99 protein-coding genes (2 of these 99 running past the window's edge) are annotated in these 114,901 nt (G+C 66.4%); 58 read left to right on the forward strand and 41 right to left on the reverse strand.

Annotated elements, in window-relative coordinates:
* From ARADN35_RS0118060 to ARADN35_RS0118075, 4 genes are all read left to right on the forward strand, one after another.
* On the forward strand, positions 1-146 hold the final stretch of the coding sequence (locus tag ARADN35_RS0118060) for a YhdP family protein (RefSeq protein ID WP_010464591.1). 4,006 nt of this gene lie to the left of the window's left edge; only the last 146 of its 4,152 coding nucleotides appear in the window; its start codon lies off the left edge, out of view; the stop codon is at positions 144-146.
* Positions 146-961 carry a carbon-nitrogen hydrolase family protein gene (locus ARADN35_RS0118065; RefSeq protein WP_010464593.1) on the forward strand — a complete coding sequence of 272 codons (816 nt, stop codon included), beginning with the start codon at positions 146-148 and terminating at the stop codon, positions 959-961. Before ARADN35_RS0118060 ends, ARADN35_RS0118065 begins: the two co-directional genes overlap by 1 nt.
* A gap of 72 nt (positions 962-1,033) precedes the next feature.
* Positions 1,034-3,088, forward strand: a complete 2,055-nt coding sequence (locus tag ARADN35_RS0118070) for a two-component system sensor histidine kinase NtrB (protein WP_010464594.1) — start codon at positions 1,034-1,036, stop codon at positions 3,086-3,088.
* 6 nt (positions 3,089-3,094) lie between these two features.
* Positions 3,095-3,724, forward strand: a complete 630-nt coding sequence (locus tag ARADN35_RS0118075) for a response regulator transcription factor (RefSeq protein WP_010464595.1) — start codon at positions 3,095-3,097, stop codon at positions 3,722-3,724.
* An 86-nt stretch (positions 3,725-3,810) separates the two neighbouring features.
* On the opposite strand, the gene ARADN35_RS0118080 is transcribed toward ARADN35_RS0118075, so the two are convergent.
* Both ARADN35_RS0118080 and ARADN35_RS28295 read right to left on the reverse strand, forming a co-directional pair.
* A complete protein-coding gene (locus tag ARADN35_RS0118080; RefSeq protein WP_010464596.1) occupies positions 3,811-4,458 on the reverse strand; it encodes a YiaD family glycine zipper/OmpA-like lipoprotein in 648 nt (215 codons plus the stop codon).
* Positions 4,459-4,662: 204 nt separating this feature from the next.
* Positions 4,663-4,833, reverse strand: coding sequence for a hypothetical protein (locus ARADN35_RS28295; RefSeq protein WP_167539798.1), 171 nt, complete (start codon positions 4,831-4,833; stop codon positions 4,663-4,665).
* Here ARADN35_RS28295 and mltA point away from each other — a divergent pair.
* Positions 4,766-5,998: a murein transglycosylase A gene (gene mltA, locus ARADN35_RS0118085; RefSeq protein ID WP_081474680.1), complete on the forward strand. Its 1,233-nt coding sequence runs from the start codon at positions 4,766-4,768 to the stop codon at positions 5,996-5,998. The genes ARADN35_RS28295 and mltA overlap by 68 nt on opposite strands.
* Before the next feature lie 115 nt (positions 5,999-6,113).
* Here mltA and ARADN35_RS0118090 read toward each other — a convergent pair whose 3' ends face one another.
* The 6 genes from ARADN35_RS0118090 to ARADN35_RS0118115 form a co-directional block, all read right to left on the reverse strand.
* Positions 6,114-6,518: a hypothetical protein gene (locus tag ARADN35_RS0118090; protein ID WP_181147551.1), complete on the reverse strand. Its 405-nt coding sequence runs from the start codon at positions 6,516-6,518 to the stop codon at positions 6,114-6,116.
* Between the two features lie 111 nt (positions 6,519-6,629).
* Positions 6,630-6,947, reverse strand: a complete 318-nt coding sequence (locus tag ARADN35_RS0118095) for a hypothetical protein (RefSeq protein ID WP_010464599.1) — start codon at positions 6,945-6,947, stop codon at positions 6,630-6,632.
* Positions 6,948-6,959: 12 nt separating this feature from the next.
* On the reverse strand, positions 6,960-8,720 hold the full coding sequence (locus tag ARADN35_RS0118100; protein ID WP_010464601.1) for an MFS transporter: 1,761 nt from the start codon (positions 8,718-8,720) through the stop codon (positions 6,960-6,962).
* A 94-nt stretch (positions 8,721-8,814) separates the two neighbouring features.
* Positions 8,815-10,347 (reverse strand): DUF3999 domain-containing protein, encoded by a 1,533-nt coding sequence (locus ARADN35_RS0118105; RefSeq protein WP_010464603.1) that lies wholly within the window; start codon positions 10,345-10,347, stop codon positions 8,815-8,817.
* Positions 10,344-13,292 (reverse strand): DUF2339 domain-containing protein, encoded by a 2,949-nt coding sequence (locus tag ARADN35_RS0118110; RefSeq protein ID WP_010464605.1) that lies wholly within the window; start codon positions 13,290-13,292, stop codon positions 10,344-10,346. Before ARADN35_RS0118110 ends, ARADN35_RS0118105 begins: the two co-directional genes overlap by 4 nt.
* Before the next feature lie 391 nt (positions 13,293-13,683).
* On the reverse strand, positions 13,684-14,166 hold the full coding sequence (locus tag ARADN35_RS0118115) for an Lrp/AsnC family transcriptional regulator (protein WP_010464607.1): 483 nt from the start codon (positions 14,164-14,166) through the stop codon (positions 13,684-13,686).
* Positions 14,167-14,354: 188 nt separating this feature from the next.
* On the opposite strand from ARADN35_RS0118115, the gene ARADN35_RS0118120 reads away from it, so the two are divergent.
* The 5 genes from ARADN35_RS0118120 (at position 14,355) to ARADN35_RS0118140 (ending at position 23,964) form a co-directional block, all read left to right on the forward strand.
* On the forward strand, positions 14,355-17,930 hold the full coding sequence (locus ARADN35_RS0118120) for an indolepyruvate ferredoxin oxidoreductase family protein (RefSeq protein ID WP_010464609.1): 3,576 nt from the start codon (positions 14,355-14,357) through the stop codon (positions 17,928-17,930).
* A 303-nt stretch (positions 17,931-18,233) separates the two neighbouring features.
* Complete coding sequence (yajC, locus tag ARADN35_RS0118125; RefSeq protein WP_010464611.1) at positions 18,234-18,569, forward strand: preprotein translocase subunit YajC; 336 nt, start codon at positions 18,234-18,236, stop codon at positions 18,567-18,569.
* A 161-nt stretch (positions 18,570-18,730) separates the two neighbouring features.
* A complete protein-coding gene (gene secD, locus ARADN35_RS0118130; RefSeq protein ID WP_010464613.1) occupies positions 18,731-20,614 on the forward strand; it encodes a protein translocase subunit SecD in 1,884 nt (627 codons plus the stop codon).
* A 12-nt stretch (positions 20,615-20,626) separates the two neighbouring features.
* Positions 20,627-21,577: a protein translocase subunit SecF gene (secF, locus tag ARADN35_RS0118135; RefSeq protein ID WP_010464615.1), complete on the forward strand. Its 951-nt coding sequence runs from the start codon at positions 20,627-20,629 to the stop codon at positions 21,575-21,577.
* Between the two features lie 17 nt (positions 21,578-21,594).
* Complete coding sequence (locus ARADN35_RS0118140) at positions 21,595-23,964, forward strand: DUF1631 domain-containing protein (protein WP_029414156.1); 2,370 nt, start codon at positions 21,595-21,597, stop codon at positions 23,962-23,964.
* A gap of 87 nt (positions 23,965-24,051) precedes the next feature.
* Here ARADN35_RS0118140 and dprA read toward each other — a convergent pair whose 3' ends face one another.
* Positions 24,052-25,236 carry a DNA-processing protein DprA gene (gene dprA, locus ARADN35_RS0118145; protein WP_010464619.1) on the reverse strand — a complete coding sequence of 395 codons (1,185 nt, stop codon included), beginning with the start codon at positions 25,234-25,236 and terminating at the stop codon, positions 24,052-24,054.
* Positions 25,237-25,326: 90 nt separating this feature from the next.
* Entirely contained in the window at positions 25,327-26,544 is a 1,218-nt protein-coding gene (locus ARADN35_RS0118150; RefSeq protein ID WP_010464621.1) for a LysM peptidoglycan-binding domain-containing protein, read from the reverse strand.
* A gap of 199 nt (positions 26,545-26,743) precedes the next feature.
* On the opposite strand from ARADN35_RS0118150, the gene def reads away from it, so the two are divergent.
* The 12 genes from def to ARADN35_RS0118210 all read left to right on the forward strand — a co-directional run bounded on the left by def (position 26,744) and on the right by ARADN35_RS0118210 (position 36,896).
* Complete coding sequence (gene def, locus ARADN35_RS0118155; protein ID WP_010464622.1) at positions 26,744-27,253, forward strand: peptide deformylase; 510 nt, start codon at positions 26,744-26,746, stop codon at positions 27,251-27,253.
* Positions 27,253-27,759, forward strand: a complete 507-nt coding sequence (locus tag ARADN35_RS0118160; protein ID WP_010464624.1) for a hypothetical protein — start codon at positions 27,253-27,255, stop codon at positions 27,757-27,759. The genes def and ARADN35_RS0118160 overlap by 1 nt, the downstream gene beginning before the upstream one ends.
* 29 nt (positions 27,760-27,788) lie before the next feature.
* A complete protein-coding gene (locus ARADN35_RS0118165) occupies positions 27,789-28,856 on the forward strand; it encodes a methionyl-tRNA formyltransferase (protein WP_010464626.1) in 1,068 nt (355 codons plus the stop codon).
* Positions 28,853-29,677 carry an AzlC family ABC transporter permease gene (locus tag ARADN35_RS0118170; RefSeq protein WP_010464629.1) on the forward strand — a complete coding sequence of 275 codons (825 nt, stop codon included), beginning with the start codon at positions 28,853-28,855 and terminating at the stop codon, positions 29,675-29,677. The genes ARADN35_RS0118165 and ARADN35_RS0118170 overlap by 4 nt, the downstream gene beginning before the upstream one ends.
* Entirely contained in the window at positions 29,674-30,012 is a 339-nt protein-coding gene (locus ARADN35_RS0118175; protein ID WP_010464630.1) for an AzlD domain-containing protein, read from the forward strand. The genes ARADN35_RS0118170 and ARADN35_RS0118175 overlap by 4 nt, the downstream gene beginning before the upstream one ends.
* A 173-nt stretch (positions 30,013-30,185) precedes the next feature.
* Entirely contained in the window at positions 30,186-31,385 is a 1,200-nt protein-coding gene (locus tag ARADN35_RS0118180) for a phosphoglycerate kinase (RefSeq protein WP_010464631.1), read from the forward strand.
* 209 nt (positions 31,386-31,594) lie between these two features.
* Entirely contained in the window at positions 31,595-32,281 is a 687-nt protein-coding gene (locus ARADN35_RS0118185) for a hypothetical protein (RefSeq protein ID WP_010464632.1), read from the forward strand.
* On the forward strand, positions 32,278-32,835 hold the full coding sequence (locus ARADN35_RS0118190; RefSeq protein WP_010464633.1) for a FlgO family outer membrane protein: 558 nt from the start codon (positions 32,278-32,280) through the stop codon (positions 32,833-32,835). The genes ARADN35_RS0118185 and ARADN35_RS0118190 overlap by 4 nt, the downstream gene beginning before the upstream one ends.
* Positions 32,836-33,013: 178 nt before the next feature.
* Positions 33,014-33,841 (forward strand): orotidine-5'-phosphate decarboxylase, encoded by an 828-nt coding sequence (pyrF, locus tag ARADN35_RS0118195; protein WP_010464634.1) that lies wholly within the window; start codon positions 33,014-33,016, stop codon positions 33,839-33,841.
* A 53-nt stretch (positions 33,842-33,894) separates the two neighbouring features.
* Positions 33,895-34,791 carry a LysR family transcriptional regulator gene (locus tag ARADN35_RS0118200; protein WP_010464635.1) on the forward strand — a complete coding sequence of 299 codons (897 nt, stop codon included), beginning with the start codon at positions 33,895-33,897 and terminating at the stop codon, positions 34,789-34,791.
* Between the two features lie 123 nt (positions 34,792-34,914).
* Complete coding sequence (locus ARADN35_RS0118205; protein WP_010464637.1) at positions 34,915-35,898, forward strand: Bug family tripartite tricarboxylate transporter substrate binding protein; 984 nt, start codon at positions 34,915-34,917, stop codon at positions 35,896-35,898.
* A complete protein-coding gene (locus tag ARADN35_RS0118210) occupies positions 35,895-36,896 on the forward strand; it encodes a M14 family metallopeptidase (protein WP_010464639.1) in 1,002 nt (333 codons plus the stop codon). The genes ARADN35_RS0118205 and ARADN35_RS0118210 overlap by 4 nt, the downstream gene beginning before the upstream one ends.
* A 43-nt stretch (positions 36,897-36,939) precedes the next feature.
* Here ARADN35_RS0118210 and ARADN35_RS0118215 read toward each other — a convergent pair whose 3' ends face one another.
* On the reverse strand, positions 36,940-38,058 hold the full coding sequence (locus tag ARADN35_RS0118215) for a helix-turn-helix transcriptional regulator (protein ID WP_029414158.1): 1,119 nt from the start codon (positions 38,056-38,058) through the stop codon (positions 36,940-36,942).
* Positions 38,059-38,304: 246 nt separating this feature from the next.
* Positions 38,305-40,911, reverse strand: coding sequence for an FG-GAP-like repeat-containing protein (locus tag ARADN35_RS0118220; RefSeq protein WP_081474668.1), 2,607 nt, complete (start codon positions 40,909-40,911; stop codon positions 38,305-38,307).
* Positions 40,912-41,230: 319 nt separating this feature from the next.
* Between ARADN35_RS0118220 and ARADN35_RS0118225 the strand changes: the two genes are divergently transcribed.
* The 5 genes from ARADN35_RS0118225 to ARADN35_RS0118245 all read left to right on the forward strand — a co-directional run bounded on the left by ARADN35_RS0118225 (position 41,231) and on the right by ARADN35_RS0118245 (position 44,480).
* Positions 41,231-41,899: a hypothetical protein gene (locus ARADN35_RS0118225; protein WP_139019209.1), complete on the forward strand. Its 669-nt coding sequence runs from the start codon at positions 41,231-41,233 to the stop codon at positions 41,897-41,899.
* A 57-nt stretch (positions 41,900-41,956) separates the two neighbouring features.
* Positions 41,957-42,625, forward strand: coding sequence for an IPTL-CTERM sorting domain-containing protein (locus ARADN35_RS0118230; RefSeq protein ID WP_010464646.1), 669 nt, complete (start codon positions 41,957-41,959; stop codon positions 42,623-42,625).
* A gap of 97 nt (positions 42,626-42,722) precedes the next feature.
* Positions 42,723-43,139 (forward strand): globin domain-containing protein, encoded by a 417-nt coding sequence (locus ARADN35_RS0118235; protein ID WP_010464648.1) that lies wholly within the window; start codon positions 42,723-42,725, stop codon positions 43,137-43,139.
* 13 nt (positions 43,140-43,152) lie between these two features.
* Entirely contained in the window at positions 43,153-43,530 is a 378-nt protein-coding gene (locus ARADN35_RS0118240) for a hypothetical protein (protein WP_010464650.1), read from the forward strand.
* Positions 43,531-43,556: 26 nt separating this feature from the next.
* Positions 43,557-44,480, forward strand: a complete 924-nt coding sequence (locus ARADN35_RS0118245; protein WP_010464652.1) for a DKNYY domain-containing protein — start codon at positions 43,557-43,559, stop codon at positions 44,478-44,480.
* A gap of 103 nt (positions 44,481-44,583) precedes the next feature.
* Here the strand turns inward: ARADN35_RS0118245 and ARADN35_RS0118250 are convergent, their stop codons facing one another.
* Positions 44,584-45,024 (reverse strand): acyl-CoA thioesterase, encoded by a 441-nt coding sequence (locus ARADN35_RS0118250; protein WP_010464655.1) that lies wholly within the window; start codon positions 45,022-45,024, stop codon positions 44,584-44,586.
* Positions 45,025-45,303: 279 nt separating this feature from the next.
* On the opposite strand from ARADN35_RS0118250, the gene ARADN35_RS0118255 reads away from it, so the two are divergent.
* Complete coding sequence (locus tag ARADN35_RS0118255) at positions 45,304-47,286, forward strand: methyl-accepting chemotaxis protein (RefSeq protein ID WP_010464657.1); 1,983 nt, start codon at positions 45,304-45,306, stop codon at positions 47,284-47,286.
* Between the two features lie 130 nt (positions 47,287-47,416).
* Here ARADN35_RS0118255 and ARADN35_RS0118260 read toward each other — a convergent pair whose 3' ends face one another.
* Together ARADN35_RS0118260 and ARADN35_RS0118265 are read right to left on the reverse strand one after the other, a co-directional pair.
* A complete protein-coding gene (locus ARADN35_RS0118260) occupies positions 47,417-48,817 on the reverse strand; it encodes an ATP-binding protein (protein WP_010464658.1) in 1,401 nt (466 codons plus the stop codon).
* Positions 48,814-49,578 (reverse strand): response regulator, encoded by a 765-nt coding sequence (locus ARADN35_RS0118265; RefSeq protein ID WP_010464660.1) that lies wholly within the window; start codon positions 49,576-49,578, stop codon positions 48,814-48,816. Before ARADN35_RS0118265 ends, ARADN35_RS0118260 begins: the two co-directional genes overlap by 4 nt.
* Positions 49,579-49,805: 227 nt before the next feature.
* On the opposite strand from ARADN35_RS0118265, the gene ARADN35_RS0118270 reads away from it, so the two are divergent.
* Positions 49,806-50,402, forward strand: a complete 597-nt coding sequence (locus tag ARADN35_RS0118270; protein ID WP_010464662.1) for a hypothetical protein — start codon at positions 49,806-49,808, stop codon at positions 50,400-50,402.
* A gap of 53 nt (positions 50,403-50,455) precedes the next feature.
* Positions 50,456-51,427, forward strand: coding sequence for an alpha/beta hydrolase (locus ARADN35_RS0118275; RefSeq protein ID WP_010464664.1), 972 nt, complete (start codon positions 50,456-50,458; stop codon positions 51,425-51,427).
* Positions 51,428-51,494: 67 nt separating this feature from the next.
* Here the strand turns inward: ARADN35_RS0118275 and uvrA are convergent, their stop codons facing one another.
* Positions 51,495-54,551, reverse strand: coding sequence for an excinuclease ABC subunit UvrA (gene uvrA, locus ARADN35_RS0118280; RefSeq protein WP_010464665.1), 3,057 nt, complete (start codon positions 54,549-54,551; stop codon positions 51,495-51,497).
* Between the two features lie 134 nt (positions 54,552-54,685).
* On the opposite strand from uvrA, the gene cysC reads away from it, so the two are divergent.
* The 6 genes from cysC (at position 54,686) to ARADN35_RS0118310 (ending at position 61,084) form a co-directional block, all read left to right on the forward strand.
* Positions 54,686-55,282, forward strand: a complete 597-nt coding sequence (cysC, locus tag ARADN35_RS0118285; protein WP_050812550.1) for an adenylyl-sulfate kinase — start codon at positions 54,686-54,688, stop codon at positions 55,280-55,282.
* Between the two features lie 194 nt (positions 55,283-55,476).
* Complete coding sequence (locus ARADN35_RS0118290) at positions 55,477-56,655, forward strand: MFS transporter (protein WP_010464670.1); 1,179 nt, start codon at positions 55,477-55,479, stop codon at positions 56,653-56,655.
* Positions 56,656-56,782: 127 nt separating this feature from the next.
* A complete protein-coding gene (gene ssb / locus ARADN35_RS0118295; RefSeq protein ID WP_010464671.1) occupies positions 56,783-57,346 on the forward strand; it encodes a single-stranded DNA-binding protein in 564 nt (187 codons plus the stop codon).
* 302 nt (positions 57,347-57,648) lie between these two features.
* Entirely contained in the window at positions 57,649-58,224 is a 576-nt protein-coding gene (locus tag ARADN35_RS0118300; protein ID WP_010464673.1) for a hypothetical protein, read from the forward strand.
* An 83-nt stretch (positions 58,225-58,307) separates the two neighbouring features.
* The gene (locus ARADN35_RS0118305; protein WP_010464675.1) at positions 58,308-59,021 is read left to right on the forward strand and encodes a Bax inhibitor-1/YccA family protein; all 714 of its coding nucleotides are present in this window, start codon (positions 58,308-58,310) and stop codon (positions 59,019-59,021) included.
* Between the two features lie 422 nt (positions 59,022-59,443).
* Positions 59,444-61,084, forward strand: a complete 1,641-nt coding sequence (locus ARADN35_RS0118310; protein WP_081474670.1) for a hypothetical protein — start codon at positions 59,444-59,446, stop codon at positions 61,082-61,084.
* Between the two features lie 237 nt (positions 61,085-61,321).
* Here the strand turns inward: ARADN35_RS0118310 and ARADN35_RS0118315 are convergent, their stop codons facing one another.
* The 8 genes from ARADN35_RS0118315 to ARADN35_RS0118350 all read right to left on the reverse strand — a co-directional run bounded on the left by ARADN35_RS0118315 (position 61,322) and on the right by ARADN35_RS0118350 (position 74,522).
* A complete protein-coding gene (locus ARADN35_RS0118315; protein ID WP_029414165.1) occupies positions 61,322-65,638 on the reverse strand; it encodes a cellulose biosynthesis protein BcsC in 4,317 nt (1,438 codons plus the stop codon).
* A 90-nt stretch (positions 65,639-65,728) separates the two neighbouring features.
* Complete coding sequence (bcsB, locus tag ARADN35_RS0118320; RefSeq protein WP_010464681.1) at positions 65,729-68,050, reverse strand: cellulose biosynthesis cyclic di-GMP-binding regulatory protein BcsB; 2,322 nt, start codon at positions 68,048-68,050, stop codon at positions 65,729-65,731.
* A 29-nt stretch (positions 68,051-68,079) separates the two neighbouring features.
* Positions 68,080-70,266, reverse strand: coding sequence for a UDP-forming cellulose synthase catalytic subunit (gene bcsA / locus ARADN35_RS0118325; protein WP_010464684.1), 2,187 nt, complete (start codon positions 70,264-70,266; stop codon positions 68,080-68,082).
* Positions 70,263-71,045 carry a cellulose biosynthesis protein BcsQ gene (gene bcsQ, locus ARADN35_RS0118330; protein WP_010464686.1) on the reverse strand — a complete coding sequence of 261 codons (783 nt, stop codon included), beginning with the start codon at positions 71,043-71,045 and terminating at the stop codon, positions 70,263-70,265. The genes bcsA and bcsQ overlap by 4 nt, the downstream gene beginning before the upstream one ends.
* Positions 71,042-71,596 (reverse strand): cellulose biosynthesis protein BcsP, encoded by a 555-nt coding sequence (bcsP, locus tag ARADN35_RS0118335; RefSeq protein WP_010464687.1) that lies wholly within the window; start codon positions 71,594-71,596, stop codon positions 71,042-71,044. The genes bcsQ and bcsP overlap by 4 nt, the downstream gene beginning before the upstream one ends.
* Before the next feature lie 49 nt (positions 71,597-71,645).
* Positions 71,646-72,104, reverse strand: a complete 459-nt coding sequence (gene bcsD / locus ARADN35_RS0118340; RefSeq protein ID WP_029414166.1) for a cellulose biosynthesis protein BcsD — start codon at positions 72,102-72,104, stop codon at positions 71,646-71,648.
* Positions 72,105-72,453: 349 nt separating this feature from the next.
* Positions 72,454-73,584 carry a tRNA 2-thiouridine(34) synthase MnmA gene (gene mnmA, locus ARADN35_RS0118345; protein WP_010464691.1) on the reverse strand — a complete coding sequence of 377 codons (1,131 nt, stop codon included), beginning with the start codon at positions 73,582-73,584 and terminating at the stop codon, positions 72,454-72,456.
* On the reverse strand, positions 73,581-74,522 hold the full coding sequence (locus ARADN35_RS0118350) for a LysR family transcriptional regulator (RefSeq protein ID WP_010464693.1): 942 nt from the start codon (positions 74,520-74,522) through the stop codon (positions 73,581-73,583). Before ARADN35_RS0118350 ends, mnmA begins: the two co-directional genes overlap by 4 nt.
* Between ARADN35_RS0118350 and ARADN35_RS28030 the strand changes: the two genes are divergently transcribed.
* The 8 genes from ARADN35_RS28030 to ARADN35_RS0118385 all read left to right on the forward strand — a co-directional run bounded on the left by ARADN35_RS28030 (position 74,521) and on the right by ARADN35_RS0118385 (position 82,767).
* A complete protein-coding gene (locus ARADN35_RS28030) occupies positions 74,521-74,706 on the forward strand; it encodes a hypothetical protein (protein WP_139019210.1) in 186 nt (61 codons plus the stop codon). The two genes, ARADN35_RS0118350 and ARADN35_RS28030, sit on opposite strands and share 2 nt — an antisense overlap.
* Entirely contained in the window at positions 74,703-75,794 is a 1,092-nt protein-coding gene (locus tag ARADN35_RS0118355; protein ID WP_010464695.1) for a 4-oxalomesaconate tautomerase, read from the forward strand. Before ARADN35_RS28030 ends, ARADN35_RS0118355 begins: the two co-directional genes overlap by 4 nt.
* A gap of 36 nt (positions 75,795-75,830) precedes the next feature.
* Positions 75,831-76,829, forward strand: a complete 999-nt coding sequence (locus ARADN35_RS0118360; RefSeq protein ID WP_035197526.1) for a Bug family tripartite tricarboxylate transporter substrate binding protein — start codon at positions 75,831-75,833, stop codon at positions 76,827-76,829.
* A gap of 54 nt (positions 76,830-76,883) precedes the next feature.
* The gene (locus tag ARADN35_RS0118365) at positions 76,884-77,948 is read left to right on the forward strand and encodes a porin (protein WP_029414168.1); all 1,065 of its coding nucleotides are present in this window, start codon (positions 76,884-76,886) and stop codon (positions 77,946-77,948) included.
* A gap of 72 nt (positions 77,949-78,020) precedes the next feature.
* Positions 78,021-78,959, forward strand: coding sequence for a LysR family transcriptional regulator (locus tag ARADN35_RS0118370; RefSeq protein ID WP_010464702.1), 939 nt, complete (start codon positions 78,021-78,023; stop codon positions 78,957-78,959).
* A gap of 125 nt (positions 78,960-79,084) precedes the next feature.
* Positions 79,085-80,569, forward strand: coding sequence for an FAD-dependent tricarballylate dehydrogenase TcuA (gene tcuA, locus ARADN35_RS0118375; RefSeq protein ID WP_010464703.1), 1,485 nt, complete (start codon positions 79,085-79,087; stop codon positions 80,567-80,569).
* Positions 80,556-81,737: a tricarballylate utilization 4Fe-4S protein TcuB gene (tcuB, locus tag ARADN35_RS0118380; protein WP_010464705.1), complete on the forward strand. Its 1,182-nt coding sequence runs from the start codon at positions 80,556-80,558 to the stop codon at positions 81,735-81,737. The genes tcuA and tcuB overlap by 14 nt, the downstream gene beginning before the upstream one ends.
* A gap of 55 nt (positions 81,738-81,792) precedes the next feature.
* Positions 81,793-82,767 (forward strand): Bug family tripartite tricarboxylate transporter substrate binding protein, encoded by a 975-nt coding sequence (locus ARADN35_RS0118385; protein WP_010464707.1) that lies wholly within the window; start codon positions 81,793-81,795, stop codon positions 82,765-82,767.
* A gap of 44 nt (positions 82,768-82,811) precedes the next feature.
* On the opposite strand, the gene ARADN35_RS0118390 is transcribed toward ARADN35_RS0118385, so the two are convergent.
* On the reverse strand, positions 82,812-83,756 hold the full coding sequence (locus ARADN35_RS0118390; RefSeq protein WP_010464709.1) for a LysR substrate-binding domain-containing protein: 945 nt from the start codon (positions 83,754-83,756) through the stop codon (positions 82,812-82,814).
* Between the two features lie 106 nt (positions 83,757-83,862).
* On the opposite strand from ARADN35_RS0118390, the gene ARADN35_RS0118395 reads away from it, so the two are divergent.
* Both ARADN35_RS0118395 and ARADN35_RS0118400 read left to right on the forward strand, forming a co-directional pair.
* The gene (locus ARADN35_RS0118395; protein WP_010464711.1) at positions 83,863-84,747 is read left to right on the forward strand and encodes an N-formylglutamate amidohydrolase; all 885 of its coding nucleotides are present in this window, start codon (positions 83,863-83,865) and stop codon (positions 84,745-84,747) included.
* A gap of 21 nt (positions 84,748-84,768) precedes the next feature.
* Positions 84,769-85,767, forward strand: a complete 999-nt coding sequence (locus tag ARADN35_RS0118400) for a Bug family tripartite tricarboxylate transporter substrate binding protein (protein WP_010464713.1) — start codon at positions 84,769-84,771, stop codon at positions 85,765-85,767.
* A 24-nt stretch (positions 85,768-85,791) separates the two neighbouring features.
* On the opposite strand, the gene ARADN35_RS0118405 is transcribed toward ARADN35_RS0118400, so the two are convergent.
* Both ARADN35_RS0118405 and ARADN35_RS0118410 read right to left on the reverse strand, forming a co-directional pair.
* Entirely contained in the window at positions 85,792-86,280 is a 489-nt protein-coding gene (locus tag ARADN35_RS0118405) for an NUDIX hydrolase (RefSeq protein ID WP_010464715.1), read from the reverse strand.
* 64 nt (positions 86,281-86,344) lie between these two features.
* Positions 86,345-87,277: a DMT family transporter gene (locus ARADN35_RS0118410; protein WP_035197523.1), complete on the reverse strand. Its 933-nt coding sequence runs from the start codon at positions 87,275-87,277 to the stop codon at positions 86,345-86,347.
* Positions 87,278-87,360: 83 nt separating this feature from the next.
* On the opposite strand from ARADN35_RS0118410, the gene gcvA reads away from it, so the two are divergent.
* Positions 87,361-88,260 (forward strand): transcriptional regulator GcvA, encoded by a 900-nt coding sequence (gene gcvA, locus ARADN35_RS0118415; RefSeq protein ID WP_010464719.1) that lies wholly within the window; start codon positions 87,361-87,363, stop codon positions 88,258-88,260.
* On the opposite strand, the gene ARADN35_RS0118420 is transcribed toward gcvA, so the two are convergent.
* The gene (locus ARADN35_RS0118420) at positions 88,233-88,751 is read right to left on the reverse strand and encodes a GNAT family N-acetyltransferase (RefSeq protein WP_029414170.1); all 519 of its coding nucleotides are present in this window, start codon (positions 88,749-88,751) and stop codon (positions 88,233-88,235) included. The genes gcvA and ARADN35_RS0118420 overlap by 28 nt on opposite strands.
* A gap of 153 nt (positions 88,752-88,904) precedes the next feature.
* On the opposite strand from ARADN35_RS0118420, the gene ARADN35_RS0118425 reads away from it, so the two are divergent.
* On the forward strand, positions 88,905-89,318 hold the full coding sequence (locus ARADN35_RS0118425) for a nuclear transport factor 2 family protein (protein WP_010464724.1): 414 nt from the start codon (positions 88,905-88,907) through the stop codon (positions 89,316-89,318).
* A gap of 60 nt (positions 89,319-89,378) precedes the next feature.
* Here ARADN35_RS0118425 and ARADN35_RS0118430 read toward each other — a convergent pair whose 3' ends face one another.
* From ARADN35_RS0118430 to ARADN35_RS28390, 6 genes are all read right to left on the reverse strand, one after another.
* Entirely contained in the window at positions 89,379-90,080 is a 702-nt protein-coding gene (locus ARADN35_RS0118430; RefSeq protein ID WP_010464725.1) for a riboflavin synthase, read from the reverse strand.
* A 254-nt stretch (positions 90,081-90,334) separates the two neighbouring features.
* Complete coding sequence (locus tag ARADN35_RS0118435; RefSeq protein ID WP_010464727.1) at positions 90,335-91,690, reverse strand: esterase-like activity of phytase family protein; 1,356 nt, start codon at positions 91,688-91,690, stop codon at positions 90,335-90,337.
* 128 nt (positions 91,691-91,818) lie between these two features.
* Complete coding sequence (locus ARADN35_RS0118440) at positions 91,819-93,270, reverse strand: GGDEF domain-containing protein (protein ID WP_010464729.1); 1,452 nt, start codon at positions 93,268-93,270, stop codon at positions 91,819-91,821.
* A gap of 252 nt (positions 93,271-93,522) precedes the next feature.
* Positions 93,523-94,929 (reverse strand): MATE family efflux transporter, encoded by a 1,407-nt coding sequence (locus ARADN35_RS0118445; protein WP_010464731.1) that lies wholly within the window; start codon positions 94,927-94,929, stop codon positions 93,523-93,525.
* Entirely contained in the window at positions 94,926-95,066 is a 141-nt protein-coding gene (locus tag ARADN35_RS27460; protein ID WP_010464733.1) for a L,D-transpeptidase, read from the reverse strand. Before ARADN35_RS27460 ends, ARADN35_RS0118445 begins: the two co-directional genes overlap by 4 nt.
* Positions 95,030-95,719 carry a L,D-transpeptidase gene (locus tag ARADN35_RS28390; RefSeq protein ID WP_010464735.1) on the reverse strand — a complete coding sequence of 230 codons (690 nt, stop codon included), beginning with the start codon at positions 95,717-95,719 and terminating at the stop codon, positions 95,030-95,032. The genes ARADN35_RS27460 and ARADN35_RS28390 overlap by 37 nt, the downstream gene beginning before the upstream one ends.
* Positions 95,720-96,113: 394 nt before the next feature.
* Here ARADN35_RS28390 and ARADN35_RS0118455 point away from each other — a divergent pair, with 394 nt between their 5' ends.
* Complete coding sequence (locus ARADN35_RS0118455; protein WP_010464738.1) at positions 96,114-96,365, forward strand: hypothetical protein; 252 nt, start codon at positions 96,114-96,116, stop codon at positions 96,363-96,365.
* A gap of 33 nt (positions 96,366-96,398) precedes the next feature.
* Here ARADN35_RS0118455 and ARADN35_RS0118460 read toward each other — a convergent pair whose 3' ends face one another.
* The 5 genes from ARADN35_RS0118460 to ARADN35_RS0118480 form a co-directional block, all read right to left on the reverse strand.
* On the reverse strand, positions 96,399-98,093 hold the full coding sequence (locus ARADN35_RS0118460) for an NAD(P)-binding protein (RefSeq protein WP_029414173.1): 1,695 nt from the start codon (positions 98,091-98,093) through the stop codon (positions 96,399-96,401).
* A gap of 277 nt (positions 98,094-98,370) precedes the next feature.
* Positions 98,371-99,933, reverse strand: coding sequence for a polyamine aminopropyltransferase (locus ARADN35_RS0118465; RefSeq protein WP_010464741.1), 1,563 nt, complete (start codon positions 99,931-99,933; stop codon positions 98,371-98,373).
* Positions 99,934-99,983: 50 nt separating this feature from the next.
* A complete protein-coding gene (locus ARADN35_RS0118470; protein ID WP_010464743.1) occupies positions 99,984-100,205 on the reverse strand; it encodes a DUF350 domain-containing protein in 222 nt (73 codons plus the stop codon).
* Between the two features lie 99 nt (positions 100,206-100,304).
* The gene (locus ARADN35_RS0118475; RefSeq protein ID WP_010464745.1) at positions 100,305-101,795 is read right to left on the reverse strand and encodes a DUF4178 domain-containing protein; all 1,491 of its coding nucleotides are present in this window, start codon (positions 101,793-101,795) and stop codon (positions 100,305-100,307) included.
* Positions 101,796-101,899: 104 nt separating this feature from the next.
* The gene (locus ARADN35_RS0118480) at positions 101,900-102,952 is read right to left on the reverse strand and encodes an SPFH domain-containing protein (protein ID WP_010464747.1); all 1,053 of its coding nucleotides are present in this window, start codon (positions 102,950-102,952) and stop codon (positions 101,900-101,902) included.
* 283 nt (positions 102,953-103,235) lie between these two features.
* Between ARADN35_RS0118480 and ARADN35_RS0118490 the strand changes: the two genes are divergently transcribed.
* Positions 103,236-103,505: a DUF2061 domain-containing protein gene (locus tag ARADN35_RS0118490; protein WP_010464751.1), complete on the forward strand. Its 270-nt coding sequence runs from the start codon at positions 103,236-103,238 to the stop codon at positions 103,503-103,505.
* A 204-nt stretch (positions 103,506-103,709) separates the two neighbouring features.
* Here the strand turns inward: ARADN35_RS0118490 and ARADN35_RS0118500 are convergent, their stop codons facing one another.
* A complete protein-coding gene (locus ARADN35_RS0118500) occupies positions 103,710-104,015 on the reverse strand; it encodes a flagellar basal body protein (RefSeq protein WP_010464755.1) in 306 nt (101 codons plus the stop codon).
* Between the two features lie 74 nt (positions 104,016-104,089).
* The gene (locus ARADN35_RS0118505) at positions 104,090-105,052 is read right to left on the reverse strand and encodes a LysR family transcriptional regulator (RefSeq protein WP_181147550.1); all 963 of its coding nucleotides are present in this window, start codon (positions 105,050-105,052) and stop codon (positions 104,090-104,092) included.
* Positions 105,053-105,182: 130 nt separating this feature from the next.
* On the opposite strand from ARADN35_RS0118505, the gene aptA reads away from it, so the two are divergent.
* The 8 genes from aptA to ARADN35_RS0118545 all read left to right on the forward strand — a co-directional run.
* Positions 105,183-106,544, forward strand: a complete 1,362-nt coding sequence (gene aptA / locus ARADN35_RS0118510; protein WP_010464759.1) for an omega-aminotransferase AptA — start codon at positions 105,183-105,185, stop codon at positions 106,542-106,544.
* Positions 106,545-106,734: 190 nt separating this feature from the next.
* Positions 106,735-108,252 carry a CoA-acylating methylmalonate-semialdehyde dehydrogenase gene (locus ARADN35_RS0118515; RefSeq protein WP_010464761.1) on the forward strand — a complete coding sequence of 506 codons (1,518 nt, stop codon included), beginning with the start codon at positions 106,735-106,737 and terminating at the stop codon, positions 108,250-108,252.
* Between the two features lie 313 nt (positions 108,253-108,565).
* Positions 108,566-110,158 (forward strand): ABC transporter substrate-binding protein, encoded by a 1,593-nt coding sequence (locus tag ARADN35_RS0118520; RefSeq protein WP_208856830.1) that lies wholly within the window; start codon positions 108,566-108,568, stop codon positions 110,156-110,158.
* Between the two features lie 34 nt (positions 110,159-110,192).
* Positions 110,193-111,146 (forward strand): ABC transporter permease, encoded by a 954-nt coding sequence (locus tag ARADN35_RS0118525; RefSeq protein WP_010464764.1) that lies wholly within the window; start codon positions 110,193-110,195, stop codon positions 111,144-111,146.
* Between the two features lie 24 nt (positions 111,147-111,170).
* Complete coding sequence (locus tag ARADN35_RS0118530) at positions 111,171-112,079, forward strand: ABC transporter permease (RefSeq protein ID WP_010464767.1); 909 nt, start codon at positions 111,171-111,173, stop codon at positions 112,077-112,079.
* 21 nt (positions 112,080-112,100) lie between these two features.
* A complete protein-coding gene (locus ARADN35_RS0118535) occupies positions 112,101-113,141 on the forward strand; it encodes an ABC transporter ATP-binding protein (RefSeq protein ID WP_010464768.1) in 1,041 nt (346 codons plus the stop codon).
* A gap of 55 nt (positions 113,142-113,196) precedes the next feature.
* On the forward strand, positions 113,197-114,204 hold the full coding sequence (locus tag ARADN35_RS0118540) for an ABC transporter ATP-binding protein (RefSeq protein WP_035197636.1): 1,008 nt from the start codon (positions 113,197-113,199) through the stop codon (positions 114,202-114,204).
* A protein-coding gene (locus ARADN35_RS0118545; protein ID WP_010464770.1) for an amidase crosses the window boundary here: on the forward strand, positions 114,201-114,901 show its 5' portion. Its footprint extends 484 nt past the window's final position; the window shows 701 of its 1,185 coding nt (coding positions 1-701); its start codon is at positions 114,201-114,203; the stop codon falls past the right edge of the window. The genes ARADN35_RS0118540 and ARADN35_RS0118545 overlap by 4 nt, the downstream gene beginning before the upstream one ends.

The raw sequence follows: 114,901 nt of genomic DNA on the forward strand, positions 1-114,901 counted from the left end.
TCGAGGCGGCCACGCAGGAATTCCGCGTCGATGGCACCTGGGCAGACCCGCGCGTGGTGCGCGTGGCGCGCCGCAACCGCGAGGCAACCCCCGCCACCGGCACCCCAGCACGCCCCAGCACTCCCCGAACCGGAGAACCCTCATGATGAAAGTCGCCGCGATCCAGATGGTGTCGTGCACCCGGCTTGACGACAACCTGCGCGCCGCACGCGCCCTGCTGGAGCAGGCGGCCAGCGAAGGGGCCGAGCTGGCGGTTCTGCCCGAATACTTCTGCGTGATGGGCCACAAGGACACCGACAAGCTCGCCCTGCGCGAAGCCCCGGGCGAAGGCCGCATTCAGCACTTTCTGGCCAGTGCAGCGCGCGAGCTGCAGATGTGGATCGTGGGTGGCACCTTGCCCTTGTTGGCCACCACACCCGAGCGCGTGCGCAACACCACACTGGTGTTCAACCCCAGCGGTGACTGCGTGGCACGCTACGACAAGATCCACCTCTTCTACTTCGACAACGGGCGCGAGCAGTTCCACGAAGGCCGGGTCATCGAAGCGGGCAACACGCCCGTGCAGTTCGAGCTGCCGTCGCGCGACGGCCACCGCTGGCGCGTGGGCCTCTCGGTGTGCTACGACCTGCGTTTTCCCGAGCTGTACCGCGCCCACGCCAGTGCCGGTGCAGACCTGCTGCTCGTACCCAGCGCGTTCACCCACACCACCGGCCAGGCGCACTGGGAGGTGCTGTTGCGCGCCCGTGCCGTGGAGAACCTGGCCTACGTGCTGGCGCCAGCCCAGGGCGGCGTGCACGAGAACGGTCGGCACACCTGGGGCCACAGCATGCTGGTGGACCCCTGGGGCATGGTGCTCGCGCAGCAGGACCAGCTCGCGGGCGTAGTGTCGGGTGTGGTGGACCCGCAGCGCCTGCGCGACCTGCGCCTGCAATTGCCTGCCTTGTCGCACCGCGTCCTGTGAAATGAAGCACAACCCCCTGAGCGGCTCCGCCGCTTCCCCCTTCTCTCGCGCAGCACGCGGGGGATGGAAGGGATGAAGGTCAGTCTGAACATCCTTGCCAGGCGCTGGCGGGGCGCCTGGCGGCGCTGGTCGCTGTGGACCCTGCTGGTAGCCCTGGTGATCTCCATGCTCGCCACTATGGTGTGGCTTGCGGGGCGCTATGAGGCCAGCCAGGTGCAGTCGCGGCTCGAGCGTGACACAGCCGACGCGGTGTCCGACATCCGCGTGGCGCTCACGCGCAACCTGCAAAGCCTGCAGGCACTGCACGCGGGCGACCCAGGCCAGCTGGCGTGGGAGGTCGATGCCGCCGAATTGCTGCGCAGCCGGCGCGAACTGGTGCGCATCGAGTGGCGCGATGCCAACCTGCGGGTGCGCACCCACGCCCAGTCGCCCTACCGCCCCGTGGCGTGGGACGCCCGGCTGCGCGAGGGCAATCAGTCCGATGCCGCCATCGCCTGTGCCAATGCGCGCCGCCTGAGCAGCCCGGCCTATTCGAGCAGCTACTTCCAACCCCATGGCGACGGGCTGGGCTCGGAAATGATGGAGCTGTGCCTGCCCCTCACCTCGGGGGGGCGCAGCACCGGGTTCCTGGTGGTCACGTATTCGCTGCAGGACGTGTTGATCAACCTGGTGGCGCACAACCTCACGCGCAGCCAGGAAGCCTCCTTCACCGAGGCCGACGGCACCCGGCTGGCCGTGCTGGGCGCCGCGCGCCGGGGCTCGCGCATGTTCACGGCCACGCACCTGCTGGATCTGCCCGGCAGCACACTGGTGCTGCGCATGGATACCTGGCACAGCGCGCCCAGCCTGTTCCCCAATGTATTGACCGCGCTGGTCACCGCCATGTCGATTGCGCTGGTCACCGTGATGGTGGTGCTGGTGCGCGACAACCGCAGGCGCCTGCGCGCCGAGCGCGACCTGGCGGACGCGCTGGCGTTCCGCAAGGCCATGGAAGACTCGCTGGTCACGGGCCTGCGCGCACGCGATCTGGAAGGTCGCATCACCTATGTCAACCCGGCGTTCTGCGCCATGGTGGGGTTCAGCGCGCAGGAGTTGCTCGGCCAGAGCGTCACCGCGCCCTACTGGCCACCCGAACGGGTAGAGGAGTACCGCCAGCGCCAGGCCATCCGCTTCGCGGGCACCATGCCGCCGCGCGAGGGTTTCGAGTCCGAATTCATGCGCAAGGACGGCACCCGCTTTCCGGTGCTGATCATTGAGGCCCCGCTCATCAACGCCCAGGGCCTGCACACGGGATGGATGAGCGCGTTCCTCGACATCAGTGAGCAGCGGCGGGTGGAAGAACTGTCGCGCGCGTCGCAAGAGCGGCTGCAAGCCACCGCCCGGCTGGCCACCGTGGGCGAAATGGCCTCGCTGCTGAGCCACGAGCTCAATCAGCCCCTGGCCGCCATTTCCAGCTACGCCACGGGCTCCATCAACCTGCTGGAGGCGCCCCCACCACAGGACCAAGGCGCGGGCGCCGCCGCCCATGCAGAGCAGTTGCAGGATGTGCGCATGGCCATGCAACACATTGCGCGGCAAGCCGAACGCGCTGGCAAGGTGATCAAGAGCGTGCACGACTTTGTGCGCCGCCGCGACCAGGCACGCGAGGCCGTGTACGCACAGCAGTTGCTTGACGCCATCCTGCCGCTGGTGAGCCTGCAGGCACGCAAGCTGGGGGTGCGCGTGAACACCACGGTGGAACCCCAGTTGCCCCCCGTGTTGTGCGACCGCACCATGGTCGAACAGGTGCTGCTCAACCTGGCGCGCAATGCCATGCAGGCGATGGACGACCCCACCATCCCCACACGTGTGCTCGACATCCGGGTGCGGCGTGCAGCGTCGAACCAGCACAGCGGCTGGATCGAGTTTGCCGTGACCGACCTGGGGACCGGCATTGCGCCCGAAGTGGCCGCGAAGCTCTTCACACCGTTCTTCACCACCCGTCCGGAAGGCATGGGCCTGGGCCTGAGCATGTGCCGCACGGTGATCGAGCAGCACGGTGGTTTCCTCGGATTTGCGCCCCATGGGCCGCGTGGTACGGTATTTACCTTCACGCTGCCCGTTTCCCAACCTTCGCCTGAAACCTGATCCCTGATGGAACCCGTATCCAACGCCACCGTGTACATCGTGGACGACGACGCCAGCGTGCGCGAAGCGCTGGCGTGGTTGCTGCGCTCGCGCAGGCTGCTCAGCGAATCCTTCGAGAGTGCCGAGGCCTTTGACGCTATGCTGTCTGGCCGCCCTGCCCAGCGCCAGCCTTGCTGCCTGCTGCTGGACGTGCGCATGCCCGGCATGAGTGGCCTGGCGCTGTTTGACCTGCTGGCGGTGCGCGGCGACCTGGCCACCATGCCGGTGATCTTCCTGACCGGGCATGCGGACGTGCCCACCGCCGTGGACACGGTCAAGCGGGGAGCGTTCGATTTCTGCGAGAAGCCGTTTTCCGACAATGCCCTGGTGGACCGTGTCGAGCAAGCGCTGGCCCAATCGGCGGAGCGCCTGGCGCAACTGCGCGAACGCAGCGACCTGCAGGTGCGCCTGCGCGACCTTACGGACCGAGAACGCGATGTGATGGACCTGGTGGTGGCGGGCCTGCCCAACAAGCTGATCGCGGACCAGCTCGATATCAGCGTGCGCACGGTGGAGGTTCACCGATCACGCGTGTTCGACAAGATGCAGGTCAAGTCGGCCGTGGAGCTGGCCAACCTGCTGCGCACCGGACAATGAAGTAGACAACCCCGGAGCCCCTACGCGTTTTCCGCTGGCTTGCGCCCCGCCTGTTTCACCGCTCTTTCGCGTTCCAGGCGCCAGGCTTACCCCCTCGGGCGTTCTCCGACGAAGATCTCTACACGCCGATTGCGCGCCCGGCCATCAGCCGACTCGTTGGCGGCGATGGGGTAACGCTCGCCCATGCCATCGATGGCGATGCGGCGGCCATCCACGCCCCGCGCAGCCAGGTAGCTGCGCGTGCTGGCTGCGCGGTCCACCGACAGCGGGTTGTTGATGGCGTCGCTGCCGGTGTTGTCCGTGTGGCCCACGATGCGCACGTCCGTGTTGGGGTTGTTGCGCAGCCCGGCGGCAAACTGATCAAGCACGGGCGCGAAGTTGGGCTGGATGTCCGAGCGGCCCACGGCGAACGAGATGTCGCTCGGGATGTTGAGCATGAGTTGGTTGTCGGCGGTCTGGGTTACGGCAATGCCGGTGCCCTGGGTCGCACGCTCCATCTCGCGCTTTTGCCGCTCCATGTTCTGCGACCAGATGTAGGTGCCCAGGGCCCCCACGCCCGCGCCCACCACGGCGCCGGTACCGGCATTACCGCCGGTGGCCGAGCCGATCACGGCGCCAGCCAGCGCGCCCACGCCGGCCCCTGTGGCAGTGCGGCGCTGGGTGTCGTCCATGTTGGCACAGCCGGTGGCCAGAACGAGGACGGCGGTCGCGCCGAGAAGAATGTGTTTGCGCATGGTGGTGCTCCTTGAAAGATTCAATGGAGCTGGGCGCTTCGGGAGTTCCGTTCGCGTGCCGTGTGGCCTGTCCTTGGCCCCGGCCTCGGGTGCGCCCAGCTCAACGCCATCGTGGCCGCAGCCAGGCTGGGGCACCATCGGCACAGCGGCACCCTGGCTGTAGGACGAAGCCGCCTGGGGCCCACGCCCCACACGCGCGCCTAGTCATTGCGCCGGGGGCGGTGGAGGAGGAGGAACGGGGGGCGACGCCGCCGACGGGGAATCCTTCGGGGGCGGTTGCAGTTCACCACCCTTGCGACCGGAAAACATCGTCCACCAGACAATCGCCACCAGCAGCACCAGCGCGAGCAGCGCTTCAAGCAAAATCAGCCCCATGAAATTGACACTCCTGCGCCTTGTATCGACGGCGCTGATTGTAGGAACGCTGGTGGCCTGCTCCAGCCCTCCGCCCGCAAGCCCCTCCCGCACCCCGGCCATCCCGGCGCCCTTTCCGTCGTTGCCGCCCGGCGCAGTGGTGCTGCCGGGCGACACCGGCCCGCTGCCTCCGCCGATGGCCCAGCCCAAGAGCCGCTGGGTGCCCGTGCGCTGGGCCGAGCTGCCAGGCTTTACCGAAGACGCGCTGCACGAGGCCTGGAACGCCTGGATCAAAAGCTGCGAACGTCCCCAACCCCCTTTCACCGCGCTGTGCAGCGAAGTGCGCCAGCTGAGCATCGCCACCGCCGACGAGCAACGCGCCTGGCTCATCGCCCGGCTGCAGCCCTACCGCGTCGAGGCGACCGACGGCAATGCCGAAGGCCTGCTCACGGCCTACTACGAGCCGATGATGGAGGCCACCCGCCAGCCCGGCAATGGTTTTACCGTGCCCATCTACCGCGTACCGACCAGCCTCGGCGCCCGCAAGCCCTGGTACACGCGCCAGCAGATCGAATCGCTGCCCGAGGCGCAGGCCGCGTTGGCAGGCCGGGCCATCGCCTGGCTGCGCGACCCGGTCGAATCGATGGTGCTGCACATCCAGGGCTCGGGCCGCCTGCGCATCGCCGAGGCCGACGGGTCGGTGTCGCTGGTGCGCGTGGCCTACGCGGGCACCAACGACCAGCCCTACCAGAGCATCGGCCGCTGGCTGCTGGACCAGGGCTACACGCGCGACGCGACCTGGCCCGGCATCCGCGCCTGGCTGGCGGCCAACCCGCAGCGCACCAACGAGCTGATGTGGACCAACCCGCGCTACGTGTTCTTCCGCGAGGAGCCGCTCAACCCCCTGGACGCCGGCTTCGGCCCGCGCGGCGCGCAGGGCGTACCGCTCACGCCCGGCCGCTCCATCGCCGTGGACCGCCAGAGCATCCCGTACGGCACGCCGGTGTGGCTGGCCTCCAGCGGCCCACAGGTGCAGCTCAACCGCATGGTGATGGCGCAGGACACCGGCAGCGCGATCCTGGGCGCGGTGCGGGCCGACTTCTTCACGGGCTGGGGCCCGGAGGCCGGGGACATTGCCGGGCGCCTGAAGCAGAACCTGCGGCTGTGGGCGCTGTGGCCCCGGTGATTTTTAAGAGATTTTGGCTGCTAGCGCTTATTGGATAAGCGCTAGGAGCTATTAAATCAAGAGCAAACTCTCCAGCAGCCCCCACGCACCGGCGTTCAGCGGCTGGCTTCCACGTTCACGGGCACGGCACCCTCATCGCTTCGGTCTCCACCCGCTGGGCCGCAGCCGCTGCGGCGAAAGCCATCGCCGGGGGCACGGTCACGGTGCGCAATTGATCGCCTTCGATGCGGTACTCGTACTCGCGCGTGGTGCCCACCATCTCCGTCCTGAAGGTGCTGCCCGCCATGGTGGCCGCATACACCTGGGGGCGGACGAGCTGGTACCGGTACGTGGTGGTGGCTGCTCCGCTGGTGGTCTTGCAGGTCGATTCGAACTGGTCCTCCTTGAACTGCAGGGTGCAGCGGCCCGAGGTGTCTTCGGCCTTTTCGCCATCCTGGGTGGTCAGCACGATCTTGGCGGCGCGCCAGCAGCCGAGGAGAGCGGGGTCGGGGGTGGCGGCGTGGACACAGGGGATGACCAAGGTCAGCCAAAAGACCGGCCAAGAGCGTGCGAAGCAATTCATGTGGACTGAAGTTTGAATTCGATGACAAGTCAGCAATACCGAAAACCCAAGCGAAGCTGAAGCGGTGAATTAAGAATCTGGATCACCAAATATGAGATGCATGACGTGAGAAAGCTCCAACTGATTGCAGCCGCGCGAGCTGATACCGCCACGCAGGTTTGGCACGCCCAGCTCCCAGCCATCCTCGATGTCCGAGTAGTAAAGCAGCTGTTCTTGGTACTCGGCCACAACATAAACGAACTCACCCGGCGTATCCGCTACTGGTACTGAACGTGAAGTAATACGGATAGCATCAAATTTCTGCCGATGTAGCGGGTGTACCGCCGCCAAGCCATCAGCGAGGAGCTGTTCGACCTCTTCAAGCGTCGCGGATTGCCAAATCGTCACGCGAAAATCCTTCTACTCCACCGCCCACCGCGTCACCCGTGGCGGCGCATCCCCCACATGGAACGCGAGCTTGCGGTCGCGCAGCGCCACGTCGGACGCCGTCACCCGGTCGAAGCGCCGCAGGTGCTCCGTCCACGACTCGTCCTCGATGCGTTCCACATACCGCGCGGGCTGGCTGATGTCGTGCAGCAGTTGCCAGGCCAGCGCGCCCTGGCGCAGGCGGCTGCGGCGGCTCTCTTGCATCACCGCGCGGAATTCGGTGGCACGCGTGGGGTCGATGAAATACTCGATGGTGACCACCACATGCCCCGTGCTCGGCGGCGCGTCGGCCACGGGCGCCTTGAAGGCGCGCGAGGGACTCAGGTCCTCCTCCATGCTGCGGTCGGCCACCAGGCGCTGCACCAGCAGCATGGCCACCACGCCGGTGCCCGCGGCAATGCCCAGGCTCACGTGCACGTCGCTGAGGGTGGCCACCTGGCCCCACACCGCGGCGCCGAGCGCGGTGGCGCCCATGATGGCCATCTGGTAGATCGACATGCCGCGTGCACGCACCCAGTTGGGCAGTGCGAGCTGGGCCGATACGCTCAACGAATTGGCCGTGGTGATCCACGCCATGCCGGCCACGAACATCGCGGGCACGGCCACATACACGTTGGGCGCCACGGCCATCACACCGGTGGCAGCGGCCTGCAGCATGGTGCCGCGCATCACCAGCACATCGCGCGCCATGGCCTGGCGCAGGCGCGGCAGGAACATCGCGGCCGTGATGGCCCCCGCGCCCATGCTGGCCAGCAGCAGCGTGAAGGTGCCTGCACCGCCGCCCTCCAGGCCCCGGGCCAGCAGCGGCAGCAGGGCCAGCAGCGCGGTGGCGTGCAAGAAGAAGATCGAGATGCGCCACAGCACGGCGCGCATGCGCGGCGACTGCCGCACGAACTGCAGGCCCACGCGCATGGCGCTGGGCAGCCTTTCGCGGCCCAGCGGACTGGGCACGTGGGTGCGCTTCCAGCGCATGATGACCAGGCCCGAGATGATCGACAGCACGGCATTGAGCACGAACACCCAGGCGCTGCCCGCACTGGCGATGATGGCGCCGGCCAGCAGCGGGCCGATGATGCGCGATGCGTTCATCGCGACGCCGTTGAGGGCCAGCGCGGCCGGCAGCTGCGGGCGGCTGACCAGCTCGGGCACGATGGCCGCGAACACCGGCCAGCGCATGGCCAGGCCGATGCCGTTGGCAAAGGTGAGCATCAGCAGCAGCGGCGCCGTCATGCCGCCGGCCATGACGAACACGCACAGCACCAGCGCCACGGCCGCCACCCAGAACTGCGTGGCGATGAAGTAGCGCCGCCGGTCCAGGATGTCGGCCAGCGCGCCGCTGGGCAGGCCCAGCAAAAAGACGGGCAGGGTGGAGGCCGACTGCACCAGGGCCACGAGGATGGGCGAGGTGGTGAGCGTGGTCATGAGCCAGGCGGCCGCCACGTCGTTCATCCACATGCAGGTGTTGGCCGCCACCCAGGTGAGCCACAGCATGCGGAACACCGGCACGGACAGCGGGGCAAACGGCGAGAGGGATGCAGCCTGGCTCAGCTGCGCCGCGCTCTGGTCGAGCTGCGCGGCAACGGATTCTTCGGTGCCCTGCGCGACCGCGGCGCGGTCGGCGGCGGACGCGTCGCCGGTCGACCCGCGCGCTGCGGCATCGGCAGCGGGGGTCAGGTCAGGAGCGGGGATGGGCGCAGTGCTGCGCGTGCTTTCGTGGGACGGCGAAGGTGGCATGTCTTCGCATTGTGCGACGGTTGGAGCGGCCATGGTGCGTGCGGCGCGGAATAGCCACCTTGGCGGAGCGCCGCACCATCACAACACGGCACGGTCACACCGCATCGCGCGGCGAATCCGGCGCACGGCTCGCGGGTTCCATCGCCGGTTGGCTCGCTGGTTTCGTTTGCCGCATCAGCAGCCAGGCCATGAGCCCCAGTGCGCCGACGCCGGCCAGCAGCACCGCCCACAGCACCCAGCTGCGCGTGGACAGGCCGTCGCTGGCTGCGGCTGCGGCCACCAGCGGACCACCCGCGGGCTTGCCGCCGGTGATGTCGGCCCGAGCCACATCGGCCAACGCCAGGGGCAGGGTGTTCTCCTGCTGAGGCTGGTAGCCCGGCACCAGGCTAGCCAGGGGCAGGAACGCGCTCGCAGCCGCACTGGCGCCGGGCAAGCCGGCCGCCAGGGTGAAGGGGCCCTGCCCGCTGGCCAGGAACACCAGCTGGGCCGGCTCGAACTGCAGCGCCAGCTCGGGCGCGGCGGCAAAGCCGGCCGACCTCGCGTCGGCCTCGATCTTGACCTCGCGCACCGAGGCGCCACCCAGCTCGACCGGGGCGTTGGTCTGCTCCTTGCCGCCCGTGGACATGCGGTACACCGTGGCGCTGGCCAGGTGCGCCCAGGGCTGCTCACGGTCGTTGCGGCCCAGCACGCGCACCGGAAGCAGCACATTGCTGCCTTGCGGCGTGATCTTGAGCGCTGCGACCGGTGTGGCAAACGGCAGCGCAAACACCAGCTCGCGCGGGTTGTTGCCCAGCGGCGGCACGGCCATGCTGGCGCTGACGCGCTCGCGCGGGCCCATGCCGCGCGAGGTGGCCAGCGTGGCGCCACGCAGCGTCACGGCGGCGTCGCCCCAGGTCACGCGCAGGTAGTGGTCCTTGAGGTCGGCCCGTTGCAGGTCGATGTGCTCACTGCCCAGGCGGCCCGGTGCCGCTGAGGGCGCTGTCGTGGTCGTGGGCGTGCCCGCCGCGTCAGCGCGGTACAGCACCGTCTCGGCCAGCGGTCGCCAGTTCTTCAGGTCGCGGCTGGCCTGCACCGTAAAGGTCACCGGTTGGCCCGCGGGCAGATCGGCGTCCAGCGCCATGCGGGCCACGGGCAGTTGGACGCTGCGCGCGTCCAGCAGCGCGCCGCGCACGGTTTGCGCGCCGACAGGAGCAGCCGTTCCCGCCGTGTCGATCTGCACCACGCGCCGACCCTGTTGCTCCTCGATGCGCAGCGACAGGCCTTCCAGCCCGGCCTGCCCTGGCGTGCCGGGCCCGCCCAGGATGGGATAGGCCGGCAACACCACCGATTCCTCCGGCGCGCTGGCTGCGGCCACGCCGGCCAGCGCCATGGGCACCGGCTGGCCTGCGCCGTTGAAGAGGCGCACGTCGGCATAGCCCGGGTTCTGCAGGCGCACCAGCACCTCGGCGGGCAGCACGACGCGCTGCAGCGGCGCATCGGCCGCCAGCGTGACAGGGATGCGGATGGCGTAGGCGGCCGGGCTGTTGGCATCGGCCGCCGCCTGGACACCCCCGGCGGCCAGGGACAGGGCGGCAGCGGCCAGCCATGCTGCTACGGGCCGCGGCAGGTGGTGACGGGGAGACTTCATGACAGTGATTCCTCTTGCGCCGGGGTCACAGGTGCCGCAGGTGCGACCGGTGCCACGGGCGCGCCCGGCGGAGCATCCGGCGCCGCACGGGGCGCGGCCTTGGGCGGCAGCGGCGCGAAGTAGCCCACCACCAGCATCAGCACACCCACGGCGATGAAGGCAATGATGCGTTCGGCACCACCCGCGTTGGACAGATCAATCAGCAGCAGCTTGACCACCACCAGCCCCAGCAGGCCTGCACCCACCAGCCACAGCGGCCGCTGCGCGCGGCGGTGCGCCAGTACCATCATGCTGAGCGCCAGCAGCGTCCACAGGATGGCGTAGCCGGTCTGCACGACGAAGCTGTCGAACAGCGCCGAGGCATCCCAGCGCACGCCGAAGAAGTGGTGGGCCACGCGCAGCCACACGGTGTTGATCACGATGAACACCAGCAGCGCCAGCGCTGCCAGCGCATGCCGGCCGGTCACCCAGCCCGCGTGGGCAGGCTGCGGCAGCGCCGACACCAGCACCCGCCGCCAGAACACCAGCCCGCCCAACGCCAGCGCCAGCGTGAGGTCGGTGGGGTTGAGCAGCGGGATGTACGGCAGTGGTGCGGTGTGGCCCGACGAATGCACCGCAGCGACCAGCGCACCCCAGAACACCATCACCGCCAGCGGCAGCGCCGCCAGCCAGTAGTAGGCCTCGGCATGCGGGTTGAGCGGCCAGGGCAGCGCTGCGCGCGCCGCAGGCCGGTTGCCGCGGCCGGCCCACAGCGCCAGCGCCATCAGCACCGCAATGGCGCTGACCAGCATGACCACGCCGGCCCACGAGGTGCGCCACAGCTCGGCCTTGCCGATGCCGGACCACAGGCAGTCGGCCAGCAGAAAGGTCACCAGCCACGCCGTGGCGGCATGGAACCAGCCGAAGGCCGACATGCGCGCTGCGGGCTTGCCGTCTCCAGCAGCCGCCGCCTGCAGGCGGTCGGTCTGGCGCAGCATCCACACATGCAGAGCCAGCACCACCGGCCACACGGCCCAGGCGGGCGTGGCCAGCACGCGGTAGCCGTCGCCCACCTGCGCGACAAAACCCAGCGCCAGCACGGCGATGGTGCCGCGCGCCGGCCAGGTGGCCACGGCCCAGCGCGTGCGCAGGCCCAGCACCATCGACAGCGCGGCGCTGAGCACGACGGCCAGCATGGCCAGCAGTTCGATGACGCGTTCGGAGAACACCGGCACGGGCCACTGGCCCGCCTCCAGGCCGGGCACGCGCCGCGTGATCTCAAGCAGCCAGGCGAGGCACCAGAAGGCAAAGCCGTAGAGATAGGCCGGGCTGGACAGCCGCGCCTCCACACCCGCATAGCCCTTGGCCCAGGTCGAGCCGCTGTGCGGCAGCGGCTTGCGCAGCCACCAGGCCAACAGCAGCGCTGGCAGCGCGATCAGCAAGGCGCCCAGGAACGCCGGGTTGATCAGCGGCAGGGCCGAGATGCTGGATACGCCGTCCATGAAGGCCAGCATCGCCACACCCTGCAGCACGATGCCGAAGGCGCGCGGCATCCAGCGGGCCTGGCGCATGCCGACCCAGAAGGCGCCAGCGCCCTCGAGGGCCCACACCGCCGACGTCCATTGGGCGTCCAGCGCCAGCGGCACGGCCAGCGTGGCAAAGCCCACGCCGATGGCAATGAAGCATTCGATCAGCAGGCGGTAGCTTGCGAGTGCGCGGCGCACCAGCACCATGGCGGCCAGCAGGTACAGCGCGGCAAAGGCCACCGCCGAGAAGGCAGCGCCCAGCTCGAAGGGCTGCGCCAGCCCGGCCTGCAGCCCAAAGCCCACCAGCGGCGTGCCGAACACCAGCATGGTGTCGACCGCATTGCCCAGCTTGGTGGGCGTATTGCGTGCGTACAGGATGGCGGCGAACAGGTAGATGAGCACAAAGACCGCGAGGAAGGGCTGGGTGCTGGCGTACTGGTCGGGCACGTACTTGAGCACGCCCCAGGCCGAGGCCACGCCGAAGGTCGCCACAAAGCCCACCACGTTCAGCACGCGCCACGAGCGCTTGTAGGCGATGAACAGAATGGCCAGGTTGAGCAGGGTGTAGTAGCTGAACAGGCCCACGTGGCTGCCTTGGCCCGTGGACAGCAGGATGGGCGCCGCAAAGCCACCGGCAAACGCAGCCACCGCGAGCGAGCGCGAGTCCTGCAGCAACGCCAGCGCGCAGCTGGTGGCGCAGACCGCGATCATGAGCGCGAAGGCCAGCGTGGGCGGCAGCAGCCCGTAGAGCCGGAAAGCCGCAAACACCGTGAGGTACATCACCGCCACGCCGCCACCCTGCAAGGCCAGCGCGAAGGCCGGTTTGTCGGTGCGCTTGCGGAAACCCACCACCAGCAGCGCAATGGCCACGCCGGCAATTGCGGCCAGGCGGAATTCGACCGGGAACAGGCCCGCCGAGGCTGCGTACCGCGCCAGGAAGGACAGGCCGATGAACAGGATCACCAGCCCGACACGCACGATGGTGTTGCCGCCGAGGAACCAGTTCTTCGCGGCCAGCACCGCTTGCTCGATGGCGTTGGGCGTTCTGGGCGGCGCAGGAGCACGGGGCTGTGTGGCAGGTGGTGGGACAGGCGGCAAGCCCTGCGGCGTGAGTTCGCCAACCCACTCCGCATCGACCTCCTCAATTGGACTTTCACTCGCGGCAGGCATGGCCACGACCGGCACAGGGACTGGTGCCACCACGGGTGCAGCGGGCGCCCGGTCTCCAGCCAGGGTAGGCGTCGTAGCCACTGGTACAGGGTTGACGGCGGGTTTCGCGGCCTGCGCCTGCAACTCGCTGCGGATCGCAGAGCGGACGGCCCAGCGCAGGGACAACCCGGCAAAAAAGCCCAGGATGCCGCCGACGTAGGGCCCGAAATCGCCGTAGCCGCCAAACCACGAGCCCAGTACCGCGCCCCAAAAAATGCCCCAGAAGATCATGCCGACCGCTCCCTCGTTGGAGCCCCTGTGGACAGGCTGGCTGCCTGTGCTCGAAGGGGACCGTAATTATTTGATGGACCCACCAGAAAACCGCCGGCATCACGTGCACCATGGCCAAGAGCCCCGGCCGTGGGCACGGGGCAGACAGCCTGCGGGGCGTGGTGGTGGATGCGGCGCGCGCGAAGCCTCGATAGCTCCGCCCGTGGTTCAGCAGGCTTATACAGCACACCATGCCGTGGATCGGCGCCCTAACGCCTTGTTACGTTCGATGGCACGGCTCGGCGCGCTGAGCGCGTGCGCGGGGGCATGGGCCGCCGCACCAATGGCTGTCTTGATCGACCTCTAACGCTTATCTAGCAAGCGCAAAAAGCTATAAAAAACATAGCATTTATCACTTGGCACGCACCAGGTGCGTGAGCGGCAGCGCCCCACTGGCCTTGACCTCGCCCAGCGAGAAGCTCGTGTGCATGTCTTTCACATTGGGCAGGTTCAGCAGCACGTCGCGCGCAAACTGCGAAAAGCTGTCGAGGTCACGCGCCACCACTTGCAGCTCGAAGGTGCCGGTGCCGCTGATGTAGTGGCAGGAAACCACCTCGGGGATCTGGCGGATGGCTTCCTCCATGGCGCGGGTGAGGTTGCCGGTGCTGCGGTCGGCGTCCAGCCGCACAAAGGCCAGCACCCCGAGGCCGATCTTGTGCCGGTCGATCTCGGCACGGTAGCCCTTGATGAAGCCTTGCTCCTCCAACGCCCGCACACGCCGCCAGCAGGGCGCGGCCGACAGGCCTACGCGCTGGGCCAGTTCGGCGTTCGTCAGCCGGGCGTCAGCCTGCAGCTCATTGAGGATGGCGATATCGAATTTGTCGAGAGTATTCACAAAACAGCCGTGCTGAGAAAGATCCTTTCTCAGAATAGCCTAAAGACGGCACAGAACGCAAAGACATATCAGCGATGCAGACATACACTTCTCCCACACTAGTGCCGCAGCCCTAAACGGGCCGCGTTGTGCTGCCCCACCGAGCCCACAAGGCGCGGCCCCCAAAAAAAGCCATTGGAGACATAGCCATGAATGCACCGCTGCCCGAGCACATCCGCAAGGCCCTCGAAACCGTCACCCTCGACGACAAATACTCTTTGGACCACGGCCGGGCGTTCATGAGCGGGGTCCAGGCCCTCGTGCGGCTGCCCATGCTGCAGCGCCAGCGTGATGCGATGCAGGGCCTCAACACCGCCGGCTTCATCAGCGGCTACCGCGGCTCGCCGCTCGGTACCTACGACCAGTCCCTGTGGGCGGCCAAGAAGCACCTGGCGGCCAACAACATCGTCTTCCAGCCCGGCGTGAACGAGGAGCTCGGCGCCACGGCGGTCTGGGGCACGCAGCAGCTGGACCTGTACCCGCAAAGCAAGAAGTTCGACGGCGTCTTCGGCATCTGGTACGGCAAGGGCCCGGGCGTGGACCGGTGCTCGGACGTGTTCAAGCACGCCAACATGGCGGGCACCGCCAAGCACGGCGGCGTGATCGCGATTGCGGGCGATGACCACATCAGCAAAAGCAGCACGGCTGCGCACCAGAGCGACCACATCTTCAAGGCCTGCGGCACGCCGGTGTTCTTTCCGAGCAGCGTGCAGGAAATCCTGGACATGGGCCTGCACGCCTTTGCCATGAGCCGTTTTTCGGGCGTGTGGTCGGGGATGAAGACCATCCAGGAGGTGGTGGAGTCGTCGAGCAGCATCAACATCGACCCGGACCGCGTGAAGATCGTGATGCCCGAGGACTTCGTGATGCCGCCCGGCGGCCTGCACATCCGCTGGCCCGATGCGCCGCTGGAGCAGGAAGCGCGCCTGATGGACTACAAGTGGTACGCGGCCCTGGCCTATGTCCGCGCCAACAAGCTCAACTACAACGTGATCGAAGGCAAGAACGACCGCTTCGGCATCATCGCCAGTGGCAAGGCCTACAACGACACGCGCCAGGCCCTGGTGGACTTGGGCCTGGACGACGACACCTGCCGCCAGCTGGGCATCCGCGTGCACAAGGTCAACGTGGTGTGGCCGCTCGAAGCCACCATCACGCGCGACTTCGCCCAGGGCCTGCAAGAGATTCTGGTGGTGGAGGAAAAGCGCCAGGTCATCGAATACCAACTAAAAGAAGAGTTGTACAACTGGCGCGCCGACGTGCGCCCCAATGTGCTGGGCAAGTTCGACGAGCCCGAGGGCGATGCCACGGGCGGCGAATGGAGCATGCCCAACCCCAGCCAGAACTGGCTGCTGCGCGCCAAGGCCGACCTCACGCCCGCCATCATCGCCAAGGCGATTGCCAAGCGCCTGAAGAAGCTGGGCGTATCGAGCGACATCATCGCGCGCATGGATTCGCGCATTGCCGTCATCGAAGCGAGCGAGCGCGCGATGATGGAACTGAAGGTGGACACCGGCGAACGCGCCCCCTGGTTCTGCAGCGGCTGCCCGCACAACACCAGCACCCGCGTGCCCGAGGGCTCGCGCGCCGTGGCCGGCATTGGCTGCCACTACATGGCCAACTGGATGCCCGACCGCAACACCTCCACCTTCACGCAGATGGGTGGCGAGGGCGTGACCTGGGTGGGCCAGGCACCGTTCACCACCGACCAGCACGTGTTCGCCAACCTGGGCGACGGCACTTACTTCCACAGCGGGCTGCTGGCCATTCGCCAGAGCATCGCCGCGGGCACCACCATCACCTACAAGGTGCTGTACAACGACGCCGTGGCCATGACCGGCGGCCAGCAGGTGGGCGAGCGGCCCGAAGGCCATTCGGTGCTGCAGATCATGAACAGCCTGAAGTCCGAGGGCGTGGTCAAGCTCATCATCGTCACGGACGAGCCGCAGAAGTACGACGGCGTGGCGCTGGCCGAGGGCGTGACGGTGCACCACCGCGACGAGCTCGACGCGCTGCAGCGCCAGTTCCGCGAGATCAAGGGCTGCACGGTCATCATCTACGACCAGACCTGCGCCACCGAAAAGCGCCGCCGCAGGAAGCGCGGCACCCTGGCCACGCCCGACAAGACCGTGGTCATCAACGACCTGGTGTGCGAGGGCTGCGGCGACTGCTCGACCAAGTCCAACTGCCTGAGCGTGGAGCCGGTGGAGACGGAATTCGGCCGCAAGCGCCGCATCAACCAGAGCACCTGCAACAAGGACTACTCCTGCGTCAACGGTTTCTGCCCGAGCTTCGTCACCGTGGAAGGCGGCAAGCTCAAGAAGCCCAAGAAGGAAAAGAAGGGCGACCTGGCCAGCCTGCCGCCCATCCCCGATCCCGTGCTGCCCGTGGCCGAGACGGCCTGGGGCATCGTGGTCGGCGGCGTGGGTGGCACGGGCGTGATCACCATCGGCTCGCTGCTGGGCATGGCCGCGCACCTGGATGGCAAGGGCGTCATCACGCAGGACGCCGGCGGCCTGGCGCAAAAGGGCGGCGCCACCTGGAGCCACATCCAGATCGCCAACCGGCCCGAGGCCATCTACACCACCAAGGTCGACACGGCCAAGGCCGACCTGGTGATCGGCTGCGACTCCATCGTGGCGGCGCACAAGTACACCCTGGCCGTGATGCAGCCGGGCCGCACCTTCGTGGCGCTGAACACGCACGGCACGCCCACGGCGGCCTTCGTGACCAACCCGGACTGGCAGTTCCCCGGTGCCAACTGCGACAGCGCGATTGCTGCCGCTGTGGGCGCGGGCGGTGTGGGCAGTTTCGATGCCGAGCAGGTGGCCACCCAACTGCTGGGCGACAGCATCTACACCAACCCGCTGATGCTGGGCTACGCCTGGCAAAAGGGCCGCGTGCCGCTGACGTTCGCCTCACTGATGCGCGCCATGGAACTCAACGGCGTGCAGGTGGACAACAACAAGGCCGCCTTCGAATGGGGCCGCCGCTGCGCCCATGACCTGAAAGCCGTGCAGTCGCTGTTCCAGGCCGCGCAAGTGATCGAGTTCGTCAAGAAGCCCTCGCTGACCGAAATGCTCGGAAAGCGCGTGGATTTCCTCACGGGCTACCAGAACGCCGCCTACGCAGCCGAGTACACGGCCTTCGTGGAAAAGGTGCGCGCCGCCGAAGGCAAGCTCGGTACCGGCACCCGCCTGTCGGAAGCCGTGGCCCGCTACCTGTTCAAGCTCATGGCCTACAAGGACGAGTACGAGGTGGCGCGCCTGCACACCGACAAGGCCTTCACGGACAAGATCGCGAACATGTTCGAAGGCGACTACAAGCTGGTGCACCACCTGGCGCCCCCAATGACGGCCAAGAAGAACGACAAAGGGGAACTCGTCAAGCAGCCGTTCGGCCCCTGGATGCGCAGTGCCTTCGGTGTGTTGGCCAAGATGAAAGGCCTGCGCGGCACGGCGCTGGATGTGTTTGGCAAGACCGAGGAACGCCGCATGGAGCGCGCGCTGATCGTCGAATACCGCGCCTGCATCGACGAACTGCTGGCTCGCCTGAACGCCGACAACCTGGCCCTGGCCGTGGAGATCGCCCGCATTCCCGAAGAGATCCGGGGCTACGGCCATGTGAAGGAGCGACACCTGTTGGCCGCGCGCCCCAAGTGGGATGGCCTGATGGCCCAGTGGCGCAGCGGCAAAGTGGTTCAGCCCGAACGCCAGGCGGCCTGACGCCGGGCCTGTACTGCCCACTGAGGATGAAAGGGCCCGCGCCTGGCGCGGGCTTTTTACTATTAATTGGTGAGCATTAAACCCATTCCCATCAAGCGCTGGCGGCACTTTTTATTGAAAATTTCCGCATGCCACTCCTTGCGTGCGGCTGGCGTGGCAAACACCCGCCGCCGCCTTGGGTCTTCCCCCTTGGGGCGCGCACAGGGCGCCGCATACAATGTCCTGTTCCGCCCTGACAGGCGCCTTGGCGCTTGCCCCTGGCGGGTTTTGTGAATTTTGAACATCCGTTGTGGAGTCCAGTCCGTGTTTATTTCTTCCGCTTTTGCCCAAACCGCACCCGCCGCAGCCGCTGGCGGCGGTGACATGATGTCCACCCTCACGGGCATGCTGCCCCTGGTGCTGATGTTTGTGGTGCTGTACTTCGTCATGATCCGCCCCCAGATGAAGCGCCAGAAGGAACACCGCGCCATGATCGAGGCCATCGCAAAGGGCGATGAAGTGGCCACCTCCGGCGGCATCGTCGGCAAGGTCACGCGCCTGTCCGAAGGCTTCCTGCACATCGAGATCGCCAACGGCGTGGAAGTGCAAATGCAGCGCAGTGCCGTGGTTCAGGTGCTGCCCAAGGGCTCGGTCAAGTAATTAATGAATACCCCCCTGAGCGGCTGCGCCGCTTCCCCCGCCTCTCGCTGCTCCAGCGCGGGAAGGGGGACGACGCCACTGGACCGGCCAAGCCCGATCCACGGCGTCCCTGGCAGGGGGTTGGCGCGCTGCGCCTGCACAACTGACATAAGAGCGCGATCATGAACCGTTATCCGGTCTGGAAGTACGCGATCCTGGTGATCGTGCTGCTGGTGGGGGCCTTGTACACCCTGCCCAATTTCTTCGGCGAGGCACCTGCCGTGCAGGTCTCGTCGGCCAAGGCCACCATCAAGGTGGACACCGCCGTGCAGCAGCGGGTGGAAGAGGCCCTCAAGGCCGCAGGCCTGACGCCCGACTTTGTGGCGCTGGAGGGCAACTCGGTGCGCGCGCGCTTTGACGCGTCCGACACGCAGCTCAAAGCCAAGGACGCGATTCAGAAGGCCCTGGTGCCTGACGCCAGCGATCCGTCGTACATCGTGGCGCTGAATCTGGTATCTCGCTCGCCCGTCTGGCTCAAAGCCCTGCACGCGAATCCCATGTACCTGGGCCTGGACTTGCGCGGTGGCGTGCACTTCATGCTGCAGGTGGACATGCAGGCTGCGCTGACCAAGAAGGCCGAGTCGTACGCAGGCGACATCCGCACCGCACTGCGCGACAAGAGCATCCGCCACGGCGGCATCAGCCGCGAAGGCCAGAACATTGACATCAAGGTGCGCGACGAAGCCACGATGACCGCCGCCCGCAACCTGATTGCGGACCAGTTCACAGATCTGCAGGTCGCCAGCACGCCCGAGGGTACCGAATTCAAGCTGCGCGCTTCCATCAAGCCGGAAGCCACGCGCCGCGTGCAGGAGCAGGCGCTCAAGCAGAACATGGTCACGCTGCACAACCGGATCAACGAACTCGGCGTGGCCGAGCCGGTGATCCAGCAACAGGGCCTGGACCGCATCGTGGTGCAATTGCCCGGCGTGCAGGACACGGCCAAGGCCAAGGACATCCTGGGCCGTACCGCCACCCTGGAGGTGCGCATGGTGGACGAAGGCACCGAAGCGCGGGCCGCCGAAACCGGCCGTGGCCCCGTGCCGTTTGGCTCGGAACGCTATCTGGAACGCAGCGGCCAGCCCGTGATCGTGAAGAAGCAGGTCATTCTGACCGGCGAGAACCTGACCGATGCCCAGCCTGGCTTTGACGGACAGACGCAGGAGCCTACCGTCAACCTGTCCCTCGACGCGAAGGGTGCGAAGATCTTCAAGCAGGTCACATCGGAAAGCATCGGCAAGCGCATGGCCATCGTGCTGTTTGAGAAGGGCAAGGGCGAAGTGGTCACAGCCCCCGTAATCCGCAGCGAAATCGGTGGCGGACGCGTGCAGATCTCCGGCCGCATGACCACGGCCGAAGCCAACGACACCGCGCTGCTGCTGCGCGCCGGCTCGCTGGCCGCGCCCATGGAAATCATCGAGGAATACACCATTGGCCCCAGCCTGGGCGCCGACAACATCGAACGCGGTATCCACAGCGTGGTCTGGGGCCTGGCGGCCATTGCCGTCTTCATGTGCGCTTATTACATGCTGTTTGGCGTGTTCTCCAGCATCGCGCTGGGCGTGAACGTGCTGCTGCTGGTGGCAGTGCTGTCGATGCTGCAGGCCACCTTGACCTTGCCGGGCATTGCCGCCATGGCCCTGGCGATTGGTGTGGCCATCGACTCGAACGTGCTGATCAACGAACGCATTCGCGAGGAACTGCGCGAAGGTGTCTCTCCGCAGGCTGCCATCCACACGGGCTACGAACGTGCCTGGGCAACGATTCTCGACTCCAATGTCACGACCCTGATCGCGGGCCTGGCCCTGCTGGCCTTCGGCTCTGGCCCCGTGCGCGGCTTTGCCGTGGTGCACTGCATCGGCATCCTGACCAGCATGTTCTCGGCCGTGTTCTTCTCGCGCGGTCTGGTGAACCTGTGGTACGGCCGCCAGAAGAAGCTCAAGAGTGTGTCGATCGGTACGGTCTGGAAGCCAGCAGCCGACACCGCTGTGGCCAAGACGAACTAAAGGACAGCGGCCATGGAATTCTTTCGCATCAAAAAAGACATCCCCTTCATGAAGCACGCGTTGATCTTCAACGCGATCTCCTTCATCACCTTCGCGCTCGCGGTGTTCTTCCTGCTGACCCGTGGCCTGCACCTGTCGGTGGAGTTCACCGGCGGTACGGTCATGGAAGTGGCCTACAGCCAGCCCGCTGAACTGGCCAAGGTCCGGGAGACCGTCTCCGGCCTGGGTTACCCCGACGTGCAAGTGCAGAACTTCGGCACCGCCCGCGACGTGATGATCCGGCTGCCCGTACAAAAGGGTGTGACGTCGGCACAGCAAAGCGAGCAGGTTTTGGGCGCGCTCAAGGCAGCCAACCCAGAGGTCACGCTGCGCCGCACCGAATTTGTCGGCCCGCAGGTGGGCGAGGAACTGGTGCATGGCGGCCTGATGGCGCTGGCCATGGTGGTCGTGGGCATCGTGATCTACCTGGCCTTCCGCTTTGAGTGGAAGTTTGGTGTCGCGGCCATCATCGCCAACCTGCACGACGTGGTGATCATCCTGGGCTTCTTCGCGTTCTTCCAGTGGGAATTCTCGCTGTCGGTGCTGGCCGCCGTGCTGGCCGTGCTGGGGTATTCGGTGAATGAGTCGGTCGTGATCTTCGACCGGATTCGCGAGGCCTTCCGCAAGTACCGCAAGATGACCACCCACGAGGTGATTGACCACGCCATCACGAGCACGATGAGCCGCACGATCATCACCCACGCCTCGACCGAGGCTATGGTGCTGTCGATGTTCTTCTTTGGCGGCCCCAGCCTGCACTACTTTGCACTGGCGCTCACGATCGGTATCCTGTTCGGCATCTACTCGTCCGTGTTCGTCGCAGCGGCCATTGCCATGTGGCTTGGCGTAAAGCGCGAGGACCTTGTCAAGCCCATCAGAAAAGATGGGGATCCGAACGATCCCCATGCCGGAGCTACCGTCTGACCCGCTAATATCGGCCCATGCAGCCCACACCCTCTTCCGTTCCGCAGCGCCGGCTAGCCCGCCAGGCGCGCCAGCGGTTGGTCGAGGGGCTTTGCGCCGGACTTCCCGACCTGGACAAGACCGTCCTGGATTTTCTGACGACGCTGATGACCCAGACAGGCACGGCGCGCGAAATGCAGTCGCACCGTGATGCCTGGATGCTCTACCAGCAACGGCATTCCGTTTGGACCGATCGCACCGGCAAGGCATGGCGCGATGCACTGGCACCCCACAGCAGCACCACCCGCGGCGCGCTGGCCACCAACGGCGCGGGCCCACAGTTTGAGCTGCTGAGCGACGACGTGGTGGAAAACAAGATCCTGGCTTCGCGCATGGCCCTCACGGTCAGCGAGCAGGTCAGCCAACAATTCGACACGCTGCGCCAGCGCACCCAGTCGCTGGAAGGCCAGGAGCTCGACAACAGCGACATCCTCCGTCCTGAGGCCGTGTGCCTGCTGCTGGTCGAACAGTGGGTGGAGGCCGGCCTGCCACGCACCGACCTGCAGACCGTGGTCGACCCGCTGCAGCGCGAACTGGCCAACCTGCTCCAGAAGCAATACCAGGCCGTCAACGTGTTCTATGTGGAACAGGGTGTGACGCCCCAGACTGACCTGAAGTCGCGTGTGCGGCGCACGGCAGGTGGCGCAGTCACCGGCGGCGGTGCCAACAACGACTCCGGCGCGGGAGGCCTGGCGTCCCAGGCGCTGGCCCAGACCCGGGACGCCATGGCGGCAGCGCGTGGAGGCATGACCCCCCAGGGCGGCCGCACGCCGCAGCAGTATCCGCCCCGCATGCCCCCACCGGGCTACCCACAGCACGGCATGCCCACCGCGTTTGCTACGGGCATGACTCCCCTGGCACGCGCTCGCCAGCGCGCCCATGGCGTGATGGGGCAATTGCGCAGGCTGCTGACCCAGCCCGCCACCGGGTTTGACATGGTCAATGCCCCACCGGCGTCTGCGGCGCTGGCCCATGCCCTCACCGCCCACCGCGTGCATGCGGACACCTACTACAGCGGCGTTGCCACACTGATGGAGGACTACAGCCCTGCGGCCGTGGTGCAGTTGGCAGGGGCCGTGCGCGAACGCTCGACCGAACTCAAGAAAAAAGCCTCCACGGCAGGGGAAAAAGCCATCATCGAAGTGGTGGCCCTCATGTTCCAGAGCATCCTGGCCGAAGACCGCATTCCGCCAGCCGTGCGCGTCTGGTTTGCACGGCTGCAGGTGCCTGTGCTGCGCGTGGCCCTGGCGGAGCCGGAGTTTTTCAGCAATCTCAATCACCCCGCGCGCCAGTTGATCGACCGCATGGGCGCCTGTGTGATGGGCTTTGACGCCACCAGCATCAATGGCAGCGCGCTGGAGGCAGAGATCCGCCGCGTGGTTCAGGTGATCGAGCAATACCCCGAAACCGGCCGCCGGGTGTTCCAGCTGGTCTACGACGAGTTCGAGAAGTTCCTGTCCAAGTTCCTCACCGAAAAGCAGGCCACCTCGCGCCTGGTGACGGTGGCCCAGCAGGTCGAACAGAAGGAAACGCTGGCGATCCAGTACACCATCGAACTGCGCACCATGCTGCGCGACATGCCGGTACGCGACGAGATCCGCGAGTTTCTCTTCAAGACCTGGGCCGAGGTCCTGGCCCTCTCGGCTGTGCGCGACGGCCCCCAGCACGCAGACACCATCTCGCTCAAGCGCACCGCCGCCGACCTCGTCTGGGCCGCCAGCGCCAAGCCCAACCGCAGCGACCGCGCACAGGTCATCCAGAATCTTCCAGGCCTGCTGCAGCGCCTGCGCCAGGGATTGGCCCTCATGGGCATCAACGGAGCGATACAGGACACCCAGATCAAGGTCCTGACCGACACACTGGCCGATGCCTTCCTGTCCAAGACGGCTTCCATTCCCCAGGCACACATCGACGCCATGGCCAAACGCCTTGCCAATCTGGAGGACTTCATTAGCGACGCAACGCTGGGCGATATGCCACTCAATGCGGACAACATCGAGATGATGCTGGGCATTGATGCCTCTTCGATCCATGTGGTTGCCGACAACGGCGCCCCGGTGGAGGACGCCATGGTGGCCTGGGCCCAGGAACTGCAACCCGGTACCTGGTACACGCTGGACCACAACGGCGCCTCGGCCCAGGTGCAGTACGCGTGGCAGAGCCAGCGCAAACAGTTGCACCTGTTCGCGGCCGTGGATGGCAGCAGCTACCTGATCCAGCTGCGCAGGCTGGCTGCGTACCTGCAGGCCGGCTTGCTCGTTGCGCAGGACGAAGAAGGCCTGACCTTGCGCGCCACACGCGACGCATTGGCCAAGCTGGACGCCAACCCCGAGCGGTTGCTGGACTGAGGCTGTTTTCAGGCGAGGGCGTCAACGCAGTGCTACCGCCCGCGGTGACACCAAGGCACGCCACAGACGCAAGATCCTGAGCAAGCGTCAGGCGCTTCCCAGTCGCTGGTACAGGCCACCGGGCAAACGCGCCACTTGGCCATCCAGTTCCAGCTCCAGCAATTCCACCTGCAGCGACGCGGCGTCCAGGCCCGTGCGGGCCACCAGCGCATCGACACCCATGGGGTCAAAGCCCAACGCCTGCAGTAGGGGGCTTTCGGCCTCTCGGGTGGCCATGGGTTCGCCGACAGGCGCGGCAGCCCCAGAATCTGCCGAGCGCCTGTCGCCCATCGGAGCGGGAGGCATGCGCAATTCCTCCAGCACATCCTGCGCGGATTCCACCAGCTTGGCGCCCTGGCGTATGAGCGCATGGCAACCCCGCGATTGCGGCGCGTGAATGGAGCCGGGGATGGCGAAGACCTCACGGCCCTGCTCAGCCGCCATTCGGGCGGTGATCAGCGACCCTGATGCCAATGCCGCCTCTACCACGAGGGTGCCTTGGGAGAGGCCGGAGATGATGCGGTTGCGCTTGGGAAAATTGGCCGCCAGCGGTGGTGTGCCCAAGGGGTACTCGCTGACCAGCAGCCCATGGGCAGCGATGCGGTGGGCGAGGTCTAGGTTCTTGCGAGGGTAGACACGGTCCAGCCCTGTGCCCACCACAGCAATGGTGGCAGGTGCAACCTCCGCCGTCGGGCCAGTGGGTACGTCCAGCGCGCCCTCATGGGCGGCAGCATCCACCCCCAGTGCGAGCCCCGAGACAATGGTGAAGCCCGCCCCGCGCAAGGTTCGGGAGAAGAGCTTCGCGTTTTCCGCGCCTTGCGCGGTCGGGTTGCGGCTTCCGACGACCGCAAGGCACCGGTCCGTGGGAAACGGGTTTTGCGCAAGCAACTGGGCTGGCCCCATCAGGTACATGAGCAGCGGCGGGTCTTCGGTGTCGAGAAGCGACGGCGGATACCGGGCATCACCCAGAGTGACCACCGCACGGGCAGGCCCCTGCAAATCTGCACCCTCCAGCCATTGCCAGGTGGTCTCCAGCAACGCTTCCCAGGTGCTGGGCACGGTGCACAGCGCCTTGGCTTGGGCCAAGGTCACACAGTGCTGCAAGGCCGATTCGGGCTGCCGGAAGATTTCCTGGGGCAGGCCAAAGCGTGTCAGCAGACGCCGCGCCGCGCCATTTCCCACACCCGGGGAAAGGGTGAGGCGCAGCCAAGCACCCAACTCTTCGCGGTCCATGGTGGCGGTTCTTGGAGGAAACAGCGGCAGCGCCAGCCAAGCCACCCAGCCGCCCGCAGGCGGCTGCGCGGCCAAGGCAGGCCCTCGCAGTTATTCCTGAGGATTGATCAGGCGATCGCCCACGCGCACGCCACTGCGGATTTCCAGAATCAGTGCATACGAGACGCGGTCGAAGGTGCGGAACACCATGGCGGTACCGTTGCTCTCGCTGGGCAGCTTGATCGTGGTCTTCGCATCGCCGGTCACATCCTTGATGCGGTCGCCCTTGGTCAGCAACGACAGGACGTGGCCTGGCTCGATGCCGTCCTGCGCACCCATGTTGATCGCAACCACCTGGTTCTGTGCGGCATAAGCCGCCGAGAAGCTGCCATAGATGGAGACGACCCGCGCATCCACATCGATATGGGGCGCACGGGGGGTGTAGCTGGTAAAGACCCGGGCAGGCGCGGGCAGGATGCGGTCCCCTGCGCGAATCTCCTCCTTGGTGCCGGACAGATCCACGGTGGCAGGCACATATTCGGAAACATAGCCGCCCTTGCCATTGGGAATGTCTTCAAAAGACTCGCCCCGCACCAGCTCTGCCTTGCCCAGGTACTGCGCTTCGTACCCGAGGATTTCGCCCGTCACCGGATCCTTCATGGCTACCGCATCGCGGAAGACACGGAAGAAGCGTGGTTCGCCTGGCTCGGCGCGGACGGGTGCCGAAGCGTCACCGCGCACATAGGCGCGGTCACCACTGGCCATCAGCACGCGGTCCTCGGTAGTGGCCACGATGCGGGGTGCCCGCTGGAGCACTTGGGCATCCACCACCAGGGGCTCCACAAGGAAGGGCTCGATCAGGTGAGACTTGAGCGTGGGAAGCGCGGTACTGGCCAGGCTGTCGCTGCGGGTGCGGGGAGACACGCGCACCGTCTGTGGCTCGGACTCGGAAACGCCGGGTGGCGTGGTCCGCAGGCGGGCATAACCGCCATCCTTGTCCAGATAGAGCGTCTGACCGGGATAAATCAGGTGGGGGTTCGCAATGGCCTTGAGGTTCATGCCCCACAGTTCAGGCCAGCGCCAGGGACGCTTGAGGTACAGGCCCGCAATACCCCACAGCGTGTCGCCACGCTGAACCGTGTAGGTGTCGGGCGCATTGGGTGCCAGCTCTGAAAGGGGGATACCGCGCTCAGAAACCTGCTGCGCCGTGGCGCGCTGGCCACTGGAGACGGAGTGGTTCTGGGCCTGAGCCGGTGCGACCAGCAAAGCGCCAGCGATGATGGTGAGCGCGCCCAGGGCGGTCCGCCGCACGCTGGTGAATGCTGTCATGTTGTTCCTTTTCTCATGCATTGGGAAACGCCCCCTCGCTGGCACCTCGGTGCACGGTGCAACCGCGCAGCCGGGCAAATACGTTACAAAGCTACTTAGATTCTCTGCTCAAGCCCTTGATTCGGCAACGATTATTGGCCTGGAGCGCTGCAGCAGGCCTTAAAAGTGGCGAAAATAGCGACATCTCTTGGCAGCTTTCATGGCAATCCTCCCCATTCTCTGTTACCCGGACCCCCGGCTTCATAAGGTTGCACACCCCATCCAGGCAGTGGACGACCGCATCCGGACATTGGTCTCCGACATGCTGGCCACCATGTACGACGCCCATGGCATTGGCCTGGCTGCCACCCAGGTGGATGTGCACGAGCGGCTGGTGGTCATCGATGTCTCTGAAGAGCGCGACCAACCGCTGGTGCTGATCAATCCCGAACTTGTCTGGACCAGTGCCGAGAAGCACCTCAATGACGAAGGCTGCCTCTCGGTGCCCGGCATCTACGACGGTGTCGAGCGTTTCGATGCCGTGCACGTGCGGGCATTGGACGCGCAGGGCCAGTCCCGCGTCATCGAGGCCGATGGGCTGCTGGCTGTCTGCATTCAGCACGAGATGGACCACCTGATGGGCAAGGTGTTTGTGGAGTACCTCTCTCCGCTCAAGCGCAACCGCATCAAGACCAAGATGATCAAGCAGCAGCGGGGGGCCCGCGAGTGATGCGCCCGGCGCTCTGCACCCTGAGGGGTGGCGGAGTGCTGGCGCTTCTGGCGCTGGTCGTTCAACTGGCGGGCTGTGCGCTGCCTGCCCGCGAAGAGCCCGGCGCCCTGCGCGCCGAGGTGGTCGCCCGGCTGGGGCCGCCCACCGCCACCGTCCCCCTGCCAAGCGGCGAGCGTCTGCTGTACTCCGAACTCCCCGCAGGGTTTGCGGCCTACAACCTCGATTTCGATGCCAGCGGCAGGCTGGTGCGCAACGAGCAGGTGCTGACGCAGACGCGCTTTGAGAACATTCCCGTGGGTGTATGGACTGCCGCCGATGTGCAACGCACCTTCGGCCCCCCCTTGCGCGTGGAGCGCGTGGCACGGTTTGAGGGCGACATCTGGACCTACCGCTTCCGCCAGAACTCCGACCCGCGCCTTGCCCACGTCCATCTGGACCCCCAGGGCGTGGTGCGGCTGGTGATGTTCACGGACGAGCTTCCCAACTTTGACAATACGCGCGACTGAGTGCGCACTTACCTCCCAACATCTGTTTCATGAGAGTCATTTTTGCCGGTACGCCTGAATTTGCCCGTGTGGCGCTGGAGCGGCTGCTGGCCGCGGGGTTCACGGTGCCCCTGGTTCTGACCCAGCCCGACCGCCCCGCCGGGCGCGGCATGAAGCTTCAGGCATCCCCCGTCAAGCAATGCGCGCTGGAGCACGGCATCCCCGTCGCGCAGCCGCGCAGCCTGCGCCTGGATGGCAAGTACCCCGATGACGCAACCGCCGCGCGCGATGCGCTGCGGTCCGTGCAGGCCGATGTGATGGTGGTGGCTGCCTATGGGCTGATCCTGCCGCAATGGGTGCTGGACGCCATGAGCGCCGCACGGCCGCCCGAAGGCGCGAAGGCCCCCTCGGGGGGCAGCGAACCACGCGCAGCGGGAAGCGTGGGGGCGCGTTTGGGATGTCTCAACATCCACGCCAGCCTGCTGCCGCGCTGGCGCGGCGCCGCCCCCATCCACCGTGCCATTGAGTCCGGGGATGCCGAAACCGGCGTCACCATCATGCAGATGGACGCCGGCCTGGACACCGGCGCCATGCTGCTGATGGAACGGCTGGCCATCGCCCCCACAGACACGACCGCCGCCCTGCACGACCAGCTGGCACTCCTCGGGGGCCGCATGATCGTGGAGGCGCTGGAGCTGGCGGCTTGTGGAGGGCTGAAGGCCGTACCCCAGCCCACCGAGGGCATCACCTATGCCCACAAGATCGAGAAGGCAGAGAGCACCATCGACTGGTCGCTGCCCGCCAGGGTGATCGGCCAGCGCATCCGGGCGTTCGATCCCTTCCCCGGGGCCAGCACCGAGTGCGCCGGGGAAACGATCAAGATATGGAACTACGAAATTGATAGCAACAAATCAAATACAGATAAGCGCTACGGCCAAATTTTATCTGTAGACAGCGAGGGAGTAGTGGTCGCCTGCGGCGAGGGCGCGTTGCGACTGACCACCTTGCAGCGCGCGGGCGGCAAGCGGCTGGCGGCGGCGGACTTCCTGCGGGGTTTCGACCTCCGACCCGGCATGGTGCTGGGCACCCCGCCCCCCACGGCGGCGACACCGGCATGAGCCGCAGGGCCGCGATCGGCAGCACGCTGCGCCACCCTTCCTTTCGCGTGGCCGCCATCGACATGGCGGGCACAGCCGTGGGCATCGGGGCCTGGGGCCTGGTAACCGGGGTCGTCATGGTCAAAAGTGGCCTGCCGGTCGGCATCGCCATCTTCATGTCGCTGGTGGTGTATGCCGGCAGCGCGCAGCTCGCCGTCATCCCCCTGATGGCCGTGGGTGCACCGCTGTGGGTGGTCTGGCTGACGGCCAGCTGCGTGAACCTGCGCTTCGTGATCTTCAGCAGCATGTGGCGCAGCTACTTCGTGCATCTGCCGCTGCGCCAGCGCCTGGCCGTGGGCTATTTCAGCGGCGACGTGATCTACGTGGCCTTCATGAAGCGCTTCCCCGAGCCACGTCCCCAGCCCGAGCAGGTGCCCTATTTCTGGGGCGCGGCCACCACCAACTGGCTGGCCTGGCAGGTGCCATCCATCGCAGGCATCCTGCTGGCCAACGCCGTGCCGCTGTCGTGGGGCCTGGGGTTTGCGGGCGTGCTGGCACTGCTGGGTGTGCTGCTGTCGCTGCTGTTCGACCGGGCCACCTGGCTGGCCACCGGTGTTGCCGCCACGGCCGCGATTGCCGCCTTTGCATTGCCGCTCAAGCTCAACATCCTGGTGGCCATTGCCGCCGCGGTCGCCGCCGGCCTGCTGATGGAGGCGGTGGACCGCCGCCGCCACAAACCCGAACTGGTCCTGCTGCCTGCGGACAGTGTGCTGCCGCCCGAAGAGCGCGAGCAGGTCGAGGCGGGCGATGTCGTGCCACTGCGCGAGGAGCGTCATCCATGAACCACTGGTCCTGGATCGAACCCGCCATCGCCATCTTCGGCCTGGCCGTGATCACCGTGGTGTCGCGCTCGTTCTTCATGATTCCCGAACGCGAATTGCCGCTGCCCGACTGGCTCAAGCGTGGGCTCAAGTACGCACCGCTGGCAGCACTGGCTGCAGTCATTGCGCCCGAGATGCTCATGACGAAGGGCGAACTGATTGACACCTTCATGGATGCCCGACTCCCTGCGGTGGTGTGCGCAGCCGCCTACTACTTCTGGCAGCGCGGCATCCTGGGCACCATCGTCGTCGGCATGGTGGTGTACCTGCCACTGCACATCGGCTGGGGCTGGTAGGCGGTGAAGCCCCCCTGAGTCGCCTTTGGCGCCTTCCCCCCGGAGGGGGACGCACCCGGTGGCCTGGCAAAGCCAGTTCCACGGGTGCACTGGCATGGGCACGGGAGCGGCATGGGCTTCGATCACTAAAATGGCGGCGCTGATCCACGTGCCCTCACCAAGCTAACCACTCCATGAACATCCTCCGCTTTTCCGATCTGTGCGCCCAAGGCAAGGCCCAAGGCCAGCGCGTCTTCATCCGCGCCGACCTGAACGTACCCCAGGACGATGCTGGCCGCATCACCGAAGACACCCGCATCCGCGCATCGATTCCCTGCATCCGCCTGGCTCTGGACGCAGGGGCTGCCGTCATGGTGACCAGCCACCTCGGTCGCCCAACCGAAGGTGAATTCAAGCCCGAAGACTCGCTGGCCCCCGTGGCCAAGCGCCTGGCAGAGCTTCTGGGCCGCGAGGTGCCGCTGGTCTCGAACTGGGTGGATGGCGTCACCGTCGCCCCCGGCCAGGTCGTGCTGCTGGAGAACTGCCGCCTGAATGTGGGCGAAAAGAAGAACAAGGAAGACCTGGCCCGCAAGCTGGCCGCGCTGTGCGACATCTTCGTGAACGATGCCTTTGGCACCGCCCACCGCGCCGAAGGCACGACCTATGGCATCGCGCAGTTTGCCCCCATCGCCTGCGCCGGCCCGCTGCTGTCGGCCGAGATCGACGCCCTGACCAAGGCCCTGGCCCATCCTCAGCGCCCACTGGCAGCCATCGTGGCGGGCTCCAAGGTCTCGACCAAGCTCACCATCCTCAAGAGCCTGGCCGACAAGGTGGACCAGCTCATCGTGGGCGGCGGCATTGCCAACACCTTCATGCTGGCGGCGGGCCTGCCCATCGGCAAAAGCCTGGCCGAACCCGACCTGCTGGACGAGGCGCGTGCCGTGATCGCCGCGATGAAGGCGCGCGGCGCCGAAGTGCCGATCCCGACCGACGTGGTCACCGCCAAGGCCTTTGCGGCCGACGCCCCGGCCACCGTCAAGGCCGCCACCGAAGTGGCCGAGGACGACCTGATCCTCGACATCGGCCCCGAAACCGCCGCACGCCTGGCCACCCAACTCAAATCCGCCGGCACCATTGTTTGGAACGGCCCAGTGGGCGTATTTGAATTCGCGGCCTTCGAAAACGGCACCCGCGAAATTGCGAAAGCCATTGCCGAATCGCCCGCCTTCAGCATCGCGGGCGGTGGCGACACCCTGGCGGCCATCGCCAAATATGGCATCGAGAAACAGGTGGGCTACATCTCCACGGGCGGCGGCGCGTTTCTGGAAGTGCTGGAAGGCAGAACACTTCCTGCGTTCGAGATTCTCGAAAAACGCTTCGTTACCATCGCTTGAAATCTGTTACACACGCGAACACAAGCAAATGCAGCCGCGCGTAAGCAAGCACGCCAATCTGTGACCAAAAACAACGAATTGCGTGTGTCTGGGCGCAGTTACCTCATTTTTTTCTTGTTTTTGTTGAGTATCGCGCCCAGAATTATTTTTCAATCGCGTGGGATGTATCTGTTCATGTCCCCGCCTCTCAAAGTCCGTAGGAGGGAATCATGAAATTTTCAAAGGCAGTCAGCTTGGCGGTACTCGCTGGCGCTGTGGCTACTTTGGCGGGATGTGCTTATCGTTCGCCCATTCCCCTGGCGGAGAACTTTGAGCTGACCGTACAACCCAAGGTCCGCTCTGCGGGCCACTGGGAGCTGGTCTCGAACGATGTGGTGGCGCAAACCCTCAGCACGCTCGACAAGTCCGGTGTGGCACCAGGTACGCAGCTGCATGTGGCGCTGCCACCCAACCCCAGCTCGTTTGACCTCGCGTTCCGCGATTTCCTGATCACCAAGCTGGTCCAAAGCGGCGCCCCTGTGCTGCAAGACCCCGGCCAAACGCTCAACGTGACCTACAACACGCAGATCGTCCGCCACAACAGCCCACGCCCCCACTTCATTCCCGGCCAGTTCACCATGATTGCAGCGGGCCTGATGGCCGGCTATGGCCTGCGCCATGAACACCTGGACCTGCAGCTGCTGGCCACGCTGGGCCTGACCTCGCTGGCCGACTACGGCGCCAGCATCAACTCGGGCGGCCCGACCAACACCGAAATGATCCTGACCACCACCGTGACGCGTGGCGGCCAGTACGTGGTGCGCAAGACCGACGTGTACTACCTGGAAAATGCGGACACGCCCCTGTTCATGCGTCCGTCCTATAGGAACGTCAACATGAAGGTAGTTTCGCAATGAAATCCACAGCACTTCTGACCGCGCTGGCCGCAGCGGCCCTGCTGGCTGGCTGCGCCAACAACGGCGCGCCCGTGCGCACGGAACCCACGTACCAGGAAGCTGCCAGCAACCAGTTCCTGACCAGCAGCCAGGATGCCGTGGCCAAGCTGACCGCTGGCTTCGACATGAGCACCATCGGCAGCGGCCCTGTCCTGGTTGCCACGGTGGTCAACGTGAACGACCTGAGCCGCTCGGCCCCTCTGGGCCGCACCCTGTCCGAGCAATATGCCTCGCACATGGCCAGTGGTGGCTTCAACGTCAAGGAAATCAAGCTGCGCGGCGACGTGTTCGTGCGCGAAGGTGCTGGCGAGTTGTTGCTGTCGCGTGAAATCAAAGACATTGCACGCAGCCACAACGCCTCGCTGGTGCTCGTGGGCACGTACTCGGCTGCAGCCAACTACACCTACGTAAGCCTGAAGCTTGTGCGCACCGAAGACAGCCGCATCATCCGTGGCTACGACTACGCACTGCCCAACGACCGTGACGTGCAACGCCTGCTGGCGGTACCGCGCTGAGACTGAGGGAATAGGCTGGACGCTGGCCCACCCCCGAGCAAAACCCCAAAAAGGCCGTTTCGACGGCCTTTTTTGTTGCCTGCGGAATGCCGGGGGACGTACGCTCACGCGTTCTCAACCGCCTCGACAGCCGCAGAACCACGCGGCGGTGCATGCCACCCCACCTAAAATCACGCCCATGACCTTCACCGACATGCTGCGCGACGCCACGGCGCAAAACAACTCCCTGCTGTGCGTGGGCCTGGACCCGGAACCGACGCGGTTTCCTGCCGGGATGCAGGGCGACCCGCACAAGATCTATGACTTTTGCGCCGCCATCGTGGACGCCACGGCCGACCTGGTGTGTGCCTTCAAGCCCCAGATCGCCTACTTCGCCGCGCACAGCGCCGAAGACCAGCTCGAGCGCCTGATGCAGCACATACGTGCCAATGCGCCACACGTACCGGTGATCCTGGACGCCAAGCGCGGCGACATCGGCTCCACGGCCGAGCAGTACGCCAAGGAGGCCTTCGAGCGCTACGGTGCCGATGCCGTCACGCTGTCGCCGTTCATGGGCTTCGACTCCATCGAGCCCTACCTGGCCTACCACGGTAAGGGCGCCTTCCTGCTGTGCCGCACCTCCAACCCGGGCGGCGACGACCTGCAGACCCAGCGCCTGGCCAGCGTCGAAGGCCAGCCGCTGATGTACGAACACGTGGCACGCCTGGCGCAAGGGCCCTGGAACAAAAACGGCCAGCTCGGCCTGGTGGTGGGCGCCACCTACCCGCAGGAAATCGAGCGCGTGCGCGCCATTGCGCCCACGCTGCCGCTGCTGATCCCGGGTGTGGGCGCTCAGGGCGGCGACGCCGCAGCCACCGTGCGCGCCGGGCTGCGCGATGGCGGTCCGATCATCGTGAACTCCTCGCGCTCCATCCTTTACGCCTCGAAGGGCGACGACTTTGCTACGGCAGCGCGCACCGAGGCGCAGCGCACCCGCGCCGTGCTCGAAGCAGCCCGCGTGCGCTGACCCTCGCCGACGGCACCTTCAGCCCCCAACGCTGCGGCACCTGGATCGCCACCATGCAGCTCAAGTGGCTAGAAGATTTCATCGTGTTGGCGCAGGAGCGCAGCTTCACCCGCGCCGCCGAACTGCGGCATGTCACGCACCCGGCCTTCGGCCGCCGCATCCGCGCGCTGGAAGCCTGGGCAGGCACGCCGCTGGTCGAACGCGCCGGTGGCCCGGTCACCCTCACACCCGCAGGACTGAGCTTTCTGGAGACGGCGGGACAGCTGGCGCGCAATTTGGCGCAGTCGCACGAGGAGCTGCAAAGCCTGGCCGGCCGGCAGGCCCGCACGGTGACGCTCGCCACCGGCCGCACGCTGGCACGCACCGTGGTGGCCGACTGGCTGGTGCGCCTGCAGCCCATTTTGCAGGGCGGCGAACTGTGCATCCGCACCCGGGCACTGGCCGACACCGTCGCACTGCTGGAACGCAATGAGGCCGACTTCTCGCTGGTCTACCACCACCCGGCACTGGCGGTGCGGCTGGATGCGCGCCAGTTCATGCATGTAACCGTGGCGTCCGACCGGCTGGTGCCCATCTCGCGGGCGACGGCACAGGGTCAGGCGCTGCACCGCTTCGGGCAGGACCACCTGCCGGTGCCTTACCTGGCCTATGCGCCCCAGCTCGCTCTGGGGCGGCTGGTGGAAGACCATCTGGCACACAACCCGAATGCGCCCCGGCTTCAGCGCGTGGTGGAGTGCGATTCGGCAGACGCACACTACGAATACGTGCAAAAGGGCCTGGGCGTGGCCTGGTTGCCCTGGTCCATGGTGCATGCGGACTGCCTGGCCAAGCGCCTCGCGCCGGCGGGTGATGCGCGCATGGAAGTGCGTTTTGACGTACGCCTGTACCGCCCCAAGCGCCGCCTGGGCCCGCTGGCCGAGGCACTGTGGAAAGCCCTGGCCCAGCGCTGACACCCCGGGTTTGCCCGAAGGGGACGAACCACTTTGGCACAAACTGGTGCCAGTTCAGCACCACAGACACCGGCCCGCCTTTTCACAATGGTTCCACCACAAGAACCCCCACCCGGAGCCCCCATGCGAACCACCCACCCCTTGCCACGCCGCGCCGCCCTGTTGTGCGGTCTGGCCGCCCTGGTTGCCCCTGCGGCCATGGCGCAAGATGCCGCCTATCCCTCCAAGCCCATCACCATCGTTGTGGGCTACCCCCCGGGCGGCAGCACCGACCTGACCGCGCGCACCGTGGCGACCGAGCTGGGCAACAAACTGGGCGTACCGGTGGTGATCGAGAACATCGGCGGCGCCGGTGGCGCCATCGGCGCGCAGAAGGTGGCCAGCAGCGCGCCGGACGGCTACACCCTGCTCGTGGGTGCCAGCAACGAGATCGCCATCAACAAGCTGGTGACCAAGAAGGTGAAGTACGACGTGAAGGACTTCACCGCCATCGGCCTGATCGCCTCGCAGCCGCTGGTGCTGGTGGCGTCCACCGGCGCGGGCGTGAAGAACCTTGCCGAGTTCACGCAGAAGGTCTCCAAGAACCCCGGCAAGTTCAGCTATGGCAGCTCGGGCGTGGGCACCTCGCTGCATCTCGCGGGCGAGATGGTCAAGGAACAGGGCAAGCTGTTCATGACCCACATCCCCTACCGCGGCGTAGCGCCGCTGACCAACGACCTCATGGGCAACAACCTGGAATACGGCGTGTTCGTGCTCTCCAGCGGCCTGCCGCACATCAAGAGCGGCAAGGTGATCGCCCTGGGCACCACCGAAGCCAAACGCTCGGCCGCCACCCCTGACATCCCCGCCCTGGCCGAAACCGCGCAGTACAAGAACGTGGACATCGGCGTGTGGTTTGCCCTCATGGCGCCTGCGAATCTGCCCAAGCCGGTGTTCGACAAGGTGAAGAAGGCCCTGAACGACAGCCTGCAGTCGCCCGACGTCCGCAAGAAGATGGAAGCCACCGGCTCCACCGTCGCGGCCACCAACGTGAACATCGACCAGTACCTGGCTGCCGAAGTGGCCAAGTACAAGAAGATCGTCGAATTCGCCAAGATCGAAGAATGAACCGCAACGACGACCTTCACCGCAGCATGGTGCCACCGCTCACCTTCAAACTGCCTGCGCCCGACATCAGCGCCTGGCGTGCCGGCAACACCGGCACCGAAGGCGTGTGGCACTTCGACTCGGGCCGGCCCGGGCGCCACGCGATGATCAGCGCGCTGGTGCACGGCAACGAGCTGTGCGGCGCCTGGGCGCTCAAAGGCCTGCTGGAGGCCGGCGTGCGCCCGCAGCAGGGCACGCTCACCCTCGCGTTCTGCAACCTTGAAGCGTTTGACCGCTTCGACGCCAGCAGCCACGACGCCTCGCGCTTCACCGACGAAGACCTCAACCGCCAGTGGCTGGACGAGCGCATCGACGCGGCCGACACGGCTGAGCGCCGCCGGGCCGCCGCGTTGCGCCCTTTTGTGGCCCGCGCAGACTGGCTGCTCGACATCCACTCCATGCACGAGCCCTCGGCACCGCTGCTGCTCACCGGCACTCAGCCGCGCAACCTGGAGCTGGCGCGTGCCATGCGCTCGCCCGAACACGTCGTGGTGGACGCAGGCCACAAGGACGGCGTTCGCATGCGCGACTACGGCCGCTTCGGTTGGCTGGACGCCGAGGGTGGGGACACCCGCTCCCTGCTCATCGAATGCGGCTTCCACGGTGACCCCGCAAGCCGCGCGGTGGCGCAGGACCAGTGTGTGCGTTTCCTCGCGCAGTCCGGCGTGCTCAGCGCCGAGGCCTTGGCGCAGCAGTTGCCCGACTGGTGCCTGCCCGATGCGCCCCGCCAGTGGGCGCTGGAAGTGACCGGCCCCGTGGTCGCCACCAGCAGCGCCTTCCGCTTCGTGGCGCCATACACCGGGCTGGAGGTCTTCGAGAAGGCCGGCACGGTGATCGGAGACAACGATGGTGTGCCCGTGGCCACGCCCTATGACAACTGCGTGCTCGTGATGCCCTCGGTGCGGCAGGCCCGCGCGGGCGTGACGGTAGTGCGCTTTGCCCGGCGGCGGCCACTGTAGCAAGCGGCAAGCCCTTGCCAAATGACGAGGGGTTTTGTCGCTGCTACGTCTGCAAATACGCCTGCAGCTCCTTGCGGCTCTGCACGCCCAGCCGCGTATAGATCTGTCGCCGGTGGTAGGTGGCCGTGTTGGCGCTGATGCCCATGCGCTTGGCGATCTGGTCCTCGGGTACGCCACGCACCAGCCAGTAGGCCAGCTCATGCTGGCGCTGCGGCAAGCCCAGCGCGCGCAGCGTGGGCAGAAGGTGCGCTACACGCGCCACACGCTGTGTGATGTGGATGCCCACCACCCGGTCGTTGTGGCTGCCACCTTCCCCGGATCCCGCCGCAGCGGCCATCTGCGTGGCGCGCAGAGAAAACCAACCGCTGGCATTGTTCAGGTCCAGTTGCGGCAGCTCGGGCGCCTGGCCCCAGTCCGTGTTGCCCTCCCCCACCGATCGCATGCGTTCCAATAAAAAGCGCAGCGCAGGCGGCAGCTCACTGCGGCGGTACCAGCGCAGGCCAAAGGCCAACGCCATCAGCCGATCCGCCTGGGGCGACGTCCACAGTAGCCTGCCCTCCGCCGTGGCGACCAGCATGGCGCTGTCTTGCACCACACTGCCCTGCGCATCCATCTCACCGGGCTGCAACGCACGCGCCAGCCACGGTGCGAGCTGTTCCAGCAGGGCGATCTCCCCGGACACAAAGCGCGGCGCGCCGGGCTTGCGGCACAGCTTGAGCGAGCCCAAGCCGCGACCCTGCGGCGTGCGCAGCACCAGGCTCAGAAAATCCTGCCACTCCGAAGGCCGCGCCAGCTCGTTGTAGAAATCGCTGCGAATGAATTCATGGCGGGAGACTTGGAGGATCTGCTCCATCGCCAGCACCCCATGCTCATGGCGCACGGCGGCGGCGAAGTCGTGCAGGCTGTAGCGCACCAGCTTGAGCTCTTGCACCATCATTTGGGGATCGAAATAGCGGTGCATCCACTCGCGCGCGGGCGACGGCTCGATGTACGCATCCAGCACTCCGTCGGCATCGGGGTGAAAGTACACGCCCGTATCGAAGCCGATCAGCTGGTGCAGTTCGTGCAGCACGAGCTCGATGAGCTGGGGGCCGGTGAAATCCAGGCAGGCCATGTGCTGCAGGCGGGCGAGGGCGTGCTGCTGCGTGCGAGAAAGAGACATGGAGGTAGGGCGTGGCAGGTGCGCGCATCCATGCAGCACCTGGCAGCAGCGTAACGCAAGGACGATGGAAATTTCAACGGTGTGAATCGCAGGCACCCGCCCAGACACGCCGTGAACAAACTTCTCGCACTCCTCGCCCTGGCCACCGGCACCCACACTGGCGCGAGCGCCTGCGCACGTTGAAGAACAGCAAGGCGGACACCACTGTGGACGCCTGCGGCCCTCAGTGGTGGCCCCCTGGACGGGTTATCGCCGCATGCGGCGCCGGACGAAGGCCAGCATGGCCAACGACAGGCCCATCAGTGCCAGCGGACTGTTCATGGGCACCGACACAGGGTCGCCGCCCCCGCCAGGCGGGATGGCTCCCGCGGTGTTCGTCAAGTCAAACGTCTGCGTGACAGGTTGCTCCAGCACGGTGTCGTACACCACGGCGCTGACCTGGTGCAAGCCCACCGCGGCGCTAGCGGTGGCCGTGACTTCCGCGAAACCATTGGCATCGGCCAGCGCGCTTTCGGCAGACAGCACCACCCCGCCAGCGGTCGTGAAATAGACACGCACTTGCGGCGTGCTGCTGCCGTCCCAGCCAGTGACTTTCACGCGCAGTTTCTGGGCAAAGGTGGTATTGATCGGCGTGCTTTGGGGGGTACCGCTCACCGTGGTCATGAACTTGGGCAGATCCGCCACGTTTCTCAGCACGCGGTTTTGGGGGCTGACCAACGAACTGCCTTGCACGCTGGCCTTCACCGAGTAGGTGCCGACAAACCCGTTGGCCGTCCCGCTCACCTGTGCGTTGCCCGCAGCATTGGTCACCGCCGTCAGTGTGGAGAAGCTCGCCGTGGCACCCGATACCGGATCGGTCGTGATGGCAAAAACAACCGTTGCGCCTTGCACCGGGTTGCCAAAAAAGTCCTGCACGTGCGCCGTGACAGGTGCCGAGAACGGCTTGGTGACGTACGTCCATTGCGGCGTGGACACGTCAAAGGCAATGGCGGCGGCGGCGCCGGCCGGCGCGGAGTTCGACAGCTTGATCGAGACGCCGGTGGTGCCAGGCGCCGTGGCACTGACACTGTAGGCGCCAGACTTGCCCGTGGCGGTGGCCGAGACCGCCGCGAACCCGTTCGCATCCGTCACTGCGGTGGACGACGACAGCACCACGCGCGACGGTACGCTGGGGCCGCCGAACGTTACCGTGACACCGGCCTTCGGATTGTTCGACGCATCGGTCACCCGCACTTGCAGCGGTGTGCCAAAGGCCGTGTTGACCAGGGTGATCTGGTTGTTGCCTGCCGTGACCGCCAGACTGTCCGTGTTGGTATTGCACAAATTGAAGAGTGGCACATTGCCCAGGCTGGTGATGAATCCCTTCATCTGATAACAACCCATCACGCCATTGGCAACCGGGGTATAGCTAAAGACACCTTGCGCATTGGTGGTGCCCGAGCCAGTGGACGCGATGGGCAGGCTGGGGCCGGGGTTCACCGGGGTAATACTCACCGCCAAGCCCGGCACGCCCACGCCATTGCTGTCGAGCACCTTGATCGACAGGGGTTGCGCAAAAGGGGTGTTGAACACCGTGCTCTGCGGCGTGCCGGTCGTCGCGATGGACGAAGCAGCGAGGGCAATGGTCTCGAAAACAGCAATTTTCCCGGCCCCCGGGCCTGAGGTCACGAGATCGGCGCGGCCATCGCGGTTGAGATCAATGGCAGCGAGCATGCGCGTGACCGAATAGCCAATATGCTCATTCAATACAAAGCTGTGGTTGGCTTGCTGCAACCCCACATAACCATCCGAGATTACGTCCAGCCGGCCGTCACCATTCACATCGGCCACGATGACTCGCCCCATGTCACGGCCACCACCGTTGGAAACCCCCGTGGTGAAAAGCTTGGTGGAAGGCAAGAATATGCCGTTGCCAACGCCTTTGGCCAGCCACACCCCCTGGCCGTAAATGTTCTGCATGAGCAAATCGAGTTTGCCATCTCCATCGATATCAGCGACTTCAATATCGCCAATATTGCCGACACTACCTCCCGCGCCAAGAATCTGCGCTTGGGGCGCAAACGATCCGTTGCCCGCCCCTTTCAGCCATGAAACCGTTCCCCCGCTGACGGCGTCTGAAAAAACCAGGTCGGGCTCCCCATCCCCGTCAATATCGGCCACCTGTGCTTCTCGCACAGATTTATTCATGGACAGTCCGCTGTAGGTCACCTCGTGCTGCCCCACCAGAAGGAAATTACCGAAACCGATATTCTGCAAAACCTCAAAATAAGAGGTTCCACCGAAATTTCCGGGATCGTACACAGCGACAACGATGTCCAATCTTCCGTCATGGTTCAAGTCGGCGAGCATGGGGTTTGAAGCACCATAATCACTCGCATCCGCAAGCCCTGGCCGCTGCGGAACAAAAGCGCTGAAGTCCCCATTGCTGTTGCCTGAGCCCTTCAATACGGATACGCCCAGATTGTCGGTAATCACCAAATCAATCTTGCCATCTCCATCGATGTCGCCAGCGGAGATACCGTTGGCTTTTTGCAGACCGAACACCAGATTATTGAAATCATGCTTCAACGCCAGGCCGCCAATGGGGGTGCCTAGGTAAATGAGAAGCTGGTCGGTTTCGCTGTTGAGAACCGCTAGGTCGGGGTAGCCATCGTTGTTGAAGTCCGCGCTCACTGCGGCAGTCGAAACGTTGGGGGCATTGCTGGCGCTATTGGCCTGCAAATCGGGCGGGCCATAGATATTGGCCGCTTGCGCTGGCAACGCTATTGCGCAGAAAGCGGCGGCTGCAGCGATGCCAGCGGCAGCACGTTTCGCCTTTTGCATCCATCTGCTGGCTATTTGGGGAGTTTTCATGGCTCTTGAATCCGACTGTTTCACTCGAATCAGTTTAGGAAGCCCAGTCCCCCAGCGCCCCACCCCTAGGGATGGGTGCAGCCACAAATCTTCCTGTACTCAGCATCCCCCGAGGTAGCAAGCCAGCGAACAGTTGCGCCAGCGCGCAAAACCAGCCCCCCGCCATCCCACCCTCAGGGGTGGGGCGCCGCGCCGGGGGAATCCATAGACTGGACGGCAGACGCTAAATTGCTCCTAAAAACATAGCTTTTTGTGCTTGATGGACAAGCGCGGGGGCGGTTTTTCTGCCATTTTTCCCAACACATCCACTCACCGCCCCATGCGAAAACACCTTGCCCTCCTGGCCCTGGCCACCTTTGCCCACGCAGGTGTCTGGGCCGCCACCTACAGCTACACCAACAACGGCTACGCCCCCGCCAGCCTGCACAACTACACGGCGCCCTGCGGCGGAGGCAGCTGCGCCAACTTCACCGCTGCCATGGCCCCGACGGCCACCTTCACCACGGCCGTGCCGCTGGCGCCCAACTTGGTCAATAGCGATGTTCTTCTTCCGGGCGGCAACATCCTTGCGTACACGGTGTTCGACGGGGTTACCACCTATACCCTGGGTGACCCGCAGGTGACGGGGTACCAGGTAAGGGCCTCCACCGATGCCACAGGCCAATTGACGGCGCTGTCGATGATCGTCATGCGCTGGCAGGCCCCCGGCCCGCACGGCGGCGCCAACATGCGGCTGGACGCGGTCAACACCAACTCCGGCGCGTACCACAACGTGATATGCCTGGCGGTCGATGTCGAAGACCGATGCACCGCCTGGGAGGGGTTCGGCAGCATCGACGGCAACACCAGTTGGGCAAACGTAGGCGCGTTGCCTGCGGGCGCTGTACAGGCCGTGCCGGTGGACAACCCTTTTGCCTTGTTGCTGACGGCCGCCGGCCTGCTCGGCATCGCCTTGCGCGGGCGGCGAGAGTTACTCCTCAAAAGATAGCTGCCCGCGCTTGGTACACGTTGCTTTAAGACTTTTTTATACAAAAACTCCAACACAATGAAAAAAACTCTTCTCCTGCTGGCCGCGCTTTTCGTCCAGGCCAGCGCCTGGGCGGCCACCTATACCTATGCAGGCCCGCCCTACAGCGCCACCAATCTGCACAACTACACCAACTGCATTCCAGGCTTTGGCAACTGCGGTACCTACACCACTGCCATGGCGCAGGCAGGCTCGTTCACCACAGCGGCGCCTCTGCCAGGCAATCTCAATTTCACCGACATCACAGCGCAGGTCACTTCGTTCTCGTTCTCCGACGGATTGACCACCTACTCCAGCAGCGACCCGCAGGTGACGCTGGTGAGCGTCATGGCCACCACCACCGGAGGAATCCTTGAGTTCGGCGTGATCGTTCAGCGCTGGCAAGCATCTGCCCCTCACGCAGTGGGCGATCATCTCGACCAGATGAACATCCATCTTGGCGGTAGCCACAACGCGGAGTGCCAGACCGTGCCCGTGTCCACAACGCAAGGCGCCATCATGTGTGGCACGACCTATGTGGGCGACGTGTACTCCAGTTGGCACGACACCAACACGGGCGGCGTCTGGACGCTTGCCGCCACGCCGCCCGCGGCGCCCACGGCAGTGCCCACGCTCGGCGAATGGGGCCTGGTGCTGCTGGCCGGGCTATTGGCCGCACTGGGCCTGCGCCAGCGCCGCGAGGCTTGATTTTTCTTTCTGATTCATTCGTCGCTGCGGGCAACGGCTTGTGTCCCGTGTCGTGCAGGACAACAACCCGCGTTCTTTTTCCTTCAGGAGTTTCCCCGTGTCCCCCGAACAAATCCATCTGGTGCGCCAGAGCTTTGCGCAGGTTGCGCCCGTCGCCGCGCAGGCAGGCGTGCTGTTCTATGCCAAGCTGTTCGCACGCGACCCCGCCATCCAGGGGTTGTTCGAGTCGTCCGACATGCACATGCAGGCACGCAAGCTGCTGGACATGATCGGCAACGCCGTGCGGCTGCTCGACCATCCCGAGCGGCTAGACCCCGCGCTGCGTTCGCTGGGCCAGCGCCACACGGGCTATGGCGTGCAGGCCGCGCACTACGACACGGTGGGCGCAGCCCTGCTGGAGACGCTGTCCGATGCGCTGGGCGGTACCTTCACCCCCGCGACCCGAGAAGCCTGGACCGCGATGTATTCCCACGTGGCACGCACCATGCAAGCGGGTGCCACGCCGCCGAACTAGCACAATGAACCGCATGAGCACCACCATGCCCCGCACAACGCCCCGTCTTCGCGCCAGCGCCGCCGCCTGGGTGGCGGTCGCACTGGCCACTTCTGCAGTCACTGCCATGGCCCAAGCCTCAACCCCCTTGCTGTTCAAGATCGTCACCGTGCGCGACGAGGTCATCGTCGCCGTGCCGCCGGACGAGGCCGGTGCCCTGCGCCCCGAGGCCGCCGCCATCGGCCAGGCCCTGGCCGCCAAGGGCGCGCTCACCCTCTGGCAATACGCACCGCGCAAAGGGGCCGACGGCGCGCTGGAGATGGCGCCCCGCGCCAAGATCAGCGTGCTGGCGCACGACAGCCTGCGCGTGGAGCCGTACACCGCAGCGGTGCGGGTCGTTCCGGTGCAGTAAGCCCACCGCGCGCCGTTGCGCCTCCCATGCAGAACGAGAATGGCACGCTTCAGCAGGCCCCCACCGGGTTCGCCCGCGTGTGTGCGCTGGCGCTCGGGGCGCTGGCCGCACTGTGCGGCTGCGACGGTGGCGCGGGTTACCAGCGAGGCTGGGCGGGGGGCTGGACCTACGGCGGCGCGGCCTTCACCCCGGGCGACCCCACAACGTTCCAGCCGCTCTCGCCACACTTTGGGCGCGACGCGCAGCAAGGCTACTGCCGGGGCAGCGCAGTGGAGGGCAGCGAGGGCGCCACGTTCGAAGCCCTGTCGGAACACGAGGCACGCGACAGCCGTGCGGTCTACTACTGCAAAACCTACCGCAAGGCGCAGGAGTATTGGGCCTACCAGCACCTGCGCACCACCACCATCCCCGGCGCCGATGCGGCCAGCTACCGCGTGCTGGCCCACGGCCATGCCCACGACCGGCATCGCGCCTACGACCGGGGCCAGCCTTTCGCCGTGCGCGATGCGGCCAGCTTCGAGCCGCTCAGCCCCCGCTTTGCGCGCGATGCGCAGCGCGGCTACTTCGAGCATGCCGAGATTCCCGCCAGCCACGGCCCAAGCTTTGCGCTGATGGACGAAGACGACCCCGGCTACGCACGCGACCGCACCCACGCCTGGCACGGCCACATCGAGGTCAATCAGCCCGACCGGGGGCCGCACCCCGTGTTGCGTCTCCTGCGCGGCGCTGACCTGGCCACGCTGCGCGCCCTGGGGCGTGGCTACGCGGCCGATGCGCGGCGGGTTTGGTACCAGGGCGAGCCGCTGGCGCGGGCGGATGCGGCCAGTTTCACCGTGCTGTCCAATGCGACTGCGACTGCGGACGTGGACGTGGATGCGCGCGACCGCACGCAGGCATGGCAGCGGGGGCGTATCGTGGCTGGCAAGGACCCTGGCCCGGCCGCAAGGTGAGGCACTGCCGTGCCCACACCAGCGGCTCTCCAGCGGCAGGGGCTTGCCCTGCGTTGTGAAGGCCTGGGGACAACCGCAGTGTTTTAACTCCGCCTGCGCGCCCTCATTGCGCCGCCCGCGCGGCGTCCACATGCGCCTTCACCCGCTGCGCCAGGGCCATGTCACCCGGGGTTTCGGGGCTCCATTTGTCAATGGTGCGGGGCTGCTCGTCGGCGTCCACCGCCGTGTAGACCGCCACGCAGTGCAGCACCTCTTGCTGCTGTGCGCTGTGGACGCTGCCGCTGCGCACCTCCACCGCCAGGTGCATCGAGGTGTCGGTGGTAAAGGCCAGGCGGGCATGCACCTCCACCAGGTCCCCCGGCCGGATGGGGCGCGTGAAATTCGCGCCACCGACAAACTCGGTGATACACGGCCCCTGGGCCCAGGCACTCGCGCAGGCAAAGCCCGCTTCGTCCACCCAGCGCAGCACGGTGCCGCCGGGCACGCGGCCAGCCTGCGGCAGGGTGCTTTGAGACGCCAGGAAACGCAGGGTGATCGATTGCATGCGGGGTGCTCCAAAGGACGGGATGGGTTCATTATTCTCCAGCGCACCATTTGCCGCGGCGCTGCCCGAGCCGACCGAGGGGCGGTGCGGGACGCCCAGCGGGCACACACGCGGTGCTGCAAAAAATTGACCTGAGTCAAAACCCTACTGAAGACAGACCCCTACATTGCGTTACATTCCGCGCGGTCTGATGGAGGGCCGCATCCCAGTCGGCGGGTGCCGACACCCCGCCCCTGAGGTCTATCTTTTTGCGCACACATTGACCGTGCGCCTACTGCCATGTCACTTCTGCACCGGTTAAACCTGCTCGAAAAATTCCTCATCCTGGGAACCCTCGGGCTCATGATGAGCGCGCTGCCCACCTACCTGACGGTGCGCGATTCGCTGCACGCCATTGGCCACGCGCACCACGAGGCGCAGGGCGTGGTCCCCGCACAGGCGCTGACCCGGCTGGTGCAGCAGATGCAGGTGCACCGGGGCCTGTCGGTGGGCATGCTCGGTGGCGACGAAACCCTGGCAGCGCGCCGCCCCGCCGCGCGCGATGCCGTCAACACGGCCCTGGACGATGTCACCACCCGCTTTGCGGCCGCCAAGGTGCCCGCCCCCCAGATGGCCACCTGGACCCAGGCCCAGCAGACCTGGCGCACGCTGGAGCAGGCCGTGGCCGCACGCAGCATCGAGCAGGCCCAGAGCACGGCGCAGCACACGCAGCTCATCGCGTCGCTGCTGCAGCTCAACGAATCCTTGCTGCATGCCTATGGCCTGCAGATCGACCCTGACGCCGACACCCACGCGCTGATCCAGGCCTCGCTGGTGCAGGCGCCCATGCTGGGCGAAAAGCTGGGCATGCTGCGCGCCCAAGGCGCCAGCGCACTGGGCAAGCACGAGCTGACGCCCCAGGGCAAGGGCCAGCTGCTGGTGCTGCAGCAGCGTGTGGCCGAGCTGCAGGCCGACACCTTCCGCGGGCTGGACCGCGCCCTGCAGGGCAACCCCGATCTGCAGCGCGCCCTGGGCAGCAGCGCACGGGCGGTGCAGGGCCAGATCCAGCAATCGCTGCAGATGGCCGAGCGCGACGTGATCAACGCCAGCGAACTCCAGCTGCCCTCCAAGGACTATTTCGACGCGTTCACCCGCACCATCGAAGCGCTGAACGCACTCAACAACCTGTCCATGGCCAGCCTGGACCAGGCCCTGCAGGCCCGGGTGTCCGACCTGCAGCGGGGGCTGCTGTGGGTGGCGCTGGCCCTGGTGGTCACGCTGTCGACCACCAGCGGCATGGCGCTGGTGTTTGTGCGCTCGATGACCGGGCCGCTGACGCAGGCCGTGGCGCTGTCGCGTGCCGTGGCGCAGGGTGACCTGAGCGGCGGCGTGCTGCCCCACGGCACCAACGAAGTTGGCCAGCTGCTGGAAGCCCTGATGCAGATGCGCACCCAGCTCACGCAGGTGGTGCGCCAGGTGCGCAACGGGTCTGAAAATGTGGCCACGGCCAGCGTGCAGATTGCCCAGGGCAACACCGACCTGTCGGCACGCACCGAAAGCCAGGCCAGCGCGCTCGAAGAAACCGCCGCCTCGATGGAGCAGCTCAACGCCACCGTGCGCCAGAACGCCGACAGTGCCCAGCAGGCCAGCCAGTTGGCCGCGAGCGCCAGCACCGTGGCCGTGCAGGGCGGCGAGGTGGTGGCCCAGGTGGTGGACACCATGCAGGGCATCAACGCCTCGTCGCAGAAGATCTCGGACATCATCGGCGTGATCGACTCCATCGCATTCCAGACCAACATCCTCGCGCTCAACGCGGCCGTGGAAGCCGCTCGCGCGGGCGAACAAGGCCGGGGTTTTGCCGTGGTGGCCAGTGAGGTGCGCAGCCTGGCCGGGCGCAGTGCGGAGGCCGCGCGCGAGATCAAGGCCCTCATCAGCGCCAGCGTGGAGCGCGTGGAGCAAGGCACGGCCCTGGTGGACCGCGCGGGCAGCACCATGACCGAGGTGGTGGCGTCCATCCGCCGCGTGACCGACATCGTGGGCGAGATCAGCGCGGCCAGCCACGAACAATCGCTGGGTGTGGCCCAGGTGGGCGAGGCCGTGACGCAGATGGACCAGGTCACGCAGCAAAACGCCGCCCTGGTCGAGGAAATGGCCGCCGCCGCCAGCAGCCTGCAAAACCAGGCCGAAGACCTGGTGCATGTGGTGTCGGTGTTCCGGCTGGGGGACGAAGGCCAGGGCCAGCACAGGGCACCACGCCCCACGAATTCGCTACGAATTCAATAGCTATTGGCGCTTACCCATCAAGCGCTAGCGGCCATTTTTATTCAAATTCTGCGCGCCCCGTGGCGCCTCGGCGCCGCGCGGAGCGGCGGATGAGCCGGGCAAACCGCTCGCTCCTCCGTTGCGCATCCGTTCACGCCGTCGCGGGCTCACCGCCCGGCCCCGCCAGCGGCAACACCAGCCGCGCACGCAGCCCCTGGCCGGGCGCGCTGTGCAACTCCAGCGCACCCCCATGGGCACGCGCCACGCGCTCGGCAATCGCCAGCCCCAGCCCGGCCCCGGGGGCGCCCGCACGCGCCGCACCACCGCCGCGCACAAAAGGCTGGCGCATGTGGTCCAGCTCGTTGGCGTCCATGCCGATGCCGTGGTCGGCCACTTCGATCCACACCTGCTGCGCACCACCGCCCGTGCGCAGCACCACCGGGACGGCGCCATGTCGCCAGGCGTTTTCCACAAGGTTGTCCAGCGCGCGGCGCAGGGCCTGGGGGCGTACGGGCACGTCGGGCAAGGCACCCAGTTCCAGCACCAGCGCACGGCCATGGTCGGCCTGTGCTTCGACCACGGTCTGGGCCAGGTCGTTGAGCGATGCAGCGATGGGCGCTTCTGCCTCACCACTGCGTGCGAATTGCAGGAACTGGCCCACGATGCCGTCCATCTCGTCGATGCTGCGCGCCATGCTGGCCGCCAGCGGCGCATCGACCTGCGCCCCGGCAATCTCCACGCCCAGGCGCAGCTTGGTCAGCGGCGTCCGCAGGTCGTGCGACACGCCCGCCAGCATCAGCGCGCGCTCGTGGTCGGCGGCGGCCAGGCTCTGTGCCATCTGGTTGAAGCTGCGGCCCACGGTGGCGATTTCTTCGGGGCCAGCCTCGGGCAGCACCGCGGGGGTCTGGCCCCGCGCGAGCTGCCGCGCTGCCACCACCACCTGGGCCAGCGGCCGGTGGATGTGCCGCTGCAGCCACCATGCGCCGAGCAGCGCCAGCAGCATGCTGACCAGCGTGGCCATGAGCCAGGCGCCGGTGAACTCGCGCGTGGGGAACACGCTGGGCAGGTTCAGCCAATAACTCTCCGGCCCATCCGCGCCCTGGTGCACCACACGCAGGGCCAACACGCCGGTGCTGTCGCGGCGCCATAACGGTTGCGGCGGCTGCGGGCTTTGTGTTGCCGCACCGTCCGCACCAAGACGGCGCGACACGGCCAACACAAATTGCCGCTCCATGGGCGACAGCAGCGCACGCCGCGCTGCGCTCTCCGGCGCCACAGGCGGTATGGCCAACGCGGCCTGCCGGTTGAACGCCTCGACAAACGCCCCACGCTGCGCCGGGGGCAGCGCCTGCAGCCCGGCCCGCAGCGCAGCCACGTTGCGCGCCACGCCATCGGCCACCTGCACCACGCGGGGCTTGAAGATCATCTGCCGCACCAGCACCGCCGCCACCAGCTGCCCCAGCACGATGAGCACGGCCATCAGCAGCAGGTTGCGCCCCAGCAGGCTGCGCGGCCAGAGCCCCCAGCGGCGGGTGGTTGCGGAGGCCGTCATGGCTGGCGCCCCCCACCGGGGGAAGAGCCATCGGGCAAGAACACATAGCCCACGCCCCACACCGTGCGGATGTGGCGCGGCTGGGCCGGGTCGGCCTCGATGAGCTTGCGCAGGCGCATCACCTGCACGTCGATGCTGCGGTCGGTGGCGGTGTGGTCGGGCCCATAGGCCAGCGCGATAAGCCGGTCGCGTCCCAGGGGCCGGTGCGGTTGTTGCGCCAGCGCCTGCAGCAGCGCGAATTCGCCGGTGGTCAGGGGCACGTCCTGCGCACCGTGGTCGTCGTTCCCATCGTTGCGCTCCAGACGGCGCTCGTCCAGCCACAGCGTGAAGGCACCAAACGCAATGCGCCCACCCGTCTGGCGCGGCCCGGTATGGGCGCCCAGCACACGCTGGCGCCGCACCATGGCCTGGATGCGGGCCAGCAGCTCGCGCGGGTTGAAGGGCTTGGGCAGGTAGTCGTCAGCGCCCATCTCCAGGCCCACGATGCGGTCCACCGGGTCGCCGCGCGCGGTGAGCATCAGGATGGGAATGGTCTCGCCCTGCGCCCGCAGGCGGCGGCAGATGGCCAGGCCGTCCTCGCCCGGCATCATCACGTCGAGCACCAGCACATCAAACCGCTCGCGCTGCAGCAGCACATCGAGCGGGCCCGCGCCATCGACCGTGCGCACGGTGTAGCCCTGGTCGCTGAGGTAGCGCTGCAGCAGGGCACGCAGGTCGGGCTCGTCATCAGCGACCAGGATTTTGGCCAGGGGGTCGGTCATGGGCAGGGAGCAACGTGGCAAGTGAAGGCGGCGTGGTGGCAATGGTAGGCGCTACTTGGACGGTACGGCGGGCCATGCACCCCCAGCCATGACAAGGCATGACGGAGCCGCAGTCGTTTGTCATGGTTTGTCATACATCGGCGGATTTTTGCCATCAATGGCTCACACCCGGGACCCACAGTACAGCCATGCCACACCCCAAGGCAAACCCCAAGGAGTTGACCACCATGCCTTTGCTGCCCCACCCCGCTGACAACGACCTGCTGCACCGCCCCGCGCTGGCAGCGGGTGTGCTTGTGTTACCCGCCCTCGCCACCCTGGGGCTGAGCGCCGTGCTGGCGCTGGCTGCCCCCACCGAAGCGCAGGCCCGCACCCGCCGGAGCGTGGAACACAACGCCGATGGCAGTACCACCACCCACACCGGCGTGGCCCGCAGCGGCCCGAACGGCGCGATGCTGCGCGGCCGCACCGCCACCACCGATGGGCAGGGCAACGGCAGCGTGACCCGCCGCGGCGCCACCGTGGGCGCGCAGGGCGGGGTAGCCGCACGCCAGGGCAGCACCACCCGCAGTGTTGACGGCAGCGCCAGCCACAGCGGCACGGTGTCCGCCCAGAATGCCCAGGGCAGCCTGCACAGCAGCGGCGGGGCGAGCCGCAATGCCGACGGCAGCGTGGAGCAGGCCCGCAGCACCACCGCCACCAGTGCGGCCACCGGCAACAGCGTGCAGACGCAGAGCAGCTACAGCAAGGACAGCGGCTTGAGCCGCAGCGCCACCTGCTACGACGCGAGCGGCACGGCCATGGCTTGTCCGACGCGGCCTTAACACCGTCTAGACCCAGCCATCGATTGCCACCCTCTGAACTCAGGAGCTTTGCCATGTCCCTGCGCCGCACCCTCACCTTCACCACCCTCGCCGCGCTCACGCTGGCCACTGCCAGTGCGCAGGCCCAAACCACCGCGCACAACGGTGGCCGCCTGCGCGCTCTCATCGCGCAAAAACAGGCAGCCGCAGCACCAGCAGCCCTGTCTGCAGGCGTGCAGCGCATCGCCGATGTGCCCTACGGCACCGACCCGGCACAGCGCATGGACGTGTATGTACCCACCAGCCCCACGACGGGCACCAACAGCCTGGTGGCCAGCGCGGTGCGCGCGCCGGTCATCTTCATGGTGCACGGCGGCGGCTGGCGGCATGGCGACAAGGCCATGGGCCGCGTGGTGCAGGAGAAGGTGAACCGCTGGGTGCCCAAGGGCTTCATCCTCATCTCCATCAATTACCGCATGCTGCCCGACGCCCCCGTGGCCGTGCAGGAGCGCGATGTGCAGGCCGCCCTCATGGCCGCGCAGCAGCGCGCTGGCACCTGGGGCGGGGACCCGAGCCGCTTCATCCTCATGGGCCACTCGGCCGGTGCCCACCTGGTGGCCCTGCTCAATGCGCGCGCCCCGCAGGCGCTGCGCGAAGGCGCCTGGCCGTGGCTGGGCACCGTCTCGCTGGACAGCGCCATGACGAACGTGCCGGCGCGCATGCGCGCCCCGCACTTGCCGCTGTACGACGACGCATTTGGCACTGACCCGGCTTATTGGGTGGCCATGTCGCCCTTCCACCAGTGGACGGTGGGCGCCCCGCCCATGCAAATGGTGTGCTCGGCCCAGCGGGCTGACGACCCTTGTCAGCAATCCGATGCCATGGCCCGCCACGTGCGCAACCAGGGCGGCCGCGCCGAGGTGCTGCCACAGGACCTGGACCACGGCGAAATCAACGCCCAATTGGGCCTGGAGAGCGACTACACCCGGGCGGTGGAGGCCTTCATGGGATCGCTGGATGCGGAGGTGGCCCGTCGCCTGCAGTGATGCAGCGGCAAATTGCTACTGAATTAATAGCTTTTAGCGCTTTATAGATAAGCGCTAGCAGCCATTTTCATTCAGATTTCGCCCGCAGGTAGGGCGCCAGATACCGCCCCGTATGGCTGGCCGGGTTGGCCGCCAGCTCCTCGGGCGTGCCCACCCCCACCACGGTGCCGCCACCCGCGCCGCCCTCGGGGCCCATGTCGATGAGCCAATCGGCCGTTTTGATCACGTCCAGGTTGTGCTCGATGATGACGATGGTGTTGCCCGCGTCGCGCAGCTGGTGCAGCACCTTGAGCAGCAGGTCAATGTCGGCAAAGTGCAGGCCTGTGGTGGGCTCGTCCAGGATGTAGAGCGTGCGGCCGGTGTCGCGCTTGCTCAGCTCCTGCGCCAGCTTCACGCGCTGCGCCTCGCCGCCCGACAGCGTGGTGGCCGCCTGGCCCAGGCGGATGTACGACAGGCCCACATCCAGCAGCGTCTGCAGCTTGCGCGCGATAGTGGGCACATCCTTGAAGAAGGCGGCGGCGTCTTCCACCGTCAGCTCCAAAATTTGGGCAATGTTCTTGCCCTTCCACAGCACTTCCAGCGTCTCGCGGTTGTAGCGCTGGCCGTGGCAGATGTCGCAGGGCACGTACACGTCGGGCAGGAAGTGCATCTCCACCTTCACCACACCGTCGCCCTGGCAGGCCTCGCAGCGGCCTCCGGCCACGTTGAAGCTGAAGCGCCCGGGGCCGTAGCCGCGCTCCTTGGCGGTGTTGACCTCGGCCATGAGCTCTCGGATGGGAGTGAACAGCCCTGTGTACGTGGCCGGGTTGCTGCGCGGCGTGCGGCCGATGGGGCTCTGGTCGACGTTGATGACCTTGTCGAAGTACTCGATGCCCACGATCTCGTCGTGCGCGGCCGGCTCTTCGTGCGCGCGGTACAGCTGGCGGGCCACGGCGGCGTACAGCGTGTCGTTGACCAGCGTGCTCTTGCCCGAGCCCGACACGCCCGTCACGCAGGTGAGCAGCCCCACCGGAAAGTCCACCGTCACGTTCTTGAGGTTGTTGCCCGTCGCGCCTGCCACCCGCAGCGCCTGCAGGGCGCCCTGGCGTGCGTGGTGCTCGGCCATGCGCTCGGCGCGGCGTTTGCTGGCTTCGGTCTGCGGAAAGCGCGACTTGGCCTTGGCCTCCACCACGGGTGCAGCCTGCTCGAGCACCGGCAGCCAGGGCGTGCGGCGCGGGGGCACGGCAATCGAGCGCACGCCCGACAGGTACTGGCCCGTGAGCGACTGCGTGTTGCCGCGCACTTCGTCGTACGTGCCCTGCGCCATCACGCGCCCGCCGTGCACACCCGCGCCGGGGCCCATGTCGATCACATGGTCGGCGGCGCGCATCATGTCTTCGTCGTGCTCCACCACGATCACGCTGTTGCCGATGTCGCGCAGGTGTTTGAGCGTGGCGATCAGGCGGTCGTTGTCGCGCTGGTGCAGGCCGATGCTGGGCTCGTCCAGCACATACATCACGCCCGTCAGGCCCGATCCAATTTGCGAGGCCAGGCGGATGCGCTGCGCCTCGCCGCCGGAGAGGGTCTCGGCGCTGCGGTCCAGGCTCAGGTAACTCAGGCCCACGTCGTTCAGGAACTGCAGGCGCGTGGCGATCTCGCGCACCACCTTGTCGGCGATCTCTGCCTTGGCGCCGGTGAGCCTCAAGTCGTTGAACCAGGCATGGGCGGTGTTCAGCGTGGCGTGGCTCACTTCAAAGATGGCGCGGGCCTGCTCGCCCTCGCCCAGGCGCACATGGCGGGCTTCGCGGCGCAGGCGGGTGCCGTGGCATTCGGGGCAGGGCTGGGTGCTGCGAAAGCGCGCGAGGTCCTCGCGCACCACCACCGAATCGGTCTCGCGGTAGCGCCGCGACATGTTGGGGATGATGCCTTCGAACGGGTGCTTTTTGGCATACACCTTGCCCTTGGAGGCACCGCTGTCCATGATGTAGCTGAAGGCGATTTCTTCCTCGCCCGAGCCGTGCAGGACGGCGTGCTGCACCGGCGCGGGCAGCGACTCAAACGGCGCCTCGATGCTGAACGCGTAGTGCTTGGCCAGGCTCTCGAGCATCGCAAAGTAGTAGCCGTTGCGCCGGTCCCAGCCCTTGATGGCGCCGCTGGCCAGGCTCAGCGTGGGGAAGGCCACCACACGCGCCGGGTCGAACACATCGCGCTGGCCAATGCCGTCACACGCGGGGCACGCGCCCATGGGCGAGTTGAACGAGAACAGGCGCGGCTCCAGCTCGGGCAGCGAGTAGCTGCAGACGGGGCAAGCGAATTTGCCGCTGAACAGGTGCTCTTGCCCCGTGTCCATCTCCAGCGCCAGCACGCGGCCATTGCCCTCGTGCCCACCCACGCGCAGCACCGACTCGATGCTCTCGGCCAGGCGCTGCTGCAGGTCGGCCCGCACCTTGATGCGGTCGATCACCACGTCGATGTTGTGCTTCTCGGTTTTCTTGAGCGCGGGCAGGTTCTCGTGCTCGTAGATCTGGCCGTCCACCCGAAAGCGGACGTAGCCCAGCGCCTGCATCTGCGCGAACAGCTCGGTGAACTCGCCTTTTTTCTCGCGTGCCACGGGAGCCAGCAGCATGAGCTTGGTGTCTTCCGGCAGGGCCAGCACGGCGTCCACCATCTGGCTCACGGTCTGCGCGGCCAGGGGCAGGCCGTGGTCGGGGCAGTAGGGCGTGCCGGCGCGGGCGTAGAGCAGCCGCAGGTAGTCGTGGATCTCGGTCACCGTGCCCACGGTGGAGCGCGGGTTGTGGCTGGTGGCCTTCTGCTCGATGCTGATGGCGGGCGACAGGCCCTCGATCAGGTCCACATCGGGCTTGTCCAGCCGCCCCAGGAACTGCCGCGCATAGGCCGACAGGCTCTCCACATAGCGCCGCTGGCCTTCGGCATAGAGCGTGTCGAACGCCAGGCTCGACTTTCCCGACCCCGACAGCCCCGTGATCACCACCAGCTGGTTGCGCGGGATGTCGAGGTCGATGTTCTTGAGGTTGTGCGTGCGCGCCCCCCGGATGCTGATGCGCTGCTCACGCAGGGCGCGGGCGAGGTAAAGGCCGCTGCTGTCAGCAGCTTGGGCATCGGTGGGGGAATGGGAGTCGGTCACGGAGTGGGGAAACAGCAGGGAAACCGATCATGATAGGTCAAGCCCCGCGACCTTGCCCACCGCACCCATCCCCGGTGCTGCGCGCACCGCCATGCCGTTACCATGGCACGCCATATCCATTTGCTAGCGCCAAAGTGAAAGACTCCACAACACCCCACACACCCCATGTTCATGCTCAGGCACTCACCGTGACCCGCGTGGAACGCGAGAAGCTGGGCGGCCACGCTGGCCGGGTGGTCTGGCTCACCGGTCTGTCGGGTGCGGGCAAATCGACCATTGCCAATGCGCTGGAGCGGGAACTGAATCGCCAGGGCAAACGCACCTACATCCTGGACGGGGACAACATCCGCCAGGGGCTGAACCGGGATCTGGGCTTTTCGGACGCGGACCGGGCAGAGAACATCCGGCGCGTCGCGCAGGTGGCCCGCCTTTTTGTGGATGCGGGCTTGATCGTGGTGGTGGCCTTCATTTCGCCCTTCCGCGCAGAACGCCAGGCGGCCCGGGAACTGTTCGCCCCCGGGGATTTTCTGGAAGTGTTTGTCGATGTGCCCCTGGCACTCGCCGAAGAGCGCGACCCCAAGGGCCTGTACCGCAAGGCCCGCACAGGCGAGCTGCGCCAGTTCACCGGTATTGATTCGCCCTACGAGCCACCGCTGGCCGCCGAGCTGGTACTGCCCACAGCCGAGCTCACGCCCCAGGAATGCGTGCAGCGGATCTGCGGTTTGCTGTGAGCCTTTGGGCCGATCAGCCCTGCCTTGCGGGGCGTGGCACGGCCCCGCGCATGCCCACGCGGATCGCGGCGCTTGCGCAATGGGCGAAAATCCCTGCTTTACCTGCCCCATAGGGCACCACCGTGCCGGAATCTCCTTCTTCACTTGCGGGCGCTGCCCCGCCGCCCCTGTCGCCATCGCCTTCCGGCAACGCCATGACCCCGCTGGAGCGCCGCTCCAGCCTCAGCCTGGCGCTGATCTTTGCGCTGCGCATGCTGGGCCTGTTCCTGGTTCTGCCCGTGTTTGCGCTGGAGGCCCGCAAATACCCCGGTGGGGATGACCCCGCGCTGGTGGGGCTTGCCATGGGCATCTACGGCCTGACGCAAGCCGTGCTGCAGTTGCCGCTGGGCATGGCGTCCGACCGGTTTGGGCGCAAGCGCGTGATCGTGCTGGGCCTGCTGGTGTTTGCGGCGGGCAGCCTGCTGGCCGCGCTGGCCGATTCGCTCACGGGACTGCTGGTGGGCCGCGCGCTGCAGGGCGCCGGGGCCGTATCGGCCGCCGTGACCGCCCTGCTGGCCGACCAGACCCGCGACGCCGTGCGCACCAAGGCCATGGCGCTGGTGGGCGGCAGCATTGGCCTGATGTTTGCCGTGGCGCTGGTGGCCGCCCCCGTGCTGGCCGCCCACATCGGCCTGGCGGGCCTGTTCGGCCTGACTTGCGCACTGGCGCTGGCGGGTGTGGCGGTAGTGGTGTGGTGGGTGCCCGCAGAACCCGCGCGGCACCAGAACGCCCCCCGGGGCCGCCTGGCCGATGTGTGGGGCCACCCCGACTTGCTGCGCCTGAACCTGGGTGTGTTTGTGCTGCACACCGTGCAACTGTCGATGTGGGTGGCCGTGCCGGCCATGCTGGTGCAGGCAGGCCTCGCCAAGGACCACCACTGGCAGGTCTACCTGCCCGCGGTGGTGCTGTCGTTTGTGGCCATGGGCGGGCTCTTCGCGCTGGAGCGCGCGGGCAGGCTGCGCGCAGCGCTGCTTGGTGCCATCGCGCTGGTGCTGCTGGTGCAGGCGGGCCTGGGCCTGCTGGCGGCCGGCGGCGACACGCCGACACTGTGGGTGCTGGGGCCTTTGCTGTTTGTGTTTTTCTGCGGATTCAACGCCCTGGAGGCCAGCCAGCCCAGCCTGGTCTCGCGCATGGCGCCAGCACAGCTGCGCGGCGCGGCGCTGGGGAGCTACAACACGCTGCAGTCGCTGGGCCTGTTTGCGGGCGGCGCACTGGGCGGTGCCCTGGTTAAATGGGCCGGCGCTCCGGGCTTGTTTGCCGTCACCACGGTCCTCACGGCGCTGTGGCTGGTGCTGACCTGGCCCCTGCGGCCCGTGGGGCGCGGCGGGCACTGAGCGGCGAACCGCGCCACGCCGCCAGGGCTTCCCTTGCGGGCCGGTTGCGGCACAATGGCGCGTTTGGCGCCCGGAAACCCTCTCCAAATCCGGCGCTTCGTTACCCCTTTAAGGCAAAGACAGCACCATGGCATCCGTAAACAAAGTCATCATCGTCGGCAACCTGGGCCGCGACCCTGAAATGCGCACTTTCCCCAGTGGCGACCAGGTGGCCAACGTGACGATTGCCACCACCGACAAGTGGAAAGACAAGCAGTCTGGCGAAATGAAGGAAGCCACCGAGTGGCACCGCGTGGTCTTCAACGGCCGCCTCGCCGAGATCGCAGGCCAGTACCTGCGCAAGGGCTCGCAGGTGTATGTGGAAGGCAGCCTGCGCACCCGCAAGTGGACCGACCAGAGCGGCGTGGAAAAGTACAGCACCGAGATCCGCGCTGACCAGATGCAGATGCTGGGCAGCCGCCAGGGCATGGGCGGTGGCCAGGGTGGTGGTGGCCAGCAAGGCGGCGGTTATGACGATGGCGGCTACGGTGGTGGTGACCAGGGCGGCGGCTACGACCAGGCCCCCCGCCGCGCCGCGCCCCCGCCACGCCCCATGGCGGCCCCTGCACAGCGCCCAGCACCCGCGCCCGTGGCACAGGCACCCCGCGCAGCCTCGGGTTTTGACGACATGGATGACGACATCCCGTTCTAAACACCGAACGACTGCACTTCAGACACCAGGCCCGCAGCGCAGACGCTGCGGGCCTTTTTTTATGCGCCAGCGCCCTGAAGATGCCGTGGCGACCGCGCGCGCAGCGCTTTTACAACGACCCGCGCCACCGCCACCCCCTCAGTTTGTCCAGTGCGGCACGGGTGCAACGGCACCAACACTTTCTTACACCCGTTGCGCCCAACTCGAAGATCATCGTGCCCTTGTCGGCGCCTGGCACCCAGCGCAGCCGGCAATTTCTGGCCTGTACCAAAAACATTCAACAACACAAGAGAGGGATAGCCATGCCAGGCTTCGTTCGCAAGATTCTGATTTTTGTCACCGGTTACGCTTGGCTGCTGCTGCTGGCCGGGCCGGGCCTGATCGCCCTGTCGGTATACAGCGGCTGGAAGGCCGATGGCGACCACGCCTATGCGGCGCGGGAAAGCCTGGAAACCGTGGCGGGCACGGTGACCCAGGCCTCCGAGGTCACGGTCAAGCGCAAGCGCCGCACGACCAAGAAGTTCTACGAAATCAGCGTCAAGCCCGATGGCGCAGTTGCCGAGGCGCGCAAGCTGCGCATCGACTACAGCACGCCCCAGGAACTGGTGGGCAACCTGATCGACGAAAAAATCACCGCGCTGGTGGACAAGAGCGACAACGACCTGGTGTACGAAGTGGCGGTCGATGGAAAGCCCGTGATCAGCTATGAGGCGACCAAGCAGCGCCTGCAGGCCGAGGCCGCGTCCTCCGCCCAGTCCTTCAGCGGAGCTGGCACCTGGATCTTCGCGATCTTGCTGACCCTGATCGGCGCTGCAGGTGTGTGGTCCAACCGCAGGCTGCGCGCTGCGGACCAGGAACAGCAGCTCAGCGCCGCCTGACGATTTTTCACCGAGAGGGAGGGAGGAGTGCGCCTGCCGCGCCTTTCCTCTGATTACACAACGAACCCATAGAGGAATGTGCCATGAACCCCAATGCCCTGACCCCTTCGACGCCGGAAGGCGCACCGTTTGAACGGCGCGATTTCATCGTCTCTACCTATAAGCACCTGGGCGCGGCCATGCTGGCCTTTGTGGTGCTGTCCGCTGTCTTGATGGTGTCCGGATTCTCGGGCACCACCGCCAAGATGCTGCTGGGCAGCGGCAACAAATTCATCTGGCTGGGCGTCATGGGCGCGTTCATGCTGGTGGGCTGGCTGGCCTCGTACATGGCCGACAACTCTGAAAACCCGCAAACACAGCTGATGGGCCTGGGCCTGTACGTGCTGGCAGAAGGCCTGATCTTCGCGCCGATGTTCGGCATCGCACAGATCGTGGCCCCTGGTGCCATTGGCGCTGCGGCCTTCATCACGCTGCTGCTCGTGGGCGCGCTCACCTGGACGGCATTCACCACCAAGACCGACTTCTCGTTCCTGGGCGGCATCCTGAAGGTGGGTGGCCTGGTGGCCCTGGGCACCATCATTGCCGGCGCCATCTTCGGCTTCAAGCTGGGCATCTGGTTCTCGGGGATCATGGTGCTGTTTGCCGGCGCCTGCGTGCTGTACGACACCTCCCGCATCATCCACGACTACCCCGCTGACCGTCCTGCGGGCGCTGCACTGCACCTGTTTGCCTCGATCGCGCTGATGCTCTGGTACGTGCTGCGAATCCTGATCAGCCTGGCGACCAACGACGACTGAGCCGCTGTCCACCACGCCCAGCGCGGTGACAAGGGCCGGTTCCTGCAAAGGGGCCGGCCCTTTTTCTATGCCACGGGCTGAAATTCCATCAAAAATAGGCCCCAGCGCTTAATGGATATGCGGCAAATGCTACTTAATTGATAGCAAATGAGGATTTATGCATCCTGGTGCACTGAGTGGCCTCGGCCATGCCACCCTCAGGGGCCGCATTTCGCGCGGGCGCGCTGCAGCCACACCGCCTGCAGCGCAACACTTGCATGCCATTTTCCTGTCGTCCCTGGCGCCCGCTGCTGGCACAATTGGATACAGCAAGACAGCCAGCATGCGCCCGCGCGCGCTCGCTGGCCCATCGATAGCGCCTGGCGCGCCACGGCGGCTTCTCGAAGAATCTCCATCACCCACTGTTCCTCTTTCTGTCCATCATGCGCAAATACTTCTGGCTATCCTTGACCTGTGCGGCGCTGCTCGCCAGTTGCGGCGGCGGCTCGTCCGACGGCGAAGACGTGGGCCCAGCCCCGGGCGTGCAGCAATTCCCTGGCGGCGTATGGGAGGGCACGGTGGGCACCGGCGTGGCGCAGCGGCAGGTGGTCGGTTACATCGATCCCGGCCCACTGGGCACCGGGGGCGAGTTCTACATGGCACGCGAGGCCCCGGGTGCGGCCGGTTTTGACGCGTTTTACGGACGCCTGAATGTCAACGTGACCGCAGTGCTGGCCACCGGCGTCACCTACTACTCGGTCCAGGACGGCAAATTTGCCTCGGGCCTGACCCTCCGTGGCACGGCATCGAACAGCGGCAAGATCGGCCGCACGGACGGCATCAGCGGCAACTACAGCGACCCGGTGCAGACAGCCGCCGCATCGGGCGCCGTGGTGCCGATCAAGCTCGCGTACAGCAGCCTCAATTTTCATCCAGCCCGCGCGAGCCTGGTCGAGGGCACGTACCGGGGCACAGGCCTGTTTGGTGGCGGATGGGTGCTCACGGTCACCCCCCAGGGCCAGCTCTCGGGCCGCGTCGGTGGCTGCCTGGTGACCGGCTCGGCCACACCACGCGCCGCAGACTCCCCGCTGTACTCGATGACACTGAATCTCTCGGGCGATACCACCTCCTGCGAGGCCAGCGGCACCCAGCAGTCCGGCATCGCCGTGCTGCGGTTTGACGCAGCGGGCGTCCCGAACGGCATCTGGGTGTTCACGCGCAATGCGACGGGCCCGAACAACACCTTCACCCTCAACGGCATCGCCGACCCCCGCACCACGGTACCGCCTTCCACCACGCCGTTGTCGGTGGCAGGCAACTGGCAGGGCTCGTTCACGCTGCCAGCAGGCGTGATTGGCGATACGACCGTCTGGGGCAGCGTGCTGCCGGACGGCGGCCTGTTCTTCTACACCAACAGCAGCCTGGACCACAACGCGCTGTACGGCCGGCTCATCCGGTACGAGAACAACGCCACGAACAACCGGTTTGTGACAGCCAACGACGGGGTGTTCTTCAACCGCCTGCTGGCCAACACGGGCGCGTACAACGAGTCCGTGCTGATCGATGGCACGCTGCAAAGCGGCAATGGCACCAGCACTGCTGGCCTGTTCAGCGGCAGCTTCAGCTATCCCACGCAACCGGGCGGCTTCCCCACCCGCTTCAGCGTCACGCCCGACCCGCTGTACGCCCTGCCCTCGGGCAAGGTGCCCAACGCGGCCTTGATCATCGGCACCTACAAGATGGCAGGCACAGGTTTTGGGGGCGACACCACGACGCTGACGGTGTTTGCCGACGGCGCCATCACCGGCCTGACCACCAGCGGCTGCGAAGTGGCGGGCAAGCTCCTGGGCGAGCTGGGCAGTGGCCTGAACCTGTACCGCGTCGAAGCGTTTGGCTATCTCAACAGCCCCAACGCGCCCATCACCTGCGGCCTGTCCTCCGGCCCACCGCAGTCCGGCTCGGCATCGGCGCAATTTGACGCGAATGGCAAGGTGATCGGCCTGCGCATCCTGACCGCCGGATTGTCTGTGGCGGGAACGCGTGCCCACACGGTGTTTGTGGGCGCCAAGCAGGCCACGCCGTAACGGCAGGGGGCACCCCTCGCGCTATGCGGGGGTGTGCCAACCGGTGCAATTGCTGCGGTACCACTGTGAGTGGCTCGCGGGTCTTGGCTTTCAGTGCCTTCGCCCCGCGCATGTGCCGTCAGGCATGCAGACAGCCCTCCGCCACACGCGGTTGCCAACAAAAAAAGGCCCGTCGCACAGGAAGTGCGACGGGCCTTTTTGTGACTTGCAGAGAGCGGGTGAGCGCCCTGGAAAGGTTCAGTAGCTATACGGTGACCGCAACGGGTTCACCGGGAACGCCTGCAGGCCGTTGTAGGGCTGGAAGGCATAGCGCACATACAGGCCGCCCGCAAATTCGCGGTAGTTGCGCGCATTGTTGAGCGCAAGGTGCCCGCCCACGAACACCTGTGGATGCATCTGGTACTCCATGGCCGCGCCCAGGTTGTAGCCCAGGCCCGTGCGGGACTGGCCGGGGTAGATGGCCGTGGCACCCGTTTCGCCAAAGGCCAGCGCGTCGGCGGCGGCCTGGACGGCCGACACCTGCCGCGAAGGGCTGTTGGGGAAATACGGTGCCGCATCTTCCTTGAAATACTGCACACCCACCGAGCCCTTGAGCTGGTAGGACAGGCGGCCATTGCGCTGGGCCCATTCGACAGGAATGCCAAAGGACACAAACTGCTGCGGGCTGAAGTAGCCGCCGTGGCCCACCGTGAAGTAGCGCAGGTTGCGCTGGTACGACAGCCCCGTGAAACTCAGGCCGGCCGTGAGGTCGGCGTTCGATGTGCGGTGCACGTGCCAGTACATCCCGCCACCCAGCTCGGCCCGCGCATTGCTGCGCACGCGGGTGCCGGTCAGGCCATGCAGGGAACCGTAGCCATAGATCCCCAGTTCGCCGTCGTCCCAGGTCAGGTCGGCACGCCCGCCAGAGGCAGACACACCGCCCCAGCGGTCGCCCGTGCGGGCGTCGCGGACACCGGCAAATGACAGCAGACTGTCGGTCACCGGGCGGCGCGAGAGGTCCACGGCCACAGTCAGGTCGTCGGTGATGGCGGTGCGGTATCTCACACCGGCCGTCACATCGGACTGTCCGAACCCGAGCGGCGTGCTACCGATGTCTGCCCGGAAGCCTCCGCTTTCATAGCCCACGCTCAGCCCGATGCCGCTGTCGCTCTGCGAGCCCGCGCCACGTTCGGGCATTGCGAGGGCTGTGACCGGGCCGCCGCCAAAACGGCTGATGGTGCCGTAGGGCGAGCCGGGCGAACCTGCGCTGGCGCCCGTGGGGGTGACCCCCAGCAACAGGTGCCCATCACCCACGCTCATCTTCAACTGCACCGGTGCTTCGATCTCCGAGAGCTGGCTCATGCCCGCCTCGCCCTGCCGAGCGCGCGCGACCGCGCCCACCGAGAACGAAGAAATCTGGCTTTGCTGCACTTCGCGCAGTTCGTCGCGGGCCGTCCGAGGCCGTGTGGGGTCGGGCACGTTGCCCAGGCCCGCCGTGGCCCAGGCGGAAGGGGCTGCCGGGGCAGGCATTGCGCGCTGTGGGGGCAAGGACTGCGCACCGCCCGCATACCCAGCACCGTAAGCCTGGGCCGGGGTGAAGTAGCCCGCCGCGGCCGCTGGCTGCGCACCCATCGGTTGCATTGGCTGTGCGGACGGCACATAGGCAGTCGCCATGGCCGGTGTCGCCGCAGGGGCCATTGCCGACCGTGGGGCGGAGGAGGGCAGCGCCGCTGCGTTGCGCCGTGCCGCATTGGCCGAAGCCGCCGTGTCGGCTGCAGCCACCGGGCTGGACGCCTCGGGGTAGTAGCTGGCGGGCGTCATGGGAGCGGCCTGCGCATAGGCCTGCGGTGCCGTGCCAAAGCGGCTCGCTCCCGCCGGGTCCGGTATGTAAAGGCCTGCAGGTGCGTTGCTGCGCGCCACCGGCTGGGGCGCGTACTGCTGGGGGGTGTAGCCCACCGGGGAACGTGCCACTGCAGCGACGCCCGGCACCGAGAGGCCGCCACCGGTACGCTGCTGCAGCGCTGCGCGCTGGGCAAACGGATTGCCCATGCGTGCAGGCCCCGCCGCCACACCACTGGCGGCCAGCACGGCATCGCGCTGCGCGTTCTCGGCGGCAACGGCGGCCGTGAAGAATTCAGTGGCCTTCGAATTTTTGCCCTGCACCCGGTACAGCCGCCCGGCGGCCGTAAGCACTTCGGGATCACGGGGCGCGCGCGCGAGCGCCACAGACAACAGCGACTCCGCATAGCCGTAGTCCTTGGCGCCAGTGGCCATGGCGGCGGTCTGCAGGATCAGAGGCACATCATTGGGAGACTTTTCCAGCAGCCGTGCATACAGCGCCTGCGCCTGGGCGTAGTCGTTGTTGGCCGCATACATGCGGGCCAGAGCCGCCATCGCCAAGGGCTCATCGGGCTGTTCGGCCAGCAGGGGGACGAGCGTGTCGTACGCCGTGACCAGATCACCGGCCTCACGCAGGCCGTCGGCCTGGCGCACGATGTAGGCGCGGCGGATGTCGCTGAAGCTCTTGCGCTCGCGGTCATTCATGGGGGCCGTCTGCAGCTGCCGCAGGATGCCCGCCAGTTCCACGTCCTGCTGGGTCTTGAGCAAGGTAGCCGCGTACTGCAGGCGCAGGCCGACATCGGGCCGGGGGGTGCGGGCCAGCACCTGGCGCACCATGCCCAGCGCGCGCTGCGGATCGCCGGCATCCGCATAGGCCAGGGCCAGGGCGCCCAGCAGCTCGGGGTCTTGCGTGGCAAAGGACTCGGCCTGGGCCAGGGTGGCCAGGGCTTCCGTCTGGCGGCCTTCCGCTGCCAGCGCCGAAGCCGCCGAAGTCTGCACATGCACCCACACCCGTTTTTGCAGCGCGGCGATGTCACGCGTGCGGTGCTTTTCTGGAACGCGGTCCAGCAAGGCCAGTGCGCTAGGCCAGTCACCCGCCTCCGAGGCCAGCAAGGCGCTGGCATACAGGGCTTCGGGCATGTTGGGGTTGGACAGCAGCAGCCCGTCCATCACGCCCCGCGCCTCCGCCACCGCCCCCATGCGCAGGTACAGGCGGGCGAGGTCCAGCCGCACCCAGGGGCTGGCCGGGTCGTTCAGCAGGGCATCTTCCAGCGCAGCACGGGCGGCCGCGGTGTCGCCACGCTCTGTCGCGGCGCGTGCCCGGCCCAGGGCCTGCGAGGCACGCAGGCGCCCCAGGGCCCCCACCTTTTCCTGTTGCGAGGGCGACAGCTTCTCGACCAGCGCCAGGGCTTCGGCCGCCTTGTTGTTCTGCGCCAGCACACCCACCAGGCCCCGCACTGCATCGGGGTTGTCGGCCTGGCGCGCCAGCACGCGCCGGTAGGCGGCCTCTGCCGCGTCGTACTGGCCATCTTCGACCAGCAGGTCTGCCAGATCGGTTTCGGCCGTGACTTCCGCCGGATTCAGCCGCACGGCCTGCTCCAGCGAACGCCGCGCCGCCGCTGTCTCGCCACGGTCACGTTCGGTGGTGGCCTGCTCCACCAGGCTCCAGTAGGTGGCACTGTCCAGCGCCTGCTTCCAGCGACTGGCCGAGCCCGCGCGCGAGGCACGCTCCAGCAGCCCCCGTGCTTCGGCAAACCGCTCCTGGCGCAGCCGCAGGATGCCGAGACCACCCAGTGCATCGCCATCGGCGGGGCGCGACTCCAGCACGTTCAGAAATGCAGCCTCCGCGGCATCCAGTTCGCCGTCGTCCAGTGACTGGAAACCCGCCGTGGTCCGCTGACGCAGCGGGTCGGCGGTCCGGACGGGGGCGGCCTGGGTTTGCTTTTGCAGGTTCTGGGCCTGCGCCAGGCGCGTTTGCACCGCCGTGTCCCCGGGGTTGGCACGCAGAAATTCCTGGTACAGCGGAATGTCGGCCGAGCGATTTCCCGTCCAGGCGAGCGCCTTGCGCCAGCTCTCCGTCGCGGCCTTGCCCACGTCAGGGCGCCCCGCCAGCCGCGCCAGCTGAGTTACACCCTCACGGCGCGTGGCGTCGCGGTAGGTCAGGTGCTGCGCCAGGGCCAGCGCGATTTGCGGGTCTTCAGGGGATTCCTGCGCCAGGCGGCTCAGGCCCCGGCGGGCCTCGTCCCAGCCGCCCGCCGTGGCGCCCAGGGTCTGGTAATACTCCAGCGCCAGCGGGCCAGTGGGCGGGCGGTCTCCCAGCGCGGCCTGGTAGGTACTCAAGGCCTGGTTGGCCTGCCCGCTGCGGGCCTGCTGGCGCGCGGTTTCGATCTGGGGCGCGCTGCGGCCTGTGCGGATGGATTCCTGCAGGCGACTCACCAGCGGACTGCGCGGGTGGGCCGCCTGCAACTGGTTCAGGTAGCGCTGGGCGCCTTCGGGACGCTGGGCATTGAGCTCCACCAGCGCCATCCCGTAAAGGGCCTGGGCGTTCTGGGGGTTGATGCGCAGCAGCTTCTGCCATGCCTCTCCCGCGCGCTCGGTGTCACCGCGCTCTTGCCAGTACTGCCCCTGGTCCAACAGGGTCTGCTCGGCCCCGGTCTGCGCCCAGGCGGCAGCAGGCGCCATCAGCGAGGCCAGCAGCCCCATGGCGAGTGTGTGATGACGACGTTTGGAGGACATGCCTTCCTTCTCCCTGCGAGGCTCCCGGCCACCAAAGTGCCAGGAATGTGTTGCGTGATTCAGAAACGGCGGGGCGTGCTCTGCACTGCCTCAGCCTTTTTGCTTCAGTCGGGCCCGTGCGCGCGCTCTCAGCGACAGGTACATGATGATCGCAATCAGCACCGCCGCCGACACGCCCAGCACAATCAGCAGCAACGGGTTGCGCGAAAGAAACCATTGCGAGTAGAGGAAGGGGCCCAACTGACCCACATGGTAGTTTTTCTCGGCGACCAGGCTGTCGACCTGTTTGCCACGGATCACCGTGGTGCTGCCCTGCACATGCTTGAGCAGTTCGGCGTCCAGCAGTGCGTCCATCACCTGCGAAAGGCCCGCCGGCTGGTTGCTGGCCACGAGCACCACGCTGCGGCCACTGCGCAACGGCGATTCAAAACCCGCCACCAGCGCGTCGGTGCTGGTGCTGGAGAACGCGACCTGGCTGCGCCGGGCATGCACGCCAGATTCCTGGCCAAAACCCCACCAGCGCATCAGGCGGTTGGCGAAATCCGACATCTGGAAACTCTTCGCATCGCCCTGCAAGGCGGCAGGAATGGAACTGGCCCATTGCTTGAGCAGGGGCTGGTTGCCACCGGAGGCAATGACCAGCAGGTCCTTGTCGGCGAGGCGATCCACCTGCTGAGCCTGCGCCACGGTCACGCCCAGGGCCGGGTAACCCGTGACGCGCCCCATAACACCCATCAGGCCCAGATAGGCCGCGTACTCCTGCGCGCCCGGCTTGTCCGGCATCACCACGGCAGATTCTGAAAGGTCCGCCATGCGGGTGAACGGGAACCCGGCATTGCCAAAGGCTGCCAGGTCCGGCATGGCAATGAAATGCGAGAAGCCGGAGATGTCGATGGTTGAATCGGCCTCCACCGAACCTCGGACGTTGTCGAGCGGCACGTCCTTGCAAGCGCCCTGCTTGACCACGTCGTAGTAGTAATGCATCTGCAGCTGCGACTGGGCTGGCAGCTTGAACAGCGGGATGTGGAAGGTCTCGCGCTCCGGCGCCATCTCGCCCTTGGGCATCACCGTCGTCAGCAGACGGTCCAGCGCACCGGGCTCTTCATGGTTCACCGCGTGCAAGGGCAGCGAACGCAGAAACTGCTGGTTCACATTGATGTTGAGGGTGGATTTGTCGGCGTTGGGACGCGGTGTGTAGCGATAGCGCAGGTCCACCGGAATGCCCTTCTGGCGCCAGGCGAAAAGATCGGGCGGCAAGAAGAAGTTCAGGCGGATCAGATCCGGCGAGTATCCAGACACATTGAGCGCCTCGGCCTCTACCAGCTCCCCAAACTTCACGGGCCGGTCGTTGGCCAGCCAGTTGGGCGCGTCGTAGGGCTTGCGGGGCTTGAGTTCCGTGACCTCGGTGATCCGCGCAAGCGGGCCGGACAGGGCCGAGGAGCCAATGGCCAGCGCCTTGGCAGCGACGCCAAGCTCGGCCTCGTCCCGCCCCATGACCAGCAACAGCTTGCCGTTGCGGTCTACAGGGTGGCTCACCACGGCCACGGTGGGGCCCTGGATGTCTGGCAGGGTCAAGCCGGCAGGGGCCTGCGCCTTGCCCGCAATCATCACCACGGCGTTGCCACGCGCCGGAAGCTCGCCCACGAGCGATGGGAACCTGGCGCCCCGGAAACCTGCCAGCGCACCAAACCACGACGACATCGTGCCAGCGGCCTGCAAGGTGCCCGTATTGGGCGCTGCGCCGAACACCATGGGCAGTTCCAACGGCCGTACATCCCGGCGATCAAAGAAAGGCTGCGGCAGCAGCGCCAGATCGTTCGTCTGGGCCACGGGTGCCACCGTAAGTTCCAGCACGCTGTCGTTGCCGACGTTGGCCCACAGGCTGGAGTGCAGCGGGTCTTCGCACTCCATCGTGTAGTGGCCGATGAGCTGCAGGTTCAGCCGGTTGAACTCGGTAATGAGGCGCGGCGGGATGACGATCTCGCGCTGCAGGTTTTCGCCCCCTTGCTGTGTGGTGACGGGGATGGTGGCCGCCACCTGCTCGTTCACCAGCACCTTGATGTGGGACAGGTTGGGGAGCAGGGCGGGGGAGTAGGAATAGTTCAGCTTCAGTCGGGCGCCCGTGACCACTTCGTCGTTGCGCACGCTGAATGCCACGCCGCTGGTGCCATCGACGCCACGCAACTGCAGCGGAAACAGGGCTCCCAGGTCCTTGAAACTGGTGCGGTGCACACGCACCCCACTTTCCGAGGGCTGCGCCGCAGACGCCATCTCCGTTCCAGCAGCTGCGGGTGCGGGGGCTGCAGAGAGTTGGGACACAGGCACGGCGGTCCCTGCCAGTACCAAGGCCAGCATGGCAGGCAGCATGCGCTTGCGCGGCAGCCGCGCTGTCGGATGTCTTTTGGAAATCATGGTTGGAATCTTTGGAAACAGGGAAAGGCTTAACGGGGCTTCAGGGACTTGACGGCGGAGACGGTCAATTGCCCCACGCCACGCAGCCCGATCACGATCACGCTGCGGAGCGAACTCAGTGGCTTGTCGCGCTGGCCGGTGCCCCAGGTGGCAATCCACGCATCGGCCCGTGCAAACGTCAGCGATGCCAGTTCGGCCTGCTGTCGCAGGCTGAGGTTGTCGAACTTCACGCCCAGGCGCCCCTTGCCGCTGAACGTGACAACCGCCGGAAAAACGCCTTCTTCGTCCGACCGGAACAGCGACACGGAAAGACGGCTTCCCATGGGAATATCGCTGTCTGGCGGTACGGACAAGCCCAGCCCGTGCTGGGAGAAATCTTCGGTCTTGCACACCAACGTGCGCCCGTTGTCAAAGCGGATGACGGCAGGCAAGGCCGCCGCCACGCGCGGCGTGCCACGGATCTGGCGCGTCTCGCTGGCCACCGCCACGCTGGCACCCAGCAGGATGACGTTGTAGGTCGTCCAGACCATGTTGATAACCAGCGTCGTGGTTTCATCGCCTGCGGAGGAGAACAGCTTCCAGATCCCGACCGAGAAACCCACCAGATTAATCAACAGCAGCACCACATAGGGCCGGGCGATGGTCCAGTCGAAATAGGCCTTCTCGATCACTCCCCCCTTGGCCGTCACGTTGAACTTGCCCAGCTTGGGGTTGATGAAGGCCACGATCACCGGGCGCATGATGTACCAGGCCAGCACCGATTCATACACCTCGTTCCAGAACGAATGCCGAAAGCGCCCCTGGATGCGGGAGTTGGTCACGCTGGCATGGGCCAGGTGGGGCAAGGCATAGGCGGTGATCATCAGCGCCGTGGCCTGGAACACGTGCGCACCAAAGAACAGGTACGCCAGCGGCGCAGTCAGAAAAACCAGGCGCGGCAGGCCATAGAAGAAGTGCAGCATTGCGTTCAGGTAACACAGGCGCTGGCCGAACTTGAGGCCCTTGCCGAACAACGGATTGTCGGTACGCGCGATCTGCGCCATGCCCCGCGCCCAGCGGATGCGCTGGCCCACGTGGCCGGACAGGCTTTCGGTGGCCAGGCCTGCTGCCTGGGGCACTTCGAGGTAGGCCGTGTTGTAGCCCAGACGGCTGAGCTTGAGCGCGGTGTGTGCGTCCTCGGTCACGGTTTCTACCGCAATGCCACCCACTTCCAGCAGCTCCTTGCGGCGGATGATGGCGCAGGAACCACAGAAGAACGACGCGTTCCAGAGGTCATTGCCGTCCTGCACGATGCCGTAGAACAGTTCGCCCTCGTTGGGCATCCGGTGGAACGTGTCCAGGTTGCGTTCGAACGGGTCCGGCGAGAAGAACACGTGGGGCGTCTGCAGCATCACCAGGTTGGTGTCCTTGAAGAACCAGCCCATGCACACCTGCAGGAAAGAACGCGTGGGAATGTGGTCGCAATCGAAGATGGCGATGTATTCGGAGTGCGTGACCTTGAGCGCCGCGTTGATGTTGCCCGCCTTGGCATGGTGGTTGTTGTCGCGGATCAGGTAGCCCACGCCCAGCTCTTCGCAGAATTCGCGGAACTCGGGGCGACGGCCGTCGTCGAGCACATACACGTGCAGGCGATCGGCCGGCCAGTCCAGGCTCATGGCCGAGAACACGGTCTGGCGCACCACTTCGAGCGGTTCGTTGTACGAGGGGATGAACACGTCCACGCTGGGCCAGGTACTGATGTCCTCAGGCATGGGAACCGGGCGGCGCTGCAGGGGCCACGCCGTCTGGAAGTAGCCGATGAGCAGCACCGCGAAGGCATACAGCTCTGCCAACACCAAGCCATACCCGAATGCCGCGTCCAGCCAGTTGGTAAAACCGATGGTGTCGGTAAAGCGCCAGTAGATGTAGCGCGATGACGCCGAGATCGACAGCACGATCATCGCCAGCGTGGACAGTCGCCCTGGGGTTCTGCTCAGCAGGAGTGCAGCACCAAACGAGCCCAAAGAAAAAAGAATTTGCCCCTGCAGATCCAGCGGCACGCTGATGACCAGCCCCATCAGCAAGGCGCTGAACACCACCGCCGCAACACGCGCCACGGGGTGTTGCCAAAGATCCCACCCGGTGATGGCATGCACCACGGTGCGCCAGTGCGCCTGGGGGCTGTGGGAATCGGCGTCGGCGACCTCGTCAGCCTTGGGGCGTTGGTCCATGCTCATCGCGTGGCTCCAGCCCGTGGCAGACGCAGGCGCTGCGCAAGGACACGGGCGCATTTGAGCAGGTCGTCGGCCGCCTGACCTTGGGGGTCGTACTCCAGCACACTCTGGTCATAGGCCAGCGCCTCGCGCACCGCCTGGTCTTCGTGGATCACACCCACCAGACGCTCGCCAAGGTTGTCCTGCATCACACGCGTGATGTCCTTGGACAACTGGCGCGCACCGTCGGCCTGGTTGAGCACGTACAGCGTTTCGGAAAAATCGGGGCGCGGCGTGCAGTAGGTATGCACCAGGCGCTGCATGAGGGCCAGCGAAGCATAGGACGCCGCGTCGGGCAGACTGACCACCACCACCACCTGGGCCGCCGACAGCGCCTGCTGCATGTAGACAGACGGGCCGGGCGGCGTATCCACCACCACCACCGCGTCCGGCGGGAGCTCCAGACCCTGGAGTTGCTGCGTCAGCCAGTTCGGATGCGCGTCCAGATGCCGCTCGAAGGCCATGCGGTCGGATTCGTTCACCACCCCATAGGGCAGCACATACACCCCTGACGGACTTTGCACGCAGACCGAGCCCCACTCCTGGCCTGCCAGACTGGCGCGGGATACGCCTGCAAGCGACCGGGGATCGGCACCAAAGTGCAAGCCCAGAGCATTCTGGGGGTCCATGTCCACAACCAGCAGTGTGCCAACACCCTCACGCTGCAAGGCGGTGGCCAGATTCGCAGTCAGGGTCGTCTTGCCTACGCCGCCTTTGGCAGAAACAATAGCAATCACTTTCATGCATGGCCCTTGCGAGGCTGCCAGGCCGGTGCTGGTGCCGGTGCAGCGCTGCCTGCCACGGGAGCACCCGCCAGACGCGCAAAAACCGATGAAAGGTCCACGGGCAAGGACTCCTGGGGCACGGCCTGCTCCTCCAAAGAAGCCGGCGCAGCCGGGGCCCGCAGGCCAGCAAGACGTGCCAAGGGGGACCGCGAGGCCATCGTGGTGGCCACGGGCGGCAGACGGTCTGCTGCCGCCGCCAATACCGTGACGGGCGCAGCCACCGGGCGGGGAGCCTCGGCGACCAAGGGCGCGGCGCGTGGCAGCTCCACTGCGGGTTCAGGCCGCACCGCAACCGGCGCCTGTACCTGCTGGGGGGCTGGCGCCATGGCGGCACCGGCGCGGCGGTCTACCGAAGGTACGTCATGGGCCACGGCGTCTCGAACTGCCGAGACGAGGGGCCAGCGTTCGTTGGAAAGCTTGTGCTCCTGCTTGCGGGCCAGCTCATGGTAAGGGTCCGCCTTGGCCCCAAACTGCTGAAAGAGGTTCACGATGTCGTCTGAGTGTTTCATGGTCACCGCCAATGCCGGAACATATCCAAAAAATCCGAAGCCCGGAGGCTCAGCGCGCTAGCTGAAGGTGCACACACCCCCAGGCATCCGCAGGCGCACACTGGGCCACCTTGAGCGGACCAGCACCCGCCTGCTCGAACCAGCTTTGGTAGACCCCTTCCAGGAAACCACCCGACCACTGCACGTGGTCCGGCCCGAGTGCAGCGGATACGGGCGACAGGCTGTGGTGGATGTTCAACTGTCCAACTTCCTGCGTCAAATCAACCCAGCCCCAGTCGATGCGCTCCCAGACGGCCGTCATGCCGCGCTGCAGATCCTCCACCGTGGCACACGTTGGCAAAGGGTGGTCTGCGGCAAACCGTACACCCACACGGAACATCAGCGCACGCAGGTCTTCCGGTGGCAGTGCTGCGGCGAATTCCGCCGCCAGGGCCTGGAAAAATCCCCGCCACTGCATTGAACACCGCTGCAGGGCCAGATGGTTGGTGACGTCTGGGCTGGAGGGCATGGAAACAATTTGAGACATGGTGCACACAAGAGCAAGCATCGGGCCCGCTTGTGACGGCCACCAGCAGGAAGGACTAAGGGTTAACCATGTGCATCGATTGATACATATGGTTTCAAACAGCTTTTGGGAGAATTCTAGAAGCCCAGCCCTCGCAAGTGACGCTTCTGGTGGCGAACCAAAGGTCAACTTAGTTCAACTGGCGGTATCTACGTAGAAGTTTGTGGGTGTCGCGCCACAAGAATTCATTATTTACTATTTGAATTACTCAATCCATAGTCTTATTTAATTAGAAAGACGGATTTTTCTTGCAGCTGGCGACCTGCCGACTGGCACGCGCGCCTCACATGTTTCAGTCTGTCGCGCCAAAAATGACCCCGCCCCCGAGGCAGACATCGCCGTCGTACAAGACGGCGCTTTGCCCGGGCGTAACCGCCCACTGCGCCTGCGGGAACCGCAGCGCAAAGCCCGCGCCCTCCGCGCTGACGACAGAGCACGCAGCATCCTGCTGCCGGTAGCGGGTCTTGGCGGCATAGTCCCCGGGCGCCGGTGGGCGGCCAGAGGTCCAACTGGCGTCTTGCGCTTCCAGGGCCGAAGACAACAGCCAGGGATGGTCGTGCCCCTGCACCACGCGCAGCGTGTTCCTGGCCAGGTCTTTGCGGGCCACAAACCAGGGCGCATGCTCGCCGCCGCCGCGCTGGGCGCCTTTTTCCTTGATCCCACCAATACCCAGCCCCTGACGCTGGCCCAGCGTGTAGAAGCTCAGACCCACATGCTTGCCCACGGTGCGTCCCCGGTCGTCCTGAATAGGGCCGGGGGCGTGGCTGATATAGCGGTTCAGGAACTCGCGGAACGGCCGCTCGCCAATGAAGCAGATGCCCGTGGAATCCTTCTTCTTGGCATTGGGCAGGCCGATCTCCTCGGCGATGCGGCGCACTTCGGTCTTGTGCAGCTCGCCCACCGGGAACAGCGTCTTGGAGAGCTGCGCCTGGTTCAGGCGGTGCAGGAAGTAGCTCTGGTCCTTGGACGGGTCGAGCCCCTTGAGCAGTTCGAACAGCCCCGAGGTCGCGTTCTGGCGCACGCGGGCGTAGTGTCCGGTGGCGATCTTCTCCGCGCCCAGGCGCATGGCATGGTCGAGGAAGGCCTTGAACTTGATCTCTGCGTTGCACAACACGTCCGGGTTCGGCGTGCGGCCCGCCTGGTATTCGCGCAGGAACTCGGCAAACACACGGTCTTTATAGTCGGCTGCGAAGTTGACGTGTTCGATCTCGATGCCGATCACGTCGGCCACGGCGGCGGCATCCACGAAGTCGATGTTGGACGAGCAATATTCGCTGTCGTCGTCATCTTCCCAATTCTTCATGAAGATGCCGACCACTTCATGGCCCTGTTGTTTGAGCAGGTGGGCGGTCACGGCCGAGTCCACTCCGCCCGAGAGGCCCACGACAACACGTTGTTTGGGCTGTTTGGTATTGGCAGTCATTGCCCCGATTGTATTTTTTGCGCCGTAGCAGCACTGCGTGGACGCACAGAACGCGTAGCCACCAGCAGGTCATAGAGCTGCTGCGCAGCGGGCGACAGCGATTTTCCCCTGCGCTTGATGAGGCCCATCTGGCGCGTCACCACAGGCTCCACCAGCGGAATACTCACCAGCGTAGGGTGGTCCTTGCCCGGCATGGCCAGGCTGGGCACGGCCGCCACGCCCAGGCCTGCCTCGACCAGCCCGAGCAGCGTGGTCACGTGCTTGGCCTCGTACAGGCACTGCGGGCGGTCGGGCACGTTGGCCAGAGCCAGGTCCATCAGCAGGCGGTTGCCCGAGGTTTTTCCCACCGACATGAAGTCGTGCTGGCCCAGCTCCGCCCAGGTGACCTTCTTGCGCCGCGCCAGCACATGGTCGCGGCGGCAGGCGGCCACGAAGCGCTCGGCCAGCACCGGCTTGAACTCGATCTCGGCCTCCTGGCTGCCGATGAAATTGAGACCAAAGTCGGCATCGCCCTGCGCCACAGCCACCAGAACCTCGTTGGCGCTGGCGTCGTGCACCTTGACGCGGATCTTCGGAAAACGCTCGTGGTAGCGCTTGACCACCTGCGGCAGAAAGTAATACACGGCCGAGGGCACACAGGCAATCGTCACCTCGCCCATGCGGCGCGCCGCCACATCGCCCAGGCCCATGAGCATGCCGTCCAGGTCATCGAGCCACACGCGCGTCTTTCGTGCGAAGTCGCGCCCTACGGCGGTGAGGGTGACACGGCGCGTGGTGCGGTCCAGCAGGCGCACGCCCAGCGCCTCTTCCAGCTTATCGATGCGGCGGCTGAAGGCGGGCTGCGACAGATGGATGGATTCGGCCGCCGCGCGAAAGCTGTGCAACTCGGCCACGGCGGCGAAGGCCTGGATGTCAGCAAGATCGAATTTGTTGTTCATGACGCACGGGCTTTCAAGACGTTTCGCTGTTGCGCAGCACGCATCAAACGATCAAAACATTGCAATTCACGAACGTGATTTCAACATGTACAAGGCCTATCTGCCTATTGCGCCACATGCATTAATCATTGCCAACAATGCAATTCACAGAACAGACGAAGCGCCGCACCATGCCGACCCATGAGCTACAACCTTCCTTGCGTTCTGATGCGTGGCGGCACTTCCCGGGGGCCGTTCTTCCTGGCCGACTGGCTGCCGCAAGACCCTGCGGCGCGTGACCGCACCCTGATCGCGGCACTGGGCTCGCCGCATGAATTGCAGATTGACGGCCTGGGCGGCGGCAATTCGCTGACCAGCAAGGTGGCGATCGTTTCGCGGTCGGTGCATGCCGACTGCGATGTGGACTACCTCTTCGCCCAGGTCAGCGTGGAAGAGGCCCGCGTGGACACACGGCCCAACTGCGGCAACATGCTGGCGGGCGTGGGGCCCTTTGCCATCGAGCAGGGGCTGGTGCCCGCATCCGGCCATGGAAACACCACCACGGTGCGGGTCTACAACGTCAATACCCGTTCGCGCATTGATGTGCAGGTGTGCACCGCCGGAGGCCGCGTGCACTACGAAGGCGACGTGCACATCGACGGTGTGCAGGGCACTGCGGCACCCGTGCTGATGAACTTCCTGGATGCCTGGGGCGCCGTCACGGGCCAGATCTTCCCCACCGGCCAGCGTATCGACACCCTCCACGGCCTGCAGGTCACCTGCATCGATGCTGCACAGGTGATGGTGCTGGTGCGCGCTGCAGACTTGGGCCTGCGCGGCAACGAGGGCCCCGCGGAGCTGGATGCCAACAGTGGCCTGCTGCGCAGGCTGGAAGCCCTGCGGTGCGAAGCCGGCCTGCGCATGGGCATGGGCGATGTGTCGAACAGCGTGCTGCCCAAGCCCGTGATCGTGTCTGCGGGCGATCAACCGGGCAGCGTCGTCTCGCGCTATTTCACACCCCACCGCTGCCACCGCTCACACGCCGTGACCGGCGCCATTGGCGTGGCTGCCGCCCACGTGCTGCCAGGCACGGTGATCACCGACAGCCTCCAACACGCCACGGCAGGTACGCGCCGTGTGGAAGTGCTGCACCCCGCTGGCCGCATTCATGTGGACGTGGAACTCACCGACGTGGACGGCCAATTCAAGCTGGTGCAGGCCGCGCTGGTCCGCACCGCGCGAAAGATTCTGGAGGGCACGCTGTTCGTTTCAGAAAACGCATTCACCCATTGATTTCAAACCCCACCCTTGGATGACAGGAGACAAAAAATGATTGACCAACACAGTGCGCCACCGCGCACACGCCGCACCCTACTAACCGCAGCGGCCCTCGCTGCCGCTGTGCAAATGATCCCCACCCTGGCGCATGCGGCTTATCCCGACAAGCCCATCACACTCGTGGTGCCGACCGCAGCCGGCGGTGGCAATGACGGCATGGCGCGCGTGGTGGCGCTCAAGCTGTCCAGCTTGCTGGGACAGCAGGTCATTGTGGAAAACAAGGCGGGCGCCAACGGTGCCATTGCGGCAGAGTTTGTGGCCCGGGCGGCTCCCGACGGCCACACGATTCTTTTTGGCTACATCGGCACGCACGGCATGAGCCCTGCGCTACAAAAGCTGCGCTACGACCCCATTGCGCAGTTCGAGCCCATCGGCATGGTGAGCTACTCGCCCACGCTCATGGTGGTGCACCCCAAGGTACCGGCCAAGACCGTGAGCGAACTGGTGGCGCTGACCAAGGCCAAGCCCCAGGACTTCAACTACGCCTCTGCAGGCAACGGGACAGCCCCCCACTTTTCGGCAGAAATTTTCAAACTGGAAAGCGGTGCGCAGATGGCCCATGTGCCCTACCGGGGCGCCGCACCCGCAATGAACGACACCATGGCCGGGCAAACCCAGGTCATGTTCCCCAGCCTGTTCTCGGCCTACCCCCACATCAAGAACGGCAAGCTGCGCGCCCTGGCGCTGGCAGGCCCGAAGCGTTCATCGCTGCTGCCCGATGTGCCCACGCTTGAAGAGGCGGGCGTGAAGGGGGTCGAGATCACGCAGTGGTACGCCCTGTTTGCCCCCGGCAAAACGCCCCGGCCCGTGATTGATCAGCTCAACAAGGCCCTGAACACCGCCCTGGCCGACAAGGACGTGGCACGGCGCATTGAAGAGCAGGGTGCCGTGGTGGACACCAGCACACCCGAGCAGCTGGCTTTGACCGTGCGCCAGGAGATCGCCAAGTGGAAGGGCGTGGTGCAGAAGGCGCAGCTCACACCCGATTGAGGCCGGGAAAGGCCCTTGCCCCCTTTCAGATTTCCACAAAAACAGGAGACACCCATGAGAAAAGGAATAGGAGCGCTTTGCGCCGCGCTGGCCAGCAGCTGCGTGGCAGCGCAAACCAGCGGCGTGACGCTGTACGGCACCATCGACCTGGGCCTGCGCCATGGCAGCGGCCTCACGGCCTCGCATGCAGCTGCACCCGGGTCGTCACACAGCCTGGGCAGCGGCATCCACACCACCAGCCGCTGGGGCCTTCGAGGAAGCGAAGACCTGGGGGATGGTGCCAAGGCGCTGTTCCAGTTCGAGAGTGGCCTGAACGCCGACACCGGCACCTCGGCCAACGCCAGCAAATATTTTGACCGCGCGTCCTGGGTGGGCCTGCAAGGGGGCTGGGGCACACTGGCCCTGGGGCGCCAGACCACCACGCTGGCCGATGCCGTCTCGCCCGTGGACCCGTTGGGCATGCGCTTTGCCAGCTTCAACCCCAGCATCGGCGTGGCCGCGCTCAGCCAGCATGGCCTGGGCATCGAGTTCGGCAGCGCTGGGAGCACATCGGGCTCGTACCGGCTGGACAATGCCCTCAAGTACACCGGCCGTTTCGGTGGCTTCACCGCCCGTGCGATGTGGGGCCTGGGCGAAGTGGCCTCGCAGCAATCGGCCTTGTCGTCGCGCGGCGTGGGCCTGGCCTGGGCCGCCGACGGGTTCGTGGCCTCGGGCGCGTACCAAAACTTGAAGGACACGAACCAGCGCACGCTGGATGGCACCACCCTGGGCGCTGCCTACCAATGGGGCTCCGTGCGCCTTGCCGCCAATGCCGCACGCAGCGAGGCAGAAACAGCGGCCGGCAAACACACCGTGCAGCGCGTGCTCTCGGCAGGCGCCACCTGGTCCGTGACACCCCTTTTCGACCTGACAGCGGCCTACTACAAGGTGGACCGCACCCGCACGGGTGCCACCGACGACGGCTATGGCCGCCTGGTGGCTTTTGCCGAATACAAGCTCTCGCGCCGCACCAAGCTCTACGCCGAGCGGGACAACACCCGCTGGCGCAATGGCTTCCAGGGCGCGGCCAACAAAGCGAACGCCACGGGCGTATCGGCCGGGGTGGTGCACTCGTTCTGACGCACTGGCGTCCTGGCGACAGGGCTGTGGGCGGCCGCACGGGCACTGGTGGGACTGTGCGACCATCGCCCCATGGAACTGCGCCAGCTTCGCTACTTCGTCCGCATCGTCGAACTCGGCTCCATGGGCCGCGCCGCACTGGACCTGAACATGGTGCAGTCGGCATTGAGCCAGCAGATCAGCCGGCTGGAGGGCGAGCTCAGCACGCGGCTGCTGCAACGCACCAGCAAGGGCACCGTGCCCACCGAAGCCGGGCTGGCTTTTTTTCGCGAGGCGCAGCTCACCCTGCGCCATGCCGAGCAGGCGGCGCGCGTGGCGCAGCAGGCGCGCCTGTCGGGCACCGTGAGCGTGGGCTTGGCGCCCACGACGGCGTCGGTGCTGGGCGTGCCGCTGATGCGGGCCATGCGCGAGCGTTACCCCGATGTGCGCTTGCACATGGTCGAGAGCCTGTCGGGCCACCTCTCCAACATGCTCAACGCGCGCCAGCTGGACCTGGCCGTGCTGTTCGACACCCAGCCCGCGCGCCGCTGGAGCGTGCTGCCCCTGCTGGACGAGCGGCTGTTCCTCATCCGCAGCGCCCACGGCGGCGCCAGCACCTTGCCCGCCCGGCTGCCCAAGCGGCTGCGCCTGGCACAACTGAAGGCCGAGCCGCTGGTCCTGCCCACAGGCCCCCACGGGCTGCGCAGCCGCATCGATGCTGCGTTTGCCGCAGCGCAGGTGGCGCCGCATGTCGCGATGGAAATCGACTCGCTGGCCATGCTGATGGACGCCGTGAACGCGGGCCTGGGCAGCACCCTGCAACCCTGGGCCGCCGTGGGGCGCTACCCCGACGCCAACGAACGCTTTGGCCTGGCTGAGCTGTCCGACGCCCCGGCCAGTCGCCCTGCAGCGCTGTGCAGCCTGTCAGACGACGAACTCTCGCCCGCCGCCCTGGCCACGCGCGTGGTGCTGGCGGACTGTACGCGGGCGCTGGTGCAATCGGGCACCTGGGTGGGCGCCACGCTGGCGTAGCCACCCCAACGGCACTCAGGTGATCAAGCCATCACCAAACGTGATGGCCCCTTGCCCTTTCGGGCCTGCCCACACCGGGGCGAAATTTCTACAGTGGCGCTACACCCCACGAATGGAAAACCACGGTGCCAAATACCCCCCACTCCGCAGAACCCACCACGGTCGATGTGCTCGTCATCGGCGGCGGCAACGCCGCCCTGTGCGCCGCCCTGATGGCGTGCGAAGCGGGCGCCAGCGTGCTGCTGCTCGAATCGGCCCCGCGCGCTTGGCGCGGCGGCAACTCGGCCCACACGCGCAACCTGCGCTGCATGCACGATGCGCCGCAGGACGTGCTGGTCGATGCCTACCCTGAAGAAGAGTTCTGGCAGGACCTGCTCAAGGTGACCGGCGGGTTGACCAACGAACACCTGGCGCGCCTGGTGATCCGAGCATCGGGTACCTGTCGGCCCTGGATGCGCCGCCATGGCGTGCACTTCCAGCCCGCGCTGGCAGGCACGCTGCATGTGGCGCGCACCAACGCGTTTTTCATGGGCGGCGGCAAGGCGTTGGTCAACGCCTACTACCGCAGCGCCGAACAACTGGGCGTGCAGGTCCGCTACGAAGCGCCGGTAGAGCGCATCGAGATGGAGGGCAGCCGCTTCATCGCCGCGCACCTGGCGAATGGCGAGCGCATCGCCGCCAAAAGCTGCGTGCTGGCCGCAGGCGGGTTTGAATCGAACCGCGAATGGCTGCGCGAGGCCTGGGGCCAGAACGAACGGGGCGAGTGGCCAGCCGACAACTTCCTGATCCGCGGCACGGCCTACAACAAGGGCGTGTTGCTCAAGCATTTGCTTGACGCCCATGGAGCCGACCGCATTGGCGACCCCACGCAGGCGCACATGGTGGCCATCGACGCACGCGCACCGCTGTACGACGGCGGCATCTGCACACGCATCGACTGCGTATCGCTGGGCGTGGTGGTGAATCGCAACGGCGAGCGCTTCTACGACGAGGGCGAGGACTTCTGGCCCAAGCGCTATGCCATCTGGGGCCGCCTGGTAGCGCAGCAGCCGGGGCAGATTGGCTATTCGGTCATCGACAGCAAGGCCATTGGCCGCTTCATGCCGCCCGTGTTCCCGGGCGCGAAGGCGAACACATTGCCCGAGCTGGCGGAAAAGCTCGGCCTCCCCGTGGACACCTTCATGCGCACGCTCAACGGCTACAACGCCGCTTGCCGCGTGGGCACCTTCGACCACACCGCACTGGACGACTGCCACACCGAAGGCGTCGCGCCCGCCAAGACGCACTGGGCCCGGCCCATCGACACAGGCCCGTTCTACGGCTACGCACTCAAGCCCGGCGTCACTTTCACCTACCTGGGCCTGCACACCGACGACACCGCTGCCGTGCGGTTCAACAACCAGCCCAGCCCCAACCTGTTTGTGGCCGGCGAAATGATGGCTGGCAATGTGCTGGGCAAGGGCTACACGGCCGGTGTCGGCATGTCGATTGGCACCGCGTTTGGTCGCATCGCGGGTGCGCGGGCCGCTTTGGCATCAAAACAGGCTCCAGCGCTTATTCATCATGCGCAATTGGCTACAAAATCAGGAGCAAATCATGCACACGCTTGAAGCCTTGACGCGCGACGCCCGGGCGCTGGCGCATGGCGAGATCGTGCTGTCGGCGCCCGAGACCGAGGTAGCTCGCCAGCTGCAGATCTGCAACGCCTGCCGCTACTGCGAAGGTTTTTGCGCCGTCTTCCCCGCCATGACGCGGCGGCTGGAGTTTGGCAAGGCCGACATCCACTTCATCGCCAACCTGTGCCACAACTGCGGTGCCTGCCTGCATGCCTGCCAGTACGCACCGCCGCACGAGTTTGCAGTGAACATTCCGCAGGCCATGGCCCAGGTGCGCGGCCAGACCTATGCCGACTACGCCTGGCCGCCCGCGCTGGGCCAGCTGTACCAGCGCAACGGCTTGACCCTCGCGCTGGCGCTGGTGGCCGGGCTCACGCTGTTCCTGCTTCTGGCCGTGGTGCTGCATGGCCAGGGCCTCAGCGCACTATGGCAGGCCCCCTCAGGCGGCTTCTACGGCATCTTCCCGCACAACCTGCTGGTGGGCCTGTTCGCGCCGGTGTTCCTGTTCGCCGTGCTCGCGCTGGGCCTGGGCGTGCGCCGTTTCTGGCGCGATGTGACACCCGCCACCAGCGGCGCGCGCCTGTCGCCTCCAGCGGCTGCCGAGGCCACCGACGCCGTGCTGCGCCTCAAATACCTGGACGGCGGCCACGGCGACGGCTGCCACAACGAGGACGACGCCTACACCCTGTCGCGCAGGCGCATGCACCACCTCACGTTCTACGGCTTCCTGCTGTGTTTTGCGGCCACCAGCGTGGCCACGCTGTACCACTACCTGCTGGGTGCGCCCGCGCCCTACGACCTGCCCAGCCTGCCCAAGCTGCTGGGCGGCGTGGGCGGCATCAGCCTGGCCATCGGCACTGCGGGCCTGTGGCGGCTGAACCTGCGCCGCCACCCCGAGCACGGCGACGCCGCGCAAAAGCCCATGGACCGCGCCTTCATCGCGCTGCTGTTCCTCACCGCCACCAGTGGCCTGGCGCTGTGGGCCTCACGCGGCACAACCGCATTGCCGCTGCTGCTGTGCCTGCACCTGGGCGCCGTGATGGCGCTGTTCGCCACGCTGCCCTACGGCAAGTTTGCGCACGGCATCTTCCGCACCGCATCGCTGCTGCGCCATGCGGTCGAAAAGCGCCAGCCCAACCCGGTTGGCCTGGGCGCCGACTAAGTGCCCAGGCCATCACCACCCCACACACAAGCAACCCACGATGAAGGAGACATCCATGAAAAAACGCACTCTGCTGCATTGCGCCCTGGCGCTGGCCGCCCTCCCACTGGCCTCCGGCGCTGCCGCGCAGGATTTTCCGCCCAAGAAGCCCGTTACCTTGGTCGTGGGCTTTGCGGCCGGGGGTGCGGCCGATGCCGCCGCGCGCCTGATCGCCAAGAAGCTGGGCGAGAACATCGGCCAGTCGGTGGTGGTGGACAACAAGGGCGGCGCGGGTGGCAACATCGCGCACCAGTTCGTGGCCAATGCGGCGCCCGATGGCACGGTGCTGCTGTTCGGCTCGGTGGGACCGCTGACCATCGCGCCGCACCTCATGAAGCTGAGCTACGACCCGTTCAAGGACCTGGCGGCAATTTCAGGGGGCGTGAACTTTCCGAACGTGCTGGTGGTGCACAAGGCTGCGGGCGCAAAGACGCTGACAGAGTTCGTGCAGCTCTCCAAGAAGAAACCTGGCAGCGTGGACTTTGCGTCCACGGGCGCGGGCTCCGCATCGCACCTGGCGGGTGAGCTGTTCAACCAGCGCGCGGGCATCGACATGACCCATGTGCCTTACAAGGGCGGCGCGCCAGCCTTGCAGGACCTGCTGGGCGAGCGCATCACGTCCTACTTTGCGGCCCCACCCACGGCCTTGCCACATATCGAGACGGGCAAGCTGATCCCCCTGGCCACCACAGGCCTCACGCGTCCGGCCTATCTGCCCAACATTCCCACCGTGGCGGAATCGGGCTTTCCGGGGTTTGAGGCGCTGAACTGGTATGCCTTTGTGGCCCCAGGCAAAACACCGGTGCCGCTGCTGGAGCGCTGGAACCAGGAGATCGTCAAGGTGCTGAACGACCCAGGTGTGAAGGAGGCGTTGAACAAGCATGGCCTGACACCCCAACCCACGGCCCGCGCTGAACTCACGGCCTTCATGCAGAAGGAATCCACGCAGTGGGCCGCGATCATCAAGGAGCGCAAGCTCACGGCGGACTGAGCTGGCCTCGGCGGCAAAGGGGTGCCCCCGCCGCACCATGCAGGTCAGGCCATCTTCTTGCGCGCCGCGCTGCCGCGTGCTGAAAAGCCGGCCCGTTCGCTGCTGGCCTGAGCCTCACCCAGCAGCCAGCGTGTGAACCGCGCGACCGCTTCGTTCTCGGCCAGTGCTGCACGGCTGCACAGGTAATAGCCCCGGTCCGTGTTCACGGCCGGGCTGAAGGGCAACACCAGCTGGCCCGACGCCAGTTCGGCTTCGATCAGCATGGGCTGGATCACCGTGACCCCCATGCCAGCACAGGCTGCAACGATCAGGTTGTTGCCCAAATCAAAGCCCGGGCCCAGCACGGGGGCTACGTCTATCCCTGCGGCCTTTTGCAGCCACAGCGCCCAATTGCCGGGAAAGTTGATGTGCAACAGCAGCGTTGCCTTGAGCAGATCACGCGGTTGGCGCAGCTTGGCCGCCAGCGCCGGGGTGCAAGCGGGCACGATCTCTCGCCCCGTCAGGTAGCGTGCACGGATGCCGCGCGGCCAAGCGCGCCCGGGGCGCTTCACATTGACCCACAGGTCCACGTCGTCGCGCGTGAAACTCTCATCGTGGTGGAACGGCCGCAGCTCGATCTCGATGTCCGGGTGCAGCGTGTGGAACTGGCCCAGCCGTGGGACAAGCCAGCGGGTGGCCAGGGTGGGTACTACGCTGACCCGCAGCCGACGCTTTGAAGCGCGCACCCCGAACCGGCTCACGGCGGTCTCCAGGCCTGCCACATGGGCCTCCACCAATTGCTGGAATTCGCGGCCCCGCGCCGTGGGTAGCACCCGGGGGCCGGAGCGGTCCAGCAGCGTGCATTCCAGCCGCTGCTCCAGCCGTTGCACTGCCCGGCTGACAGCCGCCTGGGTCACGAACAGCACACCCGCCGCCTGTCGAAAACTACCAAGCTGGCAGACCGCAAGAAAGGCGTGCAACTCGGGCAGCGAGGGGGACTTGAACTGCATGGTGGTGATTACATCCGGTTATCAGCGCAGATCAAATTGTCGTTTGCCCGCAGGCACTTGGCTCCCTACGCTTCGCCCATCTGTCCCACCTTGATTCCCGAGAACCATGCAGCTACCCGAAGCCCTTCTCCCCGCCGCGCCCGTCCAGGTGCTCCTGCCCGCCACCGATGCCGCTATCCCTTTGGTCTGCGACTCTCCGCACAGCGGCACCGACTATCCGCCCGACTTTGGCTATGCCGTCTCCACCGCAGATCTGCGCAAGTGCGAAGACACCCATGTGCACTGGCTGTGGGACGCCGTGCCGCGTGTGGGCGGCACGCTGGTGCACGCCACCTTTGCGCGCAGCTACATCGACCCGAACCGCCATGAGCACGACATCGACCCCACCATGCTGGCCGATGCCTGGCCCGGCAACACCGCCCCCACCGCCCGCACCCTGGAGCTGGGCATGGGGCTGGTTCCCAGCCACACCCCCACGCACCAGCCCATCTACGCGCGCCGCCTGTCGGCCCAGGAGGTGGCGCACCGCATAACCCACTACTGGCGCCCATACCAGCATGCGCTGGCGCAGGCACTGGAGGCCGCCGCCCAGCGTGGCCCGCGTTGGCACTTGAACTTGCATTCCATGCCCAGCAATGCCTACGAGCGGCTGGGCCGCGTGGCGCCCGGCCCGCTGGCCGACGTGGTGCTGGGCGACCTGAACGGTCGCAGCTGCAGCAGCGCATTCACCCAGCGCGTGGCCGAAGCTTTCCGCCGCCGCGGCTACTGCGTGGCCATCAACGACCCCTATGCAGGCCAGGAGCTGCTGCGCCGGTTCGGGGCGCCTTCGCGGGGTCATGAAAGCCTGCAGATCGAGATCAACCGGGCCATCTACCTGGACGGGCAGACGCGGGAGCCGCTGCCACACGCTAACCACGTGCGCGCTGACATCACCGACCTACTGCACGAGATGGCCGCCCATATCCGCAGCGCTTGCCTGGACAACGCCTGATTTCAACCAAGAGGACCCACCATGCCCACCCCCATGAACCGCCGCCGCTTTATCGCATCGACCAGCGCCGTGACGAGCGCCATTGCCCTGCCGGCCCTGGCCCAGGCGCCCGACCGCTATCCCACACGTCCGATCACGCTGGTGGTGCCGTTTCCGCCCGGAGGCGCCGTAGACAACTCCGGCCGGGCGATAGCCGACAGGTTGGGCCGAGTGCTGGGGCAGCCCGTGATTGTGGAAAACAAAGGGGGCGCTGGCGGCACCATCGGCACCACGCAGGTGGCCAAGGCCCAGCCCGATGGCTACACGCTGATCGTCACCTCGCAGACCACGCATGTGATCAACCCCGCCCTGTCGCCCAGCCTGCCCTACGACGCGGTCAATGACTTCACCCCCATCACGCTGATTGATCGCCTGGCCAATGTGCTCTTGATCACCCCCGGCCTGCCCGTGAAGAACTTCGCCGAGTTCGTGAAATACGTGAAGGAGAACCCGGGCAAGCTGAACTACGCCTCGTCTGGGAACGGCTCGCTGGCCTATCCGAGCATGGAGCTGCTCAAGGCCAAGCTGGGGCTGTCCATCACCCACATCCCATACCGGGGCGCCGGCCCGGCGCTGACCGACCTGCAGGCGGGCCAAGTACACATGACCTGGAACAACCTGTCCTCCAACCTCAGCATGGTTCAGAACGGCCGCCTGCGCGCGCTGGCGGTGGCGTCACCGATCCGCACCCCCCAGCTGCCCGATGTGCCGACCTTCGACGAGCTGAAGTTGCCGGAGTTGAACCTCACATCGTGGACGGGGCTGGCGGCGCCCGCAAAAACGCCCGAACCGATCGTTGCGCAACTCTACGAAGCGATGCGCACGGTGCTTCGCGACCCACAAACGCTCAAGGCGTGGAACGATCGTGGCGCCATGCTCCCTGAAGCGGTGAAGCCCGTCGATTTCCGCAAGGAGATCCAGCAGCGCATCCAGTTTTACAAAAACATCGTGAAGACCCACAAGATCGCCGTGGACCAGTAGCCACTGTCGCACTGGCAGGGCCGGTCACTCGGCTGCAGGTTCGGTCACCGAGATGTCGGTATGCACCAGCGTCAGTGGAAACCGCTGGCCCGCCAGATAGTCCTCCAGGCAGCGCAGCAGCAGCGGGCTGCGGTGGCGCTCGGGGCATGCACGGATCTCGTCCGCCGTGAGCCACAGGGTGCGCACGATGCCAGTGTCGAGCGCGCGCCAATCGTGGTGGGTGCCGAGTGTGCCGGCAAATGCAAACCGCATGTAGGTGATGTCGTCGCCCGTGCGGGTTTTGGTGAAGCGGTTGAGGTACACGCCGATCAACGCCGTGGGCACAAAATCGTGGGCCGTCTCCTCCAGCACCTCGCGCGCGCAGGCCTGGATGGGCGACTCGCCCGGGTCCAGGTGGCCGGCAGGGTTGTTGAGCTTGAGGCCATCCGTGGTCTCTTCCTCGACCAGCAAAAAACGGCCATCGCGCTCAATGAGGGCGGCCACGGTGACGTTGGGTTTCCAGCGGTGGGGCATGGCGCGCATTATGACCAGCCGCCATGACGCGTGGCTGCCACGGCCTACCCTCGCTAACCCTTGCTCAGCGCCGCACGGCAGCTGCAGGGGTGGACGCGGGCGCTGCGGCTGCCGGCGCGGGCCGAAGCACCAGCCACAGCGCCACCGCGATCAGCACGCCGCCCGCCGCATGGGCCAAGGTAGCCGCTTCGCCCAGCACCAGCCAACCCCAGCCCACACCGAACAGCGGGATCAGGAAAGTCACGGTGAGCGCCTTGACCGGCCCCACATCCGCGATAAGACGGAAGTACAGCACATAGGCGAATGAGGTACACAGCAGGCCCAGCGCCAGCATGGCGCCCCAGACGGCGGGGCCAGCAGAGAGCCAGGTCGCCACCGGCTGCTGCGCGGTCTGCCACAGTGCGAAAGGAGCGAGCGCCAACACTGCACCCCATTGACTGCCCAACGCCACCAGGCGACTGTCCAGTCCGCCGCGCTGGGTGATCCAGCGCCGCGTCAGGAAGCCGGAGAGGCCATAGCAGGCCGTGGCTACCAGGCAAGCAGCAATGCCGCCGAGCACCGGCATGGTGAGCACGACCGGCCCTGCCTGCGCGAGCACCGCGACCCCTCCCATGCCCAGCACTACCCCGCCCACGCGGGCCAGGGTAATGCGCTCGCCAAAGGCCAGCGCTCCGATCACCACGGCCATGAGCGGCGTGGTGGCGTTGAGGATGGCGCTGTAGCCCGCCGGCAGCACGCGTGCGGCCAGTGCAAACATCAGAAAAGGTATGCCCGAATTGAAGACGCCCAGCATCAACGCGGCACCGAGCTTGCCCTGGAACGCAGGCCGCAGCCGCACCAGGGCCAGCAACGCCAGCAGCCCGGCGGCGCCGAGCACCACGCGGCCGAAGGCTGTGGGCACCGCGCCCCACACCGGGGCAGCGATGCGCATGAACAAAAAGCTGCCGCCCCACAGGGCGGCCAGGGCGACAAAACGGAGCAGGCTGGGGAGGTCCATGCCGTAGATCTTCGACGCAGGGAAGAGCCAGGGCAAACCATTTATTCTCTACACCTGTTTAGCCAAACTATCCAGTCACCACCATGCGCCTGCCTCCCCTGATCGCTGTCCGCTTCTTCGAGGCCACGGCGCGCCACGCGAGCGTGCGGCGTGCGGCCGAAGAGCTGCACGTCACGCCCGGCGCCGTCTCGCAGCAGGTGCGCAAGCTCGAAGCCTTCCTGGGCTGCGCGCTGTTCGAGCGCCAGCCGCGTGGGCTGGCGCTCACGGCTGCCGGGCGCGACTACCAGGCCGCCTGCGCCGAGGGTCTGGCCGTGATCGGGCATGCCACCTCACGCATTGCATCGACGAACCGCCGGCATGCGGTGCTGGTGAGCTGCACGCCGGGCTTTGCGGTGCAATGGCTGGTGCCGCGCCTGCACGGTTTTTTGCAGCTGCACCCGGACATGGACGTGCACGTGGGCAGCACCAACCGCGCGGTGGACCTGGCGGCCGAGGGCGTGCACTTTGCCGTGCGCCATGGGCAGGGCATCTATCCCGGCCTGCAGTCCGAGGTGCTGGTGGCCGATGACCTGGTGCCCGTGTGCAGCCCGCGCCTGCTGGCGCCGCGCAAGACGGCACGCGTGGCCGACATCACCAGCGCCCGGCTGCTGCACGACGAGCACCGAGGCGACTGGCGGCTTTGGCGCGAGGCGCATGGCGTCACGGGCCTGGATTGCGAGGGCGGCATCGTCTTCGCGCACAACGCCGCCATCGAGGCCGCCGTGGCTGGCCGGGGTTTTGCACTGGTGCGGCGTGCGCTGGTGCAACAGGAACTGGCCGCGCGCGAGCTGGTCTGCGTGCACTGCAAGCCCCTGGCCACGCCGCTGGCCTACCACCTGGTGTACCGTCCCGAAGCCTTGATCGACCCCGCGCTGCGGCGTTTCCGCGACTGGATCATGGCGCAAGGAAGCGCTGATCAAGGGGTGAGTTCACGCACCATGTAGACCGCGCCGCCTCCATAGCTCGCCAGCCGTTCGCGCTGTGCGGCATCGGTCAGTGCTTGCACGGCATAGCCTTGCCGCTCCCAGTACGCCTGCGAGCCCTGCACCGACACCAGCGCCGTGTGCCGCAGGCCCCGGGCCTTGGCCTCTTTCCACATCGGCTGCAGCAGCGCGCGGGCCAGGCCCTGGCCCGCCGCGCACCCGGGCACCACGGCCATGTCGTGCAGGTAGAGCGTATCGGGCTGCGGTACGGCCTCGAAGCCGCCATGCAGGGGCGTCACCTTGCCCCGCAACGACCGGTAGGCCGCCAGGTACGCGCAGACCACGCCCGCGCGCTCCAGCACCAGCGAACAATTGGCCGGACTGGCCAGGCGGGCTGCAAAAACCTCGCGGCTCTCCACGAAGCCCGCGCCATAGCAGGCCAGTTGCACGGCGAGCAGGCCTGGCAGGTCCTGCACTGCCAGGGGGCGGACGAGAGGTGTGGAGGAAAGCATCAGGGCACGGTGTTCAGAAAATGCCGGGACCTGGATGATAGGGACGCGCATGACCTGCGAGGTTATCGACGCCGTTCAGGCTCCTTCGAACAATGACCCCAGGCCGCGGGCACTCCGCGCACGGCCCGTCCCACCCCTACAAGGAGCCTTGCCATGAACACCGTCGAAACCCTGGAGCACCCCACCACCATCCCGACCGCCGCCACGGCCGCACCCGATCTGGCCGCGCGCTACATCGCGGCCTGGAACGCTACCGACGGAGCACAGCGCGACTACCTGGTGCGCAGTACCTTCAGCAGCGACGTACAGTACCGGGACCCCATGATAGAAGGCCAGGGCCACGACGGCCTGGCCGCACTGATTGCCGGTGCACAGCAGCGGTTTGCCGGCCACCGCTTCACGCTGCTGGGCACGCCCGAAGGGCACCATGATGTGGTGCGTTTTTCGTGGGCGCTGGCGGCCGAGGGTGCAGAACCCGTGGCGCGCGGCACCGATGTGGCGGAGATCGACGCACATGGCCGTATGCGCAGGGTGACCGGTTTTCTGGACTACGTGGCCGGGGCCTGAACGCGCCCGTTTTTTCGGCCGACGCAAGCGCCAACAGAACGCGTTGACGATTTCAAGCCCTCACTTCAGCACCGGCGGCTGCACGAAGTCTTCGAGCGACAGGCCCTTTTCCTTGAGCAGGGCTTCCAGCACCGGCTGCAACCGGCCCAGGCTCTCCTGCACGGCTTCGCGCACGGTGTCCACCACCACCTGGGTGCTGCGCTCGATCTCGATGTTCAAGCGGTCGCCGACCTGTTTGTGTTCAAACACCGTCGCGCGGCGTGTTTCAGGAATCATCCAGATCTCGAACCAGCCCTCCTGCCGGTTCACCTCGGCCACCGTGAGGCTGGCGCCGTGGATGGCGATGTAGCCCTTGGCGAAGACATAGCGGCGAAACGCCTCGGGCACGGCCACGCGCCACACCAGGTTGTTGTCGAACTCGCGGCGCTCGATGAGCGTGCCGGTGAAGTCCACATGGCCCGACAGCGGGTGGCCGCCGATCTCGGCGCCGTCCTTGGCCGCGCGCTCCACGTTCACGCGGTCACCCTGGCCGTAGCTGCCCAAAGTGGTGATGTTCAGGCTCTGCAGCATCACGTCGAAGTTGGCCTGCGTGGGCGAGAGGATGTCTGTGACCGTGAGGCACACGCCATCGGTGGACACGCTGGCGCCAATGGCCAGGTCCTGGCAGAAGCCCTCGGGGAAATCGAGCGTGAACGTGCGCAACCCTGCGCGGTCGTGGATGGCGGCAATACCTGCCGTGGCTTGGACGATGCCTGTGAACATGGTGGCGCGGCTTGTGGAGCGTTGGAACGGGAACCGGGAATTTTGCCACCCGCAGCATTCAAAGGTGTCCCAAGGGTTGGAGCCCCCACACACCGGTCTTTCCGGGGCATCGCACCCGTCTGCAGCGCTCAAAACTGGCGCGACCCAGGCCAGGGCAGCCGAGCAAGGGCCGCCCCGCAGCGAGGGCTGCGTCCCCCTGCCCGCGCGCAGCGCGAGAGCGGGGGAAGACGCGAAGCGTCTCAGGGGGGTGCCCCTTACCTTGCGCGCAGCAGCTCGCCCACTTCCAGCAGCACCAGCTCGTTGTCGTCGGCCTTGTTGGGCTCGCGGCTGCTGCTGAAGGGCAGGTTGTTGTCGTTGCCCACCACGATGTGCGTGGCGTCCACCACGTCCACGTTCTCGATGGTGAAGAACGGGAAGGTCAACACGCCATTGTTCAGGGGCTTCCTGGCCAGGCGCTGCGGGTCCTGGATGTTCATGAGGTCGATGTAGCCGATCTTGCGCATCTCGCCGCCCACGTTCGCGTCGCTCATCTCGACCTTGTAGACGCGCTTGAACTTGGCGAGATCGTGGAAGCAGTCGGTGCGCTTCTGGTCTGCGGGGCAGGCCTTGTCGGCCGTGCCTTCGCCGTTGTCGCGCTCGATGATGAGGCCCGTGGTGCCGTCGATCATGTTGAAGTCGCCAATGGCGTGGTGGTTGGCCTCCAGCACGTACTTCCAGTGGCGGCCCGTCCATTGCTCGGACTTCACGTCAAACTCCAGCACACGCAGGTACTGCTTGCCGCCCACGTTCTCATAGCCCTTGGCTTCGTCGCTCCACAGGGCGCCTTCGAGCAATGCATAGAGCTTGCTGCCGTCCTTGGACGAGGCCATGCCTTCGTAACCCTTGGAGCGCTTGACTTCGAACGGCGTGGGTTTGGCGTCAGGGGCGCCGGGCATCAGCACGCCGGGCGCGTCGGGCGAGCGCACGACCTTGCCATCCACCTGCGTCTCGAACACGGCCAGCACCTTGCCGTTCAGGTCGGCCTTGATGAGGAAGGGGCCAAACTCTTCGCCGATCCACAGTGCGCCACCGGCGAACTGGAAGCTTTCGGGGTCGAAGTCTGCGCCGGTCAGGTAGCGCTGGTCGGTGCCCTCGTGGGTGATGCGAAACGGCACCTTTTTGTCGGGGTCATGCAGGAACACCGTGTTCTTGCGGTTGAAGTGACCTGTCTTGAAATCCACGGTGTAATGGTTCAGATAAAGCGTGAAATCGGGCGAGTTGGCCTTGGCACCCGCGCCGTTGTCGGTGAGTATCCAGAACGATCCATCGGCCATGCGCTTGATGCCCGAGTGGCCCTGCACCGGCTGGCCCTGAAAGGGCAGCGCAACCCCTGTGTTGCGGCCGCCGGACAGGCCGGGCACCGAACCCACGGCCTCCACGCGGCGCGGCGTGGTGAACTTGCCACTGACCTGCAGGTCCTGAGGCGCGTCCTTGGGCGCGGCGATCACGGTGAAGGCCGGCAGCACGGCGTGGCCTGCCAGCGTGGCCGGATACGCCTGCTGGGCAAACGCGGTGGAGGAGGCAACGCACAGCAGCGCGGCACAAACGGCGAGGGAAGAGGGTCGGAACATGGTCACTGTGGGGCGAAGAGGAAACCCGCAACCATGCCGCGCCGATGTGACGTGGTGGTGAACGCACCGTGACGTGCCCATGACGCCCATGGCGCGGCCCACCACAAGCGCGGCGGGGCGCGCGGCGGCTATGCCTGCGAAGCCTCTCCCACGGCCACCTGGTTGCGCCCGCTGTTCTTGGCACGGTACAGGGCCTTGTCTGCCTCGCCAATCAGTGCCTGGGCACTCAGCCCGTCGCCAGGCCGGACGCTGGCCACGCCGCTGCTGATGCTGACCCACACGCCTGTGGAGCTGTGCTGGTGCGCAATCTGCAGCGCGGCCACCGCCTTCTGGGCGGCGTGGGCAATGTGCACGGCGCCTTCGCGGTCCGTATCGGGCAACACCATCGCAAATTCTTCGCCCCCATAGCGCGCGGCCAGGTCGGCCGGACGCTGGCAGCAAGTGTCCAGTGCGCGGGCAATCGATTTCAGGCACTCGTCTCCGGCCTGGTGTCCATACGCGTCGTTGAAGTCCTTGAAATGGTCCACATCCACCAGAACCAGCGCAAGGTGCCGATGGTGGCGCACGGCAACGGCCAGATGCTCTGCCAGGTGCGTGTCAAAAGAGCGCCGGTTGGCAAGCCGGGTCAGCCCATCCTTCATCGAGATCTGCCACAGGGTGTCGTTGGCGACCCGCAGCTCGGCGGTGACCTGCATCAGCCGCGCATGCTGGCGCGCCGTTTCGCTGAGCAGCACGATCAGCAGGAAACCCGCCGCCAGCAAGCCATAGATGCGCCCCACATACCAGCCCAGGTCGTAGCGGCCGGTATTGAGCACGGCCGCCAAGGCGATGTCGAAGACCCACACGCTCATCACGACGTGGAGCCATACATCCAGCACCGTGTGGGGCTTGCCGCGCCACAGCCTCCCCAGCGCGGCCAGGCTCAGCAGCCAGATGCCCACCAGGAACACCTTGCCCACGACCGTGGTGCGGTCGCCCGCCATGAACATGGGCAAAAAGGCATGCCCCGATGTGGCAAAGGCGGTGAACAGCACCACCACCGACACCACCAGCGCCACCACGCCCGCAATGCCTTGCCAGGGCTTGGCCCGCGCCACCCGCACCAGTGCGGGCAGCCGCAGCGGCCCCTTCCTGGCGGATACATACGCCATCACGGCCAGTGGAAACCCCGTGTGCCACAACATGTACAAGGCCGACGAGGTCTGCGGGCCAGAACCGAGCAGCCCCGACGGCGCAAAGAGGCCTGGGAAAATCAGGGCATAGGCGGTGGTGGAAGTCGCCGTGAACAGGTAGCCCCCCGCCAGCACCAGCAGCGCCACCGACCGCAACACCCGGTACTGGCCGAACAGCAGGACGGCGGTGATGAGATCGCAGATCACCAGGGCGGTGACATAGATCGGGATGAAGGAAGGAAACGGGCCCAGTGGAATTCTGGCGAACCCCACTGCCACCACAAACAGCGCCGCCGATACAAAAATGGTGGCAAAAGCGAACCCCGTCTCCCGGGAGCCTGCGGGCTCGTTGGAGAGGTACGCCGAAGGCGACCAGGGGTGCTGCACGGGGACATAGTTGGCTGGCATGGACCACTCCAACTGACGGGCAATTCCGTTGCCAGTCTACGCCGGTGTACCAGGAATAGCCATGGGGGTCAGACCCCGCAAACGCCTCATTTTTCTGCGGAGGGCGCGCACCCGGCGCGAGCATTCCGGGTACGGCCCGAACGGCAAGGTGGCGTCTGCCACGCCTTTTCCCAGAATGCTCCTCATTTGATAGCTACTGGCGCTTATTCAGTAAGCGCCACAGCCTCATTTTCATCAAATTTCAGTTCAGTATCAGACCAGGCGATGCGGCAAGCCCTTGCGCCGCCACACGCCATGGAAGTACAGCCCCTGCAGCACCAGGGCACACAGGTAGGTGGCCGGATAGGCCGCCCAGGTGGCCACCAGGCCAAACTGGCGCCCCAGCAGCCAGCCCAGCGGCACGAGCAGGCATGCCAGACAACCGAGCGAAATGAGCGTGGGCGCCAGCACGGTGCCACTGGCGCGCATCACGCTGGAATACACGCTGGCCCACCCAAAGAACACCGCGCCCCACACCGTGAGATGCAGCACACGTGCAGCGATGTCGGTCACGCGGGCGTCGGCCACAAACAGGCCCACCACCCAGGGCGCGGCGCCGAACATCAGCACCGCCAGGCCGCCCGTGAGCAACAGGTTCATGCGCATACCGGTGCGCGTGACGGCCACCACCTGGTGGCCCTGGCCCGCACCAATGGCCTGCGCCGCGAACACCGACGACGCAATGGCCACCGCCATTGCCGGGAACAGCACATACGACATGACCTGGCTGGCCGCGCCCCAGGCCGCCGTGGCCGCTGAGCCATGGGCGTTGACCAGGCTCAGCAGGCCCAGGTCCGCCAGAGAACCTGTGATGAAAAACAACCCCGTGGGCACGCCCAGACGAAGGAGGGTGCGCAGCAAGGCCGCGTCCAGCCGCATCTGCCCCGCCAGCGCCCGCGTGGGGGCCAGCACATGCGCGCGGCGCCGCAGGTGCCAGGCCGTCCAGCCCAGCGACGCCAGCGTGGCCAGCAACAGCGCGGCCACCCCGCCCAGAATGCCCAGCGCAGGCAACCCGATGGCGGGCACGCCCCGGATGAACAGCGGCGCCAGCACCACCGTGGCCGACAGCGACACCACCAGCGCGCGCAGCGGTGTCACGGTGTCGCCCGTGCCGCGCAGCAGCGCCGCCGTGAGCATGGAGGTGAACAGCACTGGAAACAGCGCCATCATGGCCCGCGCATACACCACCGCCTGGGGCAGCACATCGGCGGGCGTGCCCAGCGCCACCATCACGGGGCGCGCCACCACCATACCCACGGTGGCCAGCACGAGGCCCAGCACCATGCCAGCGCACAGCGTGGTCCCCGCCACGGCGCGCAGCCGCGCAGGGTTGCGCGCGCCAAAGGCCTGGCCAACGAGGATGGATGCCCCATTGCCCAGGCCAAAGATGAAGGCGCTGAGCAGCAGGAACAGCGGCATGAACGACGCCACGGCCGCCAGCGAGCCCGCGCCCAGCAGCCGCCCCACGTAGATGTGGTTCACCGTGCCGGTAAGCGCCTGCAGGATGTTGGTGAGCACCAAGGGGCCGAGAAAAACGAGGAAGCGGCGGTCGAGTGAAAGCGGTGCGGCCACCGCGGGCGGTACAGGCGCCGGGCTGTGGGGAGGGGCCTGGTCCGTCATGGCGCCGCACCGGCCAGCGGCGAAGTGGCCGGTGTCCCATCGATGTGCACCCACGTGCCCACCGGGACCCGGTCAAACAGGTCGATCACATCGGCATTGGTCATGCGCACGCAGCCGTGCGAGGCGGGCACGCCCATGGGGAGCCCGTCAGGACAGCCGTGGAGGTAGATGTAAGAACCTGTTCAAGGTCTTTTCGGGGTCGCACAAGTGCCTTGCCGGGATGGGATGCAAGGCGCGGGGCGCAGCCAATAGCCCGTGCTATTGGCAAGCACCGCAACGCCGCAGACCGCCCGGCAAGGCACTTGCCCGAAGGGTTGGAGTGAAATCGGGCGATTCGAAGCCCCGGCTGCTTGCATGGGCATGAGCCCATGCGGCGCATCCGAAGCATCCACTCATCCCGATTGCACTCCAATGCAATCCCCGAAAAGACCTTGAACAGGTTCTCACGGCGCAGCGTGTCCACCGCACCGCCCCGGTTGACGCCGGGCGTGCAGCCGGTGAGCCACAGGATGCGGCTCAGGATCCAGTCGCGCCCCGGGTGCTGGGCGGCCAGCGCGGGTGAATAGATTTCGCCCGTGGCGCGGCGCCCCACAAACACCGTGCCGGGCGCGCAGCCCGCGCCCACCTTGGCCCGCACGCGGTGTGCGCCGCACGGGGTGCAGCCGCTGCCGCTGCGTTCGCCCACGCCGTTCAGGGCGGTCGATACCGGGTAGCTGCGCTCGATGGCGCCGTCTACCACCACGTCCAGCTGCTGCCGCGCCACGTGGATGTGCAGTTCGGTGCCCGCCATCGTGTTCGTTCAACCCGCCGCCATCCGCCGGGCCCCATGGCCACGCGTGAAGGCCTCTGCCAACACCGAATCGCCGGCCCCATCGCGGTGCACAAACGGGCTTGTTGCAGGTGTCAGTATCCAGAGAATTTGCTCACCATTTGATAGCTACTTGCGCTTTACTGTCAAGCGCTACAGGCCAATTTTTCATGAAAATTGCTGCCTACCCGACACCGGAATGGACATGGCATGCCCACAGGACGTGATGTCCACTGCCACCGGGGTACCGCGTTCGATGCCGATACTCAGGCGGTCCCCCACCGGCTTGATTTCATGGACCTTTTGCCGCGCCGGGGAATCACACCGGTCCCGCTGCCCACACGCACCCCGCCACCCCACCGCCGAACCCACCCGCATGGACACCCTTTCTGCATTGCAATCCCTCGGCCTGGAACTGCCCAGCCCGGCCTACATCGCGGGCGCCGTCGTGTTCGGCCTTATCGGCATGGCCGCGTACTGGCAGGGCAAAAAAACACCGCAGCGGCGCATGCGCTGGTGGGGCGTGGCGCTCATGTTCTACCCCTACGCCATCTCGCTCACGTGGATGCTGTATGCCGTGGGCGTGGCGTTGTGCCTGGGCCTGTGGTGGGATGTGCGGCGCACGTAGCGGTGCGCCTTGCCCGCCGCCCCCCTCACCCACTCACCCCGCCGCCACCAGCCCGGCCCCATGCCCGCGCGTGAAGGCCTCTTCCAGCACCGAGTAGCCGGACCAGTCGCTGTGCGCAAACGACAGCCGCGCCGTGGCGGGAGTGGGAATCCAGGGCGCTTGCTCCCCATTTGATAGCTGTTTGCGCTTACCAGATAAGCGCTGGAGGCCAATCTGGCTTAAAAACCCGAGCATTCCCGGCGTAGGGATGGCCATGGCGTGGCCATAGCGGGTGATGTCCACGCGCGTGGCGCGCTGGCGCAGGTCGGGGTGGGGCACGGCCAGGGTGGCCAGCACAGCCTCGGCCCACGGTTGCCAGGGCTGGGTGGCCAGTTGCTGGCGGCCGTCGGGCACGTCGCCCAGCGCCTGGTAGTAGGTGAGCACCGTGGGCCCGGCCAGAGCGGCGCGGGTGTCCAGCCGCTGGTGCCCGGCGTTCACATACCCCAGGCCGCCGGCGGTGGGGTCGGCGTAGAGCACGTTGTCCCACGCGGGCGCGGCGCCGGGGCGGTCGGTGAGCGGGCTGTCGATGTGGATGTTGGCCACCAGCCAGGGGGCCGACTGCAGGCGCTGCGCCGCGCCGGTCAGGAAGGCGGGCGGGCTTTGCACCACACGCGCCGCCACGAACACCGGCAGCGCCACGATGCAGCGCGGCGCCTGCCACCGCTCCACGCTGTCGGTGGCGTGGTTGAAGGCATCCACCTCCACGCCGTGGCGGGTTTCGGTAATGCGCAGCACGCTGGTGGCGGTGCGCAGCTGGCCTCCGGCGCGCAGGGGCTCGGCCAGGCGCTGGGTGATCCAGCCATTGCCTTCGGGCCAGGTCAGCACGCTTTCACGGGCCTCGTCCGCCGCCTCGCCGGGGGCGTGAAAACCGTGGCGGCTGGCAAAGTAGTGGATGCCCGCCCAGGCCGACACGCGCGCCGCGCCCGCGCCGTAGTCGTCGCGGCAGCAGTAGTTCAGGTACCAGAGCAGGTGCTCGTCGTCAAAGCCCTCTTGTGCGAGCCAGGCGGCAAACGTCAGTGCATCCAGCGCCTGGTGGGGCTTGGCCAGCGGCTTGCCCGGGCCCAGCGACCGCAGCACGGGCATGGTGAAACGCGCAGCCTTGGCAGCGTCGTCCACCGCCTGCGCAAAGCGGCGGTACTGGGCCAGCGTGGTGTCCGGCACCCCGTGCGCGGGCAGCAGGCCTTCCTGCCACTCGCCCTCAAAGAAAAGCCGCTCCTGCGGGCTGTGGCACAGGTGGCGTTCGTCATAGCGCCAACGGCCCGCCACGCGCTGGCGCAAGCCCAGCTCTTCCAGCAGATCCTGCACTTCGCGCGCATCGTCGCCGGGCACCGGCAGGTAGTGCGCGCCCAGCGGGCAGGCAATGCCCTGCACGGCCCCGCCCCGGCTGTTGCCGCCCGCACTGTCTTCCAGCTCCAGCAGCGCGAAGTCCTCCACCCCGGCCAGCCGCAGCGACCGCGCCGCCGCCAGCCCCGCCACGCCCCCGCCCGCGATGATGACCTGCGCGCGCCGCACCACCGTGGGCTCGGGCAGGGTGCCGGTCTTGAGCAGGTCGCGCAGCGCATGGCCGCGCTGCATGTCGATGCCGGCAAAGCCGCCCTGCAGCGTGCGCGGCGCTTCGTCGCAGCCCGGCAGGACAACGGCGGACGTCGCCGAAGCGGCAACGGTGGCTAGGAAGTGGCGGCGCTGCATGGTGTCAGTGTCTTCGATGCGGAGCTGCGGTTGGGCACCCACACCGTTCGGGGTGAGTTTGTCGAAGCCTTGCGCGGCGCTTCGACAAGCTCAGCGTGAACGGACTTTGGGATCTGCAGGCCGCCTGACATGCGGCAGCATTCCGCCCCCGTCCGCAACGACCGGCACGCCCCCATACCAGTGCACCCGCGGAACTGGCTTTGCCAGGCCGCTGGGTGCGTCCCCCTTTGGGGGATGACGCGCAGCGTCTCAGGGGAGCTTCTCAATCGGGGGCTTCTCAATGTTTTCCCCACTCGCGCTCGTACGTGTGCACCAGCGCCTGGTTCGACAGCCGATTCACTTCGGCAGGCACCCGCGCCATGTCGCGCGGAAAATCGAACAGCAGGGGCAGCGAGTCGGTGCCCAGAAAACGCAGGCCGTCGGGCAAGGCCTCGGGCAGGCGCCAGGGCCTGCGGCTCGCGATGATGAAGCCCCATTCGCCAAAGCTGGGCACGTGCGCGTGGTAAGGCGCAGTGTGCAAGCCCACGGACTCGATGGTCTGCACCACCGTCCAGTAACTTTTGCGCGCCACCAGCGGGGACGTGGTCTGCACCACCGCGTAGCCACTGGCCGCCAGGCGTTTGTCCAGCAGCGCATAAAAGCTGTTGGTGTAGAGCTTGCCGATCGAGAAGTTGGTGGGGTCGGGAAAGTCCACCACGATGACATCAAAAGTGTCCGCCCCCTCCTGCAGCCAGCCAAAAGCATCGGTGTTGACGATCTTCACCTTGGGGTTCTGCAAGGCATTGCTGTTCAGGCGCGCGAGCGTGGGGTTCTCGCTGAAGATTTTTGTCATGGCCGGGTCCAGTTCGACCAGCGTCACGGACTCGACCGAGGGGTACTTGAGGATCTCGCGCACGGCCATGCCGTCGCCACCGCCCAGCACCGCCACCCGTTTGGGCGCACCGTGTGCCGACATGGCGGGGTGCACCAGGGCTTCGTGGTAGCGGTACTCGTCGGCCTGCGCAAACTGCAGGTTGCCGTTGAGGTACAGCCGGTGCCCCACGCGCCCCTGCGTGACCACGATACGCTGGTAAGGCGACGCGGTGCTGAAGACGATGCGGTCCTGGTAGAACTTGTCTTCGGCCACGCTGGTGATGTGCTCAGCCCCCGCCAGAGCGGCCAGCAGGATGCCCAGCACCATCACGCAGGCCACCAGGTGCGCCTTCAGGCGCCGCAGCTCGTGCCTAAACAGCCACACCGCCCACAGCGCCACGGCCGCGTTCATCACCCCGAACAGCAGCCCCGTGCGGATGAGCCCCAGGTGCGGCACCAGCAGCAGCGGGAACGCCAGCGACACCGCCAGCGCGCCCAGGTAGTCGAACGTGAGCACCTGGGAGACCAGGTCCTTGAGGGCCACATTGCGCTTGAGGATGCGCATCACCAAGGGGATCTCCAGCCCCACCAGCGTGCCCACCATCAGCACCATGCCGTACAGCAGAAAGCGAAACGCGCCCGGCGCGTACGCGTTGGCCAGGAACAGCGTGGCAGGCAAGGCGCCGCCAATCAGCGCCACCAGCAATTCGATGCGCAAAAAGTGCGCGGGCAGCTGCCGCTCGAAGTACCGCGACAGCCACGAGCCCACGCCCATGGCGAACAGGTAGGTGCCGATGATGGTGCTGAACTGCAGCACCGAATCGCCCAGCACGTAGGACGCGAGCGCACCCGCAGCCAGCTCGTACAACAGCCCGCAGGCGGCCACGACGAACACGCTGATGAGCAGGGCGATTTCGATGGGGCGGGGGCCGGAGTGGGCGCCCGGGGCCTCGGACGGCGAGGCAGGAGAAGTCAGGTCGGATTGCAAGGCAGGTACCGGCGCGCCGCAGGGGCACGCGCCGCTTCAGGCAAGGTGCGTCAGTGAATGGCTGCCGCCACGATGATGCTGATGCCCAGGCACATCGCCGCCACCACCAGCCCCAGGGCCTGGTTCTGCTTTTCGACGATTTCGCGCCACAGGTCGTAGGGGGTGATCTTGTCCACGATGACAAAACACAGCCAGAAAATGACCACGCCGATGATGGCGTAGAGGATGGACCCGAGGAACGCTGCGGGCTTGAGCCATTCGATGCCGATCATGATGGGATCTCCTTGAAACGGGTGTTTGTGGGTGGGTTGTCGGTCGGGCCAGGGGGCGTGGATCGGTCTGAAAGCGGGCGGCGGGGTCCGTCCAGTCGCTTACTTGTGGCTTCCGCCGGACGAGTATCCGCCGAACGATCCGCCTGAACTGCGGTAGCCGCTGCCCGACGATCCTGAACAATTGCTCAGGATGATCAGCAGGATGATGATGATGATCGCAATCAGGATGATGGTGCCGCAGCCCAGGCCCGACTTGGCCGCGAAGGGGCCGGGGTCGTCGCGCTGCAGCGCGTCCGCCTTGTCTTCGAGCTTGAAGGCCTTGGCCACCGTATCGCTGGCGAGCTTGTCCCCGGCCGACCAGGTGATCTCGTTCGGGCTTTGCTCCATCGAGAGCAGGCCTTTGGCACTGGCGAAGTCGCGGTTGGTGGTCTTCTGGCCGCGCGTGACCTGCCAGTAAAACTCGCCCAGCACGTAGGTGGTTTCGGCCTCGTAGGTGTACTTGAGCTCGTACTTGGTGCCCATGTAGGTGGCCGAGCGCCCGGTGGCCGCCATCTGCGGCGCGCCCGTGGTGGGGCGCACCATGCTCCAGCCCTCTTCCGAATCCACCAGGAAGGCAAAGCCGCGCTTCTGGTTGTAGAGCAGGTATTCGCTCCAGCCGAAGTGCTCGTCGTCGCCGGGCTCCACACCCATGCGGTGCTGAAAGCCCACCACCTGCCAATGCACGCCCTGCAGCTGGCCCTTGCTGCCCAGCGGGATGAGCGGCTGCACCGGCTCGTCCTGCTCGGCCGAGCGCAGCTCACCGCCCACGCCGCTATCGAGGCTGATGATGCTGGCGCACGAGCCGCAGGTGATGCTCTTGGTGCCCGCCAGCTGCACCTGCACCGGCGCGCCGCAGTGCGGGCAGTTGAACTGGCGGCCTTTTTCGTCCTTGGCGGATTCGTCCTTGAGGCCCTGGAGCTGCAGATCTTCCAGCAGCACAGACTTGCCGCGCTCGACGTTGGGCGGCGTGTGGCCGTAGTCGATGCTGACCACTTCACCGTCGGCGCTGCGCAGCTCGACCATGCCGAAGGGCTCGCCCAGGGGCGGCAGCTTGGGCAGCTCGCCCTGGGCCGAGATCAGCGATGCCTGGCCCGTGTAGGCCACGCTGTACGGCTTGCCATTGATGGCCGTGGTGCTGCCGATGCGAAAACGCGCGGCCTCGGGCATCTCGCGGCCGGGGTCGATCGTGCGCGTGAAGACGTAGGCGCCGTTGTCCTCGCCCAGGGTGGCCAGGGTGCCGTCGTTGAGGAAGGCGGCCCATTCGGTCCAGACACCCGCATCGCCCTTGTATTGCAGGCGGCCCACCAGGGTGAAGGGCACGTCCTTGCCATCGAGCTGGATGCGCCCGCTGGCCATGAGCTGCAGCGGGCTGTGGTCGTCGAACAGCTCGGCCATCTTGCCCACGCGTGTGAGCACATCGCCGCTGCGCACGACGGTGCTCTGGCAGTAGCCGCAGACGGCGTGCGTGGACTGCGCGCTGCGGAATTCAACCGGCGCGCCGCAGCCCGGGCAGGGCGCGCGGTAATAACGCTGTGTGGGGTCGGTGGCCATCGTGGGGCTGCTGCCTGCGCCGCGCTACACGGCTTTGAGGCCTTTTTGGCCTCTAGCGCTTATCCCTCCAGCGCAAGCAGCTATTTTTATGATAGCAACCGGATTCAGACCAGCTTCTTGAGCAGCTCGGCCTTCTTGGCGTCGAACTCTTCCTGGGTCAGGATGCCCTTGGATTTGAGGTCGCCCAGCTTCTCCAGCGTGGCCATCACGTCCTCGGGCTTGACGCCCAGAGGTGCGGCAGCTGCCTGTGCCGCTGCGGCCGCCGCAGGGGCCACCGGGGTCTGCAGGCCCTGCTGCAGGTTCTGCGCCAGCACCTGGCCCAGTGCCACACCTGCGCCCAAGCCCATCGCATCGCCCGCAATGCCGCCACCGCCGCCGCTGGCTTCGGCGAACTTGGGGATGGCCTGCGCCGTCTGGTACTGCATGAACTTGCCCATGTCGTTGCCGACCATGCCCATGCCGATCTTCTGGTCGAGGATCTTTTGCAGCTCTTCGGGCAGCGAGACGTTCTGCACCGTGAGAGATTCGATCAGGATACCCAGCTTGGCAAAGATGGGCGCCAGTTCCTTGGTCAGCGCATCGGCAAACATGACCTGGTTGGCCGCCAGGTCGAGGAACGGCAGGCCGCTGCCCGCAATGGCGTTGCTGATGTTCTGCAGCACCAGGCCACGCAGCTGGCCTTCGAGGTCGGCCACGGGATACATCTCCCGCGTGCCCGAGATCTCGGTGTGGAACAGCTTGGGGTCTGCGATGCGGAACGCGTAGTTGCCGAACGCGCGCAGGCGCACGGCGCCAAAGTCCTTGTCGCGGATCGTGATGGGCTGGGGCGTGCCCCACTTCTGGTCGATCTGCTGGCGGGTGCTGAAGAAGTAGACATCGCTCTTGAAGGGGGACTCGAAGAGTTTGTCCCAGTTCTTGAGGTAGGTCAGCACCGGCAGCGTCTGCGTGGTGAGCTTGTAGGTACCGGGCGTGAACACGTCGGCCACCTGGCCTTCGTTCACGAAGATGGCCATCTGCGACTCGCGCACCACCAGCGTGCCGCCGTTCTGGATTTCCATGTCGCGCATGGGGAAGCGCCAGGCCAGGGTGCCGTCCCCCTCTTCGGTCCATTGAATGATGTCAATGAACTGTTTCTTGATGAAGTCCATGAGGGCCATGTGTGCTCCCAAAGCAAAAGAGGGGGTTGAAAAGAGCGGCCATCATAGCAACGGGGGCATGGCGCGCACCGGCTTTTTTTAACCCCATGGTGTGAACTAGTTCACGCGCAGAACCAGTCTGCTTGGAGTAGGGGCCACCCCATGCAGATGAGCCACCGCTTGATAGTGGCTATCTCCAGCTTAGCGATGATCAATTGGTCAACGCTATTGCGAATAACTACCATTTCAACATCCCTGCCACCACCGCAGGCCCTGTTGAAAAAAGAGAGAGAAGGAGCTCGCCATGTCCCACATCCGCCGTGCCGCCCGCCAGAACCAAACCATGCTGATGAAAACGGGCAGCTACTACCTGATCCATATCTGTGTGGCCGCCTTGGTGGCCTATGCCGTCACGGGCAACCTGTGGGCGTCGCTCACGCTGAGCCTGCTGGAGCCGACCGTGCAGGCCGTGGCCTTCTTTTTCCACGAAAAGGCGTGGGACCGCGCGGCACGGCGCACCGCCAGCCATGGTGCCCCGGCGCAATCGCCCAGCCCCGCCTTGCAATCCGCCTGAACGCCACCCCAAGGAGCCCGCCATGTACAGCATTCCCTTGCGCAGCCGCACCGCCACCGGGTTGGCCTTTCAGCGCTGGCTCGTTCACCGGCTGGCGGGGCTGGCCTCTGCCAGCTGAGGCCAACCGAGGCCGCACCAGCGCTGGCGCTGAAAACAACAATGCCCCGGCTGGCGGGGCATTGTGGGGAGCGCGGGAGAAATGACTTAGGCCTTCACATCCAGCAGCGAACCCATCATTTCGTCTTGTGTTTTGATGGTCTGCAGGTTGGCCTTGAACGCGTAGGTGGCCGACATCTGCTCCACCGCCTCTTTTTCCAGCGCCACCCCTTCAGCCTCTTGCTGGCGCTGCACCGTGGCGCGCACGCCAGCGCTGTCAGCCGCTTCTTCCTGCGCCACCACCTGGCGGCGGTAATTGGGGGTGTTCATGTTGGCCACGTTGTTGGCCGAGGCATCCAGCCGCAACTGCGCGGCCTGCAGGCCAGAACTGCCAACTGAAGAAATGCTTGCCATCGTGTGCCCCGCTAAAAAAGCGCCAAAGAGCTGGCATTGTCCGCCTGCGCCGCGCCTGGGGCAACCCAGGTCCATCAACCATGCGCCTGGATCAGGCATTGCGCAAACGCCTGGGCCGCGCGCGGCGGGTGGGGCGACTTGCGCAACACGCTCACAAACTGGCAGCGGTAGTGGAACTGCGCGGGCGACACCGCCTGCATGAGCCCCTGGCGCTCGAAGCCTTCGGCGTAGTGGTCGGGCAAAAAACCCAGGTAGCGGCCGGACAGGACCAGCGTGGCGATCGACTCCTGGTCAAACCCCGTGGCTTTGCGCGGCAGGCGCGTGCTGTGGCTCAGTTCCATGTTGGGCGAGTGGTAGCCCAGGCCCGCGAACTGGTAGGCGCGCAGGGATTCCCAGGTGAGCGCGGCATGGTCGGTGCCGTACAGCGGGTGGCGTGCACCGCAGTACAGCAGCATGGTTTCGGCGAACAGGTCGGCATAGACCAGGCTTTGCGACGTGCGGTGCGCCGGGATGATGCCCACATGGAAGCTGCCGTCGATCAGCCCGCGCTCGATGGCCGGGATCGACGCCACATGCATCTGCAGGCTGACTTCGGGCGCCTGGCTGGCAAACAGCGCAATCGCGTCGCCAATGTGCGCGGCCGGGTTGCTGGCCGTCTTGTCGAACACGGCCACCTCCAGCCGCCCGCCCATGCGCCGGTGGATGTCGTCGATGCTGCTGCGAAAGGCATCCACGGCCGACAGCAGACGCAGGGTTTCGTCGTACACCCGTTGCCCTTCGGCCGTGAGCGCAAAACCCGCTCGCCCGCGCCGGCACAGCGTGAGGCCCAGGCGGGTTTCCAGGTCCTTCATGTGGCGGCTGACGGTGCTGGTGCCGATGTTCAGCTCCAGCTCGGCCGCCGACATGCCGCCGCACTCGACCACGCTCTTGAACACCTGCAGCAGGCGCAGGTCCATGTCGCTGAGCTGGCCCAGCACGGCGCGGTGTTTGGTGGGCGATGGGGTTGCAGGGAGTGGTGCAGGTGCTTTTACTTGCATAAATCGTCAAGTAAACATTGATATTGGATTATTTGAGAGATTAACAGGCGGCGCAACAATGCCCTACGTCAAGCCCCAGGCCGCTGGGGTTGCCCGCCTTTTGTCGCCGCCTTTGCACTGGAGAACCCCCATGAGCTTCGTCAACATCGAAAAACCCGCCGCTGGCGCCGAAGGCCCCCGCATGGACGCCGAATGGCTGGACGCGCACTGGATGCCCTACACGGCCAACCGCCAGTTCAAGGCCAACCCGCGCATGATCGTGGAGGGCAGCGGCGCGTACTACACCGACTCAGACGGCCGCAAGATTTTTGACGGGCTCTCGGGCCTGTGGTGTGCGGGCCTGGGCCACGGTCGCCGCGAGATAGCTGAAGCCATCGGCAAGCAGGCGATGAAGCTGGACTACGCGCCGGCCTTCCAGTTTGGCCACCCGCTGGGTTTTGAGCTGGCCAACCGCGTCAAGGAACTCACGCCCGCCGGGCTCGACTATGTGTTCTTCACGGGTTCGGGCTCCGAGTCCGCCGACACCTCCCTGAAGATGGCGCGCGCCTACTGGCGCGCCAAGGGCCAGGCCAGCAAGACGCGCCTGATCGGCCGCGAAAAGGGCTACCACGGCGTGAACTTTGGCGGCATTTCGGTGGGCGGCATCGTGGCCAACCGCAAGCTGTTCGGCCAGGGCGTGGAGGCCGACCACCTGCCCCACACGCAGCCGCCCGCAGGCTCGTTCCACAAGGGCATGCCGCCCACGGGCAAAGAGCTGGCCGACCGTTTGCTGGAAGTGATTGCGCTGCACGACGCCAGCAACATTGCCGCCGTGATCGTCGAACCCTTCTCGGGCTCGGCCGGTGTGGTGATCCCGCCCGTGGGCTACCTGCAGCGCCTGCGCGAGATCTGCACGCAGAACAACATCCTGCTGATTTTTGACGAAGTGATCAGCGGCTTTGGCCGCAGCGGCGCCTGGACGGGTGCCGAGGCCTTTGGCGTGACGCCCGACATCCTCAACTTTGCCAAGCAGGTCACCAACGGCGCGCAGCCGCTGGGCGGCGTGGTGGCCACCAAGGAGATCTACGACACCTTCATGGCTGCAGGTGGGCCCGAGTACATGCTCGAATTCCCGCACGGCTACACCTACTCGGCCCACCCCGTGGCCTGCGCTGCGGGCATTGCAGCGCTCGACATCCTGCAAAACGAAGACATGATCGGCCGCGTGAAGGCGCTGGCCCCTTACTTCGAGCAGGCTGTGCACAGCCTCAAGGGCGCCAAGCATGTGGCCGACATCCGCAACTTTGGCCTGGCCGCTGGCTTCACCATTGCGGCCGTACCCGGCGAGCCTGCCAAGCGCCCGTACGAGATCGCGATGAACTGCTGGAAGAAGGGCTTTTATGTGCGCTACGGTGGCGACACCATCCAGCTGGCGCCACCATTCATCAGCGAGCGCGCCGAGATTGACCGGTTGGTCAACGCGCTGGGCGACGCCCTGGCTGAAACGGCGTGATGACACACCCCCTGAGGCGCTACGCGCCTTCCCCCAAGGGGACGCCGCCAGCGCGGTGGGGCGGCCTTTGCGCGGCGGCCGCTGGCCTGGCGCGCGCCCGTTTCATCCGCCTGCGGGAACACTCCTGATTCAATAGCTGCTCGCGCTTTCTACATAAGCGCTAGCAGCACTTTTTATTCATATTTTTGCCATGAACCACGACAAGAACGTCACCACCACCGTCGGCCACCTGATCGACGGCAAGATCGTTGCGGACACCGCGCGCACGCAGCCGGTGTTCAACCCCGCCACCGGCCAATCGACCACCAGCGTGGCGCTGGCGAGCAAGGCCACCGTCGAGGCTGCCATTGCCTCGGCCGAGGCCGCCTTCCCGGCCTGGCGCAACACGCCACCGCTCAAGCGCGCACGGGTGATGAGCAAGCTGAAAGTCCTGCTCGAAGACAACGCCGACAAGATCGCCGCCCTGATCACGGCCGAACACGGCAAGGTGCTGGCCGATGCGCACGGCGAGCTGCAGCGCGGCATCGAGAACGTGGAATACGCGAGCTACGCGCCCGAGCTGCTCAAGGGCGAGCACAGCCGCAATGTGGGCCCCAACATCGACTCGTGGAGCGAGTTCCAGGCGCTGGGCGTCACCGCTGGCATCACCCCCTTCAACTTCCCGGCCATGGTGCCGCTGTGGATGTGGCCCATGGCCGTCGCTTGCGGTAACACCTTTGTGCTCAAGCCCTCCGAGCGTGATCCTTCTTCCACGTTGTTCATCGCCCAGCTGGCCCTGGAAGCCGGCCTGCCGCCGGGTGTGCTCAATGTCGTCAACGGGGACAAGACGGCCGTGGACACGCTGCTGCAGGACCCGCGCGTCAAGGCCGTGAGCTTTGTCGGCTCCACCCCGATTGCCGAGTACATCTACGCCGAAGGCTGCAAGCACGGCAAGCGCGTGCAGGCCCTGGGCGGCGCCAAGAACCACGCCGTGCTGATGCCCGACGCGGACGTGGGCAACGCCGTGAGCGCCCTGATGGGCGCGGCCTACGGCTCGTGCGGCGAGCGCTGCATGGCCATCCCGCTGCTGGTGGCCGTGGGCGACGCGGTGGGTGACGCCGTCATTGCGGGCCTCAAGACCGAGATTGCCAAGATGAAGGTCGGCCCGGGCACCGACAACAGCAACGACATGGGCCCGCTGGTCACGAAGCAGCACTTCGAGAAGGTGAAGGGCTATGTGGACCAGGGCGTGGCCGAAGGCGCCACGCTGGTGGTGGATGGCCGGGGCGTGCAGGTGGCAGGCCATGCGGAAGGCTACTTCCTGGGCGCCTGCCTGTTCGACAACGTCAAGCCTGGCATGAAGATCTACCAGGAAGAGATCTTCGGCCCCGTGCTCGGCGTGGTGCGCGTGAAGACGCTGCAGGAAGCCATGCAGCTCATCAACGACCACGAATACGGCAACGGCACCTGCATCTTCACGCGCGACGGCGAGGCCGCCCGCTACTTCACCGACCACATCCAGGTCGGCATGGTGGGCGTGAACGTGCCCCTGCCGGTGCCCGTGGCCTACCACTCGTTCGGCGGCTGGAAGCGCAGCCTGTTCGGCGACCTGCACGCCTACGGACCCGACGCCGTGCGCTTCTATACCAAGCGCAAGACCATCACGCAGCGCTGGCCGTCGGCCGGTGTGCGCGAGGGCGCGGTGTTCAGTTTTCCAAGCAGCCGCTGATCCATCAGGGGCGCGACAGGCGCCTCCCCAAAATTCCAACGGCCCCTCGCGGGCCGTTTTCTTTGGGCTGTCTTGTGGGTGGCGCACGCGCAGGGCGCACCACGGTGGGGAAACCCCGCCGCCGCACCTCGTTCATGGTGCACGGGGAAGTTTAGTGAACGCTGAAATGATGGCATGTCACTTGCTTTGAGAGGTTGACCTCAACCCCTCTCTGGAAGGTGATCCCATGAGCCATGCCCTGCCGCCGTCGCACACCCGTACCCCTCCACGCCAGCGCCCCGCGCCACTGGCCCTGGCGATGGCTTTCTCGTTGATGGGTGGCTCTGCCGCGCTGGCGCAAGAGAAGGTGCTGCGCATCGCGATGACGGCGGCAGACATCCCCCGCACGCTGGGCCAGCCCGACCAGGGCTTTGAAGGCAACCGCTTCACGGGCATTCCGATCTATGACTCGCTCACGCAGTGGGACCTTTCCAAGGCCGATACAGCCAGTGTGCTGATCCCTGCGCTGGCCACGTCGTGGACGGTGGATGACAAGGACAAGACGAAGTGGGTGTTCAAGTTGCGCCCTGGCGTGAAGTTCCATGACGGCGCCGCGCTCAACGCCGATGTGGTGGTGTGGAACGTGGCCAAAGTGCTGGACAAGGACGCCGTGCATTTCGACCCCAGCCAGGTGGGCGTGACGGCCTCGCGCATGCCCACGCTGCGCTCGGCCCGCAAGATCGACGACATGACGGTGGAGCTGACCACCAGCGAGCCCGACGCGTTCCTGCCCATCAACCTGACCAACCTGTTCATGGCGTCGCCCGCGCACTGGCAAAAGAAATTTGACGCGGCGGCAGGGGCCACGCCCGCCGACAAGTCCAAGGCGGCATGGACCGCCTTTGCGGCCGATCCCGCAGGCTCGGGCCCCTTCAAGGTCACGCGGTTTGTGGCGCGCGAACGCCTGGAGCTGGCCGCCAACAAGGCCTATTGGGACGCCAAGCGCACCCCCAAGATCGACAAGGTGGTGATGCTGCCCATGCCCGAGGCCAATGCCCGCACGGCCGCGTTGCTGGGCGGCCAGGTGGACTGGATCGAGGCCCCCGCACCGGATGCCATGCCGCAGATCACGCAGCGCGGGTTCAAGATCTATTCCAACGCCCAGCCCCATGTGTGGCCGTGGCAGCTGTCGTTTGCCGAGGGCTCGCCCTGGCTGGACAAGCGCGTGCGCCAGGCCGCCAACCTGTGCATTGACCGTGGGGGCATGAAGCAGCTGCTGGGCGGCATGATGGCCGAGCCCAAGGGCACGGTGCCCCCAGGCCACCCGTGGTGGGGCAACCCCAAGTTCGACATCAAGTACGACGTGAAGGCCGCGCAGGCGCTGATGGCGCAGGCGGGCTACTCGGCGGCCAAGCCCATCAAGGTCAAGGTGCAGATCTCGGCCTCGGGCTCGGGCCAAATGCAGCCGCTGCCGATGAACGAGTTTGCGCAGCAGTCACTCAAAGCATGTTTCTTTGACGTGCAGTTTGATGTGATCGAGTGGAACACCCTGTTCACCAACTGGCGCAAGGGTGCCAAGGATGCATCGGCCAACGGCGCCAACGCGGTGAACATCAGCTTTGCCGCCATGGACCCGTTTTTTGCGATGGTGCGTTTTGTGAGCACCAAGGCTTTTCCGCCGGTGTCCAACAACTGGGGCTACTACGGCAATGCCGAGGTGGACAAGCTGGTGGCCGATGCCCGCACCAGCTTTGACGAAAAGGCCCGCGACGCGGCCCTGGCCAAGCTGCATGCCCACATCGTGGAAGACGCGCCGTTTGTCTGGATTGCCCACGACGTGGGCCCACGCGCCATGTCGGCCAAGGTCAAGAACGTGGTGCAGCCGCGCAGCTGGTTCATCGACATCGCCACGATGACGATGGACTGAGCCCACGCCACCGACCTCAGCACGCCGCCCTTCCATGCTTGCCTACCTGCTGCGCCGCTTCCTCTATGCCCTGCCCATCATGCTGGGTGTGGCACTGGTGTGTTTCCTGCTGGTGCACCTGGCACCCGGCGACCCACTGGTGTCCATCCTGCCGCCCGACGCCTCGGCAGAGCTGCAGGCGCAGCTGCGCGAGCTGTATGGCTTCAACCGGTCGCTGCCAGAGCAGTTTGTGATGTGGGTGTGGCGCGCACTGCACGGCGACCTGGGGGTGTCGATTGCCAGCAACCGGGCCGTGGCGGGTGAGGTGATGACGGCCGTGGGCAACACGCTGCGGCTGGCCGTGGTGGCCACCTTCATCGGCTTTGTGCTGGGCAGCCTGTTTGGCTTTGTTGCGGGGTACTTTCGCAACTCGTGGGTGGACCGGCTGGCGTCCATGCTGTCGGTGCTGGGCGTGAGCGTGCCGCACTACTGGCTGGGCATGGTGATGGTGATCGTGTTCAGCTCGCAGTGGGCGCTGCTGCCCGCCACCGGCGCGGGGCCAGGCGGCTCCAGCGACTGGGCGTGGGACTGGGAACACCTGCAGTTCCTGGTGCTGCCTGCCGTCACCATGTCGGTGATCCCGATGGGCATCATCGCGCGCACGGTGCGCGCGCTGGTGGCCGACATCCTGGACCAGGAGTTCATCCTGGGCCTGCGCGCCAAGGGGCTTACGCACCGGGGAGTGTTCCGGCACATGGTGAAGAACGCAGCCCCCACGGCCCTGGCCGTGATGGGCCTGCAGCTGGGTTATCTGCTGGGTGGCTCGATCCTGATCGAAACGGTGTTTTCCTGGCCCGGCACGGGCTTCCTGCTGAACTCTGCGATCTTCCAGCGCGACCTGCCGCTGCTGCAGGGAACCATCCTGGTGCTGGCCCTGTTTTTTGTGCTCCTCAATCTGCTCGTGGACGTGCTGCAGACGCTGCTGGACCCGCGCATCGCCCGCGCCTGAAGCGGAAGAACAAGACCACCCACCATGGCCTCCACGACTGCACCCTCCTCTTCGGCGTCTGCCATTGCAGACAGCCCTGCGCCCGCGCTGCGCTCGCGCGGCTACTGGACAGCCGCGCTGGTGCGGTTCACCCGCGACCCGGTGGCCATGGGGGCGGCGCTGGTGGTGTTGCTGCTCATCGGTCTGGCGGTGCTGGGCCCGTGGATTGCGCCGACAGACCCGTATGCAGCGTCCATGCTCAAGCGGCTCAAGCCCATCGGCACCGAAGGGCTGCCACTGGGCAGCGATGAGCTGGGTCGCGACATGCTGTCGCGGCTCATCGTGGGCGCGCGCCTGTCGCTGTTCATTGGCATCACGCCCGTGGTGTGCGCTTTTGTGCTGGGCTCGGTGATCGGCATCGTGGCGGGCTACGCCGGGGGCATCACCAATACGGCCATCATGCGCACCATCGACGTGTTCTACGCCTTTCCGTCGGTGCTGCTGGCGATTGCGCTGTCGGGCGTGCTGGGCGCGGGCGTCGTCAACTCGCTGATCTCGCTCACCATCGTGTTCATTCCGCAGATTGCGCGGGTGGCGGAAAGCGTGACCACCCAGGTGCGCAACCGCGACTACGTGGAGGCCGCGCGCGCTTCTGGCGCGAACCCGTTCACTATCGTGCGCGTGCACGTGCTGGGCAATGTGCTGGGGCCCATCTTTGTCTACGCCACCAGCCTGATCGCGGTGTCGATGATCCTGGCTTCAGGCCTGTCGTTCCTCGGCCTGGGGGTCAAGCCGCCCGAGCCCGAGTGGGGCCTGATGCTCAACACGCTGCGCACGGCCATCTACGTGCAGCCGTGGGTGGCGGCGCTGCCGGGACTGATGATTTTCGCCACTTCGATCTCGTTCAACATCCTCTCCGACGGCCTGCGCTCGGCCATGGACAACAAGGGCTGAGAGGCCGAAAGTCTTCTGACCATGCACACGATCACCGATGTCGGCGGACCCGCGCAGCCTCTGCTCACCATCAGGGGGCTGGTCAAGCACTTCCCGCTCAAGAAGGATGCGCTGGGGCGCGGCGGGGGCGTGGTGCATGCGGTGGATGGCGTGAACTTCGAAGTCCTCAAGGGGGAAACGCTGGGGGTGGTCGGGGAATCGGGCTGCGGCAAGTCGACGACGGCGCGCTTGCTGATGCAGCTCATCGCACCCACGGCCGGGGAGATCGTGTTTGACGGCCGCACCGTGGGCAGCCGCGATCTGCCCCTCAAGGAGTTCCGGCGCCAGGTGCAGATGGTGTTCCAGGACAGCTATGCGTCCCTGAACCCGCGCCTGACCATCGAAGATTCCATCGCCTTCGGACCACAGGTGCACGGCGTGCCGCAGCGCGAGGCCATCGCCCGTGCGCGCAGTCTGCTGGACCGTGTGGGCCTGGCCCCGGCGCGGTTTGCCGAGCGCTATCCGCACGAGCTGTCGGGCGGGCAACGCCAGCGGGTCAACATTGCGCGTGCACTGGCATTGCAACCCCGCATGGTGATCCTGGACGAGGCGGTGTCTGCGCTCGACAAATCGGTGGAAGCGCAGGTGCTGAACCTGCTGACCGACCTCAAGGTGGAATTTGGCCTGACCTATGTGTTCATCAGCCACGACCTGAACGTGGTGCACTACATGAGCGACCGGGTGATGGTGATGTACCTGGGCCAGGTGGCAGAGATCGGGCCGTCCGATGCCCTGTTCACAAAGCCCGCGCACCCCTACACCGGCGCCCTGCTGTCGTCCATGCCGTCCATGGACCCCGACCACCGCACGCTGGAGGCGCCGCTGGCGGGCGACCCGCCCAACCCCATCAACCCGCCGTCGGGCTGCCGGTTTCATCCGCGCTGCAGCATGGCTGCGGCGGTGTGCGCGCAGCGAGTGCCCGTGCGCACCACCACCGGCCCGCACCATGTCGCAGCCTGCTTGGTGCATGAACCCGGCAGCGGCCACCCCCAAGCGCCGCAGCCGATGGCCCAGGCGGCCTGAAAGCAACACCATGACCCTGGACACCCTTCCTCCTTCGTCGGGGGCCACCGAACCCATGGTGGAGCTTCATGACCTCAGCGTCACCTTTACCGGTGGCCGCAGGCCGGTACAAGCCGTCAGCGGTGTGAGCCTGCAGGTGCAGCGTGGCGAGGTGGTTGCGCTGATTGGAGAATCCGGGTCTGGCAAAAGCGTGACGCTGCGCACCTTGCTGCGCCTGCACCCCGAGCGGCGCACCCGCATTGCAGGCAAGGTACGGGTGGCCGGCCAGAACCTGCTGACCTTGTCGGGCCGCGACTTGGCGGACTACCGAGGCAAGGTGGCGGCGATGATTTTTCAGGAGCCTTTGCTGGCGCTGGACCCGGTGTACACGGTGGGGGCACAGATCGTGGAGTCGATCCGCCGCCACGAGAATGTGACCGCCGCACAGGCCCAGGAACGTGCGCTGGCCTTATTCAAGCGCGTGCGCATACCCAGCCCGGAGCGGCGGCTGCAGGCCTATCCACACGAAATGTCGGGCGGCATGCGCCAGCGCGCCATGATTGCCCTGGCGCTGGCCTGCCGCCCGCAACTGCTGCTGGCCGACGAACCCACCACCGCGCTCGATGCGACCGTGCAGATCCAGATCCTGCTGCTGCTGCGCGAACTGCAGCGTGACCTGGGCCTGTCGGTGATCTTTGTCACGCACGACATTGGCGCCGCCGTCGAAGTGGCCGACCGCATTGCCGTGATGTACGCAGGGCGCATTGTGGAAGAGGGCACCGCGCGGGACCTCATTCGCCACCCGCGACACCCGTACACCATTGCGCTGCTCAAAAGCCGGGCGCATGGCGCCATGGCACGCGGCACGCCGCTGGAGACCATTGCCGGTGCCCCCCCAGACCTGTCAAACCTGCCCCCCGGCTGCGCCTTTGCCGAGCGCTGTACGCTGGCAACGCCAGCATGCCGCACACAACAACCTCCGGCCGTCCAGATAGCGCCCGGCCACCGTGCGCTGTGCCTGCGCACTGAGGCCGCAGCAGCCATCGCCCCCGAGCTTCTTCCCGTTGTTGACACCACTCCATGACTGCGCACGACCCAGCCCACGCCTTTGTTCCCTATCCCCCCGTACCGGTAGTGAACGCCAGCACGGGCCCCCTGAGCGGGCTGTGTTTTGCAGCGAAGGACCTGTTTGATGTGGCGGGCTACCCCACCGGAGGCGGCAACCCCGTGGTGCTGGCACTGTCGGGCACCAAGACGCGTACCGCACCCACCGTGCAGAAGCTGCTCGACGCGGGGGCTCGGTTTGTGGGCAAGACCGTGACCGATGAGCTGGCGTTTTCGATGAACGGGAACAACGCGCACTTTGGCGCGCCCCTCAATGGGGCTGCGCCTGACCGGATCACGGGGGGTTCATCGTCAGGCTCCGCAGCGGCCGTGTCGTCCGGGCTGTGCGACTTTGCGCTGGGCACCGATACCGGCGGGTCGGTACGGGCGCCTGCCAACCATTGCGGCCTGTACGGGCTGCGCCCCACGCATGGGCGCGTGAGCCTGGAAGGGGCGATGGACCTGGCACCGAGCCTGGACACCTGCGGCTGGTTTGCGCGCGATGTGCAGACCTTTGCCCGGGTCGCCGACGTATTGCTGGGCGACGATGCGGCCCCGCTGCCACCCCGGGTGCGCCTGCTGCTCCCCACGGATGTGTGGGCGCTGCTCGACCCCACGGTGGTGGGCGCTCTGCAGGGTGCCACGCAGCAGGTGACGGACTTGCTTGGCCCCTCGCA

Origin of the sequence: Acidovorax radicis N35, from assembly GCF_000204195.1 — a bacterium.
Classification (GTDB): Bacteria; Pseudomonadota; Gammaproteobacteria; order Burkholderiales; family Burkholderiaceae_C; genus Acidovorax; species Acidovorax radicis.

Excerpts from the sequence above, each read along its gene's own strand:
- ARADN35_RS0118065 (WP_010464593.1), top strand. The coding sequence starts at position 146 with ATGAAAGTCGCCGCGATCCAGATGGTGTCGTGCACCCGGCTTGACGAC.
- ARADN35_RS0118070 (WP_010464594.1), top strand. The coding sequence starts at position 1,034 with ATGAAGGTCAGTCTGAACATCCTTGCCAGGCGCTGGCGGGGCGCCTGG.
- ARADN35_RS0118075 (WP_010464595.1), top strand. The coding sequence starts at position 3,095 with ATGGAACCCGTATCCAACGCCACCGTGTACATCGTGGACGACGACGCC.
- ARADN35_RS0118080 (WP_010464596.1), bottom strand. The coding sequence starts at position 4,458 with ATGCGCAAACACATTCTTCTCGGCGCGACCGCCGTCCTCGTTCTGGCC.
- ARADN35_RS28295 (WP_167539798.1), bottom strand. The coding sequence starts at position 4,833 with ATGGGGCTGATTTTGCTTGAAGCGCTGCTCGCGCTGGTGCTGCTGGTG.
- ARADN35_RS0118100 (WP_010464601.1), bottom strand. The coding sequence starts at position 8,720 with ATGCCACCTTCGCCGTCCCACGAAAGCACGCGCAGCACTGCGCCCATC.
- ARADN35_RS0118105 (WP_010464603.1), bottom strand. The coding sequence starts at position 10,347 with ATGAAGTCTCCCCGTCACCACCTGCCGCGGCCCGTAGCAGCATGGCTG.
- ARADN35_RS0118110 (WP_010464605.1), bottom strand. The coding sequence starts at position 13,292 with ATGATCTTCTGGGGCATTTTTTGGGGCGCGGTACTGGGCTCGTGGTTT.
- ARADN35_RS0118120 (WP_010464609.1), top strand. The coding sequence starts at position 14,355 with ATGAATGCACCGCTGCCCGAGCACATCCGCAAGGCCCTCGAAACCGTC.
- secD (WP_010464613.1), top strand. The coding sequence starts at position 18,731 with ATGAACCGTTATCCGGTCTGGAAGTACGCGATCCTGGTGATCGTGCTG.
- secF (WP_010464615.1), top strand. The coding sequence starts at position 20,627 with ATGGAATTCTTTCGCATCAAAAAAGACATCCCCTTCATGAAGCACGCG.
- ARADN35_RS0118140 (WP_029414156.1), top strand. The coding sequence starts at position 21,595 with ATGCAGCCCACACCCTCTTCCGTTCCGCAGCGCCGGCTAGCCCGCCAG.
- dprA (WP_010464619.1), bottom strand. The coding sequence starts at position 25,236 with ATGGACCGCGAAGAGTTGGGTGCTTGGCTGCGCCTCACCCTTTCCCCG.
- ARADN35_RS0118150 (WP_010464621.1), bottom strand. The coding sequence starts at position 26,544 with ATGACAGCATTCACCAGCGTGCGGCGGACCGCCCTGGGCGCGCTCACC.
- def (WP_010464622.1), top strand. The coding sequence starts at position 26,744 with ATGGCAATCCTCCCCATTCTCTGTTACCCGGACCCCCGGCTTCATAAG.
- ARADN35_RS0118160 (WP_010464624.1), top strand. The coding sequence starts at position 27,253 with ATGCGCCCGGCGCTCTGCACCCTGAGGGGTGGCGGAGTGCTGGCGCTT.
- ARADN35_RS0118165 (WP_010464626.1), top strand. The coding sequence starts at position 27,789 with ATGAGAGTCATTTTTGCCGGTACGCCTGAATTTGCCCGTGTGGCGCTG.
- ARADN35_RS0118170 (WP_010464629.1), top strand. The coding sequence starts at position 28,853 with ATGAGCCGCAGGGCCGCGATCGGCAGCACGCTGCGCCACCCTTCCTTT.
- ARADN35_RS0118175 (WP_010464630.1), top strand. The coding sequence starts at position 29,674 with ATGAACCACTGGTCCTGGATCGAACCCGCCATCGCCATCTTCGGCCTG.
- ARADN35_RS0118180 (WP_010464631.1), top strand. The coding sequence starts at position 30,186 with ATGAACATCCTCCGCTTTTCCGATCTGTGCGCCCAAGGCAAGGCCCAA.
- ARADN35_RS0118185 (WP_010464632.1), top strand. The coding sequence starts at position 31,595 with ATGAAATTTTCAAAGGCAGTCAGCTTGGCGGTACTCGCTGGCGCTGTG.
- ARADN35_RS0118190 (WP_010464633.1), top strand. The coding sequence starts at position 32,278 with ATGAAATCCACAGCACTTCTGACCGCGCTGGCCGCAGCGGCCCTGCTG.
- pyrF (WP_010464634.1), top strand. The coding sequence starts at position 33,014 with ATGACCTTCACCGACATGCTGCGCGACGCCACGGCGCAAAACAACTCC.
- ARADN35_RS0118200 (WP_010464635.1), top strand. The coding sequence starts at position 33,895 with ATGCAGCTCAAGTGGCTAGAAGATTTCATCGTGTTGGCGCAGGAGCGC.
- ARADN35_RS0118205 (WP_010464637.1), top strand. The coding sequence starts at position 34,915 with ATGCGAACCACCCACCCCTTGCCACGCCGCGCCGCCCTGTTGTGCGGT.
- ARADN35_RS0118210 (WP_010464639.1), top strand. The coding sequence starts at position 35,895 with ATGAACCGCAACGACGACCTTCACCGCAGCATGGTGCCACCGCTCACC.
- ARADN35_RS0118215 (WP_029414158.1), bottom strand. The coding sequence starts at position 38,058 with ATGTCTCTTTCTCGCACGCAGCAGCACGCCCTCGCCCGCCTGCAGCAC.
- ARADN35_RS0118220 (WP_081474668.1), bottom strand. The coding sequence starts at position 40,911 with ATGAAAACTCCCCAAATAGCCAGCAGATGGATGCAAAAGGCGAAACGT.
- ARADN35_RS0118225 (WP_139019209.1), top strand. The coding sequence starts at position 41,231 with ATGCGAAAACACCTTGCCCTCCTGGCCCTGGCCACCTTTGCCCACGCA.
- ARADN35_RS0118230 (WP_010464646.1), top strand. The coding sequence starts at position 41,957 with ATGAAAAAAACTCTTCTCCTGCTGGCCGCGCTTTTCGTCCAGGCCAGC.
- ARADN35_RS0118240 (WP_010464650.1), top strand. The coding sequence starts at position 43,153 with ATGAGCACCACCATGCCCCGCACAACGCCCCGTCTTCGCGCCAGCGCC.
- ARADN35_RS0118245 (WP_010464652.1), top strand. The coding sequence starts at position 43,557 with ATGCAGAACGAGAATGGCACGCTTCAGCAGGCCCCCACCGGGTTCGCC.
- ARADN35_RS0118250 (WP_010464655.1), bottom strand. The coding sequence starts at position 45,024 with ATGCAATCGATCACCCTGCGTTTCCTGGCGTCTCAAAGCACCCTGCCG.
- ARADN35_RS0118255 (WP_010464657.1), top strand. The coding sequence starts at position 45,304 with ATGTCACTTCTGCACCGGTTAAACCTGCTCGAAAAATTCCTCATCCTG.
- ARADN35_RS0118260 (WP_010464658.1), bottom strand. The coding sequence starts at position 48,817 with ATGACGGCCTCCGCAACCACCCGCCGCTGGGGGCTCTGGCCGCGCAGC.
- ARADN35_RS0118265 (WP_010464660.1), bottom strand. The coding sequence starts at position 49,578 with ATGACCGACCCCCTGGCCAAAATCCTGGTCGCTGATGACGAGCCCGAC.
- ARADN35_RS0118270 (WP_010464662.1), top strand. The coding sequence starts at position 49,806 with ATGCCTTTGCTGCCCCACCCCGCTGACAACGACCTGCTGCACCGCCCC.
- ARADN35_RS0118275 (WP_010464664.1), top strand. The coding sequence starts at position 50,456 with ATGTCCCTGCGCCGCACCCTCACCTTCACCACCCTCGCCGCGCTCACG.
- ARADN35_RS0118290 (WP_010464670.1), top strand. The coding sequence starts at position 55,477 with ATGACCCCGCTGGAGCGCCGCTCCAGCCTCAGCCTGGCGCTGATCTTT.
- ssb (WP_010464671.1), top strand. The coding sequence starts at position 56,783 with ATGGCATCCGTAAACAAAGTCATCATCGTCGGCAACCTGGGCCGCGAC.
- ARADN35_RS0118300 (WP_010464673.1), top strand. The coding sequence starts at position 57,649 with ATGCCAGGCTTCGTTCGCAAGATTCTGATTTTTGTCACCGGTTACGCT.
- ARADN35_RS0118305 (WP_010464675.1), top strand. The coding sequence starts at position 58,308 with ATGAACCCCAATGCCCTGACCCCTTCGACGCCGGAAGGCGCACCGTTT.
- ARADN35_RS0118310 (WP_081474670.1), top strand. The coding sequence starts at position 59,444 with ATGCGCAAATACTTCTGGCTATCCTTGACCTGTGCGGCGCTGCTCGCC.
- ARADN35_RS0118315 (WP_029414165.1), bottom strand. The coding sequence starts at position 65,638 with ATGTCCTCCAAACGTCGTCATCACACACTCGCCATGGGGCTGCTGGCC.
- bcsB (WP_010464681.1), bottom strand. The coding sequence starts at position 68,050 with ATGATTTCCAAAAGACATCCGACAGCGCGGCTGCCGCGCAAGCGCATG.
- bcsA (WP_010464684.1), bottom strand. The coding sequence starts at position 70,266 with ATGAGCATGGACCAACGCCCCAAGGCTGACGAGGTCGCCGACGCCGAT.
- bcsQ (WP_010464686.1), bottom strand. The coding sequence starts at position 71,045 with ATGAAAGTGATTGCTATTGTTTCTGCCAAAGGCGGCGTAGGCAAGACG.
- bcsP (WP_010464687.1), bottom strand. The coding sequence starts at position 71,596 with ATGAAACACTCAGACGACATCGTGAACCTCTTTCAGCAGTTTGGGGCC.
- bcsD (WP_029414166.1), bottom strand. The coding sequence starts at position 72,104 with ATGCCCTCCAGCCCAGACGTCACCAACCATCTGGCCCTGCAGCGGTGT.
- mnmA (WP_010464691.1), bottom strand. The coding sequence starts at position 73,584 with ATGACTGCCAATACCAAACAGCCCAAACAACGTGTTGTCGTGGGCCTC.
- ARADN35_RS28030 (WP_139019210.1), top strand. The coding sequence starts at position 74,521 with ATGACGCACGGGCTTTCAAGACGTTTCGCTGTTGCGCAGCACGCATCA.
- ARADN35_RS0118350 (WP_010464693.1), bottom strand. The coding sequence starts at position 74,522 with ATGAACAACAAATTCGATCTTGCTGACATCCAGGCCTTCGCCGCCGTG.
- ARADN35_RS0118355 (WP_010464695.1), top strand. The coding sequence starts at position 74,703 with ATGAGCTACAACCTTCCTTGCGTTCTGATGCGTGGCGGCACTTCCCGG.
- ARADN35_RS0118360 (WP_035197526.1), top strand. The coding sequence starts at position 75,831 with ATGATTGACCAACACAGTGCGCCACCGCGCACACGCCGCACCCTACTA.
- ARADN35_RS0118365 (WP_029414168.1), top strand. The coding sequence starts at position 76,884 with ATGAGAAAAGGAATAGGAGCGCTTTGCGCCGCGCTGGCCAGCAGCTGC.
- ARADN35_RS0118370 (WP_010464702.1), top strand. The coding sequence starts at position 78,021 with ATGGAACTGCGCCAGCTTCGCTACTTCGTCCGCATCGTCGAACTCGGC.
- tcuB (WP_010464705.1), top strand. The coding sequence starts at position 80,556 with ATGCACACGCTTGAAGCCTTGACGCGCGACGCCCGGGCGCTGGCGCAT.
- ARADN35_RS0118385 (WP_010464707.1), top strand. The coding sequence starts at position 81,793 with ATGAAAAAACGCACTCTGCTGCATTGCGCCCTGGCGCTGGCCGCCCTC.
- ARADN35_RS0118390 (WP_010464709.1), bottom strand. The coding sequence starts at position 83,756 with ATGCAGTTCAAGTCCCCCTCGCTGCCCGAGTTGCACGCCTTTCTTGCG.
- ARADN35_RS0118395 (WP_010464711.1), top strand. The coding sequence starts at position 83,863 with ATGCAGCTACCCGAAGCCCTTCTCCCCGCCGCGCCCGTCCAGGTGCTC.
- ARADN35_RS0118400 (WP_010464713.1), top strand. The coding sequence starts at position 84,769 with ATGCCCACCCCCATGAACCGCCGCCGCTTTATCGCATCGACCAGCGCC.
- ARADN35_RS0118405 (WP_010464715.1), bottom strand. The coding sequence starts at position 86,280 with ATGCCCCACCGCTGGAAACCCAACGTCACCGTGGCCGCCCTCATTGAG.
- ARADN35_RS0118410 (WP_035197523.1), bottom strand. The coding sequence starts at position 87,277 with ATGGACCTCCCCAGCCTGCTCCGTTTTGTCGCCCTGGCCGCCCTGTGG.
- gcvA (WP_010464719.1), top strand. The coding sequence starts at position 87,361 with ATGCGCCTGCCTCCCCTGATCGCTGTCCGCTTCTTCGAGGCCACGGCG.
- ARADN35_RS0118420 (WP_029414170.1), bottom strand. The coding sequence starts at position 88,751 with ATGCTTTCCTCCACACCTCTCGTCCGCCCCCTGGCAGTGCAGGACCTG.
- ARADN35_RS0118425 (WP_010464724.1), top strand. The coding sequence starts at position 88,905 with ATGAACACCGTCGAAACCCTGGAGCACCCCACCACCATCCCGACCGCC.
- ARADN35_RS0118430 (WP_010464725.1), bottom strand. The coding sequence starts at position 90,080 with ATGTTCACAGGCATCGTCCAAGCCACGGCAGGTATTGCCGCCATCCAC.
- ARADN35_RS0118435 (WP_010464727.1), bottom strand. The coding sequence starts at position 91,690 with ATGTTCCGACCCTCTTCCCTCGCCGTTTGTGCCGCGCTGCTGTGCGTT.
- ARADN35_RS0118440 (WP_010464729.1), bottom strand. The coding sequence starts at position 93,270 with ATGCCAGCCAACTATGTCCCCGTGCAGCACCCCTGGTCGCCTTCGGCG.
- ARADN35_RS0118445 (WP_010464731.1), bottom strand. The coding sequence starts at position 94,929 with ATGACGGACCAGGCCCCTCCCCACAGCCCGGCGCCTGTACCGCCCGCG.
- ARADN35_RS27460 (WP_010464733.1), bottom strand. The coding sequence starts at position 95,066 with ATGGGCGTGCCCGCCTCGCACGGCTGCGTGCGCATGACCAATGCCGAT.
- ARADN35_RS28390 (WP_010464735.1), bottom strand. The coding sequence starts at position 95,719 with ATGGCGGGCACCGAACTGCACATCCACGTGGCGCGGCAGCAGCTGGAC.
- ARADN35_RS0118455 (WP_010464738.1), top strand. The coding sequence starts at position 96,114 with ATGGACACCCTTTCTGCATTGCAATCCCTCGGCCTGGAACTGCCCAGC.
- ARADN35_RS0118460 (WP_029414173.1), bottom strand. The coding sequence starts at position 98,093 with ATGCAGCGCCGCCACTTCCTAGCCACCGTTGCCGCTTCGGCGACGTCC.
- ARADN35_RS0118470 (WP_010464743.1), bottom strand. The coding sequence starts at position 100,205 with ATGATCGGCATCGAATGGCTCAAGCCCGCAGCGTTCCTCGGGTCCATC.
- ARADN35_RS0118475 (WP_010464745.1), bottom strand. The coding sequence starts at position 101,795 with ATGGCCACCGACCCCACACAGCGTTATTACCGCGCGCCCTGCCCGGGC.
- ARADN35_RS0118480 (WP_010464747.1), bottom strand. The coding sequence starts at position 102,952 with ATGGCCCTCATGGACTTCATCAAGAAACAGTTCATTGACATCATTCAA.
- ARADN35_RS0118490 (WP_010464751.1), top strand. The coding sequence starts at position 103,236 with ATGTCCCACATCCGCCGTGCCGCCCGCCAGAACCAAACCATGCTGATG.
- ARADN35_RS0118500 (WP_010464755.1), bottom strand. The coding sequence starts at position 104,015 with ATGGCAAGCATTTCTTCAGTTGGCAGTTCTGGCCTGCAGGCCGCGCAG.
- ARADN35_RS0118505 (WP_181147550.1), bottom strand. The coding sequence starts at position 105,052 with ATGCAAGTAAAAGCACCTGCACCACTCCCTGCAACCCCATCGCCCACC.
- aptA (WP_010464759.1), top strand. The coding sequence starts at position 105,183 with ATGAGCTTCGTCAACATCGAAAAACCCGCCGCTGGCGCCGAAGGCCCC.
- ARADN35_RS0118515 (WP_010464761.1), top strand. The coding sequence starts at position 106,735 with ATGAACCACGACAAGAACGTCACCACCACCGTCGGCCACCTGATCGAC.
- ARADN35_RS0118520 (WP_208856830.1), top strand. The coding sequence starts at position 108,566 with ATGGGTGGCTCTGCCGCGCTGGCGCAAGAGAAGGTGCTGCGCATCGCG.
- ARADN35_RS0118525 (WP_010464764.1), top strand. The coding sequence starts at position 110,193 with ATGCTTGCCTACCTGCTGCGCCGCTTCCTCTATGCCCTGCCCATCATG.
- ARADN35_RS0118530 (WP_010464767.1), top strand. The coding sequence starts at position 111,171 with ATGGCCTCCACGACTGCACCCTCCTCTTCGGCGTCTGCCATTGCAGAC.
- ARADN35_RS0118535 (WP_010464768.1), top strand. The coding sequence starts at position 112,101 with ATGCACACGATCACCGATGTCGGCGGACCCGCGCAGCCTCTGCTCACC.
- ARADN35_RS0118540 (WP_035197636.1), top strand. The coding sequence starts at position 113,197 with ATGGTGGAGCTTCATGACCTCAGCGTCACCTTTACCGGTGGCCGCAGG.